The 115343-nt window shown below is 40.9% G+C and carries 131 protein-coding genes and 5 pseudogenes (1 of these 136 cut by a window edge); 47 read left to right on the top strand and 89 right to left on the bottom strand.

Annotated elements, in window-relative coordinates; translation table 11 throughout:
• Positions 1–73: 73 nt before the first annotated feature.
• The gene (acs, locus tag C6N34_RS14015; protein WP_057178621.1) at positions 74–2044 is read right to left on the bottom strand and encodes an acetate--CoA ligase; all 1971 of its coding nucleotides are present in this window, start codon (positions 2042–2044) and stop codon (positions 74–76) included.
• Between the two features lie 303 nt (positions 2045–2347).
• Between acs and C6N34_RS14010 the strand changes: the two genes are divergently transcribed.
• The 3 genes from C6N34_RS14010 to C6N34_RS14000 all read left to right on the top strand — a co-directional run bounded on the left by C6N34_RS14010 (position 2348) and on the right by C6N34_RS14000 (position 4434).
• Entirely contained in the window at positions 2348–3040 is a 693-nt protein-coding gene (locus tag C6N34_RS14010) for a hypothetical protein (RefSeq protein WP_057178622.1), read from the top strand.
• Between the two features lie 63 nt (positions 3041–3103).
• Positions 3104–3553: a hypothetical protein gene (locus C6N34_RS14005; protein ID WP_115539183.1), complete on the top strand. Its 450-nt coding sequence runs from the start codon at positions 3104–3106 to the stop codon at positions 3551–3553.
• A 143-nt stretch (positions 3554–3696) separates the two neighbouring features.
• A complete protein-coding gene (locus tag C6N34_RS14000) occupies positions 3697–4434 on the top strand; it encodes a TerC family protein (RefSeq protein ID WP_115539184.1) in 738 nt (245 codons plus the stop codon).
• Between the two features lie 45 nt (positions 4435–4479).
• Here the strand turns inward: C6N34_RS14000 and ndk are convergent, their stop codons facing one another.
• Complete coding sequence (gene ndk / locus C6N34_RS13995; RefSeq protein WP_040009052.1) at positions 4480–4929, bottom strand: nucleoside-diphosphate kinase; 450 nt, start codon at positions 4927–4929, stop codon at positions 4480–4482.
• Between the two features lie 85 nt (positions 4930–5014).
• Between ndk and C6N34_RS13990 the strand changes: the two genes are divergently transcribed.
• Positions 5015–5476, top strand: coding sequence for a hypothetical protein (locus C6N34_RS13990; RefSeq protein ID WP_057178623.1), 462 nt, complete (start codon positions 5015–5017; stop codon positions 5474–5476).
• Positions 5477–5510: 34 nt separating this feature from the next.
• On the opposite strand, the gene thrC is transcribed toward C6N34_RS13990, so the two are convergent.
• Positions 5511–6602: a threonine synthase gene (gene thrC / locus C6N34_RS13985; protein WP_115539185.1), complete on the bottom strand. Its 1092-nt coding sequence runs from the start codon at positions 6600–6602 to the stop codon at positions 5511–5513.
• Between the two features lie 233 nt (positions 6603–6835).
• Between thrC and C6N34_RS13980 the strand changes: the two genes are divergently transcribed.
• A complete protein-coding gene (locus C6N34_RS13980; protein WP_006277283.1) occupies positions 6836–7024 on the top strand; it encodes a hypothetical protein in 189 nt (62 codons plus the stop codon).
• A gap of 297 nt (positions 7025–7321) precedes the next feature.
• Here C6N34_RS13980 and C6N34_RS13975 read toward each other — a convergent pair whose 3' ends face one another.
• Positions 7322–7786 (bottom strand): phosphate-starvation-inducible PsiE family protein, encoded by a 465-nt coding sequence (locus tag C6N34_RS13975; protein ID WP_115539186.1) that lies wholly within the window; start codon positions 7784–7786, stop codon positions 7322–7324.
• Positions 7787–7916: 130 nt separating this feature from the next.
• Between C6N34_RS13975 and C6N34_RS13970 the strand changes: the two are divergent.
• Positions 7917–8168, top strand: a pseudogene (locus tag C6N34_RS13970) (hypothetical protein); the annotation flags it as partial.
• An 18-nt stretch (positions 8169–8186) separates the two neighbouring features.
• Here C6N34_RS13970 and C6N34_RS13965 read toward each other — a convergent pair.
• The 4 genes from C6N34_RS13965 to pheS all read right to left on the bottom strand — a co-directional run bounded on the left by C6N34_RS13965 (position 8187) and on the right by pheS (position 12156).
• Positions 8187–10118, bottom strand: coding sequence for an ABC-F family ATP-binding cassette domain-containing protein (locus C6N34_RS13965; protein WP_115539187.1), 1932 nt, complete (start codon positions 10116–10118; stop codon positions 8187–8189).
• A gap of 71 nt (positions 10119–10189) precedes the next feature.
• Positions 10190–10609 carry a DUF1824 family protein gene (locus C6N34_RS13960; protein WP_006277288.1) on the bottom strand — a complete coding sequence of 140 codons (420 nt, stop codon included), beginning with the start codon at positions 10607–10609 and terminating at the stop codon, positions 10190–10192.
• A 104-nt stretch (positions 10610–10713) separates the two neighbouring features.
• Positions 10714–11121, bottom strand: coding sequence for a ChuX/HutX family heme-like substrate-binding protein (locus C6N34_RS13955; protein WP_057178625.1), 408 nt, complete (start codon positions 11119–11121; stop codon positions 10714–10716).
• Between the two features lie 42 nt (positions 11122–11163).
• A complete protein-coding gene (gene pheS / locus C6N34_RS13950; RefSeq protein WP_006277290.1) occupies positions 11164–12156 on the bottom strand; it encodes a phenylalanine--tRNA ligase subunit alpha in 993 nt (330 codons plus the stop codon).
• A 343-nt stretch (positions 12157–12499) separates the two neighbouring features.
• Between pheS and surE the strand changes: the two genes are divergently transcribed.
• Together surE and msrB are read left to right on the top strand one after the other, a co-directional pair.
• Positions 12500–13300, top strand: a complete 801-nt coding sequence (surE, locus tag C6N34_RS13945; RefSeq protein ID WP_040009056.1) for a 5'/3'-nucleotidase SurE — start codon at positions 12500–12502, stop codon at positions 13298–13300.
• 6 nt (positions 13301–13306) lie between these two features.
• Positions 13307–13714, top strand: a complete 408-nt coding sequence (gene msrB / locus C6N34_RS13940; RefSeq protein WP_057178626.1) for a peptide-methionine (R)-S-oxide reductase MsrB — start codon at positions 13307–13309, stop codon at positions 13712–13714.
• 55 nt (positions 13715–13769) lie between these two features.
• Here the strand turns inward: msrB and C6N34_RS13935 are convergent, their stop codons facing one another.
• The 4 genes from C6N34_RS13935 to C6N34_RS13920 all read right to left on the bottom strand — a co-directional run bounded on the left by C6N34_RS13935 (position 13770) and on the right by C6N34_RS13920 (position 15327).
• Positions 13770–14105, bottom strand: a complete 336-nt coding sequence (locus tag C6N34_RS13935) for a hypothetical protein (protein WP_006277293.1) — start codon at positions 14103–14105, stop codon at positions 13770–13772.
• Positions 14106–14254: 149 nt separating this feature from the next.
• Positions 14255–14566 carry a hypothetical protein gene (locus C6N34_RS13930; RefSeq protein ID WP_006277294.1) on the bottom strand — a complete coding sequence of 104 codons (312 nt, stop codon included), beginning with the start codon at positions 14564–14566 and terminating at the stop codon, positions 14255–14257.
• Positions 14567–14587: 21 nt separating this feature from the next.
• Positions 14588–14830, bottom strand: coding sequence for a hypothetical protein (locus C6N34_RS13925; RefSeq protein ID WP_006277295.1), 243 nt, complete (start codon positions 14828–14830; stop codon positions 14588–14590).
• 38 nt (positions 14831–14868) lie between these two features.
• The gene (locus C6N34_RS13920; protein ID WP_057178663.1) at positions 14869–15327 is read right to left on the bottom strand and encodes a hypothetical protein; all 459 of its coding nucleotides are present in this window, start codon (positions 15325–15327) and stop codon (positions 14869–14871) included.
• Between the two features lie 536 nt (positions 15328–15863).
• Between C6N34_RS13920 and C6N34_RS13915 the strand changes: the two genes are divergently transcribed.
• From C6N34_RS13915 to patX, 3 genes are all read left to right on the top strand, one after another.
• On the top strand, positions 15864–17294 hold the full coding sequence (locus tag C6N34_RS13915; RefSeq protein ID WP_057178627.1) for a RecQ family ATP-dependent DNA helicase: 1431 nt from the start codon (positions 15864–15866) through the stop codon (positions 17292–17294).
• A gap of 50 nt (positions 17295–17344) precedes the next feature.
• Complete coding sequence (locus C6N34_RS13910; RefSeq protein ID WP_115539188.1) at positions 17345–19135, top strand: FAD-dependent oxidoreductase; 1791 nt, start codon at positions 17345–17347, stop codon at positions 19133–19135.
• A 111-nt stretch (positions 19136–19246) separates the two neighbouring features.
• Positions 19247–19480, top strand: coding sequence for a heterocyst-inhibiting protein PatX (patX, locus tag C6N34_RS13905; RefSeq protein ID WP_006277301.1), 234 nt, complete (start codon positions 19247–19249; stop codon positions 19478–19480).
• Between the two features lie 420 nt (positions 19481–19900).
• On the opposite strand, the gene C6N34_RS13900 is transcribed toward patX, so the two are convergent.
• Complete coding sequence (locus tag C6N34_RS13900) at positions 19901–20944, bottom strand: class I SAM-dependent methyltransferase (RefSeq protein WP_115539189.1); 1044 nt, start codon at positions 20942–20944, stop codon at positions 19901–19903.
• A gap of 192 nt (positions 20945–21136) precedes the next feature.
• Here C6N34_RS13900 and C6N34_RS13895 point away from each other — a divergent pair, with 192 nt between their 5' ends.
• A complete protein-coding gene (locus C6N34_RS13895) occupies positions 21137–21337 on the top strand; it encodes a hypothetical protein (protein ID WP_006277303.1) in 201 nt (66 codons plus the stop codon).
• Between the two features lie 234 nt (positions 21338–21571).
• Here C6N34_RS13895 and glnA read toward each other — a convergent pair whose 3' ends face one another.
• Entirely contained in the window at positions 21572–23005 is a 1434-nt protein-coding gene (gene glnA / locus C6N34_RS13890) for a type I glutamate--ammonia ligase (protein ID WP_115539190.1), read from the bottom strand.
• A 359-nt stretch (positions 23006–23364) separates the two neighbouring features.
• On the opposite strand from glnA, the gene apcB reads away from it, so the two are divergent.
• Entirely contained in the window at positions 23365–23874 is a 510-nt protein-coding gene (gene apcB / locus C6N34_RS13885) for an allophycocyanin subunit beta (protein ID WP_006277305.1), read from the top strand.
• Between the two features lie 45 nt (positions 23875–23919).
• On the opposite strand, the gene glmU is transcribed toward apcB, so the two are convergent.
• From glmU to C6N34_RS13865, 4 genes are all read right to left on the bottom strand, one after another.
• Complete coding sequence (gene glmU / locus C6N34_RS13880) at positions 23920–25293, bottom strand: bifunctional UDP-N-acetylglucosamine diphosphorylase/glucosamine-1-phosphate N-acetyltransferase GlmU (RefSeq protein ID WP_057178632.1); 1374 nt, start codon at positions 25291–25293, stop codon at positions 23920–23922.
• A gap of 552 nt (positions 25294–25845) precedes the next feature.
• Entirely contained in the window at positions 25846–26829 is a 984-nt protein-coding gene (locus C6N34_RS13875; protein WP_057178633.1) for an RNA polymerase sigma factor, RpoD/SigA family, read from the bottom strand.
• A gap of 449 nt (positions 26830–27278) precedes the next feature.
• Positions 27279–29003, bottom strand: a complete 1725-nt coding sequence (locus C6N34_RS13870) for a helicase HerA domain-containing protein (protein WP_057178634.1) — start codon at positions 29001–29003, stop codon at positions 27279–27281.
• Positions 29004–29110: 107 nt separating this feature from the next.
• Entirely contained in the window at positions 29111–29905 is a 795-nt protein-coding gene (locus tag C6N34_RS13865) for a glutathione S-transferase (protein WP_006277311.1), read from the bottom strand.
• A 159-nt stretch (positions 29906–30064) separates the two neighbouring features.
• Between C6N34_RS13865 and C6N34_RS13860 the strand changes: the two genes are divergently transcribed.
• The 9 genes and pseudogenes from C6N34_RS13860 to C6N34_RS13820 all read left to right on the top strand — a co-directional run bounded on the left by C6N34_RS13860 (position 30065) and on the right by C6N34_RS13820 (position 34846).
• Entirely contained in the window at positions 30065–30754 is a 690-nt protein-coding gene (locus tag C6N34_RS13860; RefSeq protein ID WP_115539191.1) for a fasciclin domain-containing protein, read from the top strand.
• Between the two features lie 60 nt (positions 30755–30814).
• On the top strand, positions 30815–31486 hold the full coding sequence (locus C6N34_RS13855) for a HEAT repeat domain-containing protein (RefSeq protein WP_057178636.1): 672 nt from the start codon (positions 30815–30817) through the stop codon (positions 31484–31486).
• Between the two features lie 191 nt (positions 31487–31677).
• A pseudogene (locus C6N34_RS13850) lies at positions 31678–31911 on the top strand (phycobiliprotein lyase); the annotation flags it as partial.
• Between the two features lie 556 nt (positions 31912–32467).
• Entirely contained in the window at positions 32468–33568 is a 1101-nt protein-coding gene (locus tag C6N34_RS13845; RefSeq protein ID WP_115539192.1) for a reverse transcriptase N-terminal domain-containing protein, read from the top strand.
• A gap of 81 nt (positions 33569–33649) precedes the next feature.
• Positions 33650–33985 (top strand): annotated as a pseudogene (locus tag C6N34_RS13840) (phycobiliprotein lyase); the annotation flags it as partial.
• 153 nt (positions 33986–34138) lie between these two features.
• Complete coding sequence (gene psbE / locus C6N34_RS13835) at positions 34139–34387, top strand: cytochrome b559 subunit alpha (protein ID WP_006277317.1); 249 nt, start codon at positions 34139–34141, stop codon at positions 34385–34387.
• Between the two features lie 9 nt (positions 34388–34396).
• Complete coding sequence (psbF, locus tag C6N34_RS13830; protein WP_071985093.1) at positions 34397–34534, top strand: cytochrome b559 subunit beta; 138 nt, start codon at positions 34397–34399, stop codon at positions 34532–34534.
• Positions 34535–34543: 9 nt separating this feature from the next.
• A complete protein-coding gene (locus tag C6N34_RS13825) occupies positions 34544–34663 on the top strand; it encodes a photosystem II reaction center protein L (protein ID WP_197704893.1) in 120 nt (39 codons plus the stop codon).
• A gap of 63 nt (positions 34664–34726) precedes the next feature.
• Entirely contained in the window at positions 34727–34846 is a 120-nt protein-coding gene (locus tag C6N34_RS13820) for a photosystem II reaction center protein J (protein ID WP_006277319.1), read from the top strand.
• Between the two features lie 145 nt (positions 34847–34991).
• Here C6N34_RS13820 and C6N34_RS13815 read toward each other — a convergent pair whose 3' ends face one another.
• From C6N34_RS13815 to C6N34_RS13805, 3 genes are all read right to left on the bottom strand, one after another.
• Positions 34992–36047 (bottom strand): hemerythrin domain-containing protein, encoded by a 1056-nt coding sequence (locus C6N34_RS13815; RefSeq protein ID WP_115539193.1) that lies wholly within the window; start codon positions 36045–36047, stop codon positions 34992–34994.
• 260 nt (positions 36048–36307) lie between these two features.
• On the bottom strand, positions 36308–36940 hold the full coding sequence (locus C6N34_RS13810) for a DUF4276 family protein (protein WP_115539194.1): 633 nt from the start codon (positions 36938–36940) through the stop codon (positions 36308–36310).
• Positions 36940–38142 carry an AAA family ATPase gene (locus C6N34_RS13805; protein ID WP_071242149.1) on the bottom strand — a complete coding sequence of 401 codons (1203 nt, stop codon included), beginning with the start codon at positions 38140–38142 and terminating at the stop codon, positions 36940–36942. Before C6N34_RS13805 ends, C6N34_RS13810 begins: the two co-directional genes overlap by 1 nt.
• Positions 38143–38360: 218 nt before the next feature.
• Between C6N34_RS13805 and C6N34_RS13800 the strand changes: the two genes are divergently transcribed.
• From C6N34_RS13800 to C6N34_RS13790, 3 genes are all read left to right on the top strand, one after another.
• A complete protein-coding gene (locus tag C6N34_RS13800) occupies positions 38361–39176 on the top strand; it encodes an LptF/LptG family permease (protein WP_115539195.1) in 816 nt (271 codons plus the stop codon).
• A 433-nt stretch (positions 39177–39609) separates the two neighbouring features.
• Positions 39610–40428, top strand: coding sequence for a DNA adenine methylase (locus tag C6N34_RS13795; protein WP_115539196.1), 819 nt, complete (start codon positions 39610–39612; stop codon positions 40426–40428).
• A 165-nt stretch (positions 40429–40593) separates the two neighbouring features.
• A complete protein-coding gene (locus C6N34_RS13790; RefSeq protein WP_040009035.1) occupies positions 40594–41007 on the top strand; it encodes an MAPEG family protein in 414 nt (137 codons plus the stop codon).
• A 76-nt stretch (positions 41008–41083) separates the two neighbouring features.
• On the opposite strand, the gene petJ is transcribed toward C6N34_RS13790, so the two are convergent.
• Entirely contained in the window at positions 41084–41416 is a 333-nt protein-coding gene (gene petJ / locus C6N34_RS13785) for a cytochrome c6 PetJ (protein WP_006277323.1), read from the bottom strand.
• Between the two features lie 180 nt (positions 41417–41596).
• Positions 41597–42775 carry an RpoD/SigA family RNA polymerase sigma factor gene (locus tag C6N34_RS13780; protein ID WP_040009061.1) on the bottom strand — a complete coding sequence of 393 codons (1179 nt, stop codon included), beginning with the start codon at positions 42773–42775 and terminating at the stop codon, positions 41597–41599.
• 971 nt (positions 42776–43746) lie between these two features.
• Here C6N34_RS13780 and priA point away from each other — a divergent pair.
• The 5 genes from priA (at position 43747) to C6N34_RS13755 (ending at position 52138) form a co-directional block, all read left to right on the top strand.
• Positions 43747–46401, top strand: a complete 2655-nt coding sequence (gene priA, locus C6N34_RS13775; protein ID WP_057178640.1) for a primosomal protein N' — start codon at positions 43747–43749, stop codon at positions 46399–46401.
• Positions 46402–46556: 155 nt separating this feature from the next.
• Positions 46557–48239, top strand: a complete 1683-nt coding sequence (gene kdpA, locus C6N34_RS13770; RefSeq protein WP_057178641.1) for a potassium-transporting ATPase subunit KdpA — start codon at positions 46557–46559, stop codon at positions 48237–48239.
• Positions 48240–48267: 28 nt separating this feature from the next.
• Entirely contained in the window at positions 48268–50373 is a 2106-nt protein-coding gene (kdpB, locus tag C6N34_RS13765) for a potassium-transporting ATPase subunit KdpB (RefSeq protein ID WP_115539198.1), read from the top strand.
• Positions 50374–50378: 5 nt separating this feature from the next.
• Positions 50379–50978: a K(+)-transporting ATPase subunit C gene (gene kdpC / locus C6N34_RS13760; protein WP_040009064.1), complete on the top strand. Its 600-nt coding sequence runs from the start codon at positions 50379–50381 to the stop codon at positions 50976–50978.
• Complete coding sequence (locus tag C6N34_RS13755; protein ID WP_006277331.1) at positions 50975–52138, top strand: anhydro-N-acetylmuramic acid kinase; 1164 nt, start codon at positions 50975–50977, stop codon at positions 52136–52138. Before kdpC ends, C6N34_RS13755 begins: the two co-directional genes overlap by 4 nt.
• A 147-nt stretch (positions 52139–52285) precedes the next feature.
• On the opposite strand, the gene C6N34_RS13750 is transcribed toward C6N34_RS13755, so the two are convergent.
• The 5 genes from C6N34_RS13750 to C6N34_RS13730 all read right to left on the bottom strand — a co-directional run bounded on the left by C6N34_RS13750 (position 52286) and on the right by C6N34_RS13730 (position 59409).
• The gene (locus tag C6N34_RS13750) at positions 52286–52480 is read right to left on the bottom strand and encodes an NblA/ycf18 family protein (RefSeq protein ID WP_006277332.1); all 195 of its coding nucleotides are present in this window, start codon (positions 52478–52480) and stop codon (positions 52286–52288) included.
• Between the two features lie 295 nt (positions 52481–52775).
• On the bottom strand, positions 52776–53507 hold the full coding sequence (locus tag C6N34_RS13745) for a Stp1/IreP family PP2C-type Ser/Thr phosphatase (RefSeq protein ID WP_057178644.1): 732 nt from the start codon (positions 53505–53507) through the stop codon (positions 52776–52778).
• A gap of 57 nt (positions 53508–53564) precedes the next feature.
• Positions 53565–55253, bottom strand: coding sequence for an ABC1 kinase family protein (locus C6N34_RS13740; protein ID WP_115539203.1), 1689 nt, complete (start codon positions 55251–55253; stop codon positions 53565–53567).
• A 171-nt stretch (positions 55254–55424) separates the two neighbouring features.
• Positions 55425–55745: a DUF6825 family protein gene (locus C6N34_RS13735; protein ID WP_057178645.1), complete on the bottom strand. Its 321-nt coding sequence runs from the start codon at positions 55743–55745 to the stop codon at positions 55425–55427.
• Between the two features lie 97 nt (positions 55746–55842).
• Positions 55843–59409: a hypothetical protein gene (locus C6N34_RS13730; RefSeq protein ID WP_115539199.1), complete on the bottom strand. Its 3567-nt coding sequence runs from the start codon at positions 59407–59409 to the stop codon at positions 55843–55845.
• A gap of 224 nt (positions 59410–59633) precedes the next feature.
• Here C6N34_RS13730 and C6N34_RS13725 point away from each other — a divergent pair, with 224 nt between their 5' ends.
• Positions 59634–60314, top strand: coding sequence for a DUF2232 domain-containing protein (locus C6N34_RS13725; RefSeq protein ID WP_115539200.1), 681 nt, complete (start codon positions 59634–59636; stop codon positions 60312–60314).
• Positions 60315–60316: 2 nt separating this feature from the next.
• Positions 60317–61438: a nicotinate mononucleotide-dependent phosphoribosyltransferase CobT gene (gene cobT / locus C6N34_RS13720; RefSeq protein ID WP_115539201.1), complete on the top strand. Its 1122-nt coding sequence runs from the start codon at positions 60317–60319 to the stop codon at positions 61436–61438.
• Between the two features lie 3 nt (positions 61439–61441).
• On the opposite strand, the gene C6N34_RS13715 is transcribed toward cobT, so the two are convergent.
• A complete protein-coding gene (locus C6N34_RS13715) occupies positions 61442–61813 on the bottom strand; it encodes a hypothetical protein (RefSeq protein ID WP_057178648.1) in 372 nt (123 codons plus the stop codon).
• Positions 61814–61972: 159 nt separating this feature from the next.
• Between C6N34_RS13715 and C6N34_RS13710 the strand changes: the two genes are divergently transcribed.
• From C6N34_RS13710 to C6N34_RS13700, 3 genes are all read left to right on the top strand, one after another.
• Complete coding sequence (locus C6N34_RS13710; RefSeq protein WP_235529003.1) at positions 61973–62452, top strand: GNAT family N-acetyltransferase; 480 nt, start codon at positions 61973–61975, stop codon at positions 62450–62452.
• A 161-nt stretch (positions 62453–62613) separates the two neighbouring features.
• Positions 62614–62982 carry a helix-turn-helix domain-containing protein gene (locus C6N34_RS13705; RefSeq protein ID WP_102981708.1) on the top strand — a complete coding sequence of 123 codons (369 nt, stop codon included), beginning with the start codon at positions 62614–62616 and terminating at the stop codon, positions 62980–62982.
• Entirely contained in the window at positions 62957–63562 is a 606-nt protein-coding gene (locus C6N34_RS13700; RefSeq protein ID WP_083383444.1) for an IS630 family transposase, read from the top strand. Before C6N34_RS13705 ends, C6N34_RS13700 begins: the two co-directional genes overlap by 26 nt.
• Here the strand turns inward: C6N34_RS13700 and C6N34_RS13695 are convergent.
• The 10 genes from C6N34_RS13695 to C6N34_RS13655 all read right to left on the bottom strand — a co-directional run bounded on the left by C6N34_RS13695 (position 63555) and on the right by C6N34_RS13655 (position 71029).
• Positions 63555–64172, bottom strand: a complete 618-nt coding sequence (locus C6N34_RS13695) for a class I SAM-dependent methyltransferase (RefSeq protein ID WP_236107135.1) — start codon at positions 64170–64172, stop codon at positions 63555–63557. The two genes, C6N34_RS13700 and C6N34_RS13695, sit on opposite strands and share 8 nt — an antisense overlap.
• A 336-nt stretch (positions 64173–64508) precedes the next feature.
• The gene (locus C6N34_RS13690; protein ID WP_115538129.1) at positions 64509–65618 is read right to left on the bottom strand and encodes a hypothetical protein; all 1110 of its coding nucleotides are present in this window, start codon (positions 65616–65618) and stop codon (positions 64509–64511) included.
• A gap of 409 nt (positions 65619–66027) precedes the next feature.
• Positions 66028–67077 carry a pseudaminic acid synthase gene (gene pseI, locus C6N34_RS13685; protein ID WP_236107133.1) on the bottom strand — a complete coding sequence of 350 codons (1050 nt, stop codon included), beginning with the start codon at positions 67075–67077 and terminating at the stop codon, positions 66028–66030.
• 10 nt (positions 67078–67087) lie between these two features.
• Positions 67088–67510: a GNAT family N-acetyltransferase gene (locus tag C6N34_RS13680; RefSeq protein ID WP_236107131.1), complete on the bottom strand. Its 423-nt coding sequence runs from the start codon at positions 67508–67510 to the stop codon at positions 67088–67090.
• A 228-nt stretch (positions 67511–67738) separates the two neighbouring features.
• Positions 67739–68701, bottom strand: a complete 963-nt coding sequence (locus C6N34_RS13675) for an Rpn family recombination-promoting nuclease/putative transposase (protein ID WP_236107129.1) — start codon at positions 68699–68701, stop codon at positions 67739–67741.
• Between the two features lie 6 nt (positions 68702–68707).
• The gene (locus tag C6N34_RS13670) at positions 68708–68878 is read right to left on the bottom strand and encodes a hypothetical protein (protein ID WP_236107127.1); all 171 of its coding nucleotides are present in this window, start codon (positions 68876–68878) and stop codon (positions 68708–68710) included.
• 117 nt (positions 68879–68995) lie between these two features.
• A complete protein-coding gene (locus C6N34_RS13665; protein ID WP_329606410.1) occupies positions 68996–69655 on the bottom strand; it encodes a DUF4351 domain-containing protein in 660 nt (219 codons plus the stop codon).
• Positions 69615–69998, bottom strand: coding sequence for a hypothetical protein (locus C6N34_RS17135; RefSeq protein ID WP_329606409.1), 384 nt, complete (start codon positions 69996–69998; stop codon positions 69615–69617). Before C6N34_RS17135 ends, C6N34_RS13665 begins: the two co-directional genes overlap by 41 nt.
• A gap of 82 nt (positions 69999–70080) precedes the next feature.
• Entirely contained in the window at positions 70081–70686 is a 606-nt protein-coding gene (locus C6N34_RS13660; protein WP_236107532.1) for an IS630 family transposase, read from the bottom strand.
• Positions 70661–71029 carry a helix-turn-helix domain-containing protein gene (locus tag C6N34_RS13655; RefSeq protein ID WP_236107125.1) on the bottom strand — a complete coding sequence of 123 codons (369 nt, stop codon included), beginning with the start codon at positions 71027–71029 and terminating at the stop codon, positions 70661–70663. Before C6N34_RS13655 ends, C6N34_RS13660 begins: the two co-directional genes overlap by 26 nt.
• 188 nt (positions 71030–71217) lie before the next feature.
• On the opposite strand from C6N34_RS13655, the gene C6N34_RS17035 reads away from it, so the two are divergent.
• Positions 71218–71388, top strand: coding sequence for a hypothetical protein (locus C6N34_RS17035; RefSeq protein WP_407928749.1), 171 nt, complete (start codon positions 71218–71220; stop codon positions 71386–71388).
• A gap of 198 nt (positions 71389–71586) precedes the next feature.
• The gene (locus C6N34_RS13645; protein WP_057178093.1) at positions 71587–72480 is read left to right on the top strand and encodes a transposase family protein; all 894 of its coding nucleotides are present in this window, start codon (positions 71587–71589) and stop codon (positions 72478–72480) included.
• Positions 72481–72615: 135 nt separating this feature from the next.
• Here the strand turns inward: C6N34_RS13645 and C6N34_RS13640 are convergent, their stop codons facing one another.
• Complete coding sequence (locus C6N34_RS13640; RefSeq protein ID WP_236107123.1) at positions 72616–72996, bottom strand: hypothetical protein; 381 nt, start codon at positions 72994–72996, stop codon at positions 72616–72618.
• A gap of 62 nt (positions 72997–73058) precedes the next feature.
• Here C6N34_RS13640 and C6N34_RS13635 point away from each other — a divergent pair, with 62 nt between their 5' ends.
• Together C6N34_RS13635 and C6N34_RS13630 are read left to right on the top strand one after the other, a co-directional pair.
• Positions 73059–73451, top strand: coding sequence for a helix-turn-helix domain-containing protein (locus C6N34_RS13635; protein WP_236107115.1), 393 nt, complete (start codon positions 73059–73061; stop codon positions 73449–73451).
• A complete protein-coding gene (locus C6N34_RS13630) occupies positions 73448–73954 on the top strand; it encodes a transposase family protein (RefSeq protein ID WP_006279026.1) in 507 nt (168 codons plus the stop codon). Before C6N34_RS13635 ends, C6N34_RS13630 begins: the two co-directional genes overlap by 4 nt.
• Before the next feature lie 154 nt (positions 73955–74108).
• Here the strand turns inward: C6N34_RS13630 and hisH (C6N34_RS13625) are convergent, their stop codons facing one another.
• Positions 74109–74570, bottom strand: a complete 462-nt coding sequence (hisH, locus tag C6N34_RS13625) for an imidazole glycerol phosphate synthase subunit HisH (protein ID WP_236107121.1) — start codon at positions 74568–74570, stop codon at positions 74109–74111.
• 83 nt (positions 74571–74653) lie between these two features.
• Here hisH (C6N34_RS13625) and C6N34_RS13620 point away from each other — a divergent pair, with 83 nt between their 5' ends.
• Together C6N34_RS13620 and C6N34_RS17260 are read left to right on the top strand one after the other, a co-directional pair.
• On the top strand, positions 74654–74968 hold the full coding sequence (locus C6N34_RS13620; RefSeq protein WP_407928739.1) for a helix-turn-helix domain-containing protein: 315 nt from the start codon (positions 74654–74656) through the stop codon (positions 74966–74968).
• A complete protein-coding gene (locus tag C6N34_RS17260; RefSeq protein WP_407928738.1) occupies positions 74965–75285 on the top strand; it encodes a transposase family protein in 321 nt (106 codons plus the stop codon). The genes C6N34_RS13620 and C6N34_RS17260 overlap by 4 nt, the downstream gene beginning before the upstream one ends.
• Here C6N34_RS17260 and C6N34_RS13615 read toward each other — a convergent pair.
• A complete protein-coding gene (locus tag C6N34_RS13615) occupies positions 75233–76468 on the bottom strand; it encodes a hypothetical protein (protein ID WP_236107119.1) in 1236 nt (411 codons plus the stop codon). The genes C6N34_RS17260 and C6N34_RS13615 overlap by 53 nt on opposite strands.
• Before the next feature lie 15 nt (positions 76469–76483).
• On the opposite strand from C6N34_RS13615, the pseudogene C6N34_RS13610 reads away from it, so the two are divergent.
• Positions 76484–76902 (top strand): annotated as a pseudogene (locus C6N34_RS13610) (IS1 family transposase); the annotation flags it as partial.
• A 199-nt stretch (positions 76903–77101) separates the two neighbouring features.
• Here C6N34_RS13610 and C6N34_RS13605 read toward each other — a convergent pair.
• On the bottom strand, positions 77102–77530 hold the full coding sequence (locus C6N34_RS13605; protein ID WP_236107117.1) for an N-acetylneuraminate synthase family protein: 429 nt from the start codon (positions 77528–77530) through the stop codon (positions 77102–77104).
• Positions 77531–77552: 22 nt separating this feature from the next.
• Between C6N34_RS13605 and C6N34_RS13600 the strand changes: the two genes are divergently transcribed.
• Positions 77553–77945 carry a helix-turn-helix domain-containing protein gene (locus C6N34_RS13600; RefSeq protein WP_236107115.1) on the top strand — a complete coding sequence of 131 codons (393 nt, stop codon included), beginning with the start codon at positions 77553–77555 and terminating at the stop codon, positions 77943–77945.
• A complete protein-coding gene (locus C6N34_RS13595) occupies positions 77942–78448 on the top strand; it encodes a transposase family protein (RefSeq protein ID WP_006279026.1) in 507 nt (168 codons plus the stop codon). The genes C6N34_RS13600 and C6N34_RS13595 overlap by 4 nt, the downstream gene beginning before the upstream one ends.
• Here the strand turns inward: C6N34_RS13595 and C6N34_RS13590 are convergent.
• The 9 genes from C6N34_RS13590 to C6N34_RS13555 all read right to left on the bottom strand — a co-directional run bounded on the left by C6N34_RS13590 (position 78408) and on the right by C6N34_RS13555 (position 85755).
• Positions 78408–79166, bottom strand: a complete 759-nt coding sequence (locus C6N34_RS13590) for an N-acetylneuraminate synthase family protein (RefSeq protein ID WP_236107113.1) — start codon at positions 79164–79166, stop codon at positions 78408–78410. The genes C6N34_RS13595 and C6N34_RS13590 overlap by 41 nt on opposite strands.
• Before the next feature lie 10 nt (positions 79167–79176).
• Positions 79177–79599 (bottom strand): GNAT family N-acetyltransferase, encoded by a 423-nt coding sequence (locus C6N34_RS13585; RefSeq protein WP_236107111.1) that lies wholly within the window; start codon positions 79597–79599, stop codon positions 79177–79179.
• A 327-nt stretch (positions 79600–79926) separates the two neighbouring features.
• Positions 79927–80838 (bottom strand): DUF2887 domain-containing protein, encoded by a 912-nt coding sequence (locus C6N34_RS13580; RefSeq protein WP_115538095.1) that lies wholly within the window; start codon positions 80836–80838, stop codon positions 79927–79929.
• Between the two features lie 417 nt (positions 80839–81255).
• Complete coding sequence (locus C6N34_RS13575; protein ID WP_115538094.1) at positions 81256–81846, bottom strand: formyltransferase family protein; 591 nt, start codon at positions 81844–81846, stop codon at positions 81256–81258.
• A gap of 17 nt (positions 81847–81863) precedes the next feature.
• Positions 81864–83432: a UDP-2,4-diacetamido-2,4,6-trideoxy-beta-L-altropyranose hydrolase gene (pseG, locus tag C6N34_RS13570; protein ID WP_115538093.1), complete on the bottom strand. Its 1569-nt coding sequence runs from the start codon at positions 83430–83432 to the stop codon at positions 81864–81866.
• Complete coding sequence (locus C6N34_RS13565; RefSeq protein WP_115538092.1) at positions 83416–84102, bottom strand: PIG-L deacetylase family protein; 687 nt, start codon at positions 84100–84102, stop codon at positions 83416–83418. Before C6N34_RS13565 ends, pseG begins: the two co-directional genes overlap by 17 nt.
• Positions 84103–84105: 3 nt before the next feature.
• Entirely contained in the window at positions 84106–85464 is a 1359-nt protein-coding gene (locus C6N34_RS13560) for an aminotransferase class III-fold pyridoxal phosphate-dependent enzyme (RefSeq protein ID WP_220272376.1), read from the bottom strand.
• On the bottom strand, positions 85428–85568 hold the full coding sequence (locus C6N34_RS17255) for an N-acetylneuraminate synthase family protein (RefSeq protein ID WP_407928747.1): 141 nt from the start codon (positions 85566–85568) through the stop codon (positions 85428–85430). Before C6N34_RS17255 ends, C6N34_RS13560 begins: the two co-directional genes overlap by 37 nt.
• A 16-nt stretch (positions 85569–85584) precedes the next feature.
• Entirely contained in the window at positions 85585–85755 is a 171-nt protein-coding gene (locus tag C6N34_RS13555) for a PIN domain-containing protein (RefSeq protein ID WP_220272375.1), read from the bottom strand.
• Between the two features lie 355 nt (positions 85756–86110).
• Between C6N34_RS13555 and C6N34_RS13550 the strand changes: the two genes are divergently transcribed.
• Positions 86111–86503 carry a helix-turn-helix domain-containing protein gene (locus C6N34_RS13550; RefSeq protein ID WP_072149145.1) on the top strand — a complete coding sequence of 131 codons (393 nt, stop codon included), beginning with the start codon at positions 86111–86113 and terminating at the stop codon, positions 86501–86503.
• Positions 86500–87006 carry a transposase family protein gene (locus tag C6N34_RS13545; RefSeq protein WP_236107109.1) on the top strand — a complete coding sequence of 169 codons (507 nt, stop codon included), beginning with the start codon at positions 86500–86502 and terminating at the stop codon, positions 87004–87006. The genes C6N34_RS13550 and C6N34_RS13545 overlap by 4 nt, the downstream gene beginning before the upstream one ends.
• A gap of 63 nt (positions 87007–87069) precedes the next feature.
• On the opposite strand, the gene wbuZ is transcribed toward C6N34_RS13545, so the two are convergent.
• From wbuZ to C6N34_RS13470, 16 genes are all read right to left on the bottom strand, one after another.
• Positions 87070–87843 (bottom strand): glycosyl amidation-associated protein WbuZ, encoded by a 774-nt coding sequence (gene wbuZ / locus C6N34_RS13540; RefSeq protein WP_115538916.1) that lies wholly within the window; start codon positions 87841–87843, stop codon positions 87070–87072.
• Entirely contained in the window at positions 87837–88478 is a 642-nt protein-coding gene (hisH, locus tag C6N34_RS13535) for an imidazole glycerol phosphate synthase subunit HisH (RefSeq protein ID WP_115538917.1), read from the bottom strand. The genes wbuZ and hisH (C6N34_RS13535) overlap by 7 nt, the downstream gene beginning before the upstream one ends.
• 43 nt (positions 88479–88521) lie before the next feature.
• Entirely contained in the window at positions 88522–89289 is a 768-nt protein-coding gene (locus C6N34_RS13530; protein WP_115538918.1) for an SPASM domain-containing protein, read from the bottom strand.
• 205 nt (positions 89290–89494) lie between these two features.
• Positions 89495–90646 (bottom strand): N-acetyl sugar amidotransferase, encoded by a 1152-nt coding sequence (locus C6N34_RS13525; RefSeq protein ID WP_115538919.1) that lies wholly within the window; start codon positions 90644–90646, stop codon positions 89495–89497.
• A 45-nt stretch (positions 90647–90691) separates the two neighbouring features.
• Positions 90692–91309, bottom strand: coding sequence for a pseudaminic acid biosynthesis-associated methylase (locus C6N34_RS13520; protein WP_115538920.1), 618 nt, complete (start codon positions 91307–91309; stop codon positions 90692–90694).
• Between the two features lie 167 nt (positions 91310–91476).
• Positions 91477–92244 (bottom strand): cytidylyltransferase domain-containing protein, encoded by a 768-nt coding sequence (locus C6N34_RS13515; protein WP_236107105.1) that lies wholly within the window; start codon positions 92242–92244, stop codon positions 91477–91479.
• 26 nt (positions 92245–92270) lie between these two features.
• Complete coding sequence (pseC, locus tag C6N34_RS13510) at positions 92271–93443, bottom strand: UDP-4-amino-4,6-dideoxy-N-acetyl-beta-L-altrosamine transaminase (RefSeq protein ID WP_115538921.1); 1173 nt, start codon at positions 93441–93443, stop codon at positions 92271–92273.
• A gap of 4 nt (positions 93444–93447) precedes the next feature.
• The gene (pseB, locus tag C6N34_RS13505; protein ID WP_115538922.1) at positions 93448–94464 is read right to left on the bottom strand and encodes a UDP-N-acetylglucosamine 4,6-dehydratase (inverting); all 1017 of its coding nucleotides are present in this window, start codon (positions 94462–94464) and stop codon (positions 93448–93450) included.
• A 520-nt stretch (positions 94465–94984) separates the two neighbouring features.
• Positions 94985–95677: an IS1 family transposase gene (locus C6N34_RS13500; RefSeq protein ID WP_141302948.1), complete on the bottom strand. Its 693-nt coding sequence runs from the start codon at positions 95675–95677 to the stop codon at positions 94985–94987.
• Between the two features lie 136 nt (positions 95678–95813).
• A complete protein-coding gene (locus C6N34_RS13495; protein WP_236107102.1) occupies positions 95814–96800 on the bottom strand; it encodes an Rpn family recombination-promoting nuclease/putative transposase in 987 nt (328 codons plus the stop codon).
• Between the two features lie 6 nt (positions 96801–96806).
• On the bottom strand, positions 96807–97751 hold the full coding sequence (locus C6N34_RS13490; protein ID WP_236107100.1) for a DUF4351 domain-containing protein: 945 nt from the start codon (positions 97749–97751) through the stop codon (positions 96807–96809).
• Between the two features lie 445 nt (positions 97752–98196).
• Positions 98197–98478: a DegT/DnrJ/EryC1/StrS family aminotransferase gene (locus tag C6N34_RS13485; RefSeq protein WP_236107089.1), complete on the bottom strand. Its 282-nt coding sequence runs from the start codon at positions 98476–98478 to the stop codon at positions 98197–98199.
• 14 nt (positions 98479–98492) lie between these two features.
• On the bottom strand, positions 98493–98732 hold the full coding sequence (locus tag C6N34_RS13480) for a hypothetical protein (RefSeq protein ID WP_057176835.1): 240 nt from the start codon (positions 98730–98732) through the stop codon (positions 98493–98495).
• Between the two features lie 586 nt (positions 98733–99318).
• Positions 99319–100152 (bottom strand): hypothetical protein, encoded by an 834-nt coding sequence (locus C6N34_RS13475; protein ID WP_236107098.1) that lies wholly within the window; start codon positions 100150–100152, stop codon positions 99319–99321.
• A gap of 210 nt (positions 100153–100362) precedes the next feature.
• Positions 100363–100497: a hypothetical protein gene (locus C6N34_RS17030; protein WP_255356404.1), complete on the bottom strand. Its 135-nt coding sequence runs from the start codon at positions 100495–100497 to the stop codon at positions 100363–100365.
• Positions 100494–100688: an FAD-dependent oxidoreductase gene (locus C6N34_RS13470; protein WP_057176834.1), complete on the bottom strand. Its 195-nt coding sequence runs from the start codon at positions 100686–100688 to the stop codon at positions 100494–100496. The genes C6N34_RS17030 and C6N34_RS13470 overlap by 4 nt, the downstream gene beginning before the upstream one ends.
• A gap of 189 nt (positions 100689–100877) precedes the next feature.
• Here C6N34_RS13470 and C6N34_RS17250 point away from each other — a divergent pair, with 189 nt between their 5' ends.
• Entirely contained in the window at positions 100878–101021 is a 144-nt protein-coding gene (locus C6N34_RS17250) for an HNH endonuclease (protein ID WP_115538187.1), read from the top strand.
• A gap of 290 nt (positions 101022–101311) precedes the next feature.
• On the opposite strand, the gene C6N34_RS13465 is transcribed toward C6N34_RS17250, so the two are convergent.
• The 21 genes and pseudogenes from C6N34_RS13465 to C6N34_RS13370 all read right to left on the bottom strand — a co-directional run.
• Positions 101312–101596, bottom strand: a complete 285-nt coding sequence (locus C6N34_RS13465; RefSeq protein WP_006277523.1) for a DUF2442 domain-containing protein — start codon at positions 101594–101596, stop codon at positions 101312–101314.
• Positions 101580–101768: a DUF4160 domain-containing protein gene (locus C6N34_RS13460; protein WP_187706426.1), complete on the bottom strand. Its 189-nt coding sequence runs from the start codon at positions 101766–101768 to the stop codon at positions 101580–101582. The genes C6N34_RS13465 and C6N34_RS13460 overlap by 17 nt, the downstream gene beginning before the upstream one ends.
• Positions 101769–101839: 71 nt before the next feature.
• Complete coding sequence (locus C6N34_RS13455) at positions 101840–102133, bottom strand: DUF29 domain-containing protein (protein WP_115538184.1); 294 nt, start codon at positions 102131–102133, stop codon at positions 101840–101842.
• A gap of 181 nt (positions 102134–102314) precedes the next feature.
• On the bottom strand, positions 102315–103337 hold the full coding sequence (locus C6N34_RS13450) for an Rpn family recombination-promoting nuclease/putative transposase (protein WP_236107096.1): 1023 nt from the start codon (positions 103335–103337) through the stop codon (positions 102315–102317).
• A 110-nt stretch (positions 103338–103447) separates the two neighbouring features.
• Entirely contained in the window at positions 103448–103594 is a 147-nt protein-coding gene (locus tag C6N34_RS13445) for a DUF4351 domain-containing protein (RefSeq protein ID WP_236107094.1), read from the bottom strand.
• Complete coding sequence (locus C6N34_RS13440; protein WP_181884057.1) at positions 103530–105368, bottom strand: ABC transporter ATP-binding protein; 1839 nt, start codon at positions 105366–105368, stop codon at positions 103530–103532. Before C6N34_RS13440 ends, C6N34_RS13445 begins: the two co-directional genes overlap by 65 nt.
• A 100-nt stretch (positions 105369–105468) precedes the next feature.
• Complete coding sequence (locus C6N34_RS13435) at positions 105469–106296, bottom strand: DUF4351 domain-containing protein (RefSeq protein ID WP_236107092.1); 828 nt, start codon at positions 106294–106296, stop codon at positions 105469–105471.
• 510 nt (positions 106297–106806) lie between these two features.
• On the bottom strand, positions 106807–107088 hold the full coding sequence (locus C6N34_RS13430; protein WP_236107089.1) for a DegT/DnrJ/EryC1/StrS family aminotransferase: 282 nt from the start codon (positions 107086–107088) through the stop codon (positions 106807–106809).
• Between the two features lie 14 nt (positions 107089–107102).
• A complete protein-coding gene (locus C6N34_RS13425; RefSeq protein WP_057176835.1) occupies positions 107103–107342 on the bottom strand; it encodes a hypothetical protein in 240 nt (79 codons plus the stop codon).
• Positions 107343–107515: 173 nt separating this feature from the next.
• Positions 107516–107704 (bottom strand): DUF2442 domain-containing protein, encoded by a 189-nt coding sequence (locus C6N34_RS17245; protein WP_187707327.1) that lies wholly within the window; start codon positions 107702–107704, stop codon positions 107516–107518.
• 74 nt (positions 107705–107778) lie between these two features.
• A complete protein-coding gene (locus C6N34_RS13420) occupies positions 107779–108777 on the bottom strand; it encodes a DUF4351 domain-containing protein (RefSeq protein WP_141304008.1) in 999 nt (332 codons plus the stop codon).
• Between the two features lie 6 nt (positions 108778–108783).
• Complete coding sequence (locus C6N34_RS13415; protein ID WP_141304012.1) at positions 108784–108987, bottom strand: hypothetical protein; 204 nt, start codon at positions 108985–108987, stop codon at positions 108784–108786.
• Positions 108988–109068: 81 nt separating this feature from the next.
• Positions 109069–110019, bottom strand: a complete 951-nt coding sequence (locus tag C6N34_RS13410; protein ID WP_236107087.1) for a DUF4351 domain-containing protein — start codon at positions 110017–110019, stop codon at positions 109069–109071.
• Between the two features lie 6 nt (positions 110020–110025).
• On the bottom strand, positions 110026–110229 hold the full coding sequence (locus C6N34_RS13405; protein ID WP_236107085.1) for a hypothetical protein: 204 nt from the start codon (positions 110227–110229) through the stop codon (positions 110026–110028).
• A gap of 81 nt (positions 110230–110310) precedes the next feature.
• The gene (locus C6N34_RS13400; RefSeq protein WP_236107083.1) at positions 110311–111309 is read right to left on the bottom strand and encodes an Rpn family recombination-promoting nuclease/putative transposase; all 999 of its coding nucleotides are present in this window, start codon (positions 111307–111309) and stop codon (positions 110311–110313) included.
• Positions 111310–111315: 6 nt separating this feature from the next.
• Positions 111316–111519: a hypothetical protein gene (locus C6N34_RS13395; RefSeq protein WP_141304012.1), complete on the bottom strand. Its 204-nt coding sequence runs from the start codon at positions 111517–111519 to the stop codon at positions 111316–111318.
• 402 nt (positions 111520–111921) lie between these two features.
• Complete coding sequence (locus tag C6N34_RS13390; protein WP_006277523.1) at positions 111922–112206, bottom strand: DUF2442 domain-containing protein; 285 nt, start codon at positions 112204–112206, stop codon at positions 111922–111924.
• Between the two features lie 35 nt (positions 112207–112241).
• Positions 112242–112475 (bottom strand): annotated as a pseudogene (locus C6N34_RS13385) (Uma2 family endonuclease); the annotation flags it as partial.
• Positions 112460–112540, bottom strand: coding sequence for a hypothetical protein (locus C6N34_RS13380; protein WP_235528920.1), 81 nt, complete (start codon positions 112538–112540; stop codon positions 112460–112462). The pseudogene C6N34_RS13385 and the gene C6N34_RS13380, both read right to left, overlap by 16 nt.
• 1021 nt (positions 112541–113561) lie before the next feature.
• On the bottom strand, positions 113562–114341 hold the full coding sequence (locus C6N34_RS13375; protein WP_096547345.1) for a Uma2 family endonuclease: 780 nt from the start codon (positions 114339–114341) through the stop codon (positions 113562–113564).
• A 351-nt stretch (positions 114342–114692) separates the two neighbouring features.
• Positions 114693–115343 carry the 3' portion of a Uma2 family endonuclease gene (locus C6N34_RS13370; protein ID WP_115538214.1) on the bottom strand. It continues 249 nt past the right edge of the window, so the window shows 651 of its 900 coding nt (coding positions 250–900); its start codon lies beyond the right edge, outside the window; the stop codon is at positions 114693–114695.

The following is a 115343-nucleotide window of genomic DNA, read 5'->3' as shown; positions in this document are numbered from 1 at the left end:
GAATCTAGGCACTATTTTGATTTATAATTTCCAGCCATCCATGCCATATCTATGGGAAAATGCCTCCTGCTTCCTAATTTCCTTCCCGCAATTTATCCAACACGCTGCGATCCTCCAAAGTAGATGTGTCACCGGATACCTCTTGACCTGCTGCTAAACTCCTGAGCAAACGACGCATGATTTTACCCGATCTGGTTTTTGGTAAAGCATCGGTAAATCTAATTTCACCAGGACGGGCGATCGCTCCTATTTCTTTAACCACGTGTTGTTTTAATTCTTTGCTTAATTCTTCACTCCCTTTGTAAGTTCCTTCTAGGGTGACAAAAGCCACAACTTCTTCACCTTTTAATTGATCAGGTTTACCAACCACAGCAGCTTCAGCAACAGCAGGATGGGAAACCAGAGCAGACTCAACTTCCATAGTCCCTAAACGGTGTCCAGAGACATTAAGTACGTCGTCCACCCGTCCCATGACCCAGAAATAGCCATCTTCATCTTTTCTAGCACCATCACCGGCAAAATAAGTGTAGTTGCCCTCTTTTGGGGGTATGTGTTCCCAATAGGTACGACGGAATCGATCTGGATCACCATAAACGGTTCGCATCATTCCTGGCCAGGGATAACGCACTGCCAAATAACCACCTTGGTTATCGGGGAGGGAATTACCTTCCAGATCTACAATGTCGGCTATAATACCTGGGAAAGGACGGGTTGCAGATCCGGGTTTGGTTGGTATGGCTCCGGGTAGGGGTGTAATCATAATACCACCAGTTTCCGTTTGCCACCAGGTGTCCACAATGGGACAGCGTTCACCACCAATCACCCTGTAATACCACATCCAGGCTTCGGGATTGATGGGTTCTCCCACAGTACCCAATAATCTCAGGGATGAAAGATTTCTGGCTTTTGGATGATGTTCTCCCATTTTAATAAATGCTCGGATGGCTGTGGGAGCAGTATAGAAAATAGTCACTCCATATTTTTCAATCACATCCCAAAAACAACCAGGATTAGAAGATCTAGGTGCACCTTCATACATAACTGTAGTTGCACCATTGGATAATGGTCCATATACTATATAACTATGACCGGTAATCCAACCCACATCAGCTGTACACCAATAGACATCTGTGTCCTGGAGGTCAAAAATCCACTTGGTGGTAATATGACTATATAGGTTATAGCCACCTGTAGTATGAACTACTCCTTTAGGTTTCCCCGTACTACCAGATGTGTAGAGAACAAATAACATATCCTCACTATCCATGGGTTCAGCTGGACAGTCAGCGGAGGCATTTTTTTGTAAATCATGCCACCAGTGGTCCCGTCCCGGTTCCATTTGGGTTTCCTGTTCTGTGCGCTTGACCACTAACACATCTGTCACACTAGGAACATAATTATTGCTCAAAGCTAGATCTACTTGTTCCTTGAGAGCTACAATTGTGTCCTTCCGCCAACCTCCATCAGCTGTGACTACCACCTTAGCTTGTGCATCATTCAGGCGATCGCGCAATGCCTCAGCACTAAAACCACCAAACACAACACTATGAGGTGCACCAATTCTGGCACAAGCTAACATAGCAATAGCTGCCTCTGGTATCATAGGCATATAAATACCTACCCGATCACCCTTTTGAACTCCCAATTGTTTGAGGACATTAGCAAACTGACAAACTTCCCGATGAAGTTGGGCGTATGTGAGGGTACGACTATCTCCTGGTTCACCTTCCCAAATAAGAGCTGCTTTGTTTTTGCGCCAAGTTGTCAGGTGACGGTCAAGACAGTTGTAAGATATATTAATCTTGCCATTAACAAACCATTTGGCAAAGGGGGGTTGCCAATCTAAGACAGCATCCCATTTAGTGAACCAATGTAACTCTTTTTGTGCCAAACCTGCCCAAAACTCTTCAGGATTTGCCTTAGCCGTATCATAGAGACGTTGATACTCTTCTACGCTTTTAATATTAGCCTGTTGAGAAAAATTACTGGTGGGATGGAAGAGACGTTTTTCTTGTAAGATTGATTCTATAGTTATTTGAGACATAATTGCTTCTCAAGGTATTACCAAGACCTATATATAACAAAGTCTCGCCAAATAGTATTGATTGTTAAAAAACTTAGTATTGCATTGGTAGGCCAAGTCATTCAGTAGAGTGTAAATAATTATTAAGAGACGGCGGAATGGCTAAAGTGTAGTATACTTGGGTCAAGATGGAAATTTTTTAAACCAAACTTTAACAAGAAGGAAACGGAAATACAAAAGAACAATATGAACCATATATCCAGATATTATGAGGTGGATTGAGAACAGTTTAGTAGAGTTAATTACTCAAAAGTAGGGCCTAGTTTGCAAGCAAAAGATATTAAGGAGCAACTAAAGTCATTAAGTCAGATAGCCATGACGATAGATCCCCAATTAGCCAAAAGACTAGATGAGGTCAATCGTTGGGTAAAATGTATTCGTCCCGGTTCCCTAACAGCCAAACCCTATGTGCTGGCATTTCTCCTGGAAGTAATTACAGACTCAAGAATCTGGCTAGTAATTCAATCAACATCAGACCCAGGGGCCAAAAAGGCAAAATTTGAGCAGATGACCGCCAATGAAAGGTATTGGTATGGTTATTTGTTCCCTAGGTGGATTAACTCAAGCGATACCAAATTTTACATTTGGAAGAAAAAAATTATGGGGGGGGAATTTAATCAGTTGGATAATGATATTATTAGACTAATGGCCCAAGAGATAGAACGTCGGGAGGGTCAGGTTTGGCAACGCTATATTGCTGATCTTTCCATGGCTACAGACCTAATAGTGAGTAATCACCAACATAAACCACTTTGTATCCAAATTACCAGCGTCAGTAAAGAGTTACATGCGAAAAAATACGACAAGTGGCAACACGCCTTGCAAATTTGGGAAATAGAAAGAGGATTGTTTCTAAGCTATGATCCTGCTAACAATGACTTTATTCGTCAGTCAGTAAATGTGGTGCTGTATAACAGTGATCATCTTTCTGAGGGTAAATACTTAAAGTTTTCCTGATGATAGATTTTTGATGTCCGTTACCCAAATTGTCTAAAATGTTACCAGCTCACAACAGCATTTATGCTTAATCAAAAAGAAATGAACAGCATTACTCAAGTGGATGAATTGGCTGAGATTTTAACAGCGGCCCGCAGAATGCAGCAAGAGTGGTTAGAGTATGGAGTAAATTATGTACATCTTTACGTAGAAGATGTGGAGGGGGACTGGTTAGAGAAGTGGGGTGAAAATGAAGAGGTAGCACAAGAAAATGTGTTGTTGGATCAGATCAAGGAATTTTTGGTAAGTAACGATAAAATCGCGGTGAAAATTAGGCATAGTTTGCGGGATAGGCCACTTTTTGAATTAGCAGTAGATTTAACAGCATATTTGGGGGTTGATTCAGGGGAGGAAAAAGTATCTGTACTGAAGGATATTTTAAGTAATTACCTAGATTTGTGTAATCTGGATTTAATTGATTTAGCCAGTAGATTAATTGTTGACGTTCTCCCCATTTATCAGTCAACTTACTAAGTAAGCTTTCAAGCGTTAGTTCCCAAATTAGTTAAAATCATGGTACACTCGTTGATAACTTTGGAAAAAACGGCTAAACACCGACAAATTTTCTATATTCCACAGTTGCTGCTATTTTAGATCCCTCCTGACTGAAAATTGCAATGCTAGACCAAATATCACAGTACCTACAGTTTAATATTAGTATAGAAGCACCCATAGTGCTAACAGTTCTGGTTTTCCTGGAAGCTGTGTTGTCTGCAGACAATGCTATTGCTTTAGCTGTAATTGCCCAGGGACTGGAAGATAAAACCCTAGAACGTCGGGCTCTAAATGTGGGCCTGATTATAGCTTACATCCTGAGAATCAGTCTACTACTGACAGCTACCTGGGTGCAACAATTCTGGCAATTTGAATTGTTGGGCGCTCTCTATCTGTTATGGTTGGTATTCCAACATTTTACATCTCAGGAAAAATCAGATCATCACCACCATGGGCCAAGATTTAAATCTTTGTGGCAAGCTATACCTGTAATTGCTTTTACTGACCTGGCTTTTTCTTTAGATAGTGTGACTACAGCCATAGCGGTTTCCCAAGAAACATGGTTAGTTTTAATAGGTACAACTATTGGAGTAATTACACTAAGATTTATGGCGGAGCTATTTATTCGCTGGTTAGGCGAATATGAAAACCTAGCAGATGCAGGTTATATCACTGTAGCATTAGTAGGTTTACGTCTATTATTAAAAGTCCTAAACGAAGCCTTTGTTCCTCCCCAATGGTTAATGGTCGGTGCGATCGCTATAATTTTGGTTTGGGGTTTCTCTAAGCGGAATATTGTTGGTGAGGTTGAAATAGAACAAACAGAACAAATAGAGGAAACGGAAAAAACCCAGGTTTAATGGAACAGGAAGAATAGGAAATCTATTTTCCCATTCCTCCCTAATCTATTCTGCTAACCAAGGAGCTAGATGAGGTGTCCAGTTGACCAACTCCTCTTCCTTAAACCATAGTGAAATTTCTCGTTGCGCAGTTTCAATCGCATCAGATCCGTGGATCAGGTTGCGACCAATGTTAATCCCAAAATCACCGCGAATTGTGCCTGGTTCTGAGGTTAGGGGGTTAGTAGCACCGATAATTTTTCTAGCAGATGCGACCACACCTTGACCTTGCCAAACCATAGCCACTACAGGACCAGAAGTGATAAACTCAACCAAGCTGGCAAAAAAAGGTCTTTCCTTATGAACATCATAATGCTGTTCAGCCAGTTCCTTACTGACCTTCATAAACTTTAAACCCACTAGGGTAAAACCCTTGGTTTCAAAGCGACGGATAATTTCTCCCGCAAGTCCCCGTTGGACTCCATCAGGCTTAATGGCAATAAAAGTGCGTTCCAAAGCTGTCTCCAAAGGCATAAAAAAGTCATCTGTGATTATTGTTAATGGTATGTACCACTTTTGTCTAGTAGTTCCAGGAAGAAATATGAACCAAGATTTAACACAAAAATGGTTATCAGAAATTCAAAACCTTCAACAGCAAATGTTACAACTGCAAAAAGAACATGATCAAGCCTGGGAAACTTGTGAAAAATGGCGACAGCTCTATAATACTGAGTCCCAACAACGCCGCGCTGATGCAATTATGTATCAACAACAAATTACTGCTTTAAAAGCTGAATTTGAATTGTTTCAACATGTAAGCACTTACTCCCAGGAAGGAGAAACCACCCAAATAGATCCGCAAATCAATGCGTTTATGTCCATGGAGGATTTAAAAAATCAACTCGTGAACATTACACAAGAACGCGATCGCTTGGTACGAGCATTAAAGTTAGAACAAGAGAACCATCAAAAAACCCGAATTAATCTAACTACAGCATTGGGGGATGCCATTGATAGTTTAACCGAGTGGAAAGCCAAGGTGGAAACGCCAACATTTATTTAGGCTTTTAGGCCCCCTAATTAACAGAGAGGATAGATTAAAAACCCATAGCTTGGGCCACAGCATTTAAATTAGCTGGTATACCTTGTTTAAACTGGGCATGACTATGTTTAATAGCTGTATCTGGGTCTTTGAGACCATTCCCTGTGAGGACACAAACCACTGTGGCACCGGTGGGCACTTGATCCTTGACCTTGAGTAACCCAGCTACCGAAGCTGCACTAGCAGGTTCACAGAAAATCCCCTCCGAAGAAGCTAACAAACGATAAGCATCCAAAATTTCCCCATCTGTGACAGCATTAAAACTACCCTGACTAGCAGTTTGAGCCACCACCGCTTTTTCCCAACTCGCTGGATTGCCAATCCTAATCGCCGTCGCTATGGTGTCCGGATTTGCCACCGGATGACCCTGAACCAAAGGTGCTGCTCCCTCTGCTTGAAAACCCATCATTTGGGGGAGGCGATCGCATTTTCCTGCTTGGTGATATTGACAAAAACCCATCCAATATGCTGTGATGTTACCAGCATTTCCCACGGGAATACATAGCCAATCAGGAGCATTACCCAAAGCATCAACTATCTCAAAAGCTCCCGTTTTCTGACCTTCCAGGCGGTAGGGATTGACGGAATTTACCAAGGTGATGGGGTAATGATCTGCCATTTCCCGCACAATTTCCAGAGCTTTATCAAAATTGCCCTGAATAGCTAACACCTGGGCACCATACAGTAGGGCCTGTGCTAACTTGCCCAAAGCCACATAACCATCGGGAATCAGTACAAAGGGACGCATTCCCCCCCTTTGGGCATAGGCAGCCGCAGCAGCAGAGGTGTTTCCTGTACTAGCACAAATTACTGCCTTAGCACCTGCTTCCTTGGCTTTGGTGATAGCCATAGTCATTCCCCGATCTTTAAAACTACCAGTGGGGTTGAGACCATCATATTTAACAAATACCTTAACCTGTTTACCAATGCGCTGTGCGATCGCTGGTGTAGGAATTAAGGGTGTATTACCCTCCAGCAGGGTTACCACTGGAGTGTTTGCACTTACAGGTAAGTAGTCGCGGTAGGCTTCTATTAGACCTGGCCAAGGTTGGCGATGAGATTTAGCAACAGACAAGCTCAAAGTCACAGTATTCTAAACTTCTTAACTAGAAATTGGGAATGGGAGGATTAATTAATAGTCTTAATCACTTTACCATGTGAGGGACCACATAGCCTAGAAGGTACGATCGGTCGATTGCAAAAGACCTGACTGATAAGAATATCTAATCAGAAGTATATAATGTTTTAATAAAGATTAAGATTACTTTATTATAATATGTTTAGTGGTGTGAGTTTAGTTCAGGAAAAAAGATAACAACTATGTCAATGTCAACCTTATCTTCCAGTGTTGCGACCTGCGAGTCTCACAGTGAGCTAGTAAAAAAGCTAACTAAGGCTTACTACCAGGACGAACAGCAAGAAAAATTTATTGGTCTGCAGACGGAAATTGACTCTCTGCTGCAACATTTACAAAACCTCAAGATAGAAAACCTCAAGACTAACCATTAGAAAGGTCGGCCAGAACGTCTACCTAGCCTAACTTTTACTGATCAAAAATCTCCTAAGCGTTCTGGCTAACTATGTTGCAAAACAAGGTTTGGTTTACTGAAGTTTAAGGAAATATGTGAAACAGTACGGTTATATCCATATTAGTGGAAATATAAGGCTATAAAATAGAAAGGGTTTGGCCGTTAACCAAACCCGAATATAAATCCAGTGCATAACAACATCCCAAATAAATTTAACCTACTTGGTTTTTAGTTACATCCTCCCCAAGGATGTTTACAAATCCCAAAATAGCTGATATTAACCTTCTTGATGGTGATCTGGTCTAGAGTAGCCGTGCCCTAATATTTTAGATATCCAGGGGATGGCAATAAAAACACTTGATAATATCAATAAGAATATGGAGATAGCAAAAATTTGATCTTTAGGAATTTCCAACACTCCACGCAAAATGATTTCTCTTAAAGCTGAAACAATAGTAATTTCTACCGCTGCACCTACAGATATATTATGTTCTTGCAGATAGTCAACTAAAAGTCGAAATAACTCTACAAGTATTAAAATAAACAGAATATCAGATGTTACTTCCCGTAAATCAAGGGGACGAATAAAGGAAATAAACATATCCCCTAACCTTAGTAACATGACACAAAATAACCCAAGACAAAGAGAAATAACAATAATATCCTGAAAAATTTCCAAATTGCGAACAATTCTGTCACGATGGAACCAACTACTTACCTTTATAATTATTCCACTAGGCATAAGCTTACAAGTAATTCTATTATTGCTGGTGTTAGCTAATAATCTTAAATGAAAATTATTATTTATAATGTTTAATCAGATCCAATCAGTAACTTTATTAAGTTTTGTATAGCAGTTTATAAAAAAAATATGTGAAAATAAAGTACGCCTTTTACTATCCAGTTGTCATTGGTACTTCAAAGTTAATGGTGGTATTTTAATGTTAATGATTATCTGTCACGATATTGAAAGTTACCAAAACATCATGACTAGAGTTCCCTATTTAGGAGACAAATTAAGGCGCTTTGCTAACAAAGCCAGAATTAGTATTAGTTCACCAGTAAATAACGGTATTCCTTGGGTAACGAGTATAGAGCAAGATGAAGGGGACATAAATTATTAAGCCTATTAAAATACCTACCTAAACATCCATTTCCGCCAACTCTAGCCATCGCTCAGTGGCAACATCTATAGCTTGTTTAAGCGCTTCCATTTGTTCATAGAGGTTTTGTACTTGGGTATAATTTTCTGATGTAACAGCAAGTAATGATGTTTCCACTAGAGTTCTTTGTGCTTCCAAATCGGCGATTTTAGCTTCCAATTGCTCAAATTCCCGTTTTTCCCAATTGGATAATCGGCGACGTTTTTTATTCTGTACTTCTTGATCACCAGGTTTTGGTTGAGTGAGGTTTTTGGATTTGCGATTATCCTTGCCATTAATTGTTTCTTGTTGGGTTAACTCCTCAGATTTTTTGTAATCTAAATAGACTGAATAATTGCCTGGGTATTGACGTAAGTTACCACCCTCTTCTAGAGCAAAGATAGTATCCACTGTTCGATCTAAAAAATATCGATCATGGGAAACTACGATGACAGATCCCACAAAGTCTTCCAGATATTCTTCTAAAACCGATAAGGTTTGCACATCTAAATCATTAGTTGGCTCATCTAAAATTAGCACATTGGGAGCACTAATTAATAATCTTAATAAAAATAAACGCCGTTTTTCTCCTCCAGAAAGTTTATGAATAGGCGCATATTGTTGGCTCCCAGGAAATAAAAATCTCTCTAACATTTGAGAAGCTGTAATTTTTGTCCCATCAGCAATCTTGATAAATTCTCCCTCTTCTTTGATATAATCAATTACCCGCTGATTATCATTAACTGCTGATATTAACTCTTCCGAATGTTGGTCAAAGTAAGCAATATGAATGGTACTTCCAACTTCCACCCTACCAGCATCTGGTGAAGTTCTTCCAGTTATCATGTTCATCAAGGTAGATTTACCAGTACCATTGCCACCAATAATGCCAATTCTATCTTCCGGACTAAATTCATAACTAAAGTTATTAATTAGGATTTTTCCGTCATAGGATTTGTAAATATTACTCAATTCAATCACTTTTTTGCCAATCCGCCGACCAATGGTAGAAATGTCAACTTTACCTTGAGCTTGTTTGAATTGAGTTTCTCTCATAGACTCCACGCGTTGAATTCGGGCTTTTTGCTTAGTACTTCTAGCTTTAGGTCCCCTTTTCAACCATTCCAGTTCCCTTCGTAATATCCCTTGATGTTTACGTTGACTGCTTACAGCAGATTCTTCTGCTAATGCTTTCTTTTCTAAATAATAGGAATAATTACCGGAGTATGTATAAATATCACCCCTATCAATTTCTATAATTCTATTAGTTACTTTATCCAAAAAATACCGATCATGAGTAATCAGCAGCAAAGCTCCTCGAAACCGGTTTAAATAACTTTGTAGCCATTCTACAGATAAAGCATCCAGATGGTTTGTTGGTTCATCCATGAGTAAAACATCTGGTTGAGCTAATAGTGCTGTGGCTAAAGCTATACGTTTTCTATAACCCCCTGATAAGGTCCCAACTTTCACCTCAAAGTCGCCAATCCCCAATTTTGTGAGAATAATTTTAGCGTTGGTTTCTAATTCCCAGGCCCCAGTAGCATCCATGCGCTGCATTACTTCTGACAACCTGGACATTAATAATGTATCTTCCGGATAATGGGCTAATTTATCTGAAAGTTCTTCATACTCCTTTACCAATTTTGTATGTTCACCACTATCCATAAATATCTGTTCTAAAACTGTCAAATTTTCATCCATATCTGGCTGTTGTGGTAGATAGATAATCTTTGCACCAGAATTAGTCAGAATTTGCCCCCCATCTACTGGCTCTATTCCCGCTATCATCTTTAATAATGTGGATTTACCAGAACCATTAGTACCAATCAAACCTACTTTGTCAGTCCCATCTATACTAAAGGTCGCTTCTTTTAATATCTCTTTAATACCAAAGTCTTTTTTAACTAATTGTAGTGTAATCAAACTCATATAGTTTGGCAGTTTTTAATTCGATTAAGTATAAGTATTTATAACTGTTCCCATTTCCCATTCCCCATTTCCTAAACCAAAAATAAATCAAGGGGTAAATGTCCATACATTTCATTCACACCACCTGGATAGTTGGACTGACAGGAAACTAAGACTCCACGATGATGTCCCACATAACTATCTAAGTAGCACAGTCCATTTTTACCATTTAATTTGATATACACTGGACCTTCTGGATGAGGTAAATCATCCGGTGCTTGATAACCAAAAGCGTGAGAATAGGTTTTCATAGCTAATATTCCCTGTTCAACATTATCAGCACAAATCCCTAAAATTTGATAGTCAGACCGTTTTGTCATCAGGATGATTGCTTCCCGAGTTAGGGCTTTCTCCAAGGGTTTGAGAACCGGTGCTATATCTAAGCAGTTAAACTTGTTCAGGATCTTTTTCGCTTCTGCTACGGTCAGGTTTGTAGGATTAGATATTGACATACGGCAATCTGGTTATAATTTGACTGTTTGAATTCAAAGCGTGAACAAGGAATAGCCATGTAAAATAGGTGTTAACATCGGCGGGATATTCCATGATTTCATGGCTATAAACTCGTAACCGGTAAAGGTTCCCAAACTTCACCATATTGTTCCCTTAATTGTAACCAGTTTTCTACCTGTCCCGGTTCATATTCCCCGGGTTTACCCCACTGCAAAAATAAACTCAGCGCCACTTCTTTCTTCTCATCTAAAAATCTGATGGCATAAGTGCTAAAATTACCCCTTTTTGCTTCCCCTGTCTCAAATTTTACCTCCACAATTTTATCCATATTCAAATGAAATTCAAACCCATCATTGTGCATATTGGCATATTTCCCCTTAGCTAATTCCGCATAGAATAACTTTTCTATTTTACCCCTTGCTTCTAAAACAGCAGCACTGCTAGTAACAATTAGTCGTAAAGTTCCTAAATTTTCACAAGCTGGCAAGAAGTCCTTTAATGTTGTGTTCATATTCCGTACTATTTGTATTTACCATTTACCATTCAATAACCATTAAAACTGGCGTAAGAACCTCAAATCACTGTTATATAAACGGCGGATATCATCAATTTGATGTAAAACCATGGCAAAACGCTCCACACCAAAACCCGCAGCAAAACCACTATAAATTTCTGGATCATAACCTACAGATTTCAATACATTAGGATCAACCATACCACACCCCATCACTTCTAACCATCTACCATTCCATTCCAAATCCACTTCCGCCGAAGGCTCTGTAAAAGGGAAATAACTAGCTCTAAATCTTATGGGTAGATCTCCAAACATTGATTGTAAAAATACTTTTACGGTTCCTTTTAAATCTGTAAAGGTTAAACCTTCATCTACTGCTAAAAGTTCAATCTGATGAAATACCGCTGAATGGGTAGCATCCACATCATCTCTACGATAAACCCTCCCCGGAGCAACAATTCTCACCGGTGGTTCCTCCTTCTCCATATGGCGAATCTGTACTGAGGAGGTATGAGTTCTCAATAAATTTCCATCCGGTAAATAAAAGGTATCCTGCATATCACGAGCTGGGTGATCTGGAGGAGTATTCAGAGCTTCAAAGTTATAGTAGTCCGTCTCCATTTCAGTCCCCTGAGCTACGGTGTAACCCATGCCCATGAATATATCTATAGCTTGGTCAATTATACCATTTAAAGGATGTATCTTTCCTTGAGGTCGATATGTGCCAGGCATAGTCACATCTAAAGTCTCTAACTCTAGTTGTCTCTCAATCTCTTGAGCTTCTAACTCCCTCCTTCTCAACTCCAGTCTTTCTTGGATGCTATCTTTAACCGTGTTGGCGATCGCACCGATTTTAGGACGTTCTTCGGCGCTCATATTTCCCATACTGCGTAAAAGCACTCCTAATTGTCCCTTTTTGCCCAAGTAATTAACTCGTAGCTCTTCCAGGCGTTCCCGAGTTTCAGTTTGGGCGATCGCCGTTTGTGCTTCCTCACGTAAAGCTAAAAGTTGATTTTCTAAAGTACTAGTCATTTACTTTTCTTAAAATGTTTGCTGCATCATTACAGAAGTTAGTCTGTTTTGATTAGATTAGACTAAACGCCCATTATTTTTTTGACTTTTGACAAGCAACCTCACTTTTTGTAAAACTGCTCCCTTATTTGAGTATAACTTGGTCTACAGCAAATGTCAAGCGCTTTGCGTAGAAAAAAAACGCTTTATGGAGTCCTAGATATTTTGTTAGTTCGGTTAGTTCGGTGATCAGTTGGAAATCCTGAAGCACTAGATTCAGGAACAAGAAAAGGTGAGAAAGAAACGGTACCGCTTTTAGACTCAAAATTTTGATAAAGTTGTGATAGTGAGTTTAATGCCTAAAATGAGATTACTAGTTAGTAACGATGATGGCGTTTCTGCTTTGGGCATTCGTACTTTGGCTAACACTTTAGCCAGGGCGGGTCACGATGTAACTGTAGTATGTCCAGATCGAGAGCGCTCAGCAACGGGACATGGACTGACCCTACATCATCCCATTCGAGCAGAAATTGTGGAAGGGGTATTTGATGCCAATATACGAGCTTGGGCTTGTGATGGCACTCCCTCGGACTGTGTCAAGTTAGCACTCTGGGCATTATTGGATTCTCCTCCCGATTTAGTACTCTCTGGAATTAATCAGGGTGCCAATTTAGGAACGGAAATCCTTTACTCAGGAACCGTTTCTGCGGCCATGGAAGGTATGATTGAAGGTATTCCCAGTATAGCGTTTAGCCTCACCAGTCACACTCACAAGGATTTCCAACCAGCTGCTCAATTTGCCCAACTACTAGTTGACCATTTAGCACCCTTACCGGATTTAATGCTACTCAACGTGAACATTCCTCCCCTTCCCTGGGAAGAAATTGCCGGTGTCACCTTAACCCGTCAAGGAGTGCGTCGCTATGTTGATGTTTTTGATAAACGGGTAGACCCCCGTGGCAAAACCTATTACTGGTTAACAGGGGAAGTGTTAGAAGAAGTAGATCCACCTGCGGGTTTAAACCTACCTAAAAACTTTCCCACGGATGTAGAGGTCATCCGTCAAAACCTTATTAGTATTACTCCTTTACAGTATAATCTTACTTATGCTCAAGGTCTAGATAAGTTATCCATTCTGGATTTAAAGTTAACCAAAGGGAATTAATTACTTATGTCTACAGAAGATACAAAATTTATCATTGACAAACCGGACGAGGAATGGAAATCCATTTTGACACCGGAGCAGTTTCAGGTGCTGCGAAAACATGGGACAGAACGTTCCCATACTAGTCCCCTAGACAAGAATTATGAACCAGGTACTTATGTCTGTGCTGGTTGTGGACAACCCCTATTTACTTCTGACACCAAGTATAATAGTGGCACTGGTTGGCCCAGCTTTTTTCAACCCATAGAAGGAGCTATTTCCACAACCGTAGACCGATCCCTATTCATGACCAGAACGGAAGTTCATTGTAGCAAATGTGGTGGACATTTGGGACACGTCTTCAATGATGGACCCCAACCCACAGGTCTAAGATACTGTATGAATGGTGTTTCTCTAAACTTTCAACCTGTTTAGAAAGTGGTGGAAGACCAGGTCTGAAAATCCATTCCTGTCTTCCATTATGGTGGATCTATGCCGATACTAGGTGTAGATCCAACCATAGTCGCGGTTGCGAGTGTTTTAGGTTAGATAATGGATCTCGTAGTAATCGTTTAGCATTCATGCAAACAACTTGAATTAGACCCATATTTTCTGCCACCTCTCTCAAAATTGCCCTTTGTGATTGTACCAAAGGCATAACATTCCCAGGACAATAGATAGCCACATATTGAAAACGTTTAGGAGGTCTTCCCCAAAAAGAAGTAACCACCTTCACATGACAGATTGCCAATATTTCCCCCAAATCGGGATAATAATGGTCAACAATTCTGGCAAATTCTTGAGCTAAGATATCTTCAGTAATCATTGGAGTGATATTTCTGATGGATATTTTTGCAGTGTTAATCAGCGTTAATCACCACTATTTATGAAAATAATCATAACATAGTTTTGTTATTTAAACCTGACAATTTATATATTATTTATATCTGACCTTACCCCAGATCCCCAAGTCCCTTAACGAGAATTCCTTTCAGCTACCAAAACATCAGCAATAATCGGTGGTAAAGATTTCAAATCAACATAGCCATCAGTGCCAGAAATAGGGGATTTAAAACTATAATTGGGGTTACAGGATCCAGAATCATAAACATGAATAAACCATCGATCTGGGAACCCCTCAACACCCAATTCTACGGTGTACCAATACTCACCCATTAAGCGGGAGTGAACAATAGTAAACCAATCTCGATATTCCTCTGCTAGGTTCCAGTCAGCTAATAGGAACTCCAGGGCTATCTTTCCAGCTTCCGTTGCAGTCAATAGCATAATAAATCCTGACTTACAATCCTATGAAAGATCGGGATATAAACCCAACTGTTTAGCCAATTCTCGTGCTATAAAAAACAAAAATTGCGCTCCATCTTGATTTCCCTCATGGGCAAACATGGTTGCAACTTGTAGCATTGTATGTATCAAACCAGAATCAATTAGTTCTGGTTGAGCTTCCAGCACTTCTGGTTCTTGACCATTAGGACATTTCAATAACTCATCAATCAAATTAAAATACTGATTTTGGCGTTCTTCTGACATAGTAATTTAGTTCATGGTGAATAAGTGACCGGAAGATATTATTGTTCTATACTTTGTTGCCAAAGTCTTTCCAACATTTCCACCTGCGCCCTGAAAACAGCACTACGATAAACCAGATATCTATCGTAAACAAGTATTGCCAAACCAATACCAATAGGTACAGCGACGAGTAACCACTGTAAAATAGTCATAATTTGGTATTTTTGGACTATTTGATATAATGAACCTAAAAAATTATGGACTGGCAATAATCTTTTATCGGTTATTCTATCACCTAGAGATGGGGGATAATTAATACTCTGAGTCTGAAGAAATGAAGGATCAGAACATTGATTAATTTGCTCCTGATTAATTTTGGTAAATTCTTCAGACAAATTCTGTGTTCTAACTAACTCTATATGCTTTCCCCAAATTAAATTAAAGATGATAATTCCTGGAGAAAGTACTACAAAAGTAACTAAACCAACTACTAGCAGATTCAGAATTTTTAATTTCATTTTCCGCTTCGCTAGGTAAAAGTTATTATTTAGCAAATCCATCAAATTACATCGAGGTTTGTAAAGGCAAAATTTAGAATCAAGATTTAAGAAGTCCCCCCTAGTTCACCAGACTTACGTCTAGTAAATTCGGGGGGTAGAGGGGAATCTCTGCGTAAATCCTATAAATGTTTATATCAGTCCCCATTTCAGCACTAAATTTAGCCCCAGTCATTGAAAATATTAAAATCATTAACATAGTACTCAAAGCTTGTAACCCTTACCCAGTCAAGAAAATAAAATTTTTTTGGTATGGGGGTACGAGAATTTATTTTGCAGGGTACGAGAATTTATTTATAGAAGGTTCGGTTTATATGTACTCAACCTCAACACCAATCAGCCAATAGTCTGGGGGAATTAACAGTCAGATTTTCATAATTGACTTTGTACTCAAATCCCATTAGATCATAACAAATCACCTCTTCCTCCGTAAAATGAGTGTGATATAATACTATATAGTTCTAAGATAATTACAGGAAAACAATAAGCACTTTTTTATGAAAATAACATCAGAAGAAATACGTAAAAACCTGAAACAGATTTGGGGTTATGAAAATTTTCGTCCTCCGCAAGAGGAAATAGTCAATAGTTTGCTCTCACAGAAAGATGCTTTAATTATTATGCCTACGGGGGCGGGAAAATCTATTTGTTTCCAACTTCCAGCCCTCTTAAACAATGGTTTAACTCTGGTAGTTTCACCATTAATCGCATTAATAGAAAATCAAGTTGAAGAGCTAAAACAAAGGAATCAAAAGGCAGATCTGCTGCACAGTGAATTACCTGCTAGTCAACGTTATAAGGTTTTAAAATCTATTACTAAACAAGAGTTGAGATTATTATACTTATCACCAGAAACTCTCCTCAGTTCTGCTGTGTGGGAAAAAATATCCCATCCCGACATAGGAATTACATCCTTAATATTAGATGAAGCACATTGTTTGGTGCAATGGGGAGAAACATTTAGACCTGTTTATCGTCGTTTAGCCGCCGTGCGTCCAGCTTTATTAAACACCAAACCACCGGGAACAAAAATTAGTGTGGCAGCTTTTACAGCTACCGCTGACCACAGTACACAAAACATTATTAGGGATGTTTTGCAATTACAACAACCTGATATTTATCGACTTAATCCCTATCGTCAAAATTTACAACCTACTGTCAAAACTGTCTGGACACCAAAAGCAAGAAAACAGCAATTATTAAAGTTCCTTCAACTCCATCCCCATCAAACAGGATTGATTTATGTTAGAACTCGCAAAGACAGTGAAGAATTGGCTCAATGGTTAATCAATCTTGGCTATGATACAGCTAGTTACCATGGGGGTTTAAGTGGGGAAGAAAGACGAGCCATAGAAAAAAGTTGGTTGCATGGAAAAAAATCATTTGTTGTGTGTACTTGTGCTTTTGGCATGGGGATAAATAAAGCTGATGTTAGGTGGATAATACATTTTCATGCTCCATATTTATTATCAGAATATGTTCAAGAAATTGGACGTGCAGGAAGAGATGGAATGGTCGCAGAAGTTTTAACTTTTATCAGTGAACCAACCGGTTTTTTTGATGGAGAAGATCAAAGAAGACAACAGTTTTTTCAGCAGCAAATATTACAACAATACAAAAAAGCTCAAGAATTAATTAAAAAATTACCACTACAGGGAGAAGTTAAGTCTGTAGTTAAAGAATTTCAACATGGCGCGACAGCACTCTCCCTACTCCATAGCAGTGGAAAACTACTCTGGAATGACCCTTTTCATTATCAAATTTTGGATAAGGATATTCATCAGAACAGAACACAGTTTAACGCTGCTCAACAAATGGTTGAATTTTTAAAAACTAAAAACTGTCGTTGGCAGTTTTTATTACAATCCTTTGGCTTTAACAAAGGTAGAGAAAATTGGCGTTGTGGACACTGTGATAACTGTAGATAATTGTGGAGTACAATGTTTCACTATACTAACTTTAATTAACTTTGAATTTAATGAGTTTAGACAAAATATATAAAACTGATGTTTTAGTGGTGGGTGGAGGAGCTGGGGGAACCACTGCTGCTATTCAAGCAGCTCGCAGGGGATGTGAAACCATTCTGGTGAGTGAGTTTTCTTGGTTGGGAGGGATGTTAACTAGTGCTGGTGTATGTGCACCCGATGGTAATGAATTAAATTCCTTCCAAACAGGAATGTGGGGAGATTTTATCCGGGAGTTACAAAAACGACAGTCAGGAGGACTAAATAACAGCTGGGTGAGCTTTTTTAGTTATCAACCCCAGGTGGGAGCGGAAATTTTCGCTGACTGGGTAAAAGAACTACCTAATCTACAATGGATTACTTACAGAACTCCCCTAGAAGTATTACGCCAGGGAGATCGGATTGTAGGTGTAAATTTTGCAGATTGTACTATTTATGCCCAAATAATTCTGGATGGCACGGAATTAGGTGACGTTTTAGCTTTGGGAGAAGTGCCTTATCGTTGGGGTTGGGAATTGCAATCTGAATGGGGAGAACCCAGCGCCCCCAGCAGTTTTAACTCCCTCACAGAAACATACCCCATACAAGCACCAACTTGGGTGGTAATAATGGAGGATTTTGGGGAGGTTCTCGCTCCAGAAATTCCTCCCGCACCCAATTATGACCCAGCTTTGTTTGTAGGAGCTTGGGAAAACTATGGAAAAGAAAAATTTTTAAACTATGGACGTTTGCCACAAAATTGGTTTATGATTAACTGGCCGATTTGTGGTAATGACTACGGTCAAGGAACTAGTCGGTTGTTAGAGTCAAAAGCAAGGAATGAGTTCTATCAAGAGTGTTTCTGGCACAGTCAAAACTTCGCCCGTTACATTCAAACCAGTTTCGGTAGGCGTTATGGTCTGGCCCAAGGAGCTTTTCCTAGTGTATCTCCAGCTTTTGCTCTTCACCCCTATTTTCGTGAAGGTCGTCGCTTACAAGGGGTTACTACCATCTGTGAACAGGATCTTTTGCCCCTCTCCAACGGTTCCGTAGCACCTCTTATGAAGGATACGGTTGCTATTGGTAACTATGCCAATGATCATCACTATCCGGGCATAAAGTTTCCCCTACAACCTAAGTCTCTTCTCTGGGGAGGACGTTGGACCGGTACTCCTTTCACCATTCCATATTCCTCCTTAATCCCTAAATCCATAGATGGTTTACTGGTATGTGAGAAAAATATTTCCGTGTCTCACATTGCTAACGGTGCAACTAGACTTCAACCTGTAGTTATGGGTATAGGACAAGCTGCTGGTATGGCAGCAGCACTCTGTTGTGAGCTGAATTGTCAACCAAGAGATTTACCAGTGAAGACGCTACAAATGGCTTTATTAACTGATAAGCACTCACCTATAGCAGTTATTCCCCTATTCAATTTACCCATAAATCATCCGGACTGGTTGAAGTGGCAAATTGACATTTTAAATCATCCGGAAACCTATCCCCCAAGTGGTAACATTTTAACCTCTGGGGGGGGATATCCATTGGTTGAATTTCCATCATTTTCAGGTTTATCAATTGATGAACATAATCAGTTAAACCATGATTGTTGGATAGGAATTTTTAATCGAATCGGTAAACAAGATTACGAGTTTACTATCACAAATTGCCCGGAATTGTCTTTTCTAACTTGGAAAATTGTTACTTTGGAGTCATCTGTTAACCAACAGTTGCAAGTTCTCAATCGCAATTGCAAGATTTGCATCAGAGGATGTTTAAATTCTTCTGGTAGCTGGATTCTTGCAAAACATATTGAGATAATATGATTGAGTGTGGTTCAATTTAGATTAAGTCAATCGATTTCTTCAAAATTGTCCGGATTCATGGGTGATAGGTAAGTATAAGTTAACCAGAGAGTTCTAAAATAGACATCTACTATGCGTGCTGCCATTTCAATTTTAGTATCAAGTATGATACTCGGTTCCTTAGCTTTTCATCACGAAACTGTGTTCACCAATCCTTCGCGGTTGTCAACCTCTAATTCCGGAAGGGGTTTACTGCTTGCAGACAGTTCTAAACCCAGTCCTAATCAACCCGAGGAACCAGCACCCCACCGTGGTAGTGGACGCAAAGAGTCAATAGAGTTTTTGGGATTTATTTCTTTAGCTTAAACACATTTAGCCTAAGAGCTACTTGTTGAACCATTTGCCCTTCCTCAAGGGTCTTTGCTTGCAGCTAAAAGCCAAAAAATTAATGGGTGTTTAATTTTTTGTACTCTTTCCATAACAGAAACATTCACAGTTAATGCACTACATTTTCTGTTCTTAGGTTCACAATTGATTTGTATTGACAGAAATACAACTAGTTAATGGCTTGACGTTCACCCAATAACCTCTGTAACTACTAAAAGCATCAAGGTTGTTGAGATTGACGTAAGTTGATAACAGAACTCCAGCAACAAACCAAATATTTTCTGACCATATTTTCGGGTTTGACTTCTCCCTGGGTTAAACACCGAATGCTAGGAGAGACGGGTTTATCTGTCTCTCCTGGCGTGTTTTTGGCTGTCCCAACTCTATTTATCAAACAGGTCAAACAGGTTTACAAGCAATTATATACTTACTCAAGAAATGTACTTGGGTTTCTACGTGTTCAAAACCTGCTTTCTCTAATCTTGCTACTAAATCATCAAGACTATAATTGATATAATAAGGTTCATGAAATGTGCGAGGGAAGTTGTTAATTATATCAACTAGGTCAGGAGAATCACTTGTTTGAATGGAATCACAAATAATGAAAACTCCTCCTGGTTTAATAACTCGGAAACATTGTTCAATTACTGTTTGTCGCACTGCTGCTGGTAATTCATGAAACAGAAAAACACTAGTTACCCCATGGAAATAATTATCCAAATAGGGTAGTTCTTCCGCATTGGCTTGGATGAGCTGGGGTAATTCAGTATAATTTTCAGCTAGAAGTTGATTGGCTTTGCGCAGGTAATTGGGGGATAGATCAACGCCAAATAGAGATGCTTCAGGTATTGCTCCTCTCAGTAATTTTATGGTTCTGCCAGTGCCACAACCTACATCTAAAATACGGATATGATTGGAGAATTTTTTCACTTGATGCTTGAGAGGTGATAAAATACGACGTCTCATGGCGTCCCCAGTCCCGCTAAATAGGATTTCTACCTGCAGGTCATACAAGTTGGCAGAAAGGTCGCTTAAATAGCCATCTGTTTGATGATGAAAGTTTTGCAAATAGTAGCTGGGATAGATATTTTCTTCCTGTGGTTGGGAAAAATCTTGATATTGCTGACGGTTTGCTCTTTCCCATACTTGGAGCATATCTACACACATCACAGGATAGTATAAACAGAAGTCTAACCAGGAATTGTCAAATAGTAAATCATAAGGATATACACCTTGTTGGGCATCTTGCCAATCTGATTCTAATAACCTATTGAGTCTGTCTTGTAGGTTTGCGATCGCCTGTTGAGAAATTGGTTGAGACTTGTTCAAGTTAGGGTAAAGATGGTTTTTAACTCGCGTACCCAAGAATTTATGAGCCAGACTAAAGTAAGTTTTTCCTTGTTGGCAAGTTTGATAGCTGAGTTTTATCAAGTCGTTGAACATAAAAGTATTTTACTAAATATACCAGGATCAAGATTGCTTGGCGTTTTTTCCTTACTTATTGTAAACCCATAACTTGATTGTAAATTTTTGTAACAATTTAGGATTTGGTAGTTTAAGTTACGGAATTCCCTGTTACTATGAAGAAGTGGGAACAGAAAACCCATCCACATCAAAAAAGAAGAGGAAAAAAATATGTCTATCCAAGAAAAGTCCCGTGCTTTAATGGTACGTCAACACCAACAAGTTAAAAACCGTCAGCAATCAATGTTAATGCGGTCTGCCCAAGAGTTGGGATTACCCGAAGAAACTTGCCACTATTGGAGTCCAATTCAAGGGAAAGTAGATCCTACCACTCAAAGTCTTTATAGCCGTAGTGGTGCGACCATGAGCTAAAGATTCCTCATTACCTGGGCGTGCGTTAAGAATTGTCTTGATGAAGGGCGCAGGGTGTGTTTTTAGTGTGTCGTTTCTACACGGTATAAAGGACGTTTCCGCATGCCTGAAAATATTAAGGAGTACAACCGTTTACGGTTGTACTCCTGTTGTTGTCTGGAGTTAGCTTTGTAGGAGCGAAAGCTATACTGGTGGAGTTGACTGTGGAGAAAGATTCCTAAGAGAAGATTGGCATTAACAATCGTAATAAAGGAAAAATTCGTAGGGGTGAGGACGTAACTGCAACTGCTTGACCTCATTCACCAGCTTATAGTCAATCCAATTTTGGATGAAATCTTCTGAGAACACACCTGTTTCGGTTAAGAAAGCATGATCATTTTCCAGTGCTTCCAGAGCTAGTTCCAGAGAACCTGGAGTAGAAGGAATCTTAGCCAGTTCTTCTGGAGAAAGTTCATAGATGTTCTTATCCAAAGGTTCGCCAGGATGAATTTTATTCTTAATTCCATCAATACCAGCACAAAGCATAGCAGCAAAAGCTAAGTAGGGATTAGAAGTAGCATCAGGGCAGCGGAATTCTAAACGTTTAGCTTTAGGATTGTCTCCACTTAAAGGAATACGTACGGAAGCAGAACGGTTACCTTGGGAATAGGCTAAGTTCACAGGTGCTTCGTAACCAGGAACAAGACGTTTGTAAGAGTTAGTGGTTGGGTTTGTAATCGCTAGTAGAGCAGGAGCATGTTTAAGAATGCCACCGATATAGTAAAGACCCATATCACTCATACCGGCATATTTATCACCAGCAAATAAGGGCTTGCCGTCCTTCCAAATAGACTGGTGACAGTGCATACCGGAACCATTATCACCAAAAATGGGTTTAGGCATAAAGGTAACAGTCTTACCGTACTTCCTAGCCACATTTTTGATTACATATTTATAGGTCATTAACCAGTCAGCAGCTTCTATTAACTTGCCGAAGCGGAATCCAAGTTCGCACTGACCACCTGTAGCCACCTCATGGTGTTGTTTTTCAATCGGGACACCACATTTAGCCATAGTCAACAACATTTCCGTGCGCATGTCGTGGAAGGTATCAGTGGGGGGCACGGGGAAGTAACCTTCCTTAAAGCGGGTTTTGTAACCTAGGTTAGGACCATCAGCTTCCCCATTTTTACCCTTTCTACCAGTATTCCAACGACCTTCCACAGAGTCTACATGATAGTAACCTTCATTAGCGGTTTGGTCATAACGCACATCATCAAAGATAAAGAATTCTGCTTCTGGACCAAAAAAGGCCGTATCACCTATTCCCGTAGTTCCCAAATAATCTATAGCCTTTTGAGCAATCACCCGGGGACAGCGGTTATACCACTCATCTGTGCGGGGTTCTTTAATACTGCAAATAATGCTGAGAGTTGGTTCCTGCATGAAAGGGTCAATCCAAGCTGTGCTAGCATCCAGCACCATGGTCATATCTGACTCTTCAATCCCTTTCCACCCTCTAATACTAGAACCATCGAAAGGTACACCACTGGTGAAAGAACTTTCGTCAATTTGATTGTGGTAAACCGTTAGATGTTGCCAGGTTCCGGGTGTGTCTATGAACTTGAGATCAATCATTTGAATGTTTTGATCTCGGATCATCTTTAACACTTCTTGTGGGGTTGTCATTGTTACTCCTTCTGTAGCCAGTCTTTTAATTTACACTAATCCTTACCTAAGCACTTTAACTGCTGGGGGTTAATTTAGCTCATAATACACCATCTGAAATATCCTAAAGACTAGAGTCCTACCAAGGTTGTATTGTTTGTTACGATTGTTCAAGTTTCTGGGTTATGTTAAGTTTTTTAACACCATTTTTACAAGATAAGAAACTTTATATGACCAGGGTCAACTTTAACATAGAATTCTTATTTAATGGATTATTTGATATTCCCCAGTTCTAAAGGAATGACAAATATCAGATGAGTGGAACCAACTTTAATATCTAATCATAGATAGTAACTATTAACTATTGGGAGAAACACAGAATGCGCGATGCAGTTACAACTTTAATCAACAGTTATGACCTAGCTGGTAAGTATCTTGACAGGAATGCACTGGATAGTCTCAGGTCCTACTTTGACAGTGGCACATCCAGAGTCCAAGCTGCTACTGCTATTAATGCTAATGCTGCTGCTATTGTCAAACAAGCTGGGTCTAAACTATTTGAGGAACTACCAGAGTTAATTCGTCCGGGTGGCAATGCTTACACAACTCGTCGCTATGCTGCTTGCTTACGTGATATGGACTATTATCTTCGTTATGCTACTTATGCCCTGATTGCAGCCAATATGAACGTGTTAGATGAACGGGTGTTACAAGGTCTTAGAGAAACCTACAACTCCTTAGATGTACCCATAGGTTCTACTGTGCGTGGCATTCAAATTATGAAAGACTTAGCGAGAGAACAAGCTATAGCTGCTGGTGTGGCCAACGCTGCTTTTGTAGATGAACCTTTTGACTACATCACCCGTGAGTTGAGCGAGCAAAACATCTAATCAAGTTTAATTAGGATCTGGGAAGAGCTGGAGCTAGGTTAGGTCTTACTCCGCTAATTCCCTTTTGATTTTCCACCCCGGTTTCACCACCTGACGACTTCTAGCTATCACCAAAGCATCATTTTCCACATCTTCTGTAACCGTTGACCCTGCGGCAATATATACATCATTACCTATGCTAATTGGTGCTACTAAAACACTATTGGATCCAGTTTTAGTGCGATCGCCTATTCTAGTTCTGTGTTTTTTCACCCCATCATAATTAGCAGTAATTGTCCCCGCGCCAATATTCACCTGTGTGCCCGTACTTGTATCACCCAAATAAGAAAGATGGGCCACATTCGAGCGATCGCCTAGTTGGGTATTTTTCAATTCTACAAAATTACCAATACGACAATTTTCGCCAGCTTCCACATGACCACGTAAGTGAGCGAAGGGTCCTATTTTTGTTCCTTGTTCCACCAAACTATCTGTGATTACGGAATATAGAACCGTAACATTTTCTCCTATTTGACTATTCTCAATTAAACTTCCAGGTCCAATGCGACTACCAGAGCGAATTAAAGTTTTTCCTCGCAGATGGGTTTGAGGTTCAATAATCACATCTGGTTCCATTTCCACAGTTTCATCAATAGTAACACTACTTGGGTCTGTGATGCTCACCCCTGCTAGGAGCCATTTTTCCTTGATGTGTTGTTGCAAAAGCTGATAAGCATCAGCCAATTGTCGTCGGTCATTAATTCCCCAAATTTCCCGTTCATCACTCACATCCACGGCCATCACCTTACCGACTTGAACCACCGCATCAGTGAGATAATATTCCTTTTGCACATTATTATTATCCAAATGGGGTAGTATGGTTGCCAGATTTTGCCAATTAAAGCAATAAATACCGGCATTAACACGATTATTTTTTCTTTGTATATGTGTACAATCTTTATGTTCAACCATTTGGTGAACTATTTGATTATCATCGCAAAAAACCCTGCCATAACCATCCGGTTGAGCCAGATTAGCAGTGAGGATAGTACAAGCATTGTCATTTTCCTGATGGGTTTGTAGTAACTGCTGTAAGGTTTCCGTTTTGAGTAGAGGAACATCACCATTTAAAATAAGCAGATTACCATCATAATCAGATAAATAGGGAAGCAGTTGTTGAATAGCATGACCAGTACCCAGTTGCACAGACTGCTCCACAAACTCCAAATTAGAATGTTTACCCGAATTTTTACTTAAAGCATCCCTAACCATCTGGGATTCATATCCAACAATCACAAACTTTCTAGTAGGTGCTAGAGGTTGAACACTATCAATAACCCTTTCCACCAAAGACTTGCCACCAAGAGGATGTAAAACCTTAGGGAGGCGGGATTTCATTCTTGTACCTTTACCAGCTGCGAGAATTGCTACTGCTACCATAACTAATTTCAGTAAATTTATTTAATATACTAAAGCCCCGGGGGCCACTCACCAACTTCCGACGATTATATAGCAAAGTTGGCAAGAAGGTAGATTATTAACTGCGCAGAGGAGGAAAATGAGATCGCCAGTAATTAACTATAACCTGCCAAATATCCATCACTTCCGAATCCGTCAAAGATGATTCCCGGGGAACCGATAATTCAATCCACAAACAACGTCGGTCTTGTAATACTCGTTTACCGATTACCCAATCTAGTAATTTGGTGGGTTCCGCTCAGAATGATGATACTGGATTAGCGATCGCATCTACCAATGCCACCCAAACAGAGGGTAATTCTGGCACAAAAGCTTTTACCTTTGGTAATGATTGCCACCAATGGTAGCCTTAGTTTTTACGGTGGGAACACTCTCCTAACAGTCAAGGTCCCGATTATTGGCGACAGTACTGATGAATCGAATGAGACCCTGTTCTTAAACCTCAGTAATGCAGGCGATCGCAGCTGATGGTAAAACCATAGCATAGAACAAGCGATCACCCTCAGCCCCTAACTAATTAGTAACATATTCTTTTACATTACTTCTACGACGGCGTAAATGTGTTAAAGCTTGATGTTCAAGTTGACGAACGCGCTCACGACTAATATTCAACCGATCCCCAACCTTCGCTAAAGACATTTCGTTCCCATCTTCTAACCCAAACCTCAAAATCACAACTTCTCTCTGCTGAGGAGTCAGTTCTGCTAATAGGTTATTGAGGTCATGACGCAAAAACTCCTGGGTGGTGTAATGCTCAGGTGACAGGCCATGATCTTCCAACATTTCTTGCAGTTCTGTATCCTGATTGTCACCCACTCGCACGTCCAGGGAAATCGGTTGACGAGCTATATTCAAATACTCTCGAATTTGAGCAGGTTCCAACTCCAATTCCTTGGCAATCTCCGTCGGTGAAGGAGACCTCCCTAACTTTTGCGCCAACTCCCTTTGCACTTTTTTGATTTTGTTCAACTTTTCGGTAATATGGATGGGGAGACGAATAGTTCTTCCCTGTTGAGCAATTGCTCTGGTAATTGCTTGACGGATCCACCAGTAAGCATAGGTAGAAAACTTATAACCCATGGTAGGGTCAAACTTCTCTACTCCCCGTTCTAATCCCAGAGTTCCTTCTTGAATCAAATCCAGAAATTCCATATTCCGCTTTTGGTACTTCTTGGCAATTGCTACGACTAATCTTAGGTTAGCTTCAATCATCTTTTGCTTAGCTCGCTTACCCGTAGATATTTTATGTTTCAGGTCGTTCTCCGACTGGTTAACATAAATTGCCCATTCTGATAAACTTGGTTCATACCCCAGTTCTTTAGTTAGTGCTTCCTTAGCTTCCAGTAAGAGCATCATTTGCTGCACTTGCTTACCGTAGATTATTTCCTGTTCCCGGTTCAACAGGGGTACGCGACCAATTTCTCGCAGATAGGTTCGCACCATATCCGCTGTCAATTTGGTTTTTCCGTTATCACTTTCTTTTTTAACAGTAGACATTAGTACTTTACCCCTTACTCTATATACACCTATACAAAATCACTCTTTCTTTAGACTATTTCCCCGCTTATCTCCTGATTGCTATGATAAGGAGGTATATTTTCAGTCGAGCTACATTTCCAAAGCTAGATTTCAAAGCTGATTAAAACTATCACAGTCGTTTATATCAAGATCATTTACTACAGTCGTTAATTTAGTGTACTTGTAATCACGACGCTGTCACCACGATCCTTGTTCCTAAAAACCCAGGAATATGTTACGACAATCCCATCACTGCTATATTATTAACTCTGGGGACTTGCTAATCCACCAGCTATACATTCGTCCATTATGACTTGAGGAGTGGTTTTTGGTGTTACCACAGCTTACCTGATAACCGAACCAATCCTAGTTTTTCCGTGGTAGATATTACGAAATTGGCAAAGCAAAAGTCTCGTTCTGGTTCACCACTAAAAACCCAAATCTGCTTTAGCCAGCTTGGCAGCAGCAAAAACCTCTACATCCGACATCTCTTGCCAATCTACATCGCCAATCTCTTTATAAAACACTCCATCGTATGCCCGAGTACGTATTACTACAGGCATCGGCACAGCATGACCTAGGATTAGGGCTTGCTGCTTAGAGTCCAGCTTCGCTAATACTGAACGTAGGACACTACCACCCGACACCCCGGTAAAAATCGCCTCAATATCCTTTTCGTCGTTTAGCAAAGCTGTAATCCGGGTGCCAATCTGGGACATGATTTCATTATCTATTCCCGATGGGCGCTGATCAACCACCAAAAGGGTGACAAAATACTTCCTCAACTCCCTAGCGATGGTGCCAAATATGGTACTTTGAACTACTGCGGAATCAAGAAACCTATGGGCTTCTTCTATTGTAATCATTAGTGGTGTTGGCTTATCCAGCGGATTCTTGGTGTGCAAAAATTTGTCCGCTTTGGTAACATAGTGATCATGTATACGTCTGGTAATCATGTTGGTTACCAGCATATATGATAGCATGTTTGACTGTGTTCCAAATTCTATCACCACATTTTTCCCAGCTTCCAAAGATTGCACTATTTTCTTAATATAGTTATCTTTACGTGCGTTTCGTATATATTTCAGGTTCTCAAGTCGCATTAGTTTGCGCTGCAAAGCTGCAATTGACCCCACATGACCAGGATTTTCATCGCAAAACAATTTGATGTCATCCCCTGTCATTCCCAGCAATTCGGGAATCCAACGGTCACCTAACTGTTTATATAGAATGCTAGCACTATCCATTGAAGCATCACTAACTCCTAACTCATTGGCACAAAGTTTCAGATCTTCTACTTCTATTTGCTCGTAATTGAGATATAGCTCCTGTGCGTCCCTAACACCTCTTCGCTTAGTCGCTTCCGGATCTAAGGTGTAAACTTCTACCTTGTCAGGAAATAGTTGTTTGAGACCTTTGACCGTGCTTACTTCTTTACCCTCTGCTACCGCTTCCCAACCATATTCGGAGTGCATATCAAAAATTAGGTTAACAGCAGCATTTTTACGGATAACACCAGCTAAAAGTAACCGGGTGAGAAAGGATTTACCAGTTCCAGATTTACCAAAAACCCCATTACTCCTTTCTACAAACCGATTTAAGTCAATACAAACTGGCACATCCATATCCAAGGGTTTACCAATAGAGAAGTTTTTGCGCTGCTGATCGTCTTCCCATCCAAAAACTTTGCGAAAATCATATTCCTCAGCTTCGTAAACCTGACTAAAGTGAGTAGGTATGGTTTTTACCGGTAGCAGTTCCATTGTGGTTGCGGTTTGAGGCTGAAAAGATGCCAAACCATTCCCAGAAAATGCTGAACTCTGGGCAGATTTACCGTTAAAAGTATGCTCCGTATCTTCTGGTGTAAACATGAGCATTGGTGCCAAGGTGACGATACCATAGGTACTGCTACCAGCCAAAACCTCCCTTAAAAAAGTATCTTCCCAATTGGGAGGACTGGCTATAATCCGTTCATTTGCCGTTCCTAGGGCAACATCGGTCACCATGCAAAAGAAACGAGAACGGACACCTTGGATGACCAGAAATTTACCAACACGCATATCTTCTACGGAGACATCAGAGTGTAATCTGATCTCTAACCCCTTGGTTAAAGAACCTCTAATAACCGAACCTAATGGATTTCCAGAACTCATTTTAAACTCATTTCAGTTGATCTAAAAAAATAGCTGGTTAGTGCCAGAACGCCTATCCGGTACTCACGCCACCAAATCTAGCGTTCTGGCTTAGGTCACAGTCCTATTTAATCAATTTCTATGGAACTTGGACCGCTGGTGGTAGCAGGAGTTTGACCCGTTAAAGGTTTCCTGAATTGTGAATAAATGCGATCGCGCCAAGAGAAGAATCGCTCATAATCAAGATTATCTGCTAAAATAGGTAGACCCTTGCCTCTAAGAGATTCTGGTAAGTCTAAATAGGGACCCGTGGGGAACTTCAATAATATTGATAATCCCGCTACAGCTAGATCTGCTATACAGGGTTCATCCCCCAGTAGGTAGGGACTATCCGATAATAGTTCCATGAGGATTTCTAGATCTTGCTTCAAATTGGCGATCGCCGATTTAATTGCATCTGGAGTGAAACCAACTCCCACACCTAAGACACTCAAAATATCACCAGGAACACCCACCACTACAGATTTGAGAAAATCTGGAGTTGATAGAGGTAAAAGTGATTTACGAAAAGACTGGTCTTGACTAACAGCAGCGAAAAAGGCTTTACGTCCTAGAACACCAAGGGTTTCATCAGCCCAATCTTCTAATAATAGTGCCTGGGCGCGTTTTTTTTGCTCCTTGGGTATTAAAGGGCGATCGGGATATTCCAGATCCAGGTACTTAGCGATTTCACTAGAATCCACAATATAGTTATTACCATCTTTCAACACAGGAACCTGTTTTTGTCCAGTTAAGCGGAAAAGCTCCCACTGACCTATGCCCGGTGTAACTTCAATTTTGCGGTATTGCAAGCCTTTATAATCAAGGCATAGACGCACTTTCTCTGAATAGTGAGATAATTCCCATTGATATAATTCCAGCATATTTTCTTAACTGATAAACTTCTTGATTTGTATATATCCTCCATTATATACTCCTATCGTTAACACCTGGGATAGAAATAAATATTTTTCTTCCCATGGTCTCATAAGATATGACACGGTCAACTAATTAACGGCAAAAAATACTAACAAACAAAATCTATGAAATTTAAACTGAGAGCTAATTTGAGAAACAGTTGGAGATTTGGTCAAGTCAAAGTATTCACCGGGTTCCTGGGGATTGTGGGATTAACCAGTATCGGTTTGGGCATGGATTTACCATCTCTGGGGAGTAAAGTGGAGATAGTTCAATCCAATCCTGCAATAACTACCCCACCAACCCCCAACCAACCCACTACCAGTCCGGATCCAAAACCGCCGGAACTACCAATATTTATACCGGAAGATACTGAGGCAAAAAATCTCATTGAGGTAGCCAAGTCCACAGGTAATTTTAAAACCCTGATTAGGTCCTTAGAAGCGGGAGGACTAGTAAAAACCCTAGAAGAGGGTGAACAATTCACCATCTTCGCTCCCACAGATGAAGCGTTTGCTAAAGTTCCCAGAAGGGAGCTACGGAATTTGTTTAGACCCAAAAATAAACAAGTTTTAGTAGACATATTAAAATACCATCTGGTGGTGGGAAGAATCAGATCTGAGGAATTAAAATCGGGCCCAATTAAAAGCTTACAAGGAGAACCAATTCAAGTCAAAATTAAAAATAAAAGTGTATACGTAAGTGATGGTCAATCTAAAGGTACTACTGCCAAAATCACCAAACCAGATATTAGTGCCAGCAATGGTGTGATTCATCAAATTGACAGCTTGCTCTTGCCACCCAGTTTAAAATAAAGCATGTCCCCCCAGCTCAAATCAGACTAGAATAGATATTAATGGAAAAGTGATGTAATGATGAATATTCCCAGCTTAGAGGAAATCTCCACCCAGTTAGCAAGTCCGAACTTGCGCGATCGCATGATAGCTCTAACACAATTACGGAATGTTCCTGCGGAGGATGCAGTTCCCCTAATCAAAAAAGTTCTTAATGACGAATCCATACAGCTACGCTCTATGGCAGTGTTTGCATTGGGAATTAAATCAACTTCAGAATGTTATTCTATTCTAGTGAGAATTCTAGAAGCTGATCCCGACTATGGGATTCGTGCGGATGCAGCTGGGGCTCTAGGATATTTAGGAGATAATAGAGCAGTAGAACCTTTATCAAGAGCTTTCTACGAAGATACAGAATGGTTAGTTAGGTTTAGTGCAGCAGTAGCCTTAGGTAATATCAAAGATAAGCGTGCATATAATATTTTAATTCAAGCTTTGGATAGTGAGGAGATAGTAATTCAGCAAGCAGCGATTTCAGCTTTAGGAGAAATTAAATCAATTGAGTCAGTAGATCATATTTTGCGATTTGTACAGTCAGAAGATTGGTTAGTCAGACAGCGACTAGCAGAAGCCCTAGGCAACCTACCCACGGACAAAAGTATTTCAGCTCTAAAATACTTGGAAAAGGATAGTCATCCCCATGTTTCTCAAGCTGCGACCATATCTCTGAAGAAAGTCCAGACCGAGGTCTAAGGGACTTGTGGAAAAATGGATCAAGTTGATTTGTGCTGACCACTGCTATCCTTCCTTTGTTTGTGAAGTGGAGTTTGAAATTTGGGCCAACTCATGGTGACATATTTCATTTTGAGATAAATCCAGTCAAGCAACCGTATTTTTGAGTATATTTTCTTTAGTAGCTATTTTCCTTTAGGACAATTAGATTGATGAATGTGGAAGAGTTTTTCGAATTAAGTGCTGGAAAGTGGTTTTCCCACCGTACTAGCCACCATTTAGCCTTTAAACAGTCAGAAGATGGTAAATCAGACATCGTAATTGACATGCTCACAGTAGACCATCCAGAAGTAATTAAACTGTGTGAACAGTATTCCATTCTTCCCGATGCAGCTTCCTGTGGAGCAAGAGTCACCTGGAAAGGAACCATGGAATGGGACCAAGAGTGCGATTCGTTGTGGGTCAACATCGGTAACTAATCCGTAATAACCTCACCAACCTCAACTAGTAATAAACAAGTAGATGAAGGTTGAACTCTCAGTTGGATATGGGTGAAAGTCCCATCCGCCAGACTCAGGTGTGACTCCCGATCTGCCCACACTGACCAGACTCGGTAACTGGAGGGTGAAGCTGGGAACAGGGTGCAATCAGACATCCGTTGTGGGATGACACTGGTGCTAATGGGGTGTTTCTACGGTGAAATAGAGTCTAAAAAAGCAACTTACCCATAAGCGGGACACAACATTAAAACCCGACTGGACTGGATATATTTCCCGCCGCATTTTCTTGGATTAGCGGTAAGAGTCTTGGGAAACCAGTAGTTGAATTGACTACACCTAAGGAAACTAACAATCTAACCGGGGGAACGAATAAAAACGAATTGAGGGTCTAGGGAAGGTCAAAACCCAAGTAGGCTTGACGAGAAGCAAAATTCCCTCACTTCGGGTAGGACTGACCGTAATTGGTCGGAGGTGTTCAGAATACACAAGTTGGAGTTAAAGTATGATTAGACACAACAGAAATGTTAGTGAATCTTGGCAGAGGTTACCCTGGCGACAATTTCGCCGCAATCTCTTCCGCTTGCAAAAACGAGTGTACAAAGCCGTTCGAGTTGGAGACCTGCGCAAGGCTAAGTCTCTTCAAAAGCTAATCTTAAAATCTACGTCAGCACAATTACTGGCTATTCGTCAAGTATTACAAGCAAATTCTCTTACAGAGGTTTTATCTTCCACCACTAGACAGCGGGTATGGCAGTGGGTAATTAAATACACCTTAGATCCAGCCCATGAAGGTAATTTCCACCTCCACGGTTATGGATGGAAACGGGGATTTTCCCCCCAGGATGCACAAAGAATGTTACAAGTATATTTATCGGAAATTCCTGGTCATCAAACAAGAGTAATCAAAATTGATTTGGGGAAATCTCTAGAAAAAATCAACCCAAGAGCGATTTGTAAAAGACTAATAGCTCCTGTAGAAATCAAACGGGGGATTAGGTCACAATGTCTTTCTGTGGAGAAATCGGAACTGATAACCTCCTTACTGGCTAATATTTTCCTCAAGGAAATAGAAAATATAGGAAAACTAGTTTGGTATGGGAGGGAAATAGTGATTATCCTCCAACCTCAGGATCACCCAGAAACAATACTTGACACTATTCGTCACTCCCTGGCAAAAGATGGAATAGAACTAGCTACGGAAGAAACTGAACTAATTGCAGCGACAGATGGGTTTGATTTTCTCACTTGGCATTTTCAAGTGCAAAAAAACGGAAAGTTAAGATGTGTCCCCGGACTAAAAGACTTCCAAGCTTTTCGCCAGAAAGTGAAACACATAGTCAACAACTCGAATTATGGAGCTACTATCAAGGCACAGAAATTGAGCTTGATCGTAGGGGAGTGGAGAAATTACCATCGCCATTGCAACATGGATGGGGCGAGATTTTCCCTCTACCATATAAAATACAGAGCTTTCAAGGTGTTTAATCGGGAAACAAAACAAAACCGACAAATCATTCAGCAACTGATAAATAAGGCGTTTCCACGAGTGAACTCTGGTCAAAACTCTACCCTTTCTAACACTCCAGGCAAAAGCTATAGCTAAGAACATCGGAAGCTGGGTGCGGTGAAAATCGCACGCCCAGATTTAAACGAGAGGTGCGAAGGATAATACCCTCCATCGACTCAACCAAAACATGAAGGTTCTACAGTTTTAGTCACTGTACCCGACTTACTTAAACCAGGTGAAGGTAAACTATTGAGGGAAATGGGTTATGCAGAAAAAATGCCAGTAGCTGGAACCTATAAGATGGGTAACGATGGTGCATTAACTCTGATCACAGAGTATGAAACCATGTCCTCAGAAGAACGACTATGGTTTGCTAGTCCTAATTTACGGATGCGTGTGGGAGTACTTAAACGTTTTGGGGGTTTTAGTATGGCTTCCTTTACTTCCGAAATTCGTATGGGTAGCACTGCTGCATCTCAAGCAGCTATGGAGCAAGCTAGTAAAGCTAAGTAAAGATTAGCTCATAGTTAGTGATATAAAAACATCAAGCCAAACTTAGGCTTAATCACTAAGGTGCTTTTATAGCACCTCCCTTTTAAATATAATGGGGACTATGACCTTTTTTTGATAGAATCAATAGTAGTTTTTGCAAAGGTAGTAGTCTAAATGTCAGGTACCACTGGAGAACGTCCATTTTCGGACATTGTAACCAGTATTCGTTACTGGGTAATTCATAGCATCACCATACCCGCTTTATTTGTCGCTGGGTGGTTGTTTGTCAGCACAGGTCTAGCTTATGATATATTTGGTACGCCTCGTCCTAATGAGTATTTTACTCAACTGCGTCAAGAAGTACCAATTGTTAGCAACCGTTATGAAGCTAAGAAACAAGTAGAAACATTTATCGCAAAGTAATTTAAGAACATGGCTACCAGCAATAACGTCAATCAACCTGTTACTTATCCAATTTTTACGGTGAGATGGCTAGCAGTTCACACCCTCGGTGTGCCAACTGTCTTCTTCTTGGGTGCGATCGCAGCAATGCAGTTTATTCAACGCTAGGAGTAAATCATGGAAAGAACGCCTAATCCTAATCAACAACCTGTTGAACTAAACCGTACTTCTTTATACCTAGGACTGTTATTAATTTTCGTTCTAGGGATTCTATTTTCCAGTTACTTCTTTAACTAACTGTTAACGAGCTGGAAAGATGACTGCTAATTTTTTGTTGATTTGTTAAGGGAGGAGAAAACCATGTCTGGAGGCGGGAGAATTCCCCTGTGGGTTGTTGCCACAATCGCGGGTTTAGGTGTAATTACTGTTGTAGGTATTTTCTTTTACGGAGCCTACGCCGGACTTGGTTCTTCATTGTAATCAAAACCTGATCCGCATTTTTGTCTGATGAGCTGAATAAGCAACATTAAACCGTCCATCTGTTGTGGATGGACGGTTAATTTGTTAGTTTTTTTATGCCTTATAGCCAGGTAGACAGAACGCCTAGCAGCCCATCAACCCTGTTTTAAACGTTTTGTCTAAGGCTATAATAAGCACCTGTATTTCTTTTCTCAAGTTGACTCTTAACCGAATCAAATCTTGCAGCTAACTGTTCAGTTTCTTTACTACTCATATTATTGTCAATAGCCACAAGCATTGTATTTTCTTCTTGGCGAATATGATTGGTAACATGGTCCCAAATTTCTCTAAGTCTATTTTTAAATTCTGGTGTGCTAGGACTAATCAATCTCAGTTCTTCCCACCAGGGAATCCAAAGAGCGTGTTGGTCGTATAGTTGTTGAGTATTTTCTTCCCCATAAAACCCACGGACTCGTGGATAAACCACTTCCTCTTCAGCGGCTATATGAACAGTGAGAAGCTGATTAATTTTTGCAAAACATTCCTGAATTTTTTGGGAGTCATTGCTTTGCATTAAGTCTGTAAACAACATATTCAACTGATTGTGATCTTGGCGGATAGCATCTTGGATAGTAGCTTTTTCCCTTTCATGACCGGGGGCACCACCAACCGCACCAGTAATTGCAGCGATTGCATCTTGAACCCGAGACCAGATACCCTGGTCTGCGTCTTGTCCTGTTAGTTCTCGGACACCGAGGATTTCTAAAATTCCCTTCAACTGTTCTTGGTGCGTACGATTTTCAGAATTAATGGCACTTAAAGGTCTAATTGCTACCATGATATCAGCGCCAACCTTCTGAGCAGCCTTATAAATTGTTATTCCATTCATCACCTGTTGATGCTTTAACAGTTCATGTTGAAAGACCTTATCAAAGAAACTGAGTTCTTCACTTGCCATTAGTTGACGAACCTTTTCAACCATTTGCAGCACCGTGGGTTCAGCATTTTTTTCCAGACCAAATTGGTCAACCACAGTATTAAGAAGGGCTAGGTTTTTCCGGTCATCATCTAGCATTCTGCGAATAATTCCTGCTATTTCGCCGTCGGTACATTCCAGCAAAAATCTTTCCTCGTTATCCAGTAATAACTGTTGGAGTAATTTCATATCACCCAGTTTTACCGCCATGGAATTCTTTTTAGTGTCATCTAAAACCGCCACCATTGGAATTTGCCCTCGTTAGGTTTATTGAATCTAACCTAAGTTTTGCTCAGCACTTAATATTTTCCATCTTTCTGATGAAATAATACCTATTATCCCAAGGGGGAAAAAAATCAATCTGCCATAATTTCAGTATCTAACTTTGGGGAGATTGTGTTGTGCGATCGGATTTATTTCTATGAGAATTGTCCACGGATAAAGAATATAAAAATATTTGGTGAGAAAGGAGAAGATATCAAAACAGAAGACGCAGAATGTAAAGTTTATTGAGATAGGAAGGCTTCTATTCCAGCTTTAAAGCAGTTAAAACTTGGAGAGTAATTTTGATCTGGGTTCATATGGAGAGAAATGCGGCGGGCCGCTTCTATTTTGGGGTAGCCGTTTTTATAAATGCCATGTTTTTTTAAGAACCGATGTAGAGCCTCCCAACTACCCCCATTATCGGGACTGCGAAAGATTCCTGATTTAGGTGATATACTCGGCAAGCTGGAGAAAGCTTTACGCAAAGCCTCTGTATCTCCAATAAACCAAGATTCTAGTTCTTTGATCACAATCCGATTGAGAACTACAAATCTTCCTTCAGAATCTGGTTTAGATTTGGTGGATAATCCTGTTTGTTGAGCAATTCCCTCTAATTGATTTTTTAATTTCTTACAATCATCATTGTCTTGATCCACTAATACAATAATCCGTACGTTTTCTCCTTTGCTGATGCGATCGCCATAGGCAGATAAACGTTGGCTCAGTAACTTAAGTAGTTTTGATTTACTCCCAAAATTAATGATTTTATGGCGAGATCGCCCCTTGAGTAATTTTGGCAAAAGGGTTTTGAGGGCTTCTTCAGCAGAAGGTTCTTCTACTAAAACCTCGATGCAAAAACTATTTGTTTTGGGCATTAAATACCCTCCTGATTTAAAGGATCGCCAACTTCAAAATGTCCCTCCATCCACAAATCTCCTAAGTTTGCTCCATGTTGGATAAATTCCTTGATCCCTGGAATATCCTCAATAAGTTGTGTTCGAGTATAGCCATCAGTTCCTCTATAGATAATTCGCACTTGCTTAGGCTTAAGCTGATTGATGAAGAAGGGAGAGTGGGTGGTGACAAGCATTTGAGTTCTAGCAGTTGCCTGCTGGCACTCCTCAGCGAGTTCGGGGAGCAATCTGGGGTGGAGATAGTTTTCAGGTTCTTCAATGCCAATAAAGGAAGGGGGAGCGGGATCTTGCAGCAGCACCAAATAGGCCAGCATTTTTAAGCTGCCATCGGAAGCAAAGCGTGCTATTATAGGGTGGGTAAAAGGAGTATCTTTGATTTGTAGGAGTAGGCGACCATCGGGCATAGACTCAGTCAAAACCCTTTCAATGCGGGGGATTCGCCGCCGCAAAGTTGTAAAGATTGCTTCTAGGCGATCGCGATGTTGTTCATTTAAGTATTGGATCACGTTGGCAAGGTTATCTCCGCTGCGGTTTAGATGTTCTTGGGGGCCTGCTTCAGGTTGAGTGCGGATACTGTCGGCGGAGAGATAGGAGACGTGCCAACCGGTGATGAAGTCTCGTAGGGCGGCGACGCGGGGATGTTCAGCAAATTGACCCAGGGCGTTAACAGCTAGCAGGTCAGGGGATTTGAGAGGAATTTCAATGCGTTTGTCTTTTTCATCGGGTAGCTCACCACTGATTGCTTTTCCATTTCCCTCCTTGTAGTCTAGGAAATTAAACGGTTGACCATGTTTGCCTCGTCGCCATTTCAGCCATTCTTCCTTGACAAAGGGTGCGCCATTGCGTTCGTCCACTGCTAGGTGGTAGGTAATGGTGGGATAGTCGGGTTCTTTATATTGAATCTCAATGACGATCGCCTCATCACTGCCCCTAGTTTTGAGTTCTTTAGCTCTACCACGTTTATCCCAGGCGCGACGCAGTCCTAGTTCAAAGCACTCAGAGAGGAAAGCAAAGACATCAAAGAGGGTAGATTTACCGCTACCATTGGGACCTAGGAGGACTGTGAGGGGCGTAAGGTTTTTGAGCTCGACTTTCCGTAATGCCCGAAAGTTTTCGATTTTAAGGTATTGGATCCGAGGAGGAGTTTTATTTTGATTCATCATATCTAAGGTACTTATTGAACTCAACATAGCAGTTCGGGGAGGCTTCTACAGGCGATCGCTTCCCATAGGTTCCCATTCTAACCTTTATCTTAACACACTAGTTCGGATAGGTTTTTGCCAATAGACTATACCACAGGTAGACGAATGCCACAAGCGATCGCTTGCTGATTGGTTCATTTTAATAGTATTAAAACGTACTTTTAAAAAATACGTACGTAATTTTTCTGAAACCTATTGACAAAACAGTATTAATATTATTTTTTAGTAGTGATTTCATTGTTCCATATAGTAACCATCAAGCTGCTATTGCCTTAGAGTCGGTGATGAATATAAATCGAGAGAGATTGGATAATAATGACATTATATATAAAGAGTTGGCACAAACAAGTAAGGGTGATCTATCAAACAAATATAAGTTTATTAAATACTTGTTTTACGCTGAAAAACTGATCGATCACAAGATGATTAACCCTACTTTACTGATTTCAGACTCTCAAGGATTAAAAGTAATAATAAACTCTCAAATTGCCCTAATTTATGGAGAAAGTAAATGTCTTCATTTTTATAATGGAGTTAAAAATACAATCAACCAAGATGGATCTTTTGGTAAGGAACAAGTTTTTGAACAAATTGTGGTTGATTCGCCTAATATATGTCAGCAGTTTCAACTAGATAGAGAAAAATTGGATGATAAAGAAATGAATATTCTCCAGATCTACCAGAGATTGATAGTTTCCAATAAACTAGGAGACATGAACAAAATAATAAACCTAAAAATTACCTTATTTAATCGTTTCAACTTACCTATATCTTGCGTCATTTTCACCCTACTTGGGTCGTCAATAGGAATCAATATGCGACCGAAAATCAAATATAGTAGCTTTAGCCTTACGTTGCTAATTATTGGAGCAATAAAGGTCTTTGAAGCTATAATTAACGCTTTAATTATTCAAAGGTATGTCCCAGTATTTGCCATCTTCTCGCCTAATATACTTGGACTTGGTATAAGTCTTTATTTGTTGTCAAGACGCTAATCACAAAAATAAGCCCTCTAACGACTCTAACGACCAATTTTTATGCGATCGCATTTACGACCATATCTAAACACGGTAGCTTAGGTAGATTTTTTTAGTGAGCGATCGCTGATTTTGTGGTACGTTATATTTCACAATAACATTTCCTTTTTTTAATGGTGATGCATGAAACCCAACACCCCCATGGGTTATGCTACCCCTAACCCATCCTACAAATAATTGTGCCTCTCTACTTAGTGGGAGGAATTTATAGCCTTAGGCAGAATCATTGCATGAAGTGTAAACAAAAGCACTTTAATATATCAGAAGTTACCTCCGCATCTATCCTAGGGTAGATCTTTAACCTTAAACGCTGGAACGAATACAAAAAGTTTATATGCGATTACATACTACATCTAATAAAATAATCTCTTGCATTCAAATATAATCCATTATGCTTAAGAGCCCATTACGTTATCCTGGTGGTAAACAAAAGGCAATTTCTCAAATTGCTCACTACCTACCTCCTAAATTTAAAGAGTTCCGCGAACCCTTTGTTGGGGGAGGTTCCATATTCTTTTATGTCTTGCAAAATCACCGTCATATACCCTGTTGGATCAATGACCTCAACCCCGAACTATATTACTTCTGGGCCATGGTCAAAACTAATCTACCACAGTTAGTCGAGTCCGTGTGGAAAGTAAAAAAACAGACAACAGATGGACATGCCCTGTTTAAATCTCTCTCCCTAGCTCCTACAAGTAAAATGAGTCCACTGGAGCGAGCTGTCCGATTTTTCGTTCTTAACCGAATTACCTTTTCGGGGACAATTGAAAGCGGAGGTTATAGCAATGCTTCTTTCAACAGTCGCTTTACAGACTCTTCTATTGAGCGGTTAGCAGCACTGGATAGTTGTTTTACTAATACCCACGTGACCAATTATGACTACAGTATCCTACTGACTGAACCAGGAGACGATGTATTTATATTTCTAGATCCACCTTATTTCACCAATACTAAATCTAGGCTTTATGGTAAAAAAGGGGATTTGCATACGTGTTTTGACCATTCTCGCTTTGCTAACCTGATGAAAGAATGCCCACATAAATGGTTAATTACCTACGATAATTGCGAACAGGTGCGACACAATTTTTCTTTTGCTCATATTTATGAGTGGGAGTTGCAATACGGAATGAATAACTACAAACAGAATAAAGCAGACAAGGGCAAGGAATTATTCATCACTAACTATCCATATATATCCGGTTTATAGACCTATGATACTAGAGGAGGAAGAATGCACTTTGTAGTTGGGGAAACTTCTTCAACAAGCTCGCAAGCAGCGGGGAATGACTCAAGAATTTGGTAGTTTTAGACTAAATCAAGTAATGCTATTATGTATATTATGTAATTAATTATTCTATCCTACCCTAGCTAAATGCTAAATCTTCCTGTCCCTTCCACCTTGCTCTATTCCATCCCATTCGCTGCGGTCACGATTTATCTTCCGTATCTACTAGTAGCTTATGCTAGGGTGAAAGTGGGTTATGACTTGTCCGCTCCACGTTCTATGTTTGATAAGTTACCACAATATGCACGGAGAGCTACCTGGGCCCATCAGAATTGTTTTGAATCCTTCATGATTTATGCTCCTGCAGCTCTGATGGCCTATGTGACGGGAGTAGATTCTCAATTAGCACTATACGCTGCGATCGCCTATGTGACAGCACGGGTTCTCTTTTCAGTTTTCTACATACTGAATATACCCATTCTTCGCTCCCTGATGTTCGGAGTTGGTTCTGCTTGTATTATTAATCTTTTTGTCCTCAGTATTTTGAAAGCAAATACTTAGGCTATTTTTGACAAACAGAAACCCCCTAGTTTTTGGCTAGGGTGGATTAACTAATTATTTGTTGAGTTTGTGATTTTTACCAACCAGCTTCAGCTTGCTCCATAACATAAGCTGCTACATCGGCAATTTGTTCAGCGCTTAATTTACCTTTGAACTTAGGCATACTGTTTTTACCGTTTGTAACTTGAGCAATAATAGCATCTTGGGAATACAAATTGTACTCTTCTAGATCTGCTTTGCTCAAGGTTTTAGCAGCATTAGCTAGGTTTTTACCACCAGCATGACACTGGGCACAATTAGCTTGAAATACCGCTGCTCCAGCTGCTGTATCTGCTGCTATAGCAGGACTACCGAAAGCAAGGGTCAAGATGGCAATGGATAACATCAATACGGCAATAATCTTTTTCATTTTGTAGTCTCTCTACCATAGTTCATCTTTTAATATTCTGTTTGATGAGTTGAATATAAACTGTAAATGTTGAACTGAATATTTGACAAAATATATTTTTTGTTTTTCTTTAAGGAATCTATGTTAAATATTAAATATTAAATCCCCGGTGATAAAAACCGGGGGAGGAAGAATTTAAAATCAAATTAGCCAACCTTTTAAACGTTTAGCAATGTGAGGACGACGCAATTTTCGCATGGCTTTACTTTGAATTTGACGCACCCGCTCGCGAGAAAGATTAAACATATTTCCTACTTCTTCTAGGGTGCAAGGTTCACTGGTTGTTAATCCATAACGCAGGGAAATTACGTCCTTTTCCCTAGGGGTAAGTACATCACCTAAAACTTCCCATATCTCCTGACGCATCATGTTTTCATTCATTTTAGCTTCTGGAGATTGGTTGTCCTCATCTTCTAATAAGTCCATTAATTCCGTATCTTCCTCCTTACCCACGCGATGGTTTAAAGAAAGTGCTTGACGACGCAATTGTTGTAACTGACGAAGTTGTTGAACAGTCATTTCCAAAAATTCCGCCATTTCTACTTCTGTTGGGTTACGCGCAAATTTCTGTTTCAGTTCTCTTTGAGCTTTTTTCAGCTTGTTGAGTTTTTCTACAATGTGAATTGGTAGCCTAATAGTTCTTGCATCATTAGCTATTGCCCGTGTAATGGCTTGCCTAATCCACCAATAAGCATAAGTGGAGAATTTATATCCCTTATCGGGATCAAACTTCTCTGTGGCACGATTTAGCCCCATTGCTCCTTCTTGAATTAAGTCTAGAAAGGGCACTCCCCGATTTAAATATCGTTTAGCAATAGATACTACCAATCTCAGATTAGAGCGAATCATTTTCCGCTTTGCCACTCTTCCCTGATACAGTCGGCTTTCTAATTGTTTTTCATTCAGATCAAACTTGCTTGCTACTTCACTTTTACTAACACTGTGACCTAGTTGCTCTTCTAAAGCAGCTTGTAAATCCTTAACTTCTTCTAAGAATCTTACTCGACGTGCTAACTCCACTTCCTCATCGGGTTTGAGTAGGGGGTAACGGGCCATTTCCTTAAAAAAGGCTCCCACAGCATCATCATGTTCTGTCTTATTATATCCCGAGGGACGAGCTGCACCCATTTCATCCCCATCTCGTTCATCTGATTCCAAACTCTCCAAAATTGAGGAGTCTTCAAATACTACCGCTTCTAAATTATCCAGATTATCCAGTGATGGTTCTTCCTGTTCCACAGCGTTATCCAGTATTTCCATTCTTCCCAATTCAGAAAGATTCATGGGTTCCTTTCGGGATAGTTGCTTTGTTTGGTACATAATTAGTTGACGGTTGCTCATTTGATAATAGTTAGTTTTCTGTCAGTATTCAGCTGACCGTGGTCAGCTACTTTCCCTGCTTGCAGCTAATAATTCTGATCCGATCATTCATTTAGGCATTTAATAATAATTCTCACTCCTAATTGCTCATTTTTGCTCCTGAACTCTTATTTGTTTCCTATTTATATCCATAGCAACTCTCAATGATTGACGAAACTTTTATGTTCTTGCTCCCTATTCCCCTTATTTTTATTCGGTAACAAGGGATAAGCTAATATGAGATTGCTATAGTTTCGACTTGTATTGTTTAGACACTTGGGCAACCATGGTTACGCTAAAGAATTACTCATAAATTACTCATATCCCTAATCTTCTTTATTCTGCGCAAAATGTCCCGGGACATAATCAATGTTAACAGAAATAGCAATGCCATCTGCAATACTTATAGGTTGAATTTTCATGTAGTTTCATCTGTTTTCATCAGTTTAGTGTGGTTTTTTAGGATTTACATGCAGTCAATTTAAGTCTACTAAATAATCCAAATTACAGAAATCATGACTTCCAATCCGGACAATATTCATTGACCAAAGCATGTCACATAAAAAAAACCTGCATATCTATCAAGAGGTGGAAAAACCATATTACTTATTGGGTAAATAAAAGATAAACCAAAAGTAAACAAAAAGTAAATAAAAAGTAGATCAAAAACAACAAAATTGAAGATTTAATATTTAATATACTCATTTTTATGTAGTGAGGATTCAATTTTTATTAAACATGATATGGAGTCTAAGGTAGAAATTAATTCGGTGATTCAACCGTATATCATCGAGATTATCAAGTATTATGAGTGAAAAAAGTATTGCCAAATACTGTTTACCCGTAGTAAACTAGAAGGTGGCATATAGGTAGTCCCAGGGGTTTTACCCTAAGATGATCCAACTCCATATCCATTGAAAAAGCCGAAAATTATGTATATTCAGGAATCTCGGGCATTAACTTTATTTTCTCTTGTGGCGGCCGAACCTAAGGAAACATACAAAACCACAACAAACCCTTACCCATGGATTGAGGTGTTGGTAGATCTGCCAAAAATTTCACAACCTGCTAGAAACAAAAATCCGCAAAATAAATTATCCCCTCATACACTAGAGGAAAACCAGATAGTGACAGATACAATCTTAGAACAAGATATATTAAATGAAGGAGGGGAAGCAGAAGAATTAATTAAGGAAGAAACAGATTATCAAGATTTATTGATCTATCAAATACCAGAAAACTTAAACATTAACCCAGGAGATATTTTAACTGTCCCCTGGGGAACACAACAATTGGGAGCAATAGCAATTCGCTTACTATCTCAACTACCACCAGGAATACCACTAGAAAAAGTTAGGGAGGTAAAAGATGTAGTTAGCAAAGAATTTTTCCCTCGGACTTATTGGGAATTACTCGGTCGTATTGCTACGTATTACTATACACCCTTGATTAAAGTAATTCGGGTGGCATTACCACCAGGAATATTAGAGCGATCGCAAAGTCGTCTGCGGCTAAAATCGGAAAATATCCCCCCAGGAGGGGAAGAATTTTTACGTTCCCAAGCTGCTCGGGAAATTCTGAAAATATTGCAGTCCCAACCTGATGGGGACTACAGTTTTCAGTATCTCAAGCGTCAGGTACGGGGTTTTGACAGGGGTAAAAAACAATTACTAGATAGAAATTGGGTGGAAAGTTACTTTAAACTCACACAATCAAAGCCACATACCCAATTAGCAGTTACTTTGGTGGATCCTGGAAGAGAATTGAATTTGACCAAACGACAACGGGAAATTTTAAACCTCTTGGCAGATCACGGGGGGGAGTTATGGTTAACAGCGTGTGTGGAAGTTTGTAAGACCACGCCGCCCACATTAAGATTGTTGGAAAGACTAGGTTGTGTGGTAATTGAAGAGCGGGAAAGATTACGTAGGGAACAAGGGCCAAAAATGGGTAAGGACCAAGCTAAAACCCTAACCCCGGATCAATCTCAAGCTCTACAAACTATTATAGCAGCAAAGGGGTTTAATAAAATTTTATTACATGGAGTCACGGGTTCAGGAAAAACAGAAGTATATCTACAAGCGATCGCCCCTTTGCTGCGGGAGGGAAAATCCGCTCTGGTGTTAGTACCGGAAATTGGATTGACACCCCAACTAACGGATAGATTTCGGGCTCGGTTTGGGGATAAGGTTCAGGTCTACCATAGCAACCTTTCCCGAGGGGAGCGCTATGACACTTGGCGGCAAATGTTTACTGGTAGCTCTCAAGTTGTGATTGGAACTAGAAGCGCCATTTTCTCTCCCTTACCTAAATTGGGAATAATTATTTTAGACGAAGAACATGATAGTAGTTTTAAACAAGACTCTCGAATTCCTACCTATCATGCGCGCACGGTAGCCCAGTGGCGTGCAGAACTGGAAAATTGCCCCCTGATTTTGGGATCAGCTACTCCCTCCCTAGAAACCTGGGTGGATGTTACATCACCCCCTTCTCCAACTCATCATCAATATCTATCTCTTCCTCAACGCATCAATTCTAGACCTCTACCACCAATAGAAATTGTGGATATGCGTCAAGAATTGAAACAGGGAAATCGCTCTATGTTTAGTAGAACCTTAGAACAAGCATTACAAGAATTAAAAGGTAAAGGACAACAGGGAATATTATTTATCCACCGCCGGGGACATAGTACATTTGTTTCTTGTCGCAGTTGTGGATATGTTTTAGAGTGTCCTAACTGTGATGTTTCCTTAGCTTATCATCATCTGGAAGCAGGGGGACCAGAACTATTAAAATGTCATTATTGCAATTACGGGCGATCGCACCCTAAGCTGTGTCCAGAATGTGGGTCTCCCTACCTGAAATTTTTTGGTAGTGGGACTCAGAAAATAGTGCAGGAACTAAATCGACAATTTCCGGATTTGCAAGTAATTCGCTTTGATAGCGACACTACTCGCAATAAGGGATCCCACCGCAAACTATTAGATCAGTTTGCTAAAGGTGAAGCGGATCTATTAGTAGGTACGCAGATGCTCACAAAAGGGTTAGATTTACCCCAGGTGACCTTAGTAGGGGTGGTAGCAGCGGATGGACTACTACATTTATCAGATTACAGAGCAAGTGAACGAGCTTTTCAAACTTTAACCCAGGTTGCGGGGAGAGCGGGAAGGGGGGAAGAATCAGGGAGGGTGATTATTCAGACTTACACACCAGAACATGCTGTGATTGCTGCGGTGCAAAACCATGACTACCAGTCCTTTTGCCGTGCTGAATTGACTCAAAGAGAGGCTTTAAGTTATCCCCCCTGTGGGAGGCTAATCTTATTGAGATTAACCAGTTTAGATCCTATACAAGTACAGAATACGGCCCAACTCATTGCCACAACTTTCATTGATCAACCAGGACTGGATATACTAGGACCAGCTCCAGCTAGTATTTTAAGGGTGGCTAATCGTTATCGTTGGCAGATATTATTAAAATTTACCCCCCATATCCTACCACAAATACCAGACTGGGGACAAATTTTTCAACTGTGTCCACCGGGTGTTAGTCTTACAATTGATGTAGACCCTCTTAATATAATCTAAAATTCCCTCCCTGGTGGAGTTGATTGAGAAAGATACCAGCTTAAAAAATCCATAAATATCCAGAAAGTAGTAAAACAGTAATGATTGATTAATGGAAACACATTTAGAAATACGGTCAAAAATACGGTCAAAGATAAGTTCAAAAATACGTAGTTATGCAAAGTATCTTACAAATCGTTATCATTCTGGGAATTGTCGTACTAATTACTCCTATCTTGGGTAAGTACATAGCCAGTGTTTTTCTAGAGCAGTCAACAATCTTAGATAGTCTGCTCAATCCCATAGAAAAGATTATATATGTGATCTGTGGAGTCAATAAAAAACAGCAGATGACTGTGGGACAGTATATTAAATCTGTTCTTGTCAGTAACCTCATTATGGGAATAAGCGCATATATTCTTATCTCATTTCAGCAACTACTGCCTTGGAACCCCAACAATCTAAATGCACCAAGATGGGACACAATATTACACACCGCCATATCCTTCCTAACCAATACTAATCAGCAACACTACACACCAGAAACAACACTGAGCCATTTTAGTCAAACAGCAGCACTAGGGTTTTTAATGTTCACCTCAGCAGCTACTGGATTAACAGTGGGAATAGCATTTATTAGGGGATTAACCGGAAGAAGCCTGGGTAATTTTTACATTGATCTTATCCGTGCCATCACCAGAATCTTATTACCCATAAGCATAATTGGAGCGATCGCCCTGGTAGCATTAGGAGTGCCAGAAACGCTAGAGGGAACATTGGTAGTCAAGACATTGGAAGGGAGAAGCCAATATATACCGAGGGGTCCAGTTGCTTCCTTTGAGATGATCAAAATGATAGGACAAAATGGAGGGGGCTTTTTTGCTGCCAACTCAGCCCATCCCTTTGAAAACCCGAACAGTGTTTCCAATCTAATAGAAACCATAGCCATGATTATCATACCAGCATCGCTCATACATAGCTACGGGGTATTTGCCAACAATTTGAAACAAAGTTGGTTACTATTTTGGATGGTATTCCTAATATTTGTGATTTTTATCTGGGTGACAGTGACAGGTGAAATGCAGGGAAATTACTTAGCCAACCAAATCATAGGTATAGAAATACCCAATTTGGAGGGTAAAGAAATGAGATTTGGAGTAGGAGAAACCGCAATATGGGCGGTGATCACATCTACTACCATGACTGGAGCAGCGAACGGGATGCTGGATTCATTTATGCCCCAGGGGATATTTTGTAACCTATCAAGCCTATTTCTCCAAATGGTTTGGGGTGGACAGGGAACAGGTACGGCTAACCTATTCATTTATTTAATCCTGACTGTATTTATCACAGGCCTAATGGTGGGAAAGACACCGGAATTTTTGGGGCGTAAAATTGGACAGCGGGAAATATTTTTGGCCAGCGCGATCCTATTGATTCACCCCATTATCATTTTAGTTCCCAGTGCCATTGCTTTGGCCTACCCTAACTCCCTGTCAGGAATTAGTAACCCAGGATTTCATGGTATTTCCCAAGTAGTTTATGAATATGCTTCAGCTGCAGCTAATAATGGTTCAGGACTGGAGGGACTACAAGATAATACATTATGGTGGAATCTAAGCAGTAGTTTAACCATTTTACTGGGGCGTTACGTTCCCATCATAGCCATGTTGCTATTAGCCAGCAGTATGTCTAGCAAATCAACAGTTCCCCAAACCCGTGGTACATTGAGAACTGATTCGGTAATGTTTATCAGCATTACAGCCTGTTTAACCATGATTTTAACCCTACTTACCTTTTTCCCCGTTCTAGTCTTGGGTCCGGTGGCGGAGGGCTTAAATCTGGTCTCTGGAAACTGATTAATCCATTAAGCCCAACTCCCTACCTATGAACTCCGTTGCAACTAGACGCAAGCAAAGATCCTCCCATTCCCGAACTAAGAGTGGAGGTTTGAATCGCCAAAAATCGCGATTTAGCGATTTAGCGATTTACACTCAAGCAATTGGGGATACCATAATCAAGTTATCCCCGCAATATGCCATCAAAAATCCTATCATGTTTTTAGTGTGGTTAGGAACAATCATCACCCTAATAGCCACAATTTATCCGCCTGCATTGGGAACGGTTAATCAAACCAATCCTCGATTATTCAATGGTTTAGTGACCACAATTTTATTTGCCACGGTTATTTTTGCCAATTTTGCCGAATCTTTGGCGCAGGGAAGAGGTAAAGCTCAGGCTAATGCTTTACGAAGAAGCAGAAAAGAAACCACAGCTAAGAAAATTGACCCTGATGGCACTATTACCGAAACCCCTTCAACCCAGCTGAAAAAAGGTGATACGGTTTATGTGTCAGCTGGTGATATGATCCCCGCTGATGGTGAGGTAATTATGGGTGTAGCCTCGGTAGATGAATCAGCTATCACTGGTGAATCCGCCCCAGTCCTCAAGGAATGCGGTTCAGATGTGGCCAGTTCCGTCACTGGGGGTACACGGATTATTTCCGATGAGTTGATTATCCGCATTACAGCTGATCCTGGTAAAGGATTCATTGACAGGATGATTGATTTAGTGGAGGGGGCCCAACGGCGCAAAACGCCCAATGAAATTGCTTTGACCATTCTGCTGTCAGTGCTGACATTAGTATTTCTAATTGTCACAGTCACTCTACCATCATTTGCGTACTATGTCAAGTCTCCCGTTAATATCACCATACTTATTTCTCTATTGGTAGCACTCATACCTACAACTATTGGCAGTTTACTCAGTGCCATTGGCATTGCGGGTATGGACAGGGTCGCCCAGTTTAATATTATTGCCACCTCTGGACAAGCAGTAGAAGCTTGTGGTGATATTAATACGTTGATTTTAGATAAAACCGGTACAATCACTTTAGGAAACCGCCTAGCAGAGTCTTTTTTGCCTACCTGTGGACATTCAATCACGGAAATTGCCAATGTGGCATTAGCCGCCAGTATATTTGATGATACTCCTGAAGGTAAATCTATCATTAGACTGGCGGAAAAACTGGGTGCTAAATTTGATATTGATCGCCGGTTAGCTCAGGGAGTGGAGTTCTCGGCCAAAACCCGCATGAGTGGAACTAATTTACCGGGTGGTCATGAAGCGAGAAAAGGTGCTGTGGAGGCGATAAAGGCTTTTGTTCGTTCCCGTAATGGTCAACATACCCCAGAATTGGAGACTGCATATCAACAAGTATCCCGCCAGGGAGGCACACCTTTAGCGGTTTGTCTGGACGATAAGGTATATGGTGTTATTTATCTGAAAGATATAGTCAAACCTGCTATTCGTGAGCGATTTGACCAACTGCGACGGATGGGGGTGCGCACGGTGATGTTAACCGGAGATAACCATATTACGGCTGAGGTAATTGCTAAAGAAGCAGGAGTGGATGAGTTCATAGCTGAAGCAAGTCCAGAAGATAAAATTCATGTCATTCGCTCAGAACAAGCTCAGGGTAAACTGGTAGCTATGACTGGAGATGGTACTAATGATGCTCCCGCTTTGGCACAAGCGGATGTGGGTGTAGCTATGAATACTGGAACCCAGGCAGCTAAGGAGGCTGCCAATATGGTAGATCTGGATTCTGACCCCACAAAACTTATTGATATTATCGCCATTGGTAAGCAATTATTAATTACCCGTGGTGCTTTAACTACCTTTTCTATTGCCAATGACATTGCCAAGTATTTCACTATTATTCCGGTAATTTTTGCTACTGCTAATCTGCAAAGCTTAAATGTTATGAGATTAACTAGTGTCAACTCAGCAGTTTTATCAGCCCTGACCTATAATGCTCTGATTATTCCTGCTTTAATTCCTTTAGCATTAAAGGGGGTGAAGTTTAGACCTTTGACAGCTAATCAGCTCTTGCAACGGAATATCTTAATTTATGGTGTGGGAGGAGTAATTGCTCCTTTTATTGCTATTAAACTTCTAGATCTGATTTTTACCTTTGTGGGTTTAGCTTAATTATGATGGCATTTATCAAAGAGATTTTTCGCGGGATACGAGTACTTGTATTAATATGGATATTAACTGCAATTATCTATCCTTTGGGAATATTGAACTTAGGTCAGTGGGTTTTTCCTTTTACGGCTAATGGTAGTATTTTGTTCAATATTAAAGCTGAACCAATGGGTTCCTTCTTAATTGGTCAAAGTTTTACATCAGAACAATATTTTCAAAGCCGTCCTAGCGCCATTAGGTACAGTCAAGGCAAAAAATCTGCTCCCTATGGTATATCTGGAGGGAGTAATCTTTCTCCTACTAATCCACAGTTGATTGATAGAATTAGTCAGGAGGTTAGCCAATTAAAAGAGGAAGACCTTAAACCCATTGCAGACCTAATTTACACTTCTGGTTCTGGTTTAGATCCCCATATTTCTTGGAAAGCAGCAAGACAGCAGTTACCAAGAGTAGCAAAAGCACGTGGTATGAAAGAAGATGAAATAGAAAGCTTAATGTATAAGTACACAGATGGCAAATTTTTAGGTATTTTTGGCGAAGCAGTGGTGAATGTTTTACGACTAAATTATGCCCTTGACCTTCAGTCTCTCAATCAGGGGGAACAATGAAGGAAATAATCCCCCCAACTCGTGTGATTGGTTTAATGAGTGGTACTTCTGTAGATGGTATAGACACCGCTTTAGTGGAAATATCTGGTGGAGACTTAGACCTGAAGGTGGAATTGTTGGCGGGGGAAACTTACCCCTATCCACCCCAACTACGGACTAAAATCCTCTCCATCTGTGGGGGAGAACAAATTTCCATGCTGGAGCTGGCTACTATTGATGATCAAATAGCCACGGTTTTTGCCCAGGCGGCCCAACATATTCAGGTTGGTTACCCCCCCGCTACTCTCATTGGTTCTCATGGTCAGACGGTTTACCACAGACCCACAGGAGAGGAAAATCACGTCCCCCTAGGTTATAGTTTACAGCTAGGTCGGGGTGCTGTTATTGCTCGCCTCACTGGTATTACTACTGTTAGTAATTTTCGTGTGGCTGATATTGCAGTCGGTGGTCATGGAGCACCCTTAGTCCCTAGGGTTGATGCTTTTCTCTTGAGTCATCTTCAGGAGGTTCGCTGTATTCAAAATATTGGTGGTATTGGTAATGTTACTTATCTACCTCCACGCTCTGATGGTTGGCTAGACAAAATCATGGGTTGGGATACAGGTCCAGGAAATAGTTTGTTAGATTTAGCTGTGTCTCATTTTACTAATGGTCAAAAAACTTATGATCAAAATGGGGCCTGGGCAGCTAGTGGTTCTCCTTGTTATCCATTGGTTAAACAGTGGTTGAGTCAAGACTATTTCTATTTACGCCCTCCTAAGTCCACTGGTAGAGAGCTGTTCGGTGTTGACTACTTTTATCAGTGTTTGCGAGATTGTAATCACTATGATTTATCTATTCCAGACGTGTTAGCAACAGTTACTGAACTAACAGCAGCTTCTATTGTTCAAAGTTACCGTGAGTTTTTACCGCAAATGCCACAACAAGTCCTATTGTGTGGTGGCGGAGGTCGCAATCTCTATCTGAAAAAACGATTGGAGGTATTGCTGGATTCAATACCAGTTACCACCACAGATGTCATGGGATTAAGCTCAGCTTTTAAGGAGGCGATCGCCTTTGCTGTGTTAGCTTACTGGAAACATTTAGGGATTCCTGGAAATTTGCCGGTTGCTACAGGAGCACAGCGGGAGGTTGTTCTAGGAGAAACTCATGGTCTGTAAAGTTTTATGAACAAAATGTGTTAACGAATGGGAATTATAGTTTTATAGAGTGGGGGACGGGTTAGGAAACAGTCCCAGGGCGAAAGTCAAAAGCCGAGACCGGTTTGAGTGCAAGTTAAAGTTAGGTCTTGGTCTCGACAAATTCTCCTACGCCATGGAGCCTAAATCCAATCCCCACTGGTGCTTGAGTAGTTCCTTATAGGTGGCTTCTCTCACTACCATCTGCTCGTAGAGTTTCACGAGGAACTCTTGGGCCTGTTCGTGACTCATTTCTTTGACCTGGCTGGCAAAGGAGTAAATGTTGAATTGCTGTTCTAAGGAAAGCTGTATTGGTTGATTCATGGCTAAAACCTAAAGAGCAATTAGTAATGGTGGTATGGGCGGTGAACCAGCTTTTCGGTTGGTTCGGTTTTGGTCTGTCACTTGTTAAGAAAGATAACAGTTATTTGACAAATTGCCCAGTGTTATATATTTCGGGTTTCCGATCTACCATCGGGATAGTCGGTTGGGGGATTGGGTGTATAAGTTATATTAAAGGACTAACGTTTAGGTCAAACAAACCCGTCGGGTGATGGGTTTGAACATATTTCTAGCAGGTTAACTGGGGAAAAAATGCTCGAATTGAACATTTCCTGGATTATTCTTGTTTTTCAGCAGCAACCAAGATAACAGTGATGTTGTCCTTACCGCCATTGGCTTTAGCTGCTTCCACCAGGGATGAAGCTGTTTGCTCTAAATCTGGGTTCTGGTACAGCTGAAAAATTTGTTCGTCCAGTAGTTCCTCGGTTAATCCATCGCTACATAAAAGCAGGCGATCGCCTGGGTTAACATCAAAGGGGTAAATTTCTGGGTCGCTGAGATCTGGTCTTCCTAAGCAGCGTGAGAGGACGTGGCGATAGGGATGGGAGCGAGCTTCTTCGGGACTAATCTCGCCTGTTTCTATGGCTTTAGCGACCCAGGTATGGTCTTGAGTGATTTGGCAAAGTTGAGAGTTTGTCAAGCGATATAAGCGAGAATCCCCCAGGTGGGCACAGATGGGGGGTTCAGGGGAACGGAAAACTACAACCACGACTGTGGTTCCCATGTCGGAACGTTCCGGGTGGGAAAGTTGGTCTTGTAAGATGGAATTATTGGCTTGGGATATAGCCAATCTTAATAAAGACTGGGTATTTTCGGGGGAGTCCCATTGGTTTGTTAAATAGGCTTGAATTTCTTGAATGGCAATTCGACTAGCTTCCTCCCCTCCAGCATGACCTCCCATACCATCAGCAACGATAAAAAAACGTCCATCAGGGTCTATATAGTAAGCATCTTGATTATGAGAACGAATAAGTCCGGTATCGGTTGCACCGGTAAAGTTAAGTTTCATAGTTTTTTCAAGTATTTGAGATATTTGAAATGTGTGTTATCAAAATATGTGTAATCACTAGTACTTCTGATCATAACGATCAAGACGGGAGACTAGACGCAAGAAAATGAAAGAGATACCAGTAACTATTAAACCTGCTATTGCAGCTAACCAGTAAAATCTATTGACTAATAGGATAGTAGCTGAAATAGTAAAAGCACTGATGATTAGCGCATAACTAATTCCCATTTGAATATTACTTTGTCGTCTTAATAGACGCTCAGTTTCTAGGGCACGCACTCGCAACCGGATATCCCCTCGTTCCAGCTTCTCTAGGGTATCTTCTAAACGGCGGGGCAACCCTAATGCGGTACTACTAACCTGTACCGCTTGACGACTCAACTCATTTAAAAAAGTGTTTGCTTGACTAGCACCATTATTGTTATTCATAAGCTCCATTGCATAAGGCTGGGCAACTTCCATAAAATTAAATTCCGGGTCTAGACCCTTTCCTACCCCTTCTAAAGTAGAAAAAGCTCGCATGACAAAGGTAAAAGTGGCTGGGAAGCGAAATGGCTGATTGTAGGCAATTTCATACAAGTCCTCACTGATGGTAGCCACGGATTGGTTTTCAAAGGGTTTGTCCATAAAATTGTCCAACATATACTGGACAGAACGTCGCACAGGACCTATATCCTCCACCGGAGCGATCGCACCCAAATTAATTAATGATTGTACTACGCGGTCACCATCTTTTTGAGCAATGCCAAATAAGGTTTCCATTAGTCCTTCTCGAACATTGGACTTAATAGTGCCCATCATGCCAAAGTCGTAGAAAATTAAGGCTCCATCTGGACTTACCGCCAAATTACCAGGGTGGGGATCAGCGTGGAAAAAGCCATTATTCAATAACTGGTGTAAATATGCCTGAGCTCCATAACGAGCGATCGCCTTTCTATCCACACCTGCGGCTTCTAATGCTTCATACTGACTCACTTTAATGCCAGGAACATACTCCAAAGTAATGATTTTAGAAGTAGTATAGCGCCAATATACCCTAGGAACCTTCACCCAGTTATAGGAGCGAAAGTTGCGCCTAAAAGTGTCCGCATTGCGTCCCTCATTCAGATAATCAATTTCCTCCCAAAGAATGCGACAACACTCCTCATAAATACCTATCCAATCTCTTCCTCTTCCCCACTCAGGATGATTTTGGAAGTAGTAGGCGATACCTTTAAGTATTTGTAAATCGATTTCAAAGAGTTTTTTCAGTCCTGGTCGTTGCACCTTGACTACTACGGTTTCCCCTGAGTGCAGTTCAGCCTTGTGAACCTGGCCTAAACTAGCAGCAGCAAGAGGTATGGGTTCAAAACTGGCAAAGAGTTCAGAAATTGTTTTACCCAATTCCTGTTCAATGATTGTGGCCACCTGTTCGTAATCAAAAGCTGGTACGCGGTCTTGTAACTTAGACAGCTCATCCACATACTCGCTAGAAAATATATCCGCACGGGTGGAAAACAACTGGCCAACCTTAATAAAAGTTGGTCCTAGATCCAAAAATGTATTTCTTACCCAGACCGCCTGGGCGTAGCGTCTAGCTGCTTGTTTTGCCTCCGTTACACCCCCAGGATAACTCCATGCCTTATTATACCGCCAAAGTTTAAACATAAAGGTCAAGACAAAAGACCAGATATCCACAAAGCGGCGTTTACTGGAGTATTTTTCCCGATTCCAACGGTAAGCCTTACCCGAATAACCTTGTTCCATATTTATTTTGTAGTTTGTTTTGTACCGTTGGGCATTACTCATTTTACACTCCGCTTTCTCAAGAATAGCAGAATTTAATGGTTTGGTAGGGGGCAAGTTTAACAATAAAACTTCTATGTTTCGTTAAAACATGACCCACCACTAATAGTATATCAACAGACCGGACTATATCTATTTTGCCCCACTGCGATACTTTTGTAACTCAGTCCGCAACAAAGCAACTTCTGCTCGTAAATCATCAATTTCAGCTTGTAAGTCTGTTACAGTACTAGTATTGGTACTACTGGGGGTAACACCTGTTTGTGATGCTTCCGCTGCTCGACTAGCACGGGCCATCACTTCTTCTGTAAACTGGTGGAGCTGTTCTTTCATCTCAGCATCAAATTTACCCAGTTCACTTAAAGCGTCAGTCAGGGTGACCTCTAAACGCTCATTAATTACTTCTGCTATTGCTCTACCTACAAAGAAGGCTTGCACGAGATTATTACGCATAAATTTTTGTAAAGTTGTTCCGTAAAAAAATTATAACCTGTATTCAGGGGGTATTGGTGAAAAAGTCAGCAGTGAAGATTAATTGCACCAATCTGCTTTAGTTAAACGTGTATGGTTCTGAGAAAGACTGCAAAGAGCAGTCCTTAACCGCATTAAGATAGCGACGCAGCAGGAGAATTTGGGGAACATCAAATCTATAAGTAAGATTACCCTGCTTTTGAAACAAGGGTGTGGAGGAAATTGCCCGATAATCAGGATTTTCCTGAGAATTTTTGGTCAACCACAGATAGTTAAAACTCCCTGGAACTCCATCCCTGGGGGGAGAGTTTTTCTTAGTAATAGGTACTAACCCACCAGGTAGTTCACCTTCTAATAAGGCTAACAAGCGCTGTTGACATACCTTGGTATTAATCCCACGACCTTCCAAAAGTTCCAGAATTTGATTCAGGGATAGGGAGAGGTTAGTTTCTGTAGTCGGGCTATCTGGCATAATGTTTAATAGCTCTGAGAACAAGAAATAATCCGTATATTGTTGTCTAGATATTTCTAGAAACTGCGGATACAAGAGTGCGGTAGCTAAACCGTAAGCTACTCGACTGCACTTGCTAATAGACCCATTTCCTCCGGGGTGTAAATCTTCTATAATTTTGGAGTTGGGCAGTTTTTGTCCTAGCCAACGCTTAATGGTGGGTATGCTGCTCACTCCACCGGAAATGACCACTTGAGCTATGGACTCTGCTGGCACACCCCGGGCCACTAATAGTCTATTTAATTCTCGATTAAGACGGCGTACATAGGGTATAAGTATTTTGCTCTCTAGGTCTTGGCGATATAGCTTCCAATGCTGATCTGCCAATTTGAGAGTAAATGAGACTTGGTGCTGTAAAATCAGTTTTATGGCCATAGCTGCGTCTAACATTCCCCGCCCCAACACAGAACTTTCTAACCTTTGCTGTAGTAAAGTCCTAGCTAATGTATCCGTTTGACCTAATTGTGGTAATTCCAAACCCGTTAAATTTAAGCTGGACCACTCTACCCGATCTAAACCGGGAGTTGTAGGTTGCCAATGCCATGAATTATTTTGACTATCCCCATTGCCCCCTTTTATGTTATCATGGGTTTGGGGTGGTAGGAGCAACTGACAAATGATATCCTGTTCCATTGCTTTTCCACCATAGACAAAACTGTGCAAGGTCAAGTTTTTGTAGGTTAACTTGCTTAGATCCTCCACAAGATCAACTAGTACCATTTCCGTAGCACTTGCACCAATGTTCAAAGCTAGGGTGGATCCCTCACTTAGACCAGAGGTAGTCTTTAGGGGGTGGATACCTTGATTATCCCACACCTGGACTGGCTTTGACCTACTGGGATCTAGCTCAGGTAGCAGGGTGGCTATGGCCTCTTCCACAAAAAATATTTGGTTGCCATGGGAAACTAGCTTACTGGTTAATATGGACTCTCTTACATTAAATCGGTATTGTTCTAACCAGTTACCTGGACAACTGCAAATAACACCTGTTAAATCGTTAATAACTTCTAAGAAAACTTCTTTATCCATACCTGTAGCATGAGCGCTTAAAGCTGGCGTTGTGCTGGTATGATCTGATTTTAGGGTCAACAACAACTTTGACAAGGAGCGCACAACCCAAATTAAGGGACTGGCGGCAAATTCGTTCAGCTGCAATACAGGTTCCCACTTCTTTTGGTTGTTTTTATAAGAAACACCTACATGTAAAAAAGGCTTTAAATGAGTAGAATAAAGTTCTGGTTTTGTGTCCACTGGTACGGAGAAACCATTATCTATTTCCGTAGTGGAATTAATATCTTGGGGATTTTCCCGGGTTTCTGAGTGGGGGATAGAGCCAGTTGGTAGATATACTTCTGCTGGCAATCGAAAAGACTGGGTAAAAGTTGTTTTACCTGATTTATGTTCTGCGGACCAATAGATGGGGTGGACAATTAATTTGGCATGATTTAACAAAGCGGCAGAAATTCCTGTTGTTCCCAAGTCAATACCCAAATACCAAGATGAATTTTCATCCTTTTGAGGTGTTGGTTGAGATACTTGAACCTGATTTATTTCCTCTGGTTTTAGGAACTCTTCGGGTGTGGGTATAGCAGTAATATCCGTGGGAGATTCTAAGAACATCATTCCCTGATCCACAATCTCCTCTAATCCATCCTCACTTGAGTTAGTAAGAGAAAGGGAATTTTCCACCTGTTTGATATTTTCCCATCTGGAATCTAGCTCCCAATCAAAACTGGTGATATCACAATTATCACTTTCTAGATGTTGTGCATCTGCAAGTTCAGATGTATCTGGTATTTCATCCTGTGTACTAACCCTATCATCTAAATCTAGAAGATTTTCTTGAGGAGAAGTTGCAATATAACCAGCAAATAAATCTACTTCCAATTCCCCCTCAATTTTTTCTTCCTGATCGGAAAAATCCTGATCCTGATCAAAATTCTCCCAGGTTGGTGTGATTTCCTCATCCTTGGAGAATGGAGCATCATCAGCATCCACCAACAAATCAGTCAAAACAGCGATCGTATCCTTACTATCTGGTTCAGGTTCTGATGGCATAATTACACTAGCAAATTCTGCTTTTGTCCCTGAATCCTCGGGCAATAAAGATTCCCATAATTTCACTGGTTCATTGCTATAATCGGTAAAAAGACTTGCATAAAGTTCATCAACTTCATCCTCCAGATTAGGACTTTCATAATTGATTGGGGGTGAACCTAAATCGGCAATTTGCTCTGTAGTATGGGAACTAGGGGAACTAGTAGGTTGCACGGAGAAAGTTAGTGGATCGTTTTGTAGATTATTTTGTAGATTTTTGATAAAATCTGCCATTAATTGTTCACCCTCTATCCCCTGATTGTGCATTCTGGTAAGGGACTGAGATAGGGACTGATAATAAGAATTTATGTTACGTTCTAATGCTTGAAAAATAACGTTAACAGTTCCATCCAAAGATAACAACTGTTGGTCTAAATCCTTAGTCAAATTAACTAGTCTTTCAATCCCGCTAGTTGACCCTAGAACCGTTTCCATAGAAGAGTTGTTTATTCCTGGGTTATTCTCACCAGAGCTTAAGCCCACATCTTTGTTGCCAGTTGTATTTAAGTAGGGAATTAGACTCTTTACTAGAGGATCAATTAGTGCTGGTACAGTTTGACTAATTATTTGTTTTATTTGTTCCTGGTTTGTTAATTGCTGCGATGGGGAAAATTCTCCACGCTTTTGCTCTAACTCTCTAATTTCCTGGCTCAGATTGGCCCTTTGTTGCAACATGGTAGATAATTCAGTCTGTAGGGATTTGAATAAACCCATCATTTCCCCTTGTATTTCTCCTGAAGGCAAATTTGTATTTTCCTGTTTCTGCTCATGCAAGCCTGGGTGTGACTTTTCTTGTTCTCTATTGACATATCTTGTTAATAAAGAGGATAATGGTGTAGATTGGGGTTCATTGATAAAAACCTCTTCTATAGACTCGCTTTCACGCAGATCTACCAGAAAACTGCGTATTCTTTGTAAAATGGTTCTTTCATCCTGTCCTTGACCAGATAGCAATTTGGCTAAAGGGTTACCGCCATTAGAGAGTAAGTTATCAATATCCAGAATCAGTCTTTCAATTTCATCTGTGCGGGAGGTCACTTTAAACTACCTTAAATTAAAATTACGTTAACTAAATAATATACTTTGGATATTGATTATGTTGGCTATTAATTATATAACGTGTAAGTAGGGAGGCACAATTATTTGTAGGATGGGTTAGTGGTAGGGTAACCCGTGGGGGCGTTGGGTTTCGCACTCCTCAACTCAACCTACGTTTATCTTATATTTAATTCCACTCACCCACTTGTACTATTCCTCACTCTATGAATATTGCTAATTCTCCACCAGATCAGCCAGATCGAGAATCTAAAACCTCTCAACTTCCAGATCAACCCTTGAGGTTAGTGGAAACCGCATTTTTTGCCAGCACTTCTGCTCTGGTTTGGTTTATAAACTTTTACTTTCCCTTGGGTCCAGTTTTACGTGTATTCTTTTCAATTCCTATTGCTTTAGTTTATCTACGCTGGGGTAATCGTGCTTCTTGGATGGCAGCTATCACCTCTGGATTGCTACTTTCGGTTTTGACTGGACCTGTTCGGAGTCTTCTATTTATTATGCCCTTTGCTTTTTTGGGTGTGTTATTGGGAGTAAGTTGGCATCGTCGTGTCCCTTGGGTTGTTTCCATCAGTTTGGGCACCATACTATGTACGTTGGGAGTGTTTTTCCGTCTTTGGTTACTTTCTATCTTATCCGGTGAGGATTTATGGGTTTATCTAACTAACCAGGTTACAGAAATTATCGAGTGGTTATTCCTTAATTTACAAATATTAACTACTCCCAGTGCTTTAGGGGTTAAACTAGCAGCACTGCTACTAATTATGATTAATAACTTAATCTATATGTTTATAGTCCACTTGGCAGCATGGTTACTATTAGATCGTCTGGGAAATCTCATACCTAATCCGCCACATTGGATACAAGTATTAATGAATTATGAAGACTAACTATGATTAATATTTACACTCAAGTTGCTCAAGGTGAAAGATGGATACGAGATTATAAATCCGGTGCACCGGTTTTCGCTTGTGTTTTAGGTTTTACAGAAACCTGTTTAATTCCAGGTATTTCCGCTGCTGGCTTGACCCCAGAGGATAGAAAATATACTGCTTGTGCAGATGCTGAATTTTTGTACTATGGTGCCAATCATCCATCTCAATATTCCCTACCTCCCTTAATTGCTGGTGCTTCCCCGGTTTTGATTTCCCGCGCTGTCACAGAAGGGTTACAAATACCAGTTTATTTATTTAATGCGGGTCTACCCCTTATCCCCTCCCCCCCCTGTATTGATTTAGGTGGCACCTTGGCTCGGTGTTTAAGTACGGCTAGATCAATAGAATATAGTACTGTTGAACACTTACTCAAACAAGGACTACTCTGGGGTGAAAAACTTAGCACTAATATTACATCCGGATATTTAATTTTGAGTGAGTGCGTTGTTGGTGGTACTACTACTGCTCTATCTGTTCTAACTGGTTTGGGAATTGATGCAGTTGGCAAGGTTAACAGTAGTCATCCCATTTGTAATCATGACCAAAAATGGTTTGTAGTCCAATCTGGTTTAAATAAGATAGGTAGTTTTGGTGATCCTTTGGAAATTGTGGCCGCAGTGGGAGACCCTATGCAAATAGTAGTAGCTGGAATGGCGATCGCTGCTAGTCGCAAGTGTGGGGTTATACTGGGCGGCGGTACTCAGATGTTAGCAGTTTATGCATTGATGCAGGCAATTGGACAAGTTCATTCTTTATCCTGGCAACCGGAAGCAATTGTAGTGGGGACAACGCGCTGGGTTGTGGAGGATAGCACTGGAGCTACGATTGATTTGGCTTTGAGTTTGGGTAAAAATAGGTTTGCTCAAGGTCAAATTCCTCCCCCCCTACTAGCTACACAGTTGAGTTTTGCCAATTCTATTTACCCCCAATTGCAAGTTTATGAGCAAGGATTTGTCAAGGAAGGTGTGGGTGCTGGTGCAGCTTGTATAGCCGCTTCCATGAGTTATGGTTGGCGACAGGAGGAAATTTTAATAGCCGTTGAATCGCAGGTGGAAAATATATATAAAAATACTTATTGAGTATTAATGAATTCTCATTCGTAACAACTGTTCTTCCAATGCTGCAATTCGGTTATAAGCTGCCGTTAATTGTGCAGTGAGTCGTTGGATCTGAACCTCTGGTGTGATGGTACTATCTCCCCCGTGCAGACGTTTATTTTCGGAAAAAACACCATCAGTAATTACATCCTTATGTTCTAAATCCCTAGTTGAACTAGTTGGGATTCTAACTGAGAAGGGTTCATTTTGGTCAGTTTCTGGATGACTATACCCGTTTGGATCTAAATAGCAATTTGCCAACCCTTGGGACAGTTTTCTGTCAAGGCTTTCAATTACCTGGTATAGAGCATCTACTTTCTGGCTTAAAGTCAGTATTTGCTTTTTTAATGATTCCATTGAATACCTTTGATTCCCAAATATTATTTCCATGCTATTCAACTTACGGAGATTTTTAAAAATACTTAGGATTTATTTAATCTTTCTTCAAAGTTAGGAGCGGGAATCTGGGGAATATAATTTAGGAGTTAAGAATTGCTATATGGAATGGAGGAAAATATGGCATCGGACTTGCTAATTCGCCAAGGTGAACTGGGGGATTTACAGGTTCTGGTTGAATTTAACCAGGCATTAATATATGAAACTGAAAACAAACAACTACCTATTAATGATATTAATGCAGGCGTGAAAACACTATTAAAAAATCCCAGTTTAGGATTTTATCTTTTAGCTCAGAAGAATAATCAGGTGGTTGGGTCCCTAATGGTTACCACAGAATGGAGTGACTGGCGTAATGGTTTATACTGGTGGATTCAGAGTGTATACGTTCACCCGGATTTTCGTCGTCAGGGGGTTTTTAAAGCTTTATATCAAGCCGTGAAACAGCAGGCAAAAACCCAAACAAGTGGGCTGAAAGTTTCTGGGTTTAGACTTTATGTGGAAAAAGAGAATGTAATTGCCAAGAGGACTTATCAGTCCCTGGGAATGGAAAAAAGCCACTATGAGATTTTTGAAGAGTTGTTAGAACGTAAGGATTAGGGATCTAAACATTTAAGACGATAGCCAACACCATGAATAGTTTCGATCAAATTCTTGGGGGCTCCCACATTACAGCAATTTTCATGTAGTTAAACTACAAAATAAGATAAGCTATAATAAGGGTAATAAACTAAAATAGAGTAGAAGTACTGTCAAATTATATGCCAAAACCTTATTCAATAGATTTGCGTAATCGCGTGATTGTAGCATGGGTTGCTCAAGAGGGATCTCAACGCCAGTTGGCAGAAAGATTCAAGGTCAGCTTATCATTTGTGAGAAATTTAGTACGTCGTTATCGTGAAACTGGGCAAGTTGAGCCAAAGCAATGTGGAGGATATGAAAAGCCTGTAATTGCAGGCCAATATTTAAACATGATCAAGTCTTGGCTGGATGAGAAAAATGATTTACTACTTTCAGAATTGTGCGATCGCCTGAGAGAAACGACGGGCACTAGTGTTAGTATCACAACCATGCATCGAGCCTTAGAAAAGTTGGGTCTACGTCATAAAAAAAAGTCTAAATGCCAGTGAACAGGAGACTCCACGTGTTCAAGAATTAAGGCATGATTATCGTCGTTGGGTAGATACAGTTGATATTAGAAATTTAGTGTTTTTAGATGAATCGGGGATAAATTTAGGGATGTCAAGGTTGTTTGCCAGAAGCCAAGATGGACAAAGAGCAATTGGTAGCGTACCAGGAAACAAGGGCAAAAATATTTCTCTGATTGGGGCTTTAAATATGGATGGAATTCTGGCAGCAATGACTGTAGAGGGAAGCACAAATACAGAAGTATTTCTCACTTATGTAAATCAGGTTTTAGTACCTCAATTATGGAAAGGGGCTATTGTTGTTATGGATAATTTAAAGGTTCATTATGCCGAGCGCGTGAGATTGTCAATTGAATCAGTCGGTGCAAAAGTTAAGTTTTTACCCCCCTATTCTCCAGACTTATCTCCGATAGAATTGTGTTGGTCAAAATTAAAGCAATTTCTCCGTAGTCGGGAGGCACGAACATTAGAAGCCCTAAATGAGGCCATGACAAGTGCAGTAAATTATATTACAGCAGAGGATGCGCTTAATTGGTTCAATCATTGTGGTTTATTTACATGAAAACTGCTGTAGGTAATAAACTCACTATCATCCGAATGTAACACTGCTCCATGTGATATGCAATTTTGCCCCACAACAGTTTTGGTTCTTCTAACAGGGAAGCAATTTTACCAAGGGGGCTATTATTATGATTCTCAGCTTCGCATAACACTTCCCCATTAAAAGAACGTATGTACTCTACCATCTCACGTTCCAGATCATAAGATTGAGAATAAAATTTATAAAGTAAACCCAACTCACCACCACTTTCAAGACGAACACACTGGTCAATCATTTCAACTACGCAAAAGTCGGCTTTTTTATGATCTGACCGCTGACGGTTATATAAATACTGGGAACAAATCTCTTCTAGGTCTGGCAAAACTAAACGTATGATCCCCCCTGGCTCCAAAACACGAAAGCACTCACCCAAAAAATGGGCAACTTTTGATCTGGGAATGTGCTCGAGAAAATGGGAAGAATAAACTAAAGAAACACTACCTTGATTCAAAGGTAATGTACCCAGTAAGTCACTTTTTATAACTCCATTACCCACAGGTTGATAGTCTAAATTTACCCAGTCGCTTTGTTTAATGTAGACACTACCACAAGCAAGATTGACTTTTTTCATATTCTATTTGATTTAGAGGGCCTTTTTAGGTTTAACAAGAAGTTAAAGTTACACAAAGTAAATCACCTTGCCTACAAAGTAACTTTAACACCCATTCTTCCTGTGAAATCAATGCGATTTAGCAGTATTGAAATATTGTTTTCACGTATATACTCGGAATTAAGAGATATAACTGTGTACATTCTGTATATAGGAATCGTGTGACCGATTTTGATGATCAATTGATGTTGGTCAGTGCAGGGCTATGGAACTTCTATTTAGATGCAGCATAAATTCAATCGGGATGGGGGAAGTTCTGTCATCCGGAAATATGCTTTTATTTCCCAACAGCTCTAATTACTTTGTAAGTGATTGGTAAATCTTATAAGAAATACTTTTTGGTAAGGATTTAAAAAGATATTTGATTAGAATAATGGGATTTCGCAAGTAGCTGTAAGAAACCTTCATTTTATTTACATACTTTGTCTCAGCTAACATAATCAAGCTAGTAACTTCTTCAGAGCTTTTTAAAAACTGACATCCGAGAATTTTATCTACAAAATTTATTTGTTCTCGGGTCATCTCCCTTTTTGGAGTCGCAAATAAATCTGCAAAAATTTTGCACTGCTTCATGTTCTCTTCCGCGTTGCTGGTCTTACCAAATAGGTAATTTGCTGGATCACTTTTTAATGATTTAGAATTAAAGTCAATATTTTCTAAAATATTTTGAATAAAATGGTCTGTGTCTAAATGAAAGTAAGAACATCCAGACTTTATAGAGTAAAGCACCGCAGTGCCGTAGTTATTCGCACAAGAGTATTTATGCAAAGAACAAAGATGGTAAAATCTAAATAGAAAGGCTGGGTCGTACATGTGACCAGCTGACACAACTCTCATTCCTCGTTCCACAAAAGGTAAATGACGACCAAGATTGAAGTCTCGCCAGTAAACACAGACGGTGATTGGTTTGTACTCTTCCTCCAGAAGATCCAACTTGGCTGCTAAGGACTCGTAACTAGTTTCATCGGTTATGTGATGTGTAGAGTGACTAGGGAAAAAAATTGTTCCACGTCTTTGGGTAAAAATAGAATCAGTTTCTAGCAGTTTAAGCAAGTAGATAAATGGGGACGCAGACTTTACAACATCTTTCGTAATCCGCAGATTTCTGATAGCCTGAGAATAAATCTCAAACATCTGGTTTGAGTAACACCAAATCTCCGGTAGATCAATTAGTAGTTCAGCATCCCAAACCATCCCCTTAAAATTTAGATAATCTGGTGCGTGAGGCAAAACAAATTTTAACGGGTAACTAATAGGTAAATTGCTATACAGTTTATAGATTAAATCATTGCCGTAAAAACCATTGGGAGCAAATATCTCACTGGTGTTTAGTGTTTTGGGGGGTGTGTCCGAGCATAATTCACTTAGAGTTTCTTGATCAAGAAGAGTTTTTTCTAGACTAATCATAAATGGTATGTGTGCTTTTTTAGGGAAGCTTTGGGGAATGAATTCCCTCCTGGAATGGAAGAGAAGCGACTTTTGAGTACGCCTACAATGAAAGACTGAGCCTTGCAAGCACTTGTCAAACTGGCATTAGAGCCAGAATGGGAAGCGCGATTTGACCCTAACTCATACGGGTTCAGAACCGGACGCTCATGCCATGAAGATCCCTGTGAAGGGAAACTTTCAAGCACGGCTTTGAAGACCAACGGGGTTGGTGACAATCTCGTTGAGTTTAATAACGAAACCCAACAAGCAAACGGGATATATGTAAATGCGATCGCGAAGCACTTCACTTGTTGCATAAATAAACCAAGGATTGCGATTATTTTACATTTCTTTACATCATATCGCACCAAGGGGGATCCCAAATATCTCACTTCAACAACTCAAAGGATAAAGGAGTTCCCGCTTTAACATCTTTCTTCACAGCTAATCCGAGGAGTGATTCTAAATACTTGGGGGGCAATCCTAAGCCTGGACGAATCGCTCTCACATTCTCTTTGGTTAATATCTCTCCAGCCTTCATATCTTCAGCTACATATAAGCTACGCCTAAATATTAACGATTTTTTCTCCCCTTCGGTGGATCCATACCGAACTTGACCTAACGCTTGCCAAGCTCTTTTCGACTCTACCACAAGTTGGGCCATTTCCTCCGGTTCCATGGAAAAACTGGCATCCACTCCACCATCAGACCGGGAAAGGGTAAAGTGTTTTTCTATTACACTGGCTCCTATGGCTACACTCGCTACTGATACGCCTATACCTAATGTATGGTCTGATATTCCTGCTTCTACGTTAAATAAATCTCGCAGGTGGGGAATTGTGGCAATGTTACTGTTCTGTGGACTGGCTGGATAGGTGCTGGTGCATTTGAGCAAAATTAGGTCTTGACAACCCGCTTCCCTAGCAGCACGTACTGTTTCATCTAGTTCACATATATTGGCCATCCCTGTGGAAATTATCAGGGGTTTCCCGGTTTTGGCAACTCTTCTAATTAGGGGGAGGTCCGTGTTCTCAAAGGATGCTATTTTATAGCAGGGAACTTTCAATGACTCTAAAAATTCAATGGCTGTCTCGTCAAAAGGGGTGCTAAAACCAATTATTCCTAGCTCTTCACAACGTTTAAATATTGGCTCGTGCCACTCCCATGGTGTATAGGCTTGCTGATAAAGTTTGTGTAGTGAGTTTCCTTGCCATAAAGAGTTGGGATCGTTAATGAAAAATTCCCCTGTCTCTATGTCTAGTGTCATGGTATCTGCTGTATAAGTCTGGAGTTTGAGTGCATCAACACCCGCTTTCGCTGCTGCTTCTACTATTTCTAACGCTCTTTCAAGAGACTGGTTGTGGTTACCTGACATCTCCGCAATTATGAATGGGGGATGACTTTTACCTAATATTTTACTTGCGATCGCAATGCTCATAGGAATATGTTTAACTAAAGTTGATATTTATCATGTAGTGTGATTGGTCGGGAAGGGTTTTTACATACTCAAAGCCCAGTTTCTCAAAAAATTTGGGAATACGGGTTGTAATTTGAATCACTCCTTTATTCTCCTTCAGAAGGGTGTTAACTAGCTGGGAACCTAGGTTTTGATTTCTGAAGTCGGGATGCACGGCTAAGGATTCTAGAGTTCCTCCCTTGCTGTTGATAGCTAGGTAGGTAAATCCGACAATTCTGCTAAAGTTGTCACTGGCTATATAAACAGGAAATCCAACACAGTATTTCTCCATCAGGAGGTAAAAAACATTACGTGGTGGTCGGGGATAACAAGTGTCCAGTAGTTCTTTTATATCTGGGAGTATATTGTTTAAATTGTTTTTATAAGAAATCTGTATGGTAGTAGCTTGCAACATAATATATTAGTTGAACCTATTTTAAAAGAAATGGCGATCGCGAAGCACTCCTTACAGGAGCTCGCAAAGCTCAAGTGGGTTAAACCCGACTGGTCTTGTCGTGGGTAATCGTAGGTTGGGTTGAGGCACGAAACGCAACAGACCAACTTGATATGTGTAAATGCGATCGCGAAGCACTCCTTACAGGAGATCTGCTTTGCAATCGCTCGTTGTAGACACTGTAACCGATTACACATCCAGTTGATTGCCATTTTGGGTATCAACTTGTGGTTTTAGATCATTGGATTTTTCTGCGTCTTTTAACCACGCTTCTAAATCAGAAATCTGTCTAAAATCCAGTAAAGATTCACCTATTGCTTCTAATTGCTCTAGTGATAGTCTGTTTATCCTTTCCACCACAGGTGACTCGATTCCATCAAACTTGTGATTCAGCAACAGTAATATTATCTTTCGCTGTCCTTCTTGTCTTCCTTCTTGTCTTCCACGTTGTTCTCCTCGAAGTTCGCCTTCCTGACGACCTTTCTGAAGACCTTCCTTAAGAATTTCGTTGTACCAGGGCGATTCACGTAATACCGTCATGTCCCACCTCATCATTTGTTGTACTAAAGGGATATTAAATACAAAGCTAGCAAAAAAAGACAACAATGGCTCCAAATCCCCCAACACTTCATTCTTGCGAAGATTGAGTAGAGCCTGACGGAGATTTACCTCACTATTACCCCCCTTCAAAATTGGGACAAACGGTAGCAAGGAAGACAGATTTTGCTCAAACACCGTCTCCGCCTCAATCTCCCACAAATTAATCACCCGATAGTCCTGATAGGCCCTACAGCCCATAATTTCGGACTCATAACGGCTGCGAATTATCTCCGTCGGCCCCGGTTGAAGAATATTGACGACCACTGGATAGACTAGTAGCCCATACTTTTCCTCTACTAGAGCAGCATAAGCTCTCATTCGTCGGGGCATCTTAGCATCATGGCGCAGTTGTAGCTCATTCAGCAGAATAAAATCGCCACACTCAGGACTATGGGCCTTGAGCAAAACATCACTTTCCCGCTCGATCCATTGAAGTTCACTGTTAATAATTTCCTGAACTTTGATCGTTTTATCCCCCGTGACCCAACGCCCCCAAGCCTGTGGACTAAGTCCAATTAAACGTTTACCGCCAATATCTGATTTTTTTACCATAAACAATCACACAATGGATTTTTCTACGTCTTTTAACCATGCTTCTAAATCAGATAACCATGCTTCTAAATCAGAAATGTCTCTAAAATCCAGTAAAGATTCAGCTTCTGCATTTTGCAACAGTTCTTTACCTATCTCCCCACTCTCCTCTTCATTCGTTCCTAACAACTGTAACAAGGTTACATTAGGACTTAGGTTTTGCCTTTCCCTTAAATCCGTCAGTTAACTCCGCACCCACATTATAACCTCGACTGGGCAAAATCAACAAACCTTCGTCGTAGACACTGTAACCGATTACACATCCAGTTGATTGCCATTTTGGATATCAACTTGTGGTTTTAGATCATCGGATTTTTCTGCGTCTTTTAACCACGCTTCTAAATCAGAAATCTGTCTAAAATCCAGTAAAGATTCACCCATTGCTTCTAATTGCTCTAGTGATAGTCTGTTTATCCTTTCCACCACAGGTGACTCGATTCCATCAAACTTGTGATTCAGCAACAGTAATATTATCTTTCGCTGTCCTTCTTGTCTTCCTTCTTGTCTTCCACGTTGTTCTCCTCGAAGTTCGCCTTCCTGAAGACCTTCTTGTCTCACTTTTTCTATATCTTGCTGGTATAGTGGTGCTAACCTCATAATTAACTCCTTATCTTCCCTTTCTTCAGCTTTTCCACTTTGCTCCAAGTTTTGTCTCAAAGTATATAGCAATTCTAGCACCTTTCTTCGTAATGGGTGATCTTCTGTCAGTTTTTCTAACTGATCAATTGCTTTTGTTCGTACTTTCCCCCTTCCCAATATTCTTAGCCATAATGTTTCTGGTGTATTCGGTAGGTGGTGAATCGCTACAATCTTTGTTCTCAGACTTTTTCCTAAATGGTACACTCCTTGACAGGAATTGCTTTCTGCAACAGCATTAAATCCTTTTAGTATTTTCTTTGACGTTGTTGGTGTCAAAATCCACAGATAGGGAACTTTTTCTGGCGTCTAGTTTTGTTTTATCTCGCTTTGCTTCCCTTTGCATTAACCCTCTTATTTCCAGTAGCTTCAATATGCAATCACATATTTCTTCCTCTGATGCTGCATTCCTAAATGGTTCAAATACCCCCGGCAATCTGGCAAAACTGCCTAGTACACCTAAACCCGATAGTTTGGTGATTTTTTCACCTGCTGGAGAAAAGAAACAGTCTATTTGTCTAACTTCTCCTGGAACTCGCTTAGAAGATTCTATTTCCCCATAAGGTCTGAGAATTTCTTCTAGGTAGTCCTTGGCAAATTGGTCGTGAATGAATCGGGTCATTCTCTTAATCTTCCTTGTTCTTTCCTCTCAAAACTTTTTTGTGTCACCTATTAAGCGATCGCAGTTTATTTTACAGCGGTTTTCATGTAAATAAACCACAATGATTGAACCAATTAAGCGCATCCTCTGCTGTAATATAATTTACTGCACTTGTCATGGACTCATTTAGGGCTTCTAATGTTCGTGCCTCACGACTACGGAGAAATTGCTTTAATTTTGACCAACACAATTCTATCGGAGATAAGTCTGGAGAATAGGGGGGTAAAAACTTAACTTTTGCACCGACTGATTCAATTGACAATCTCACGCGCTCGGCATAATGAACCTTTAAATTATCCATAACAACAATAGCCCCTTTCCATAATTGAGGTACTAAAACCTGATTTACATAAGTGAGAAATACTTCTGTATTTGTGCTTCCCTCTACAGTCATTGCTGCCAGAATTCCATCCATATTTAAAGCCCCAATCAGAGAAATATTTTTGCCCTTGTTTCCTGGTACGCTACCAATTGCTCTTTGTCCATCTTGGCTTCTAGCAAACAACCTTGACATCCCTAAATTTATCCCCGATTCATCTAAAAACACTAAATTTCTAATATCAACTGTATCTACCCAACGACGATAATCATGTCTTAATTCTTGAACACGTGGAGTCTCCTGTTCACTGGCATTTAGACTTTTTTTTATGACGTAGACCCAACTTTTCTAAGGCTCGATGCATGGTTGTGATACTAACACTAGTGCCCGTCGTTTCTCTCAGGCGATCGCATAATTCTGAAAGTAGTAAATCATTTTTCTCATCCAGCCAAGACTTGATCATGTTTAAATATTGGCCTGCAATTATAGGCTTTTCATATTCTCCACATTGCTTTGGCTCAACTTGCCCAGTTTCACGATAACGACGTACTAAATTTCTCACAAATGATAAGCTGACCTTGAATCTTTCTGCCAACTGGCGTTGAGATCCCTCTTGAGCAACCCATGCTACAATCACGCGATTACGCAAATCTATTGAATAAGGTTTTGGCATATAATTTGACAGTACTTCTACTCTATTTTAGTTTATTACCCTTATTATAGCTTATCTTATTTTGTAGTTTAACTACATGAAAATTGCTGTAAGCTCAGAGCTTAATCAGCCCATAATTCCATGCCATAAATCCATAATTGTCCGTAAACAGCAAAGCTAAAATCACTCTGACGTGGGTAATTGGTACAGTGGCTGAAAGTATTGATGGTCTGAAAAAATCGATAAAACAAACCCAGCCCAATCTGCATGCAGATGAAACACCTTGGGTAGTAAAAGGGGTGAAAGAATGGTTATGGATATTTGCCAATACTGATTTCGCCCTATTTCATGCAAATGTTGTGGGTCAATTATCTTCATAATCCGTTAATGTCAGTGAAGAAAACCTTTTTACATCCGCTTGGTTAAGCAAGTCGAGCCATAATTTTTGGTATTTGTGAGCATAAGCAGAAGAAATTCTCAAATATTTTCTCCTAAGATCAGAATCGATAAATAGACATCTCCGAAAAAGAATCAAAGTGTGATAAAATAATATGAAATGGTATTTTTGGCAACTTATTATGAGCAACATATCTGAATATATCCAGAATAATCCTCACGAATCACACCGTTTATTGGGTCTGAAGTATGAGCAGTTACAGCAACTTTTGGAAAAAGCCATAAAACTGCATCATCAGAAACAACAATTGGTTGAATCAAAAAAAACCCGAATTATTCAAGGCGGTGGAGGGCGCAAACCCAAATTATCACCGTCGGAGCAAATAATCTTAACATTAACATATTTACGGCAGTTAACAACATTTCAGCTACTAGGTATTCAATTTGGAGTAAGTGAAACAACTGCAAATGATATCTTTAACTATTGGTTGCCAATAATAGGAGAATTATTGCCACCAAGTTTGCTAGAACAGGTAAAAAAAAACTCCAGTGATTACGAAGTCGTTAAAGAAATATTAACAGAATTTGAGTTAATAGTGGATAGCTATGAACAGCCTATAGACAGACCTGGAGAGTACCAAGAACAAAAAAAATATTATTCAGGTAAAAAAGCCTGTCATACTAGAAAAAGTCAACTAATCGTTTTACCAAATGGTAAAGATATTGTTGATGTAGTAGCGGGTAAACCTGGTCCAAAAAGTGATGTAAATTTATTCCGTGAAACCAGAAATATATTTGATAAAAAACAAAAATTTAGTGGTGATAAAGCTTATCAAGGAGAGGAGTTAATGAAAACTCCGACAAAAAAACCTAAAAACCAAGAATTAACGTCTGAACAAAAAGAAAAAAATAAAGAGTTAGCTTCCGAACGAATTTTTGTTGAACATTTAATTCGTGTAGTGAAAATATTCAGAGTGGCACAAGAAAGATTTCGATTAAATTCAAGTAAGTATGAACAGGTAATCATGACTATTTGTGGACTTGTTCGTTTCCGAATGGGAACCTACTTATTTTAGTTATCAAGATTTGGACTTGGCTAAAAATAAATTATCTCACATAGGTGTTATCTTTTGGTTAATTCCCAACAAGAGGCATCTCTAACGCTTATTTTAGCATACCAGTCAGCTACTTTTGTATTGGGGTGTCTCACCTTAAAAAGTAGTATTGGTAACGCTTTGGCTATTTCCGGAGATGTCTATTCTGTCAACTAACCCTATATTCAGCTTTCGGTTAACACTGTGGACTACTTCAAAAAATGAGGGGGGACTAATTGATAAGTCGTCATCACTTAAATACTTAACTGATCTGAAGTTCCAATGTTTGGATATCTGAATGCAAGTCTCTATAGAAGTAGCAAGATTTTCATCCGAACCTGCAATAAAAAAACCACCCAGGACTAAGTGATCCTCCCAATGTTGAGGTTGATTAATTTCGTTCCTAAGTTCATATTTTAAGATTCCTAAAACGTTCACCAGCTGACAGGGTCCTTGGGCAGAGACTAGTCTAACTTTATCATTTACTAGGTGTTGCATAGTACATTAGAGTTGTTGGAAAATAAGGGATAATAATCAAGCAGACAAGTAGGGTGACATTAATGTTGAACTTAGACCGCATCCTGAATCAAGAGCGACTGCTACGAGCAATGACTGGACTTAACCGCCAAGCATTCAACGAGCTGTTATCTCAGTTTGCTGATACTTATGAACGCACCGTGTTCAACTCCTTAGCAAACCGCAAACGTGCGCCCGGGGGCGGACGCAAGCCTACACTCAGAAGTATAGAGGAAAAACTATTTTATATCCTGCTGTACTGCAAATGTTATCCGACGTTTGACTTGCTGAGTGTGTTGTTCAACTTTGACCGCTCCTGTGCTCATGATTGGGTACATCGACTACTGTCTGTGCTAGAAACCACTTTAGGAGAAAAGCAAGTTTTGCCAGCACGCAAACTCAGGAGCAGGAATTCACCAAAAGGTTTCCAGATGTGAAGGAGGTGATTGTGGATGGTACGGAGCGTCCAGTCCAGCGTCCTCAAAACCGAGAACGCCAAAAAGAGTATTACTCTGGCAAGAAAAAGCGGCATACATGCAAGCAGATTACAGTCAGCACAAGGGAGAAACGAGTGATTATTCTGACGAAAACCAGAGCAGGTAAAGTGCATGACAAACGGCTACTCCATGAATCAGAGATAGTGCAATACATTCCTGATGAAGTAGCAATAGAGGGAGATTTGGGTTTTCATGGGTTGGAGAAAGAATTTGTCAATGTCCATTTACCACACAAGAAACCGAAAGGTAAGGAGTTAACACAGCAGCAAAAGGAGGAGAATCGAGAACTCAGTCGTCAGCGAGTTGTGTGTGAGCACGCTCACTCTGGAATTAAGAGATATAACTGTGTACATTCTGTATATAGGAATCGTGTGACCGATTTTGATGATCAATTGATGTTGGTTAGTGCAGGGCTATGGAACTTCTATTTAGATGCAGCATAAATTCAATCGGGATGGGGGAAGTTCTGTCATCCGGAAATATGCTTTTATTTCCCAACAGCTCTAAAGATCTACATTCATCTAGATTTGAGCCGTTTAAATCTATAACTAAGTCCAAAAAGGATGGGTTAAGCTGTTGTACAGCTATCTAAGGGACCTATTTATAATACGAGTGGACAAAGTAAAAACGGGGCATTTGGTGACTGATTGAGAATAGAGAACTGCCAAATTCTGTAAACTCAACGGCATTCCATCCCATGTGAGGTACCTTGAGAGAAGAGTTATCAGATTTAAACCTTTGAAAGCGTCCTGAAATCAACCCTAGTCCAGGGTGACTACCTTCGTCGCTACCGTCGCACAGCAATTGCATACCGAGGCAAATTCCTAAGATCTTGGTAATTCCCTGATCAGCTACCTCCTTGAGGTAGTTTGTCCAGTTGTATTCTCCCAGAAGTGTCATGCCCGTGTCGTATGCTCCCACACCAGGCAGGATAATTAGATCTGGTATCTGATTGGTATCAGGAGTTACTCGTAAGTTAGATGGGTAACCAACCCTTTTTAGCATGTTCTGAATGCTAGCGACATTACCGAGTCCAACATTGATTATATGGATGTTCATCTGTAACTAATCCTTGTGAACTTTACCCAACATCCATTCTATTGCTGAATCCCAATCAGCATCAGAATTGACACTAGTTGTAAATGCTTGTATCTCAGTTTGCTGATACTTATGAACGCACCGTGTTCAACTCCTTAGCAAACCGCAAACGTGCGCCCGGGGGCGGACGCAAGCCTACACTCAGAAGTATAGAGGAAAAACTATTTTATATCCTGCTGTACTGCAAATGTTATCCGACGTTTGACTTGCTGAGTGTGTTGTTCAACTTTGACCGCTCCTGTGCTCATGATTGGGTACATCGACTACTGTCTGTGCTAGAAACCACTTTAGGAGAAAAGCAAGTTTTGCCAGCACGCAAACTCAGGAGCAGGAATTCACCAAAAGGTTTCCAGATGTGAAGGAGGTGATTGTGGATGGTACGGAGCGTCCAGTCCAGCGTCCTCAAAACCGAGAACGCCAAAAAGAGTATTACTCTGGCAAGAAAAAGCGGCATACATGCAAGCAGATTACAGTCAGCACAAGGAATAAAATGGAAGAAAAAGGTGTAAAATGGGTCAAAGCCCTTAAAATGCTTACAATGGAGTCCAAATCACTGCTCATAGCAGTCGATTTTTATTCAGGATGCTGTCTAAATTTAACATTGATATTACCCTACTTGTCTATTAGGTTACCCTGCCTTTTTGTACGTCATCTGGACATAACTCTCTCGCTTTAAAAGCATAAAATGTAATATAGAACACGGTAAAACTATATTGACTTTGAAAAAGAAAACTATCTGTTGATAATCTCATGACGATTGTAACAAGAATCAACAATAGTAGTCTATTTAGATTAAATAGCTTGAGCATGGCATTTAGTAACAAACACATGTAAATAATGCCTGATATCCCAAAATCGGCATGAAGGTCAAGAAAGGAATTATGATAATTGCCTCCAAAGCCAACAACACTGGAAGCGTATTTTGCGTCTGATCCAAAAATAAATCCTACCCAATCTATACTACGAATATATCTGCGCCATATAAGCTCCCGACCGTCCTTATCAGCCAAACCTTTAAGCTCAAGATACTGAAAATAATGAGTAATATTATTAATTATCTTTGTAATATCAGCCCGGTTAGCAACAATAAAGGTTAGGAAAACAATACCGCAAAGAACTATAAAAATATTAAATTCAGTAGATTTCCTTTTCTCAGAGGAATTTAACAACAAGATTCCAGTAATTAAAAAAAAACTGGAAATAATACCAGATCTACCGTATGAGACGACCGAAAGAATTAAAGTCACTGCTGCAGGTAAAATTGGTTTTCCAAAACCTACTTTGTCATTAATAATATACAAAATTGCACTGTAATAAATTAAAAGTATAGAAACTAAATTTCTACTGGAAAGCAAAAATATTTTGTTAGGGTCTATTCCCCTATAAATAATAAAGTATATGAAGTAACTACATACAAATGCAAATACTAAATAAATGAATGGCAACACAAAACTCGCCAACTTCTTTCGGAGCAAAAATAGGGCTATGCCCACATTTGATAGCGGTCGTGCTAATAGAAAAACTGATGTATTACTTCTTACTAATGAATTGAGTAAAAAACCCAATAACAATATTCCAACTAACTGATATGTAAATTTATACTGCTTCTTAAAACTAAGAGTTTCAATCATGAGAAGTAATAATCCCGTCACAATCCAAATAAGATTGGCAATTGTTACTACCCTGTTTACCGAGTTTACATAACCTATCCACCCAGACAAAATGTAGATGCAAAATAAAGCACCTAATAAATTATCTAATAAAGTATTCTTGCCGTAATGCTTAGGGTTAAGACTATTTTTAATGTTATCCATATATTTTGCGTTAATTCGTGATTTTTTGCCATAATTTATAAACATCTGTTGTATTAAAATTATGTTAACGGTATGGGATTTAGAGCAATTGAACGCGATAAAGGCGTTCATCATACAACCATTATTTACTGGCCAAAACAAATTGGTTCCATACTTCCAGATGCTCCACCAGGAAACACCCTTGGTAGGTGAGCTTGATGAGTTGGAGACCTTTGTGGGACATCGTTAAACTCTGGCAATGCTTTTTTTATGTTACTGATGGGTGGAGGGTTTATCCGAGTTTTATTCAGCCAGAAGACCATATTGTGAGCAAAACATATATGACTAGGGTAGAGGGTGAAAATACACGTTTACGTCACTACTTAGCGCGACTACATAGAAAAACGCTATGCTATTCAAAATCTGTAGATATGCTTAGGTATTCAATTAAATTATTACTTCACTATTTAAAGTATGAAGTAATACCCGCGTTTAGTTAATTCATCCCGCAAATATGCAACGCCAGACCGTCAAAGCTCTGCACCTTATAGTTTAGTTTATATTTCATTTAGACACAGGAGGAACAATTACCTCATGCCAGCATAATATCATAACTTGTTGCATAAATAAACCAAGGATTGCGATTATTTTACATTTCTTTACATCATATCGCACCAAGGGGGATCCCAGGAAAACAGGTCACTTCAACAACTCAAAGGATAAAGGAGTTCCCGCTTTAACATCTTTCTTCACAGCTAATCCGAGGAGTGATTCTAAATACTTGGGGGGCAATCCTAAGCCTGGACGAATCGCTCTCACATTCTCTTTGGTTAATATCTCTCCAGCTTTCATATCTTCAGCTACATATAAGCTACGCCTAAATATTAACGATTTTTTCTCCTCTTCGGTGGATCCATAACGAACTTGACCTAAAGCTTGCCAAGCTCTTTTCGACTCTACCACAAGTTGGGCCATTTCCTCCGGTTCCATGGAAAAACTGGCATCCACTCCACCATCAGACCGGGAAAGGGTAAAGTGTTTTTCTATTACACTGGCTCCTATGGCTACACTCGCTACTGATACCCCTATACCTAATAGAGTTGTTGGAAAATAAGGGATAATAATCAAGCAGACAAGTAGGGTGACATTAATGTTGAACTTAGACCGCATCCTGAATCAAGAGCGACTGCTACGAGCAATGACTGGACTTAACCGCCAAGCATTCAACGAGCTGTTATCTCAGTTTGCTGATACCTATGAACGCACCGTGTTCAACTCCTTAGCAAACCGCAAACGTGCGCCCGGGGGCGGACGCAAGCCTACACTCAGAAGTATAGAGGAAAAACTATTTTATATCCTGCTGTACTGCAAATGTTATCCGACGTTTGACTTGCTGAGTGTGTTGTTCAACTTTGACCGCTCCTGTGCTCATGATTGGGTACATCGACTACTGTCTGTGCTAGAAACCACTTTAGGAGAAAAGCAAGTTTTGCCAGCACGCAAACTCAGGAGCAGGAATTCACCAAAAGGTTTCCAGATGTGAAGGAGGTGATTGTGGATGGTACGGAGCGTCCAGTCCAGCGTCCTCAAAACCGAGAACGCCAAAAAGAGTATTACTCTGGCAAGAAAAAGCGGCATACATGCAAGCAGATTACAGTCAGCACAAGGGAGAAACGAGTGATTATTCTGACGAAAACCAGAGCAGGTAAAGTGCATGACAAACGGCTACTCCATGAATCAGAGATAGTGCAATACATTCCTGATGAAGTAGCAATAGAGGGAGATTTGGGTTTTCATGGGTTGGAGAAAGAATTTGTCAATGTCCATTTACCACACAAGAAACCGAAAGGTAAGGAGTTAACACAGCAGCAAAAGGAGGAGAATCGAGAACTCAGTCGTCAGCGAGTTGTGTGTGAGCACGCTCACTCTGGAATTAAGAGATATAACTGTGTACATTCTGTATATAGGAATCGTGTGACCGATTTTGATGATCAATTGATGTTGGTCAGTGCAGGGCTATGGAACTTCTATTTAGATGCAGCATAAATTCAATCGGGATGGGGGAAGTTCTGTCATCCGGAAATATGCTTTTATTTCCCAACAGCTCTAATGTATGGTCTGATATTCCTGCTTCTACGTTAAATAAATCTCGCAGGTGGGGAATTGTGGCGATGTTATTGTTCTCTGCACTGGCTGGATAGGTGCTGGTGCATTTTAGCAAAATTATGTCTTGACAACCCGCTTCCCTGGCAGCACGTACTGTTTCATCTAGTTCACATATATTGGCCATCCCTGTGGAAATTATCATGGGTTTCCCCGTTTTGGCAACTCTTCTAATTAGCGGTAGGTCGGTGTTCTCAAAGGATGCTATTTTATAGCAGGGAACTTTCAATGACTCTAAAAATTCAATGGCTGTCTCGTCAAAAGGGGTGCTAAAACCAATTATTCCTAGCTCTTCACAACGTTTGAATATTGGCTCGTGCCACTCCCATGGTGTATAGGCTTGCTGATAAAGTTTGTGTAGTGAGTTTCCTTGCCATAAAGAGTTGGGATCGTTAATGAAAAATTCCCCTGTCTCTATGTCTAGTGTCATGGTATCTGCTGTATAGGTCTGGAGTTTGAGTGCATCAACACCCGCTTTCGCTGCTACTTCTACTATTTCTAGGGCTCTTTCAAGAGACTGGTTGTGGTTACCCGACATCTCCGCAATTATGAATGGGGGATGACTTTTACCTAATATTTTACTTGCGATCGCAATGCTCATAGGAATATGTTTAACTAAAGTTGATATTTATCATGTAGTGCGATTGGTCGGGAAGGGTTTTTACATACTCAAAGCCCAGTTTCTCAAAAAATTTGGGAACACGGGTCGTAATTTGAATCACTCCCTTATTCTCCTTGAGAAGGGTGTTAACTAGCTGGGAACCTAGGTTTTGATTTCTGAAGTCGGGATGCACGGCTAAGGATTCTAGAGTTCCCCCCTTGCTGTTGATAGCTAGGTAGGTAAATCCGACAATTCTGTTAAAGTTGTCACTGGCTATATAAACAGGAAATCCAACACAGTATTTCTCTATCAGGAGGTAAAAAACATTACGTGGTGGTCGGGGATAACAAGTGTCCAGTAGTTCTTTTATATCTGGGAGTATATTGTGTAAATTGTTTTTATAAGAAATGTGTATAGTGGTGGCTTGCAACATAATATATGAGTTAAGTTTATTTTAAAACAAAAGGGCGATCGCGAAGCACTTCCTAGCTCGCTAAGGAATTAACCATTATTGGGTTGAATCAACCCTTACCTGGAGACTGTCCGTGGGGGAGACCGGGAATCAATTCCCTGTCTCAAAGCTCAAGTCGGTTTTCAACCGACTGGTTTTGTCGTGGGTGCTTGTAGTTGGGTTGAGAAAACCCAACAAACCAACGGAATATATATAAATGCGATTCCAAAGCACTCCGTATGGGATCTCGCAAAGTAGAGCTCCCGTAGGGAGTGCTTCGCAATCGCCAGTTGTAAAAATTATGACTCATTACACATCTAGTTGATTGCCATTTTGGATATCAACTTGTGGTTTTAGATCATTGAACTTTTGTGAATCTTTTAACCATGCTTCTAAATCAGAAATCTGTCTAAAGTCCAGTAAAGATTCAGCCAGTGCTTCTAATTGAGGTACTGACAATTGCCGGATCTGTCCCAACCGTTGCTCCGACAACTCCCCCAGTCGCCGAGTTAGTTGGCGAATCACCATTTTCTGGAGACTCTCCTGGATACCTTCCTGGCGACCTTCCTGGAGACCCTCCTGACGAATCTCTTGATAAAAACGAGACTGGGTAATATCCGTTTGTTTCAAATCCAGCAACTGCATAATCATCTCCTTCGTCAAATCTGGGAACTTATTTGCTAGTATAGTCTCTATCAAACTCAACCGATGCTCAAACTCTGGCTCCGTTTCTGCACTTTGCAACAGTTCCTTACCTATCTCCCCACTCTCCTCCTCATTCGTTCCTAACAACTGTAACAAGGTAAAATTGGGACTCAGGTTTTGCCTTTCCCTCAAATCCGTTAGGTACAGCCGCGTTACTCTTCGCTCCAACAACTCTCGGTAAGGTAACTCCGCACCCACATTATAGCCTCGACTGGGCAAAATCAACAAACCTTTCCACGGGCGATTTACTTCATACTGTTTTAAGTAAAGAAAAATCTCAGCAAAAAATCGTCGGTAGAAATTCTTTTCTGTTTGCATCTGGACTTCTGCAAACACTATGGGGACTGTAGGGTCATCCGTTAGCGGTGTAAAAATGCCATCAAAATCAAATTCAGTTTCCTTTATTACCTGGGCGCTATAACTAAACTGCCAATGGGCATCTACCCCAGGGATTAACTCCGCCAGCATCCCCGGTTGTAACAAAAATAATTTATAAAACCATTTATCCGTTTTCATATATGTGAATTTAAATTAAATGGGCGATTGCGAAGCACTCGCACTTGCGAGATCGCGAAGCACTCCTTACAGGAGCTCGCTGGGGAATTAACCATTATTGGGTTGAATCAACCCTTACCTGGAGACTGTCCGTGGGGGAGACCGGGAATCAATTCTCGGTCTCAAAGCCCAAGTCGGTTAAACCCGACTGGTTTTGTCGTGGGTAATCGTAGGTTGGGTTGAAGCACGAAACCCAACAAACCAACGGAATATATATAAATGCGACTTCAAAGCACTCCCTATGGGCGATCGCAAAGTAGATCTCCCGTAGGGAGTGCTTCGCAATCACCTGTTGTAAAAATTATGACTCATTAACTGCATAATCATCTCCTTCGTCTTGAGACTACGATGAAACAGGAGGTAGGTTCTAAAGTCGAGTCACAGAGCAGGTTGAACATAAATTTTAACTACGTACAATCGACCTGCCCACTCAAAAAATGCCGGGTAACGTTCATTATCTACCACCCGTAGTAAATTAAACTGATCACCTATGGAAATATGCGGATCCAGCTTACTGTCTTGGGGTGTTCGACGGGGATAGAATGAGGATTTACCCACTTGAGGTCGAGTTCTTTTTAATATGTCGGGATATTCTCTGACAAATTCCTTACACAATTCTAATGTGGACTGGGCTTGGGCGTGGCGCAGCTCATCTATGGTTTCATGACCTTGGAAATGTAACCATTGCTGTAAATATATATTCCCACTGTCTACCTGTTTTGCTGCTTCAAACAAGGTTACAGGAATGTCATTTTTGCCTTCCAGAATTTGCCAGGTCAGCGGTGACCAACCTTTACCTTGCGGTAGTTCACTCTCATGCACTACTAGGTTGTGTTTAAATTGTGACAGAACAGACGGAGGAACAATCTTGCCATAACTGAGATAGAAGCATAGATCCCCACCTTGCAAGTCTCTGATGTGGTGTGTCCACTTAACATGATGACCTTCCTCTAACCAGTCTGTTAACAATTGGGCAATGTAGTTGTTTAACCAACTTTGACTGTCGGATAGAATGGTAAGCGAAAGGTTCTGATTGAAGGTTCTGATTGAAGGTTCTGATTGAATGACGGATCTTCCTCTTGGAAACCTAGGCGCAAAAACACCGCACTCGATGCTGGATTATCAGACTTTACATCCGCTCTTAAGTATTTGGGTTTAAGAGAGTCTAAAGTATCTACCCCCATTTTTACAAGAGAGGTAGCCCAACCTCTTCCTCTTACTAGGGTATCTAGGGAATAGTCAATTAGTGCTTCTTCATCTTTTAGGTCAAAACGAATTTGTCCAATCGGTAGGTCGGATGCTTCTAATACACAAAGGTAACAATCATTATCTGCTATTTTTCTGTCAAACCAAGCTTCATGTTCTTGCCAACTGATAGGTTCTGAATTAAAAGACTGACGACGCACTTCTATATCATTTACCCAAGTATAATAAAACCACTTATCTGTTATTCTTGCTCGCCTTAGCCTTAGTTGATTTTGATGAGTCGGTTTCAAATACTCTGTAACTCTTTTCGCTCCTAACCCATCTACATAGTGTCTACATCCATAAGATATTTTCTCTAGGGTATCGGTATTATGAAACAGCGAACTTATTGAATTTTGTATATCCTCTATTTTGACTGTATTGGCAGTGCCTAGGTAAATAATGGCCCCCACATCCGACAAAGCCAAACAAGCTGGAACTTGGTTTTCCGCAATACTAATGACTAGGCTAGGTAATCCTAAACACAGTCTTTCCCAAGTAGTTGTACCTCCAGCTCCAATGGCTAAATCCGCATGAGCCATTAGCTGGGCTAGGTGAGGAAGGTTTTCATAAAAATTGGTTCGAGGACGCTGTTGAATTTGTTGTTGTAATAGTAGTTTATGGGGATTACTAGAACCTACTACTACGTCCAAATGTAAGAAGGCAAATTCTGGAGCAGACAGGGCGGATAGGACTTTACCTGTAATGTTTTGCGGATCAGTACCACCCAAGAAAATCAGCACTCGCTCTAATTTACCATTACGGGAAGCTAAGGTCTGACGATATTGCCAATATTCGGGACTCAGTAAGGCATAATGGCAACCCAAAAGCAATTGACAATCATTAGGTACTAATTTCTCATAACTATGATTGGGTAACTGGTAATTCTGATCCAGTAACACATCACAATCATGGGGGCGATTAGCTAAGTCGTCTATGATTAGAATCTTACCCACATGGGGGCGCAATTTCCTCTCCCAAAATTGGTCTATGCCATAATGGTCTACAATTAACCAGTCGGGAATTTCTCCCTCTAAAGCTTCTATGGTCTCTGCTGCATCGGTTTCTGAACTGACTCCTAACCACTGAGTGTAGTATTCTGCTGTTGGTTCACACAGTGGCGGTGCTGGTAAAACGGTAACAGAAAAAGCAGATCGGGTAAGCAGGTGGACTAAATTACCGGGGTGATCCCGACAGATAAATCTCACATCCGCACCTCGAAGGCGTAATTCCTCTGCTAAGGTGCGACAACGCACTAAGTGTCCAGACCCCATGGGATGGGAAGAGTCTACTCTAATGGCTACTTTCATCCAGGTGTCTCCCTAGAATAAAGGCTTCTGCTGCTTTCACTCCCACTGTTGCTCCACGCCATCGTGCTAAAGCGGTAACTGCTTCTTGAGAGCGGGAATGGGGGAAAGGACGCAACTCCTCCTTGTAAAAAGCCAACGCTTGCTGTTTTAAGGTCAAGGTATGGGAAATATCTATAAACCAGTTGGGTTGAAAATTGGGCGCCGATCCGGGGGGTTGCCACTCAGTGCTGGAAGCTACTTCAAAAAATAGGAGAGTTTTGACCGGATGTTGGGGTTGGGGACGACATGCTGTCACTACCGCTTGATGTACTTTTTGATGATCTATGTTTACATCTCCAACATGGTGGGTAAAAACTGTATCCGGTCTATAACGAGCGATCGCCTGTTCTACCTGTTTTACTATTGATAATAGGGGAACTGTATCCAGTTGGTTATCAGGAAAATCACTGAAACTGATGTCAGAAATTCCCAAACAGTGTGCTGCTTTTTTGGCAGCTAGGTGACGACATTCCAGCTCTGATATGTTGTGGGCATCGCGGGAAGAAATGCCATCAGCTAAAAATATAATGTTTACTGGCACCCCTTGAGCAGTGTAAGATGCGATCGCACCTCCACAGCCCAATACTTCATCATCTGGGTGAGCAGCTATAACAAGTATAGACTTAACCATTTTCTAATTTAGGCGCTTGAAGCCACTGTGACAAACTGGACTTTTGAGCAATGTTGTTAGGTCTCGACCTGCTTCACATTCTGCAATTAAACTAAATACAGGATCAAGGGCATCAAAATAACCATCTAATACTTGTTGAGTATGTTCTGTGCAGACATAAACACTATTAGCTGCTAAATAACCCTGGGCTAACATTTCTTGTGTAATCAGTGTTTTGTATTCCAACATTCTCGAACCAGGGAAACTAAACCCAATTAATGCGGGTAAGCCTGAAACTTTTAGATTTAAACCATACTTATCAGCTAATTTTTTCCACCTTTCACCAATCTTTTTGCCTGTCTGAGTAATTTGTTCCCAGGATTGGATCCGTTCCATAACTTCTAGAGTTTTTAGACCAGCTGTGGGTCCAATGCGTTCTGTCCAGAAGGTACTACTGATAAATGTGGTTTGAGCCGCTTCCATGACCTCACGCCTTCCGATTGTAGCCGTAATGGCATAACCATTGCCTAGGGCTTTACCAAACATCGCCATATCTGGCTCCACACCATACAGCTTGTGAAGTCCACCAAAAGTTTGGCGAAATCCAGAAGTACATTCGTCAAAGATCAAAACGATTCCTTTATCGGTGGCCAGTTGTCTCACCTTTTCCAAAAAACCAGCTTGGGGACCCTCACTGCGAGAAACCTCCATTTTGATGACACCGATATCATTATTTCTCACCAGAGCTTCTAACTCATCAAAGTGATTGTAGTTAAAAGGGTAAATTGTATTCCGCAGATCCTGGGGGACTCCATTGGGTTCTAAACCTGGTAAAAGATGACCCGCTAAGTTTTGCTCATCTCCCAAGTTAGCAGCTAAGTACCAATCATGCCAGCCATGATAACCACAAATAGCAACTTTATCCCTTCCTGAAGCAGCACGGGCAATCCGAATAGCAATGGCATTGGCTTCACCCCCGGTCCTGGCGAATCTCACCATATCAGCCCAAGGATGTAATTCTACCAAACGCTCTGCTAAATATACTTCTTCAGGGCAGTTCAGTGTAGACATATTCCCCAGGCTAACGGTATTATGTACCACTTCATCTATTTCTGGGTGTCCATAACCCAGTATATTAGTCCCAATGCCCATGATGGACATATCAATGTATTCTCGGCCGTCCAGATCCCAAACATGACAACCCTTGCGAATTATCTCCGTCGGCCCAGGTTGAAGAATATTGACGACCACTGGATAGACTAGTAGCCCATACTTTTCCTCTACTAGAGCAGCATAAGCTCGCATTCGTCGGGGCATCTTAGCATCATGGCGCAGTTGTAGCTCATTCAGTAGAATAAAATCGCCACACTCAGAACAGCGCAAAATAGTTTGGGTAAATCTCGAATTTGTCGTACCAGCTGATTTAATTCTTGGGGTTCTAAGGAGGCCTGATGCTCCGGACTAGGGAGAGTGCGATCGCTTTTTATGTATGATATGTCTACTTCAAGGAAACTTTTGGTGAACTAAACTACTGGCTACAATCAATCGATCTGCTGGATCACCATGAAAATTCCCTGGTAATCTAGTTGACAGCACCGCAATTTCTGGTGTTAAAGCTAACAGTTGAATTTTTGGATGTTGAAGTGCGAGATTTATCCAAATTTGGACATCCATATGGGAACCTACTTATTTTAGTTATCAAGATTTGGACTTGGCTAAAAATAAATTATCTCACATAGGTGTTATCTTTTGGTTAATTCCCAACAAGAGGCATCTCTAACGCTTATTTTAGCATACCAGTTAGCTACTTTTGTATTGGGGTGTCTCACCTTAAAAAGTAGTATTGGTAACGCTTTGGCTATTTCCGGAGATGTCTATTTAGAACTCTTGTGTAGACTTTGTATGTATGGTCTCTACAAAATTTCTATGGTCGTTATCAACACTATACTGTATTATACCGTAGGTTGAGTTTAATAGAGTTGTTGGAAAATAAGGGATAATAATCAAGCAGACAAGTAGGGTGACATTAATGTTGAAGTTAGACCGCGTCCTGAATCAAGAGCGACTGCTACGAGCAATGACTGGACTTAACCGCCAAGCATTCAACGAGCTGTTATCTCAGTTTGCTGATACCTATGAACGCACCGTGTTCAACTCCTTAGCAAACCGCAAACGTGCGCCCGGGGGCGGACGCAAGCCTACACTCAGAAGTATAGAGGAAAAACTATTTTATATCCTGCTGTACTGCAAATGTTATCCGACGTTTGACTTGCTGAGTGTGTTGTTCAACTTTGACCGCTCCTGTGCTCATGATTGGGTACATCGACTACTGTCTGTGCTAGAAACCACTTTAGGAGAAAAGCAAGTTTTGCCAGCACGCAAACTCAGGAGCAGGAATTCACCAAAAGGTTTCCAGATGTGAAGGAGGTGATTGTGGATGGTACGGAGCGTCCAGTCCAGCGTCCTCAAAACCGAGAACGCCAAAAAGAGTATTACTCTGGCAAGAAAAAGCGGCATACATGCAAGCAGATTACAGTCAGCACAAGGGAGAAACGAGTGATTATTCGGACGAAAACCAGAGCAGGTAAAGTGCATGACAAACGGCTACTCCATGAATCAGAGATAGTGCAATACATTCCTGATGAAGTAGCAATAGAGGGAGATTTGGGTTTTCATGGGTTGGAGAAAGAATTTGTCAATGTCCATTTACCACACAAGAAACCGAAAGGTAAGGAGTTAACACAGCAGCAAAAGGAGGAGAATCGAGAACTCAGTCGTCAGCGAGTTGTGTGTGAGCACGCTCACTCTGGAATTAAGAGATATAACTGTGTACATTCTGTATATAGGAATCGTGTGACCGATTTTGATGATCAATTGATGTTGGTCAGTGCAGGGCTATGGAACTTCTATTTAGATGCAGCATAAATTCAATCGGGATGGGGGAAGTTCTGTCATCCGGAAATATGCTTTTATTTCCCAACAGCTCTATTATGTTGTAGCAAAGTTTAGACGAACTGGTATACCTGCCTTTTTCATGGCCTCTTTCGCACCTGCTGGAGTCTGTTCTGTGAAATGGAACATGCTTGCAGCAGCAACAGCAGAAGCACCTGATTGTTTTATTGCCTGAATCATATGATTATAGTTACCAGCACCACCAGAAGCAATAACGGGTATTTTTACTGATTGGCTTACAGTCTCAATTAAACTAAGGTCGTACCCCTGCATCATACCGTCATTATCAATCGATGTGATCAGTATTTCACCAGCACCGCGATCCTCAAGTTCTCGTGCCCAAGAAACGACTTCTCGTCCCGTATCCTTAGAACCAGAATGGCTAAAGCAAATCCAATCACTCCTAGATTTACGCTTTACATCAATGCTTGACACAACACACTGTGTCCCATAACGACGTGCTATATCAGTTATTAAGGATGGTGAACTGTAAGCTGCTGTGTTAACTACAATCTTGTCAGCACCTGATCGAAGTAGATTTTGAACATGATCAATATTAGTGACTCCACCACCGACTGCAAAAGGCACAAAGCATTCCTGACTAAAGTCAGCAATGGATTCAAAATCGGGAGATTCACCCGTAGTATTGGCTGTAATATCCACCAATATCAACTCGTCAACATCACGCTGGTTGTACACTTTAATTGCGGGTAAAACTGAACCTACTCTTCGCCAACTATTAAATCGAGTTCCCTTGACCAGTCCAAACTGTTTCCACAACAGGGTTGGTATTACCCGCACTTTTAGCATGGCTGACCATCAAGAAAATTACGTAGAAGTTGTATCCCAGCCCGAGAACTTTTCTCTGGGTGGAATTGTGTACCCCAGACCCTTCCGAGTCCTATTGCTGCCGTAAATGAAATATCATATTCAGCCCTCGCCAGCACAGTACTTTGTTCGTCTGGCATAAACACGTAGCTGTGTACAAAGTAAAAGTCTGTACCATCACTAATGCCATTTAAAAGACATAGTTTCGAGTCTAGCTTAGTAATGTTGTTCCAGCCCACATGAGGAACTCGCAAAGAACAGCCTTGAGATTTAAGACTCACCACTCGTCCAGGGATCAACCCCAAGCCTTCAGTCCCAGTGGTCGAATCTAATGCACCCTCCAAACCAACATTGGCCAGGAGTTGCATGCCAAGGCAAATTCCTAATAAGGGTCGGTGATAGCTAGTGACTTCTTCTTTAATTGCATCTACCCAACCTCCTTTTACCAAAACTTGCATGCAGTCAGTGAAGTTACCAACGCCAGGTAAAATAAGTGCATCAACTGCATGGAGATCAATGGCACGGTCAATTAGAACAGGTTTAGACCTTAGCTGTTCAACGGCCGTTGCAATAGACCCCAGATTACCAACACCGTAGTCAATAATTCCTACCTTCATAAATTGTCACCCGAAAAAAACAATCTGCTTGTTCGAGGGAACGTCATCGCCACCTTGGAACTAAATACTTTCTGGGACGCACTACATTACAATTAGCACATAGATCAGGATAATTCTTGTTCATAATCAGTTCTCTTAAATACTGATATTTACTACCCGTAAATAATTCTTTTATGTCGTCAGTGAGAATATTTCCCATAGGCAGTTTTGATGTCAGATCATAACAGCAGGGAACTATTGTACCGTCTGCACGAATAGTCAGAGTGTGTTCAATATGATCACATTCAACTGAATCTGTCCCATCAACTTCCCAAACCGTGTATTCTTCAGATACATTCATATGTGGCCAGACCATTGCATATGTGGGCTTAAATTCATCCACTTTATCCTCAAAGATTTCTTTTAACCATGTTGGAACTTCTGGTTGAATCTCTGAATTTCTCTTGAATTTCTCTGAATCTAAAAATTGTGTTGTGGAAATTGCCACTCTGATTGGATGTCTTAATTCTTCCTTTTTAGTTAAAAAGTGAGTGATGTTGTTTATTACTCGTGAAGATGAAGAGTTTACACGTATCTGTTGATTTTCACTTTTATTTAAACCATCAAGGCTAAACTCAATGACGTCTAGAGGAGTAGATAGTAAGGATTCACACTTGCTTTGACTCAAAAGCATTGCATTGGAAACCATTTTTATAAAGAAGGGTTTTATAGACTTAATAGCAGTAATCATTTGGCAAATTGATTTGTTTAAAAGAGGTTCGCCACCATGATATAGAACTACAACTTCAACTTCATCTTTATACTTCGACATACTTCGACAAATTTTCTAAAACCTTCTCAAAAATTATATCACTCATGATGTCACGAGTCATTTCAACAGTCCCAGTTGGGCAATGACTACATGCAAGATTACACTTGCTTGCAGGTTCGATTCTCACAACCTTTAGTTTTGGCATTTTGTTTTTCCCAAGCATTACTAAGATTTGTTGGCGTTGCTGAAAAGTGCTTATAAAGTCTCATAAGTTGTCGTAATTAACCTTGGTTAAGTTTCCATCATTATCCTTAATCAGAGATCCTGAAACATCTCGTTTGAATATTTTCTTGTTCGTAAATCTATCGCACACAGTAGTAAATTCTGGAACCGTCATACCCAAAGGACGTAATATGTCCTCAAGGGACTTACCCAAATATTCCCAGGGAAATTGACCATCAAGACGTTTCACTATGTCTAAGCCATCCTGGCGAGTTAGACGTTCTCTTCGAATATGTAAACAGGCCAGATCCGTAGCGCGTCCGAAGCCAAACTTTAAAAACTTGAAATAGTCGTGAATACCGGTCTGGTGATTGTCCAAATTCTCATAATTAACCATCGATCCTTCAACGGATTTAGAGTAAGTTGTAAAACCATTAGCTATGGCAATCAGCCCATTAGATAAACCATCCCAAGGTAGATAATGACCAAGGAAAAGCCCCGTCACACCGACCCGCGCCAGCTCGTCATCACTTGGATAGGTGTAGTGAATCAAATGCTTTGCTTCAATTCCGTCTTGTCCAATCAGATCCGATACACGCATCCCTAATAAACCGCCAAACTCCTCTAGCCATCTCCGTGTAAGTACATTGTTTTCTGACGCAGCAGCAGGACCACCATACTCGTTTTGTGAGTTTTCACCCCATATAATCAAACTAACATTAAATTGGACAGCAGCGCGCACCGGTATAGTAAAAATACCCACATGTTCCGGCCAGGATATGTCTCCTACTTGAGTCAGTCCTATACGATTGAGTTTAGACCTCACCAAAGGATTTGGTGTAACCTCAATATAATCTACTCCTAATTGCTTGAGATTTTCAATGTTTCGCCTACCTATAGGGGATAGATCACAAGTTGTTGAAGTTACACAAAGTGGATTTAAACCAAGTTGTAGCATTCTCACAACCTGATAGGTGCTATCCTTACCACCGCTGACCGGAACGATACAATCCCAGTTAGTACCATCTCTAGAACGATACTTGTCCAGTAACAAAATTAGCTCTTTATACCGGGCATCCCAGTCCACTTCCCTGCGTCGTTCATAGCTGCGGCAAGCGTTACACACACCTTCCTCATCCAGAAATAAATCTGGCTTGGTAGATGGCATCACGCAACGTTTACAGTAGGTGAGCATAAGATTGTCTCCTGTTTGTTATAATGTGTTTTATGGTCAGTATTTCTACTTCTCAAGTAGGAACCAAGTAATATCGTCTTGAGGAAAGTTAGGATCGCGACGATAAAAAAAGCCATAGTCAACTAGACTGAATTCGGGGTAGCGATCTAAGATTTCACCAGCAAAATCTCGCTTAAACAAGCGATCTAAGTGACCTCTATAGGGAATGGCAACTGGCGAGGGATTGTAATACTCTGCAATTAATAAGTATCTACTAGTGGCATTATTTAATTTAGTATAGACAACGGGTAAGTATTCCGGATTGATATGAATAAGAACCCCTTTGATAAGAACAAGATCCCAGTGACGCGGTTGACAAAATTCAAGTATTGATTCTGAATATACATGCTCTGCAGGAATGACATTGGTTAGTTCTCTGGCGGCCTGTTGATTAATCTCAATTCCGTGCAAATCAATGCCAGGGTAAAGCAATTTGAGAGCCTTTAGATTCATGCCAATGTTAGCGCCAAACTCTATACAGTTTCTTATACCCTTAGCGGCGTAGAGCGTTCTTGAGAAAAAGGCTAAGTTAGATGCAAGCAATTGTTCGCTTTGATTACGCTGAATATAGTCTGTACCAAAATCACCTGCCCAAAATTGTTCTTGCTGTGTTTTATAGTTCATGTTTATACTCCAAGGGTCATTTCCAATCTGCAATAACAAATTATGTATATTCTCAATCAACAATTTTTTCGCCTAATTCCGAGAAATTCTAATCACCTCAGAAGATCTTTCTAGCGTTTAAATTATTTGGAGACTATCCTTTTACCACCTGTTAAGGTCAAAAAGATTCACTCTCCATACTTCTTCTGTCCTATATGACTATTAATAAGATACCATTCTGGTCGTTCTCCCAGCAGTCGCAAGCAATCTTCTAATGTAAAATTAGGTAGATTGGGATAAACTGCTTCAATGATTTTCTGAATCAACTCAAAATCTTCGGCGGTGTCGACGGTCCATCGGTGGTGACTACAATCTTGGGAATAAAGAACGTGACCCAAACGATATAGTAGTGGTTGCCTATAAATAAAAGACGTAACATGCTCGCGGTCTGGTTGTGACCTAGCCCTTACAAAAGCTTCTTGTAGCACTGAAAATGGAAAGACTTCAGTATCCATCCCTCTGGGGTAAGTGCGTTCTAAGCTGTTAGACACATAGTCATATTGTGAATGGTTTTTTAGGTAGTAATCGATTACCCTATTAACCACTTGAGGATCAATTAGAGGGCAATCAGAAGTCACGCGAACCACCACTTTTGCTTGATGTGCCACAGCAGCTTGATAATATCTTTCTAAAACATCAGCTTCAGAACCTCGAAAGTAAGCGACTGAGAGGCGATCACATAAGTCAATAATAGGAGCATCAGTTTTATTTGTCGTTGTCGCGATGACTATTTCATCAGCTAGTTTGACCCCTTGCAACCTCTCAATTTGGTATTGGAGCAAGGGTTTACCCAACACCTGCTTCAGTATCTTTCCCGGTAATCGGGTAGAGGTCATCCTGGCTTGAACAATTATTACAGTTTTTATTAAAGGAAAATTAGGTTCTAAGGTTTGCATATTCATGGTCGAACTTTCCTATTTCTTCACCCTTCACTCAAAATTTTCCTCAAAACACTCCCAACCTGCTCTTGATTTTCCTCCGTTAAATCATAGTACAAAGGAATACTAATAGCCTCCTGATAGTATTGTTCAGCCTCGGGAAAATCCCCCCACTTAAACCCTAAACCCTGATAATAGGGTTGAGTATGCACAGGAATATAGTGTAAATTAACACCTATCCCAGCTCGCCGCAATTCCTCAAAAACCTGTGTATGAGTCTTAGCAATCCTATCCAACTTTAACCGGATAACATAAAGATGCCAGCTGGACTCAGTCTCAGGATGTTGCCAGGGTAAAACCAGAGGAAAGTCTTGAAGCAACTGATTGTAGCGAGCTGCCAAAAACCTACGTCGTGACACAAAATCATCCAAACGCTGCATTTGACTCAAACCCAAGGCCGCCTGAATGTCCGTCATGCGGTAGTTAAATCCCAAATCCAGCTGCTGGTAGTACCACAATCCATGGGACTTACCCTGCATCAGATCTGGATTGCGGGTAATACCATGGGTTCGCAAGCGAATCAGCTTTTCATACAAGTCCTGCTGATTTGTCACCACCATCCCCCCCTCTCCGGTGGTAATAATTTTTACAGGATGAAAACTAAACACTGTCATGTCCGAAAACTGACAATTTCCTACGGAACTGCCTTGATATTTGGCACCAATAGCATGGGAAGCATCCTCCACAATCCTAAAACCATACTTGCGGGACAAAGCCCCAATCTTTTCCATATCGCAGGACTGACCAGCAAGATGAACAGGTACAACCACCTTGGGCAATTTCCCTTGCCGCTCGGCTTGAACGAGCTTTTGTTCCAGCGCATCAACACTTAAATTGTAGCTATGGGGATGAATATCTACAAAATCCACTTCCGCACCACAGTACAAGCCACAATTGGCAGAAGCAACAAAAGTATTTGGAGATGTCCAGAGAATATCTCCTTTCCCCAATCCCAAAGCCAAACAGGCAATATGTAATGCGGAAGTGGCACTATTAACTGCCACACCATAGCTGGCACCACATACAGTAGCAACATACTCCTCAAACATGGGGATCGTAGGTCCCTGAGTAAGCCAGTCACTTTCTAAGACCTTAACTACAGCAGCAATATCTGCTTTAGTTATATTCTGACGACCATAGGGGATAAAAGAATTCATTTATTTAGATAGCAAACTCACAGTCAACATGATGACGAATCAACTGTCTAAGTTCGTCCACAGTTAAAAACACATCATTATCACCAGAATTATAACTAAAACCTGGCTTTACCTTCACTGCTCCATTTTTTAAAAAATGCTCTTGTAAATTATTATCCACCTGACTGGGTAAAATCGCATAATAAGAACCTAAATCGAAGGTAGTGTAACTATCACTACTAGTAATCATTTCCTCATGGATTTTTTCTCCTGGACGAATGCCCACTATTCTTTGTTCAGCTTGAGGAGCAATAGCTGTAGCCACATCAGTAATGCGGTAGGAAGGAATTTTGGGGACAAAGACCTCACTTCCCCAACCGTTTTCAATTGCCCACCACACCATTTTTACCCCTTCTTCTAAGGTGATATTAAACCGGGTCATCTGTGGATCGGTAATAGGTAACACTCCTTGGTGACGCTGTTGGAGGAAAAAAGGAATCACTGATCCCCTAGATCCCATAACATTGCCATAACGCACCACACTAAAGGAAATATCTCTTTTCCCCTTGATATTATTGGCAGCAACAAACAATTTATCAGAGCAGAGCTTTGTTGCTCCATATAAATTAATGGGGGCGGCGGCTTTATCAGTAGATAGGGCTACCACTTGCTTTACACCAGTATCCAATGCAGCTTCAATTACATTTTGAGCGCCTAGAACATTAGTTTTAATACATTCCATGGGATTGTATTCTGCAGTAGGTACTTGTTTTAGGGCAGCGGCGTGAACAATGATGTCTATACCTTCACAAGCACGGACTAACCGTTGTTTATCTCTAACATCCCCCAAGAAATAGCGTAGTCCTCGATATTGCATGTCAGAGAACTGAAGACCCATTTCATACTGCTTGAGTTCATCCCGAGAATAAATCACCAAGCGATGAATATCTGGGAATTGTTGGAGCAGCATTTCCACAAACTTCTTGCCAAAGGAACCGGTACCACCTGTGAGTAGAATGGAAGTTTCTTGAGTAATTTTCATTAAGTTTAAAGTTACGCCGTTGTAGACATTGTGACCGATTACACATCCAGTTGATTGCCATTTTGGATATCAACTTGTGGTCTTAGATCATCGGTTGAAAACCGACCGGTTTTGCCGTGGGTGATTATTGGTTATAGGTTAAAATTGAGACAGAAAACCCGTGCCACTCGACTCTCGTAGCTGCGGGTGAGTCTGGTTGGTACGAACTGAGATCATGTAGACCGTCAAAGCTCTGCACCTTATGATTTAGCTTGTATTTTATTTGGATACGAGGCAATTAATTACCCCATGCCAGAATAATATCAGATTTGTTGCATAAGTCAAGAGGTTATAGGGATTAATTTACATTTCTTTACAAACCTGATGGTTTAACATTACAGATTTCGATTACACATCGGGTTCAGTCCAGCAAATCCCCCCTAGTGTATCTATCTGAGCCTGACGAAAATAACGAGTACTCTTTAGACGCCAGTAACGCTCTCGGGTTTGAATTAATGGCGTTGCATATTTGCGGGATGAATCAACTAAACGCGGGTATTACTTCATACTTTAAATAGTGAAGTAATAATTTAATTGAATACCTAAGCATATCTACAGATTTTGAATAGCATAGCGTTTTTCTATGTAGTCGCGCTAAGTAGTGACGTAAACGTGTATTTTCACCCTCTACCCTAGTCATATATGTTTTGCTCACAATATGATCCTCTGGCTGAATAAAACTCGGATAAACCCTCCACCCATCAGTAACATAAAAAAAGCATTGCCAGAGTTTAACGATGTCCCACAAAGGTTGAAATGCTTGTGAGCTGTGGTCTCCCACAACCCAAGCCAGGATATTTTTACGGAAGTGATTTACTGCTGTCCACAACCATATTTTGTTTTTTTTTGATCCCACAAAGGTCTCCAACTCATCAAGCTCACCTACCAAGGGTGTTTCCTCAACTGGTGGAGCATCTGGAAGTATGGAACCAATTTGTTTTAGCCAGTAAATAATAGTTGTATGATGAACGCCTTTATCGCGTTCAATTGCTCTAAATCCCATACCGTTAACATAAGAGCGCAGGCAACTTTGTTTAACTTCTTCTGAATAGCCTTTAGGTGGACTATAGACATCGATAAATTGACGACCACAATCAACACAAATGTGATTTTGTTTACCTCGACGTTTGCCATTCTTTCTGATTTTGGAAGACCCGCAGTTTGGACAATGCACAGTAGATTACCTCAATTCATACCTCTATTATGCAACGCCAATTTTTCCAGGGAAAGCCTCATCTCTTGCCCATTTTCAAAGATGACCTGCAAAGGGCGATTGCTTCGCAATCGCTCGTTGTAGACACTGTAACCGATTACACATCCAGTTGATTGCCATTTTGGATATCAACTTGTGGTTTTAGATCATTGGATTTTTCTGCGTCTTTTAACCATGCTTCTAAATCAGAAATCTGTCTAAAATCCAGTAAAGATTCACCCATTGCTTCTAATTGCTCTAGTGATAGTCTGTTTATCCTTTCCACCACAGGTGACTCGATTCCATCAAACTTGTGATTCAGCAACAGTAATATTATCTTTCGCTGTCCTTCTTGTCTTCCACGTTGTTCTCCTCGAAGTTCGCCTTCCTGAAGACCTTCCTGACGACCTTTCTGAAGACCTTTCTGAAGACCTTTCTGAAGACCTTCCTTAAGAATTTCGTTGTACCAGGGCGATTCACGTAATACCGTCATGTCCCACCTCATCATTTGTTGTACTAAAGGGATATCAAATACAAAGCTAGCAAAAAAAGACAACAACGGCTCCAAATCCCCCAACACTTGATTCTTGCGAAGATTGAGTAGAGCCTGACGCAGATTTACCTCACTATTACCCCCCTTCAAAATTGGGACAAACGGTAGCAAGGAAGACAGATTTTGCTCAAACACCGTCTCCGCCTCAATCTCCCACAAATTAATCACCCGATAGTCCTGATAGGCCCTACAACCCATAATTTCGGACTCATAACGGCTGCGAATTATCTCCGTCGGCCCAGGTTGAAGAATATTGACGACCACTGGATAGACTAGTAGCCCATACTTTTCCTCTACTAGAGCAGCATAAGCTCGCATTCGTCGAGGCATCTTAGCATCATGGCGCAGTTGTAGCTCATTCAGTAGAATAAAATCGCCACACTCAGGACTATGGGCCTTGAGCAAAACATCACTTTCCCGCTCGATCCATTGAAGTTCACTGTTAATAATTTCCTGAACTTTGATCGTTTTATCCCCCGTGACCCAACGCCCCCAAGCTTGTGGACTAAGTCCAATTAAACGTTTACCGCCAATATCTGATTTTTTTACCATAAACAATCACACAATGGATTTTTCTGCGTCTTTTAACCATGCTTCTAAATCAGAAATCTTTCTAAAATCCAGTAAAGATTCACCCATTGCTTCTAATTGCTCTAATGATAGTCTGTTTATCCTTTCCACCACAGGTAACTCAATTCCATCAAACTTGTGATTCAGCAACAGTAATATTATCTTTCGCTGTCCTTCTTGTCTTCCACGTTGTTCTCCTCGAAGTTCGCCTTCCTGAAGACCTTCTTGTCTCACTTTTTCTATATCTTGCTGGTACAGTGGTGCTAACCTCATAATTAACTCCTTATCTTCCCTTTCTTCAGCTTTTCCACTTTGCTCCAAGTTTTGTCTCAAAGTATATAGCAATTCTAGCACCTTTCTTCGTAATGGGTGATCTTCTGTCAGTTTTTCTAACTGATCAATTGCTTTTGTTCGTACTTTCCCCCTTCCCAATATTCTTAGCCATAATGTTTCCGGCGTGTTTGGTAAGTGGTGAATCGCTACAATCTTTGTCCTCAGACTTTTTCCTAAATGGTACACTCCTTGACAGGAATTGCTTTCTGCAACAGCATTAAACCCTTTTAGTATTTTCTTTGAGGCTGTTGGTGTCAGAATCCACAGATAGGGAACTTTTTCTTTGTCTAGTTTTCTTTTATCTCGCTTTGCTTCCCTTTGCATTAACCCTCTTATTTCCAGTAGCTTCAATATGCAATCACATATTTCTTCCTCTGATGCTGCATTCCTAAATGGTTCAAATATCCCTGGCAATCTGGCAAAACTGCCTAGTACACCTAAACCCGATAGTTTGGTGATTTTTTCACCTGCTGGAGAAAAGAAACAGTCTATTTGTCTAACTTCTCCTGGAACTCGCTTAAAAGATTCTATTTCTCCATAGGGCCTGAGTATTTCCTCTAAGTAGTCCTTGGCAAATTGGTCGTGAATGAATCGGGTCATTCTCTTAATCTTCCTTGTTCTTTCCTCTCAAAATTTCTTTGTGTCACCCATTAAGCGATCGCAGTTTATTTTAAACTCGTATTTGGTACACAAGTCAAGAGAATATGGTGCTTAATTTACATTTATTTACAAAGCTGATGGCTTATTACACATTAGCTTAAGTGGTTTTTACACCACTCAACATTTGTTTCAAATCAAAAGGGCGATTGCGAAGCACTCGCACTTGCGAGATCGCGAAGCACTTCCTATGGGCGTTCGCTGGGGAATTAACTATTATTGGGTTGAATCAACTCTTACCTGGAGACTGTCCGTGGGGGAGACCGGGAATCAATTCTCGGTCTCAAAGCGCAAGTCGGTTAAACCCGACTGGTTTTGTCGTGGGTAATCGTAGGTTGGGTTGAGGCACGAAACCCAACAAACCAACGGGATATATATAAATGCAACTTCAAAGCACCGGTCTAACCCCTGCCAATAACAAAGCGATATGCAGAGCAGCAGTGCCATTTACTACCGCTACAGCATATTTTGCTCCTGTATATTCCGCCAGCATGACCTCAAAGCGATCAACGTATTTACCAACAGACGAAACAAAGGTGGAATCAAGGCAATTTTTGACCAATTCCCACTCATTACCCATAAACTCAGGCTCATGGAGTGGCACAAAAGGATTCGGCTCTCCCAATACAGCTTTTAGCCCGCATAAAAAATTCTGTTCCAGTTTTTCCACTTCCCCAGTGACCCTCAAATGTTGTAGCGATCGCTCTTATACCCTGCCAAATTTGTCGGGTTCATAAACCATTCTGCCGTTTCTGCCAAACCCTGCTTAAATCCCTCACGCCCACCATATAAAGGTTCCCATCCCACAAGCTGTGCTGATTGTCGAGGTCCATAGGTATTAAAAGGACGAATGATTGATATAGGAGTATTAAAAGATTGGTAAGATGGTTTAACATTACAGATTTCGATTACACATCGGGTCAACCGGTTTTGACCCCCTCAACAGCGTTGTTTATATGAATTTATTTCAAATTAAAAGGGCGATTGGGAAGCACTCCCTATGGGCGATCGCAAAGCACTCGCGAGATCGCCCGTTGTAGACATTGTGACCGATTACACATCCAGTTGATTGCCATTTTTGGTCTTAGATCATCGGTTAAAACCGACCGGTTTTGCCGTGGGTGATTATTGGTTATAGGTTAAAATTGATACAGAAAAGCCATACCACTCGACTCTCTTAGCTGTGGGTGAGTCTGGTTAGCACGAACTGAGATCATGTAGACCGTCAAAGCTCTGCACCTTATGATTTAGCTTGTATTTTATTTGGATACGAGGCAATTAATTACCCCATGCCAGAATGATATCAGATTTGTTGCATAAGTCAAGAAGCTATAGGGATTAATTTACATTTCTTTACAAACCTGATGGTTTAACATTACAGATTTCGATTACACATCGGGTCAACCGGTTTTGACCCCCTCAACAGCGTTGTTTATATGAATTTATTTTAAATCAAAAGGGCGATTGCGAAGCACTCCCTATGGGATATGGTTCCACCCACTGCTGCTAATTACCACCCTCGAGGTCTAAATTTATCGTCATTGAGAATGACTAAATTATCTCCCGACTGCCCAATTACAAATAATCCCTTCCGATAAGCATAACGAGAAACATCCAGTGGAATTACCATTCCCGCTACTGCTCCCAATACCCGGTAACTTTCATACCTGGGGAAGAAACGCTTGAATTTTGATAGTCTTTCTAAATGTTCATTGACATCATCTTCTGATACTTTACTTTTCGCTTCAATTAAAATAATATCAGAACTATTAATAACTAATAGGTCAATTTCTAATCCTTCTTTTCCCGTTTGGATATAAGTGTTGCTGGCTATTTCTTTGACCGCTATACCTCTTTCTTGAAATAATTTCACCGCTGCTGGACGCACCTGTGATTCGACGAACTCTCCCAGTCGATTGCCTAATTGACCAATTTGGTTATTAACCCTTTTGGATTCTTCACGTAATAAACGTTCCGTTTCTTGGGACTGCTCGCGCAAGAGACGTTCTGTTTCTTGGAACTTCCGATCCGTTTCTTGGGACTGCTCACGCAAGAGACGTTCTGTTTCTTGGAACTTCCGATCCGTTTCTTGGGACTGCTCGCGCAAGAGACGTTCTGTTTCTTGGAACTTCCAATCCGTTTCTTGGGACTGCTCACGCAAGAGACGTTCTGTTTCTTGGAACCTCCGATCCGTTTCTTGGGACTGCTCACGCAGGAAACGTTCTGTTTCTTGGGACCGCTCACGCAAGAGACGTTCTGTTTCTTGGAATTTCCGTTCCGTCTCTTTCTGAGACTCAATAAGTTCTCCCAGCAGTTTCCATACCTCATCAGCAGTAGTCGCCATATTCTCCCGCTCCAATATACTCTTACACATCAGCTTAGCTGATTTCGACTCCGCTCAACCACAGGAGTTGTTTATATGAATTTATTTTAAATCAAAAGGGCGATTGCGAAGCACTCGCACTCGCGAGATCGCCAGTTAGTTTTCCAAACAATGCTTTTGTGTGCCACAAAGTTCTGAGTTAGTCAATATAACAACAGACCTCTGATGATTTCAAAGATTCAACTGCTTCATCCATCTCACAGTATAACAGCGATCGCTCTCCACCAATTCTCCTGATTGATACTTAGCAATAATCTCCTCAATAGCATCATCCACCGAATACTGAGGACTAAACCCCGTAGTCACCAACTTAAATAGAGACCGGAGTGAATGACACCGCTATTATTGCCGGTTTGATGTTTAGCCAGGGTGGATTCTTTTTCTAGGAGGACTAATCGGAGATCCGGGCGGGATTGGAAAATACGGAAGGCTGTAGCTAAACCGACAATACCACCTCCGACTATTAAGATGTCACAGGATTTGTCTATATGGGTCATTGTAGGTTGAGTTGAGAAAAACCAAATGGGAGATCGCTTTTTAGTAAGAGGGGGATGCGATTGGGAAGGAATTACCCGTGACTTGGTTGAGTTAATCCAAACCTGGAGACTGTCCGTGGGGGAGACCGGGAATCAATTCTCGGTCTCAAAGCCCAAGTCGGTTAAACCCGACCGGTTTTGTCGTAGGTAATCGTAAATGGAGATGGAATCGAAACCCACCACATAGTACCTGTTGCAAAAGGTGGTCTGGACGACATAGAAAACCTGAAGCATTTGCACTCAGCGTGTCATAAACAGGTACACTCAAAACCCAAGTTGAAAGGCTTGAAGTAAGGCTTGAGCCGGATGATGGGAAACCGTCAAGTCCGGTTCTTAGGGGAGGGAAGGATAGTGATGTCCAACCCTTACCCGACAGCTCAAGTCGGTTTTAACCGACTGGTTTTGCTGTGGGCGATTATGGTGTATGTGAATTTGTTTCAAATTAAAAGGGCTATTAGGAAGCACTCTCTACGGGCGATCGCGAAGCACTCCTTATGGGAGATTGCCTTTGCACACACTCCTGTTAACTACCACCCCCGAGGTCTAAATTTATCGTCATTGAGATAGAAGTGTTACTGGCTAAATTATGGTATATGTGAGTTTGTTGTATCTATTATCAGATACCGTTCCAATCCATCCGGTGCCAAATCTTCCCCTTCAGGCCAGCAAATCCCCCCTAGTGTATCTATCTGAGCCTGACGAAAATAACGAGGACTCTTTAGACGCCAGTAACGCTCTCGGGTTTGAATTAATTTTTCCAGGGAAAGCCTCATCTCTTGCCCATTTTCAAAGATGACCTGCAAACGAAAACCATCCAAAGGAACTACCTTTATCGCTTTTAGCCAGGGAGTTTTAATCTGAGAGTTCATGCCATTTCTCCAGTAATTCTACTTGATTATTCAGTATAAATATTTTGATTTTTTTTGCTTGAGCAGGGGGCATCTCCCCCGCTAGAGGTTCACCGTCTTCAAGGCTAAATGAACCGGCAAAATCTCCATACATGGCATGACAATGAGGTATCCCATGGTCATCCATGTACATATAAATGGAAATTCCAAAGAAAAAAGCGACTCGCGGCATTGTCAAATTCTCGCTACTAGGTTCAATTATTATCACATATTACGCACCGGGTTTTCTTGCAAAAGCTTGCCTAACCGCAGGCGTTGTTCTTGGATGGTCAACTGCCAACTCTGAGATCTGAGATTGGGCTGATAGTGCCACTTTAGCAGATGCATGATGAGCACCTCCAGGCGAGTGGCAAGCTGGCGTTTTTCTGAACGACCCATTGCTTCGATTTCTTCAGCGAGATTCATCCAGTCTAAGAAACTCGCTTGCCGTTGTCGCAGAAGTTCTGCCTGCTGGCTTGCCCAAGCATAAAAGTCGGCTTCATAATCGATAATCTGCATCGTGTATACCTCAAAAATGGCAGGTCGCCTCGCTCGCCGTATTAGTATCTAATTAAGTATAACACTTGGTAGGTTGAGTTTAAAACGAATCCCACTTCATGAACGGTTTAAAAGGGCGATTGCGAAGCACTCCTTACAGGAGATCTGCTTTGCGATCGCTCGTTGTAGACACTGTAACCGATTACACATCCAGTTGATTGCCATTTTGGATATCAACTTGTGGTTTTAGATCATTGGATTTTTCTGCGTCTTTTAACCACGCTTCTAAATCAGAAATCTGTCTAAAATCCAGTAAAGATTCACCCATTGCTTCTAATTGCTCTAGTGATAGTCTGTTTATCCTTTCCACCACAGGTGACTCGATTCCATCAAACTTGTGATTCAGCAACAGTAATATTATCTTTCGCTGTCCTTCTTGTCTTCCTTCTTGTCTTCCTTCTTGTCTTCCTTCCTGAAGACCTTCTTGTCTTCCACGTTGTTCTCCTCGAAGTTCGCCTTCCTGAAGACCTTCCTGAAGACCTTCCTGACGACCTTTCTGAAGACCTTCCTTAAGAATTTCGTTGTACCAGGGCGATTCACGTAATACCGTCATGTCCCACCTCATCATTTGTTGTACTAAAGGGATATCAAATACAAAGCTAGCAAAAAAAGACAACAACGGCTCCAAATCCCCCAACACTTGATTCTTGCGAAGATTGAGTAGAGCCTGACGCAGATTTACCTCACTATTACCCCCCTTCAAAATTGGGACAAACGGTAGCAAGGAAGACAGATTTTGCTCAAACACCGTCTCCGCCTCAATCTCCCACAAATTAATCACCCGATAGTCCTGATAGGCCCTACAACCCATAATTTCGGACTCATAACGGCTGCGAATTATCTCCGTCGGCCCAGGTTGAAGAATATTGACGACCACTGGATAGACTAGTAGCCCATACTTTTCCTCTACTAGAGCAGCATAAGCTCGCATTCGTCGGGGCATCTTAGCATCATGTCGCAGTTGTAGCTCATTCAGTAGAATAAAATCGCCACACTCAGGACTATGGGCCTTGAGCAAAACATCACTTTCCCGCTCGATCCATTGAAGTTCACTGTTAATAATTTCCTGAACTTTGATCGTTTTATCCCCCGTGACCCAACGCCCCCAAGCTTGTGGACTAAGTCCAATTAAACGTTTACCGCCAATATCTGATTTTTTTACCATAAATAATCACACAATGGATTTTTCTGCGTCTTTTAACCATGCTTCTAAATCAGAAATCTGTCTAAAATCCAGTAAAGATTCAGCTTCTGCATTTTGCAACAGTTCCTTACCTATCTCCTCAGATCATTGGATTTTTCTGCGTCTTTTAACCATGCTTCTAAATCAGAAATCTGTCTAAAGTCCAGTAAAGATTCAGCCAGTGCTTCTAATTGAGGTACTGACAATTGCCGGATCTGTCCCACCCGTTGCTCCGACAACTCCCCCAGTCGCCGAGTTAGTTGGCGAATCACCATGGCGATCGCCTTCTTGACAAACCTGTCCCTGATCCAACTGAAAAATGCGATCGCATTTTTCCAGCGTACTCAATCGATGAGCAATCAAAATCACAGTTAACCGATGACTTAACCCCTCAATTGCTGCCATCACTTCCTTTTCTGTGGTATTATCTAGGGCGCTGGTGGCCTCATCCAAAACAATTACAGAAGCTCGTTTATACAATGCCCTGGCAATGCCAATTCGTTGACGCTGACCACCAGATAACCGAATACCCCGCTCACCCACAATTTCTTCATATCCTCCCTCTCGACCTTCTATAAAATCCGCAATTTGAGCTAGTCTTGCTGCTTCCTGCACTCGCTCCATATCTATTTCACCCAGGGGTACACCAAAGGCAATATTTTCCGCTATGGTAGCATCACTGAGAAAAATACTTTGAGGTACATGGGCAATAGTGCGTTGCCAATTGGCTAATCTTTCTCCTTCTAGGGGTTCCCCATCTACTAAAATCTCTCCCTTTTCTGGCTGTAATAACCCCAGAATCAGGTCTGCTGTGGTACTTTTACCACTACCAGTGGTACCGATAAAACCCACGGTGGTATTGGCTTTAATCTCCAAACACAAATCCCGTAATACCCAAGGTGTGGATGGACTATAACGAAACCAGATATTCCGTAACTGTAAGCTCTGATTTAAAGGCTTTCCCATTCCCTGGGGGATGGGCAACATATCCACGGGCATGGCCAACTTCTCTAAAACCTTTTGCAGAGATACTTGGTTCCCCCGCAGGGATGCAATTGAACCAAAGCATCCCTGTAAAGCTGGTAAGAGGCGGTTGGCAGCTAAAGCTAAAGCCCCTAAAATGGGAACTACTCTAGCTAATTGCTCCTGCTGATATGCCATGACCACGGCAATGGTACAGATTGCCACCATGGCTATAGGTTCAATAACATAACGAGGTACTGAGCTGATTAAAACATTATTGGCACTTGCCAACCGCAGTGGTCTATCTACCTGACCATAGCTATTGACGAATATGCCTTGGTTCCTTTCCAGAATTACATCTCTGATTCCCCCTAAACCCTCTTGCAGATACTTAATCAAAAATCGGTTCTGACTGGTAATAGTATGGCTATTATTAGCTAAAGTGTGTTTGCTCACTTCTAGCAAAATCCAGTAACTGACCCCCAGGGTTACTGCTGTCCCAATAGCAATTCCTGGACTGATGATCACAACCGATAGCACCAGGGCAATGACAATCATTGTATTGACCGCCAACAATAGAGTTTGGGGTAAAATAGTGTTACTCACCAGACTAATATCACTTGTAATCCCGGCAATTAATTCGTTACTGCTGTGGCGAACATGAAAGCTGTAGGGTTGATACAAAACCCGGCGATACACTTCACAACTGAGTTCACTGGCTATGGCGGCTGCAAATCTCAATTGGGAGCGGAGAGTAATTATGCGTAGGATATTGGCTAATATGACTGCCATACCAAAGGTTCCAGCCAACCAAAGTACCAGGTGAAAGGTGGTGGAGACTTCTAATTTCTGCCAAAGGGGTTGGAATGTGGGATTTTGTAGCACTCCGTTGGCGTTACTTAGGGCACCTAAAAAGGGGAGGACTGCTCCTAGGCTAATGACTTCACTAGTAGCAGTGAGCAGCATGAGGATAAATAACCACAGTAGTTGTTGACGACGATGGGAAGGGAGCAGGCGGTATAGTCGGTGGAGGTCTTGAGGTAGGGACATGGGTGGGTGATTGTAGTCTATTAATTGTGGTACATGTAAATTTATTTTAAATCAAAAGGGCGATTGCGAAGCAATCGCTCGTTGTAGACATTGTGACCGATTACACATCCAGTTGATTGCCATTTTGGATATCAACTTGTGGTTTTAGATCATTGGATTTTTCTGCGTCTTTTAACCATGCTTCTAAATCAGAAATCTGTTTAAAATCCAGTAAAGATTCACCCAGTGCTTCTAATTGCTCTAATGATAGTCTGTTTATCCTTTCCACCACAGGTAACTCAATTCCATCAAACTTGTGATTCAGCAACAGTAATATTATCTTTTGCTGTCCTTCTTGTCTTCCTTCTTGTCTTCCACGTTGTTCTCCTCGAAGTTCGCCTTCCTGAAGACCTTTCTGAAGACCTTCCTGAAGACCTTCCTTAAGAATTTCGTTGTACCAGGGCGATTCACGTAATACCGTCATGTCCCACCTCATCATTTGTTGCACTAAAGGGATATCAAATACAAAGCTAGCAAGAAAAGACAACAACGGCTCCAAATCCCCCAACACTTCATTCTTGTGAAGACTGAGTAGAGCCTGACGGAGATTTACCTCACTATTACCCCCCTTCAAAATTGGGACAAACGGTAGCAAGGAAGACAGATTTTGCTCAAACACCGTCTCCGCCTCAATCTCCCACAAATTAATCACCCGATAGTCCTGATAGGCCCTACAGCCCATAATTTCCGACTCATAATGGCTGGGAATTATCTCCGTCGGCCCAGGTTGAAGAATATTGACGACCACTGGATAGACTAGTAGCCCATACTTTTCCTCTACTAGAGCAGCATAAGCTCGCATTCTTCGGGGCATCTTAGCATCATGGCGCAGTTGTAGCTCATTCAGTAGAATAAAATCGCCACACTCAGGACTATGGGCCTTGAGCAAAACATCACTTTCCCGCTCGATCCAAGGAGGCCTGATGCTCCGGACTAGGGAGAGTGCGATCGCCAACGAATTACCCGTGATTATTCGTTATAGTTTAAAATTGAGACAGAGACATCCTACCACTAGCCACCTAGGTAGATGAGTCTAGTTGGTACGAACTGAGATCATATAGACCGTCAAAGCTCTGCACCTTATGGTTTAGTTTATATTTCATTTAGAAACAGGAGGAACAATTACCTCATGCCGGCATAATATCATAACTTGTTGCATAAATAAACCAAGGATTGCGATTATTTTACATTTCTTTACATCATTGGGAGATCCCCAAGGAATTACTCGTCATTGTTTAAATTAACCCTTACCTGGAGACTGTCCGTGGGGGAGACCGGGAATCAATTCTCGGTCTCAAAGCGCAAGTCGGTTAAACCCGACTGGTTTTGTCGTGGGTAATCGTAGGTTGGGTTGAGGCACGAAACCCAACAAACCAACGGGATATATATAAATGCAACTTCAAAGCACCGGTCTAACCCCTGCCAATAACAAAGCGATATGCAGAGCAGCAGTGCCATTTACTACCGCTACAGCATATTTTGCTCCTGTATATTCCGCCAGCATGACCTCAAAGCGATCAACGTATTTACCAACAGACGAAACAAAGGTGGAATCAAGGCAATTTTTGACCAATTCCCACTCATTACCCATAAACTCAGGCTCATGGAGTGGCACAAAAGGATTCGGCTCTCCCAATACAGCTTTTAGCCCGCATAAAAAATTCTGTTCCAGTTTTTCCACTTCCCCAGTGACCCTCAAATGTTGTAGCGATCGCTCTTATACCCTGCCAAATTTGTCGGGTTCATAAACCATTCTGCCGTTTCTGCCAAACCCTGCTTAAATCCCTCACGCCCACCATATAAAGGTTCCCATCCCACAAGCTGTGCTGATTGTCGAGGTCCATAGGTATTAAAAGGACGAATGATTGATATAGGAGTATTAAAAGATTGGTAAGATGGTTTAACATTACAGATTTCGATTACACATCGGGTCAACCGGTTTTGACCCCCTCAACAGCGTTGTTTATATGAATTTATTTCAAATTAAAAGGGCGATTGGGAAGCACTCCCTATGGGCGATCGCCAGTCTGTTTTGCACACACTGCTGTTAACTACCACCCCCGAGGTCTAAATTTATCGTCATTGAGATAGAAGTGTTACTGGCTAAATTATGGTATATGTGAGTTTGTTGTATCTATTATCAGATACCGTTCCAATCCATCCGGTGCCAAATCTTCCCCTTCAGGCCAGCAAATCCCCCCTAGTGTATCTATCTGAGCCTGACGAAAATAACGAGGACTCTTTAGACGCCAGTAACGCTCTCGGGTTTGAATTAATTTTTCCAGGGAAAGCCTCATCTATTGCCCATTTTCAAAGATGACCTGCAAAGGGCGATTGCGAAGCAATCGCTCGTTGTAGACACTGTAACCGATTACACATCCAGTTGATTGCCATTTTGGATATCAACTTGTGGTTTTAGATCATTGGATTTTTCTGCGTCTTTTAACCACGCTTCTAAATCAGAAATCTGTCTAAAATCCAGTAAAGATTCACCCATTGCTTCTAATTGCTCTAGTGATAGTCTGTTTATCCTTTCCACCACAGGTGACTCGATTCCATCAAACTTGTGATTCAGCAACAGTAATATTATCTTTCGCTGTCCTTCTTGTCTTCCTTCTTGTCTTCCACGTTGTTCTCCTCGAAGTTCGCCTTCCTGAAGACCTTCCTGACGACCTTTCTGAAGACCTTCCTGAAGACCTTCCTGAAGACCTTCCTTAAGAATTTCGTTGTACCAGGGCGATTCACGTAATACCGTCATGTCCCACCTCATCATTTGTTGTACTAAAGGGATATCAAATACAAAGCTAGCAAAAAAAGACAACAACGGCTCCAAATCCCCCAACACTTGATTCTTGCGAAGATTGAGTAGAGCCTGACGCAGATTTACCTCACTATTACCCCCCTTCAAAATTGGGACAAACGGTAGCAAGGAAGACAGATTTTGCTCAAACACCGTCTCCGCCTCAATCTCCCACAAATTAATCACCCGATAGTCCTGATAGGCCCTACAACCCATAATTTCGGACTCATAACGGTTGCGAATTATCTCCGTCGGCCCAGGTTGAAGAATATTGACGACCACTGGATAGACTAGTAGCCCATACTTTTCCTCTACTAGAGCAGCATAAGCTCGCATTCTTCGGGGCATCTTAGCATCATGGCGCAGTTGTAGCTCATTCAGTAGAATAAAATCGCCACACTCAGGACTATGGGCCTTGAGCAAAACATCACTTTCCCGCTCGATCCATTGAAGTTCACTGTTAATAATTTCCTGAACTTTGATCGTTTTATCCCCCGTGACCCAACGCCCCCAAGCTTGTGGACTAAGTCCAATTAAACGTTTACCGCCAATATCTGATTTTTTTACCATAAACAATCACACAATGGATTTTTCTGCGTCTTTTAACCATGCTTCTAAATCAGAAACCTGTCTAAAATCCAGTAAAGATTCAACTTCTGCATTTTGCAACAGTTCCTTACCTATCTCCTCTTCATTCGTTCCTAACAACTGTAACAAGGTTACATTAGGACTTAGGTTTTGCCTTTCCCTCAAATCCGTTAGGTAACTCCGCACCCACATTATAACCTGGACTGGGCAAAATCAACAAACCTTGCCACGGGCGATTGCTTCGCAATCGCTCGTTGTAGACACTGTAACCGATTACACATCCAGTTGATTGCCATTTTGGATATCAACTTGTGGTTTTAGATCATTGGATTTTTCTGCGTCTTTTAACCACGCTTCTAAATCAGAAATCTGTCTAAAATCCAGTAAAGATTCACCCATTGCTTCTAATTGCTCTAGTGATAGTCTGTTTATCCTTTCCACCACAGGTGACTCGATTCCATCAAACTTGTGATTCAGCAACAGTAATATTATCTTTCGCTGTCCTTCTTGTCTTCCACGTTGTTCTCCTCGAAGTTCGCCTTCCTGAAGACCTTTCTGAAGACCTTCCTTAAGAATTTCGTTGTACCAGGGCGATTCACGTAATACCGTCATGTCCCACCTCATCATTTGTTGTACTAAAGGGATATCAAATACAAAGCTAGCAAAAAAAGACAACAACGGCTCCAAATCCCCCAACACTTGATTCTTGCGAAGATTGAGTAGAGCCTGACGCAGATTTACCTCACTATTACCCCCCTTCAAAATTGGGACAAACGGTAGCAAGGAAGACAGATTTTGCTCAAACACCGTCTCCGCCTCAATCTCCCACAAATTAATCACCCGATAGTCCTGATAGGCCCTACAACCCATAATTTCGGACTCATAACGGTTGCGAATTATCTCCGTCGGCCCAGGTTGAAGAATATTGACGACCACTGGATAGACTAGTAGCCCATACTTTTCCTCTACTAGAGCAGCATAAGCTCGCATTCTTCGGGGCATCTTAGCATCATGGCGCAGTTGTAGCTCATTCAGTAGAATAAAATCGCCACACTCAGGACTATGGGCCTTGAGCAAAACATCACTTTCCCGCTCGATCCATTGAAGTTCACTGTTAATAATTTCCTGAACTTTGATCGTTTTATCCCCCGTGACCCAACGCCCCCAAGCTTGTGGACTAAGTCCAATTAAACGTTTACCGCCAATATCTGATTTTTTTACCATAAATAATCACACAATGGATTTTTCTGCGTCTTTTAACCATGCTTCTAAATCAGAAATCTTTCTAAAATCCAGTAAAGATTCAGCTTCTGCATTTTGCAACAGTTCCTTACCTATCTCCTCTTCATTCGTTCCTAACAACTGTAACAAGGTTACATTAGGACTTAGGTTTTGCCTTTCCCTCAAATCCGTTAGGTAACTCCGCACCCACATTATAACCTGGACTGGGCAAAATCAACAAACCTTGCCACGGGCGATTGCTTCGCAATCGCTCGTTGTAGACACTGTAACCGATTACACATCCAGTTGATTGCCATTTTGGATATCAACTTGTGGTTTTAGATCATTGGATTTTTCTGCGTCTTTTAACCACGCTTCTAAATCAGAAATCTGTCTAAAATCCAGTAAAGATTCACCCATTGCTTCTAATTGCTCTAGTGATAGTCTGTTTATCCTTTCCACCACAGGTGACTCGATTCCATCAAACTTGTGATTCAGCAACAGTAATATTATCTTTCGCTGTCCTTCTTGTCTTCCTTCTTGTCTTCCTTCTTGTCTTCCTTCTTGTCTTCCTTCCTGAAGACCTTCTTGTCTTCCTTCCTGAAGACCTTTCTGAAGACCTTCCTGAAGACCTTCCTTAAGAATTTCGTTGTACCAGGGCGATTCACGTAATACCGTCATGTCCCACCTCATCATTTGTTGTACTAAAGGGATATCAAATACAAAGCTAGCAAAAAAAGACAACAACGGCTCCAAATCCCCCAACACTTGATTCTTGCGAAGATTGAGTAGAGCCTGACGCAGATTTACCTCACTATTACCCCCCTTCAAAATTGGGACAAACGGTAGCAAGGAAGACAGATTTTGCTCAAACACCGTCTCCGCCTCAATCTCCCACAAATTAATCACCCGATAGTCCTGATAGGCCCTACAACCCATAATTTCGGACTCATAACGGTTGCGAATTATCTCCGTCGGCCCAGGTTGAAGAATATTGACGACCACTGGATAGACTAGTAGCCCATACTTTTCCTCTACTAGAGCAGCATAAGCTCGCATTCTTCGGGGCATCTTAGCATCATGGCGCAGTTGTAGCTCATTCAGTAGAATAAAATCGCCACACTCAGGACTATGGGCCTTGAGCAAAACATCACTTTCCCGCTCGATCCATTGAAGTTCACTGTTAATAATTTCCTGAACTTTGATCGTTTTATCCCCCGTGACCCAACGCCCCCAAGCTTGTGGACTAAGTCCAATTAAACGTTTACCGCCAATATCTGATTTTTTTACCATAAACAATCACACAATGGATTTTTCTGCGTCTTTTAACCATGCTTCTAAATCAGAAACCTGTCTAAAATCCAGTAAAGATTCAACTTCTGCATTTTGCAACAGTTCCTTACCTATCTCCTCTTCATTCGTTCCTAACAACTGTAACAAGGTTACATTAGGACTTAGGTTTTGCCTTTCCCTCAAATCCGTTAGGTAACTCCGCACCCACATTATAACCTGGACTGGGCAAAAAGGCTGATGGCTTATTACACATAGGGTGAGCTGGTTTCTACACCACCCAACATTTGTTTCAAATTAAAAGGGCGATTAGGAAGCACTCCTCACAGGATCTCGCCAAGGAATTACCCGTGATTGTTTGAATTAACCTGCGCCTGGAGACTGTCCGTGGGGGAGACCGGGAATCAATTCCCGGTCTCAAAGCTCAAGTCGGTTGAAAACCGACTGGTTTTGTCGTGGGTAATTATGGTGTATGTGAATTTGTTTCAAATTAAAAGGGCGATTGGGAAGCACTCCCTATGGGCGATCGCCAGTCTGTTTTGCACACACTGCTGTTAACTACCACCCCCGAGGTCTAAATTTATCGTCATTGAGATAGAAGTGTTACTGGCTAAATTATGGTATATGTGAGTTTGTTGTATCTATTATCAGATACCGTTCCAATCCATCCGGTGCCAAATCTTCCCCTTCAGGCCAGCAAATCCCCCCTAGTGTATCTATCTGAGCCTGACGAAAATAACGAGGACTCTTTAGACGCCAGTAACGCTCTCGGGTTTGAATTAATTTTTCCAGGGAAAGCCTCATCTCTTGCCCATTTTCAAAGATGACCTGCAAACGAAAACCATCCAAAGGAACTACCTTTATCGCTTTTAGCCAGGGAGTTTTAATCTGAGAGTTCATGCCATTTCTCCAGTAATTCTACTTGATTATTCAGTATATTTTATTCCCAATAGTTGGAATACTCGCAGTTGATTTTCATATCTGTCGAAAATGATATAGTAAGGTGAGCGCAAATACTGCTCATAAGTTTGCCATTTTGTTGGGGGTTTATTGGCACTTCTTAATGTTTTTCCTAAATCTTCCCCTTCTGTACCTGGTGATAATAATTCCACTATTAAAAATGGAGCGAATCCTTCTTGCCAAATTACGTAACTCAACCGCATATCTTCCGGATCTGTCCCACCCGTCGCTCCGACAACTCCCCCAGTCGCCGAGTTAGTTGGCGAATCACCATGGCGATCGCCTGTTCCTGACGACCTTCCTGGAGACCTTCCTCAAGACACTCCGTTCGAATCTCTTGATAAAAACGAGACTGGGTAATATCCGTTTGTTTCAAATCCAGCAACTGCATAATCATCTCCTTCGTCAAATCTGGGAACTTATTTGCTAGTATAGTCTCTAGCAAGGAAGACAGATTTTGCTCAAACACCGTCTCCCCCTCAATCTCCCACAAATTAATCACCCGATAGTCCTGATAGGCCCTACAACCCATAATTTCGGACTCATAACAGGAGATCGCAAAGCTCAAGTCGGTTTCAACCGACTGGTTTTGTCGTGAATAATCGTAGGTTGGGTTGAGGCACGAAACCCAACAAACCAACTGTATATGTATAAATGCGATTGCTAAGCACTCCATACAGGAGATCGCAAAGCTCAAGTCGGTTGAAACCGAGTGGTTTTGTCGTGAATAGTCGTAGGTTGGGTTGAGGCACGAAACCCAACAAACCAACTGTATATGTATAAATGCGATTGCTAAGCACTCCATACAGGAGATCGCAAAGCTCAAGTCGGTTGAAACCGAGTGGTTTTGTCGTGAATAGTCGTAGGTTGGGTTGAGGCACGAAACCCAACAAACCAACTGTATATGTATAAATGCGATTGCTAAGCACTCCATACAGAAGATCGCAAAGCTCAAGTGGGTTAAACCCGACTGGTTTTGTCGTGGGTGATTATTGGTTATAGGTTAAAATTGAGACAGAAAAACCCTGCCACTCGACTCTCGTAGCTGTGGGTGAGTCTGGTTGGTATGAACCGAGATCATATTGAGTAGAGCCTGACGCAGATTTACCTCACTATTACCCCCCTTCAAAATTGGGACAAACGGTAGCAAGGAAGAAGGAATTACCGCTGTTGTCGCAGAAGTTCTGCCTGCTGGTTAGCCCAAGCATAAAAGTCCGCCTCATAATCGACAATTCGCATTGTGTATACCTCAAAAATAGGAGGGGTTGAGAAAACCCACCATCTGTACTTTGTACTTACAAATTAATTCCTTGTTCTGCTATTAATTGTCTTAGTTTAGCTAATTCTGCTTCCGCTAAATCTGCCCGCTGTTTTTCTTGTTTTGCCAGTTGGGTTGCTCTTTCTTCTGGAGTAGGCAACCAATTATTATCTTTATCATACCAACGCAACCATTGTCTGGTTAGTCCTTGATATTCTCCAACCCATAATCCTAAACCCAATTCAGCTTCTTCTAGCCATATTCCTAATCCATTAATAGATAGCGGTTGATAACGGTTCATTACTAAACCAAAACAGTGAAATTCGTTGGTATAACGGTTATAGACAAAATAATAGGGGATTCTTAGAATTTGCTCATATACTGTCCATTTATTAGGGGGTTGATTAACTTCTCGTAAATTTTTACCTAGGTCTTCCTTTTCCGTTCCTGGTGATATTAGTTCTACCACAACAAATGGATATGTTCCTTCACACCAAGTAACATAACTTAATCTTAGTTCTGTTTGTTCATAAAAACGGGATACACCTAAAACTGCAAACCAATCAGGGCGTTTATACCATTGTGTATGCTTACTGTCATAGTATAAATTTAAGTCACTACCTATGAATACATTATCTTTTGGATAAGAAGGTGGACAAAAGGTGCTACGCAATAATTCTGGTTGTAAAAGGTGAAATTCGTCTGGCAAGCCTGGTTCCTCCGGATATTCGCTAGGTAGGTCATACATTGTTGGTAATGTTTCTTGAGGAGGTAATGGCTCATAGCTGGGTTTGCTATACACATCACTTTGATACATTATTAAACATCTCCTGTATTTAATCGCTGTTCCCAAGATTGAATTATATACTTGTCTCTTTAACCATAGTATCTTAAAGCATAACCGCCGATCAATAAATACTCAACCTGTCTTCCCACACCTGGAGACTGTCCCTGGGGGAGACAAGGAATCAATTCCCTGTCTCAAAGCCTAATTCGGTTTTCAAGCGACTTGTTCTGTCGTAGATGATTTGTGGGCTGGGTTAAGATAAACCATACTGGTCTATCTTAGCTTATTCTCAATGCGGTTAAATGAAGTTACGCTTGCTGCGACTGAAAACGAACCCGACTTCATGAAGGGTTTTCCCTCCAGCTTTTGTGGTGGCGGATTTTATTCATCCAAACTTACACCCAGAGCTGCCAATTTTTCAGCTAATTTGTCCGCCCGTAGTTTTTCCTGTTCTGCTCGTTGCTTTTCCTGTTCTGCTCGTAGTTTTTCCTGTTCTGCTCGTAGTTTCTCCTGTTCTGCTCGTAGTTTTTCCTGTTCTGCTGTTTCAGCTAAAGTAGCTATCCAATCACCATCTTCATTATACCAACGTAGCCATAAACCTTCTATACCTTGATATTTTCCTGACCAAACTCCTACCCCCAATTTTAGCTCAGGAAACCAGAATTTTGACTCTGTCAGTTCCACCGCTTGATATTTTATTCCCAATAGTTGGAATACTCGCAGTTGATTTTCATATCTGTCGAAAATGATATAGTAAGGTGAGCGCAAATACTGCTCATAAGTTTGCCATTTTGTTGGGGGTTTATTGGCACTTCTTAATGTTTTTCCTAAATCTTCCCCTTCTGTACCTGGTGATAATAATTCCACTATTAAAAATGGAGCGAATCCTTCTTGCCAAATTACATAACTCAACCGCATATCTTGCTGGGTTTCAGAAGCGGGTGCGCCTAATACTAAAAACCAATCTGGTCTTTTATACCATGAAAAATGATGCACATCATAGTACAAGTTTAAATCTGTACCAATAAACAT

Source organism: Cylindrospermopsis raciborskii Cr2010, from assembly GCF_003367075.2.
In the GTDB taxonomy this organism is placed as follows: Bacteria; Cyanobacteriota; Cyanobacteriia; order Cyanobacteriales; family Nostocaceae; genus Raphidiopsis; species Raphidiopsis raciborskii.
The sequence above is the reverse complement of the archived record's forward strand: the minus strand, read 5'-3'. Positions and strand labels throughout refer to the sequence as shown.

Bases quoted from the DNA above. Each gene is read 5' to 3' on its own strand.
- C6N34_RS13475 (WP_236107098.1), bottom strand. From the start codon at position 100,152: ATGGCGACTACTGCTGATGAGGTATGGAAACTGCTGGGAGAACTTATT.
- C6N34_RS13815 (WP_115539193.1), bottom strand. From the start codon at position 36,047: ATGGTGGCGGTTTTAGATGACACTAAAAAGAATTCCATGGCGGTAAAA.
- C6N34_RS13725 (WP_115539200.1), top strand. From the start codon at position 59,634: ATGAATATTGCTAATTCTCCACCAGATCAGCCAGATCGAGAATCTAAA.
- C6N34_RS13915 (WP_057178627.1), top strand. From the start codon at position 15,864: ATGAAAATAACATCAGAAGAAATACGTAAAAACCTGAAACAGATTTGG.
- C6N34_RS13870 (WP_057178634.1), bottom strand. From the start codon at position 29,003: ATGAGTTCTGGAAATCCATTAGGTTCGGTTATTAGAGGTTCTTTAACC.
- msrB (WP_057178626.1), top strand. From the start codon at position 13,307: ATGTCTACAGAAGATACAAAATTTATCATTGACAAACCGGACGAGGAA.
- C6N34_RS13965 (WP_115539187.1), bottom strand. From the start codon at position 10,118: ATGAGTTTGATTACACTACAATTAGTTAAAAAAGACTTTGGTATTAAA.
- hisH (WP_236107121.1), bottom strand. From the start codon at position 74,570: ATGAACATCCATATAATCAATGTTGGACTCGGTAATGTCGCTAGCATT.
- C6N34_RS13655 (WP_236107125.1), bottom strand. From the start codon at position 71,029: ATGCCAAAACCTTATTCAATAGATTTGCGTAATCGCGTGATTGTAGCA.
- C6N34_RS13875 (WP_057178633.1), bottom strand. From the start codon at position 26,829: ATGTCTACTGTTAAAAAAGAAAGTGATAACGGAAAAACCAAATTGACA.
- C6N34_RS13495 (WP_236107102.1), bottom strand. From the start codon at position 96,800: ATGGTAAAAAAATCAGATATTGGCGGTAAACGTTTAATTGGACTTAGT.
- hisH (WP_115538917.1), bottom strand. From the start codon at position 88,478: ATGAAGGTAGGAATTATTGACTACGGTGTTGGTAATCTGGGGTCTATT.
- C6N34_RS13530 (WP_115538918.1), bottom strand. From the start codon at position 89,289: ATGTCGAAGTATAAAGATGAAGTTGAAGTTGTAGTTCTATATCATGGT.
- C6N34_RS13590 (WP_236107113.1), bottom strand. From the start codon at position 79,166: ATGAGCATTGCGATCGCAAGTAAAATATTAGGTAAAAGTCATCCCCCA.
- C6N34_RS17135 (WP_329606409.1), bottom strand. From the start codon at position 69,998: ATGACCCGATTCATTCACGACCAATTTGCCAAGGACTACCTAGAAGAA.
- C6N34_RS13795 (WP_115539196.1), top strand. From the start codon at position 39,610: ATGCTTAAGAGCCCATTACGTTATCCTGGTGGTAAACAAAAGGCAATT.
- kdpC (WP_040009064.1), top strand. From the start codon at position 50,379: ATGGCATTTATCAAAGAGATTTTTCGCGGGATACGAGTACTTGTATTA.
- psbE (WP_006277317.1), top strand. From the start codon at position 34,139: ATGTCAGGTACCACTGGAGAACGTCCATTTTCGGACATTGTAACCAGT.
- C6N34_RS13955 (WP_057178625.1), bottom strand. From the start codon at position 11,121: ATGAACACAACATTAAAGGACTTCTTGCCAGCTTGTGAAAATTTAGGA.
- C6N34_RS13980 (WP_006277283.1), top strand. From the start codon at position 6,836: ATGTCAATGTCAACCTTATCTTCCAGTGTTGCGACCTGCGAGTCTCAC.
- C6N34_RS13900 (WP_115539189.1), bottom strand. From the start codon at position 20,944: ATGTTCAACGACTTGATAAAACTCAGCTATCAAACTTGCCAACAAGGA.
- C6N34_RS13780 (WP_040009061.1), bottom strand. From the start codon at position 42,775: ATGTACCAAACAAAGCAACTATCCCGAAAGGAACCCATGAATCTTTCT.
- pheS (WP_006277290.1), bottom strand. From the start codon at position 12,156: ATGACTAGTACTTTAGAAAATCAACTTTTAGCTTTACGTGAGGAAGCA.
- cobT (WP_115539201.1), top strand. From the start codon at position 60,317: ATGATTAATATTTACACTCAAGTTGCTCAAGGTGAAAGATGGATACGA.
- priA (WP_057178640.1), top strand. From the start codon at position 43,747: ATGTATATTCAGGAATCTCGGGCATTAACTTTATTTTCTCTTGTGGCG.
- C6N34_RS13390 (WP_006277523.1), bottom strand. From the start codon at position 112,206: ATGAACTCTCAGATTAAAACTCCCTGGCTAAAAGCGATAAAGGTAGTT.
- wbuZ (WP_115538916.1), bottom strand. From the start codon at position 87,843: ATGCTAAAAGTGCGGGTAATACCAACCCTGTTGTGGAAACAGTTTGGA.
- C6N34_RS17245 (WP_187707327.1), bottom strand. From the start codon at position 107,704: ATGAGGCTTTCCCTGGAAAAATTAATTCAAACCCGAGAGCGTTACTGG.
- C6N34_RS13680 (WP_236107131.1), bottom strand. From the start codon at position 67,510: ATGTTGCAAGCTACTACCATACAGATTTCTTATAAAAACAATTTAAAC.
- C6N34_RS13525 (WP_115538919.1), bottom strand. From the start codon at position 90,646: ATGCTCACCTACTGTAAACGTTGCGTGATGCCATCTACCAAGCCAGAT.
- pseB (WP_115538922.1), bottom strand. From the start codon at position 94,464: ATGAAAATTACTCAAGAAACTTCCATTCTACTCACAGGTGGTACCGGT.
- C6N34_RS13380 (WP_235528920.1), bottom strand. From the start codon at position 112,540: ATGGTGATTCGCCAACTAACTCGGCGACTGGGGGAGTTGTCGGAGCGA.
- C6N34_RS13810 (WP_115539194.1), bottom strand. From the start codon at position 36,940: ATGCCCAAAACAAATAGTTTTTGCATCGAGGTTTTAGTAGAAGAACCT.
- C6N34_RS13925 (WP_006277295.1), bottom strand. From the start codon at position 14,830: ATGTCAGAAGAACGCCAAAATCAGTATTTTAATTTGATTGATGAGTTA.
- C6N34_RS14005 (WP_115539183.1), top strand. From the start codon at position 3,104: ATGCTTAATCAAAAAGAAATGAACAGCATTACTCAAGTGGATGAATTG.
- C6N34_RS13750 (WP_006277332.1), bottom strand. From the start codon at position 52,480: ATGAATCAACCAATACAGCTTTCCTTAGAACAGCAATTCAACATTTAC.
- C6N34_RS13490 (WP_236107100.1), bottom strand. From the start codon at position 97,751: ATGACCCGATTCATTCACGACCAATTTGCCAAGGACTACTTAGAGGAA.
- C6N34_RS13705 (WP_102981708.1), top strand. From the start codon at position 62,614: ATGCCAAAACCTTATTCAATAGATTTGCGTAATCGCGTGATTGTAGCA.
- C6N34_RS13820 (WP_006277319.1), top strand. From the start codon at position 34,727: ATGTCTGGAGGCGGGAGAATTCCCCTGTGGGTTGTTGCCACAATCGCG.
- patX (WP_006277301.1), top strand. From the start codon at position 19,247: ATGCGTGCTGCCATTTCAATTTTAGTATCAAGTATGATACTCGGTTCC.
- C6N34_RS13565 (WP_115538092.1), bottom strand. From the start codon at position 84,102: ATGGTTAAGTCTATACTTGTTATAGCTGCTCACCCAGATGATGAAGTA.
- C6N34_RS13755 (WP_006277331.1), top strand. From the start codon at position 50,975: ATGAAGGAAATAATCCCCCCAACTCGTGTGATTGGTTTAATGAGTGGT.
- C6N34_RS13600 (WP_236107115.1), top strand. From the start codon at position 77,553: ATGTTGAACTTAGACCGCATCCTGAATCAAGAGCGACTGCTACGAGCA.
- C6N34_RS13960 (WP_006277288.1), bottom strand. From the start codon at position 10,609: ATGTCAATATCTAATCCTACAAACCTGACCGTAGCAGAAGCGAAAAAG.
- C6N34_RS13910 (WP_115539188.1), top strand. From the start codon at position 17,345: ATGAGTTTAGACAAAATATATAAAACTGATGTTTTAGTGGTGGGTGGA.
- C6N34_RS13675 (WP_236107129.1), bottom strand. From the start codon at position 68,701: ATGGTAAAAAAATCAGATATTGGCGGTAAACGTTTAATTGGACTTAGT.
- C6N34_RS13410 (WP_236107087.1), bottom strand. From the start codon at position 110,019: ATGGTAAAAAAATCAGATATTGGCGGTAAACGTTTAATTGGACTTAGT.
- C6N34_RS13920 (WP_057178663.1), bottom strand. From the start codon at position 15,327: ATGAAATTAAAAATTCTGAATCTGCTAGTAGTTGGTTTAGTTACTTTT.
- C6N34_RS13690 (WP_115538129.1), bottom strand. From the start codon at position 65,618: ATGATTAGTCTAGAAAAAACTCTTCTTGATCAAGAAACTCTAAGTGAA.
- C6N34_RS13735 (WP_057178645.1), bottom strand. From the start codon at position 55,745: ATGCGTAATAATCTCGTGCAAGCCTTCTTTGTAGGTAGAGCAATAGCA.
- C6N34_RS13990 (WP_057178623.1), top strand. From the start codon at position 5,015: ATGAACCAAGATTTAACACAAAAATGGTTATCAGAAATTCAAAACCTT.
- C6N34_RS13550 (WP_072149145.1), top strand. From the start codon at position 86,111: ATGTTGAAGTTAGACCGCGTCCTGAATCAAGAGCGACTGCTACGAGCA.
- C6N34_RS13895 (WP_006277303.1), top strand. From the start codon at position 21,137: ATGTCTATCCAAGAAAAGTCCCGTGCTTTAATGGTACGTCAACACCAA.
- C6N34_RS13930 (WP_006277294.1), bottom strand. From the start codon at position 14,566: ATGCTATTGACTGCAACGGAAGCTGGAAAGATAGCCCTGGAGTTCCTA.
- C6N34_RS13460 (WP_187706426.1), bottom strand. From the start codon at position 101,768: ATGTACATGGATGACCATGGGATACCTCATTGTCATGCCATGTATGGA.
- C6N34_RS13710 (WP_235529003.1), top strand. From the start codon at position 61,973: ATGGCATCGGACTTGCTAATTCGCCAAGGTGAACTGGGGGATTTACAG.
- C6N34_RS13865 (WP_006277311.1), bottom strand. From the start codon at position 29,905: ATGCTGGAATTATATCAATGGGAATTATCTCACTATTCAGAGAAAGTG.
- C6N34_RS13455 (WP_115538184.1), bottom strand. From the start codon at position 102,133: ATGCAGATTATCGATTATGAAGCCGACTTTTATGCTTGGGCAAGCCAG.
- C6N34_RS13400 (WP_236107083.1), bottom strand. From the start codon at position 111,309: ATGGTAAAAAAATCAGATATTGGCGGTAAACGTTTAATTGGACTTAGT.
- surE (WP_040009056.1), top strand. From the start codon at position 12,500: ATGAGATTACTAGTTAGTAACGATGATGGCGTTTCTGCTTTGGGCATT.
- C6N34_RS13640 (WP_236107123.1), bottom strand. From the start codon at position 72,996: ATGCAACACCTAGTAAATGATAAAGTTAGACTAGTCTCTGCCCAAGGA.
- petJ (WP_006277323.1), bottom strand. From the start codon at position 41,416: ATGAAAAAGATTATTGCCGTATTGATGTTATCCATTGCCATCTTGACC.
- C6N34_RS13845 (WP_115539192.1), top strand. From the start codon at position 32,468: ATGATTAGACACAACAGAAATGTTAGTGAATCTTGGCAGAGGTTACCC.
- C6N34_RS13615 (WP_236107119.1), bottom strand. From the start codon at position 76,468: ATGTTTATAAATTATGGCAAAAAATCACGAATTAACGCAAAATATATG.
- C6N34_RS13515 (WP_236107105.1), bottom strand. From the start codon at position 92,244: ATGCAAACCTTAGAACCTAATTTTCCTTTAATAAAAACTGTAATAATT.
- C6N34_RS13715 (WP_057178648.1), bottom strand. From the start codon at position 61,813: ATGGAATCATTAAAAAAGCAAATACTGACTTTAAGCCAGAAAGTAGAT.
- C6N34_RS13375 (WP_096547345.1), bottom strand. From the start codon at position 114,341: ATGTATCAAAGTGATGTGTATAGCAAACCCAGCTATGAGCCATTACCT.
- C6N34_RS13805 (WP_071242149.1), bottom strand. From the start codon at position 38,142: ATGATGAATCAAAATAAAACTCCTCCTCGGATCCAATACCTTAAAATC.
- glmU (WP_057178632.1), bottom strand. From the start codon at position 25,293: ATGGTAGCAGTAGCAATTCTCGCAGCTGGTAAAGGTACAAGAATGAAA.
- C6N34_RS13855 (WP_057178636.1), top strand. From the start codon at position 30,815: ATGAATATTCCCAGCTTAGAGGAAATCTCCACCCAGTTAGCAAGTCCG.
- C6N34_RS13420 (WP_141304008.1), bottom strand. From the start codon at position 108,777: ATGGTAAAAAAATCAGATATTGGCGGTAAACGTTTAATTGGACTTAGT.
- C6N34_RS13860 (WP_115539191.1), top strand. From the start codon at position 30,065: ATGAAATTTAAACTGAGAGCTAATTTGAGAAACAGTTGGAGATTTGGT.
- C6N34_RS13635 (WP_236107115.1), top strand. From the start codon at position 73,059: ATGTTGAACTTAGACCGCATCCTGAATCAAGAGCGACTGCTACGAGCA.
- psbF (WP_071985093.1), top strand. From the start codon at position 34,397: ATGGCTACCAGCAATAACGTCAATCAACCTGTTACTTATCCAATTTTT.
- C6N34_RS13415 (WP_141304012.1), bottom strand. From the start codon at position 108,987: ATGTGGGTGCGGAGTTACCTAACGGATTTGAGGGAAAGGCAAAACCTA.
- C6N34_RS13790 (WP_040009035.1), top strand. From the start codon at position 40,594: ATGCTAAATCTTCCTGTCCCTTCCACCTTGCTCTATTCCATCCCATTC.
- kdpA (WP_057178641.1), top strand. From the start codon at position 46,557: ATGCAAAGTATCTTACAAATCGTTATCATTCTGGGAATTGTCGTACTA.
- C6N34_RS13555 (WP_220272375.1), bottom strand. From the start codon at position 85,755: ATGGATGTCCAAATTTGGATAAATCTCGCACTTCAACATCCAAAAATT.
- kdpB (WP_115539198.1), top strand. From the start codon at position 48,268: ATGAACTCCGTTGCAACTAGACGCAAGCAAAGATCCTCCCATTCCCGA.
- pseI (WP_236107133.1), bottom strand. From the start codon at position 67,077: ATGAGCATTGCGATCGCAAGTAAAATATTAGGTAAAAGTCATCCCCCA.
- C6N34_RS13585 (WP_236107111.1), bottom strand. From the start codon at position 79,599: ATGTTGCAAGCCACCACTATACACATTTCTTATAAAAACAATTTACAC.
- C6N34_RS13405 (WP_236107085.1), bottom strand. From the start codon at position 110,229: ATGTGGGTGCGGAGTTACCTAACGGATTTGAGGGAAAGGCAAAACCTA.
- C6N34_RS14000 (WP_115539184.1), top strand. From the start codon at position 3,697: ATGCTAGACCAAATATCACAGTACCTACAGTTTAATATTAGTATAGAA.
- C6N34_RS13975 (WP_115539186.1), bottom strand. From the start codon at position 7,786: ATGCCTAGTGGAATAATTATAAAGGTAAGTAGTTGGTTCCATCGTGAC.
- C6N34_RS13520 (WP_115538920.1), bottom strand. From the start codon at position 91,309: ATGAACTATAAAACACAGCAAGAACAATTTTGGGCAGGTGATTTTGGT.
- C6N34_RS13450 (WP_236107096.1), bottom strand. From the start codon at position 103,337: ATGGTAAAAAAATCAGATATTGGCGGTAAACGTTTAATTGGACTTAGT.
- C6N34_RS13695 (WP_236107135.1), bottom strand. From the start codon at position 64,172: ATGAAAAAAGTCAATCTTGCTTGTGGTAGTGTCTACATTAAACAAAGC.
- C6N34_RS13645 (WP_057178093.1), top strand. From the start codon at position 71,587: ATGAGCAACATATCTGAATATATCCAGAATAATCCTCACGAATCACAC.
- C6N34_RS13740 (WP_115539203.1), bottom strand. From the start codon at position 55,253: ATGGAACAAGGTTATTCGGGTAAGGCTTACCGTTGGAATCGGGAAAAA.
- C6N34_RS13465 (WP_006277523.1), bottom strand. From the start codon at position 101,596: ATGAACTCTCAGATTAAAACTCCCTGGCTAAAAGCGATAAAGGTAGTT.
- acs (WP_057178621.1), bottom strand. From the start codon at position 2,044: ATGTCTCAAATAACTATAGAATCAATCTTACAAGAAAAACGTCTCTTC.
- glnA (WP_115539190.1), bottom strand. From the start codon at position 23,005: ATGACAACCCCACAAGAAGTGTTAAAGATGATCCGAGATCAAAACATT.
- C6N34_RS13395 (WP_141304012.1), bottom strand. From the start codon at position 111,519: ATGTGGGTGCGGAGTTACCTAACGGATTTGAGGGAAAGGCAAAACCTA.
- C6N34_RS13825 (WP_197704893.1), top strand. From the start codon at position 34,544: ATGGAAAGAACGCCTAATCCTAATCAACAACCTGTTGAACTAAACCGT.
- apcB (WP_006277305.1), top strand. From the start codon at position 23,365: ATGCGCGATGCAGTTACAACTTTAATCAACAGTTATGACCTAGCTGGT.
- C6N34_RS13580 (WP_115538095.1), bottom strand. From the start codon at position 80,838: ATGAAAACGGATAAATGGTTTTATAAATTATTTTTGTTACAACCGGGG.
- C6N34_RS13470 (WP_057176834.1), bottom strand. From the start codon at position 100,688: ATGACCCATATAGACAAATCCTGTGACATCTTAATAGTCGGAGGTGGT.
- C6N34_RS13745 (WP_057178644.1), bottom strand. From the start codon at position 53,507: ATGAAACTTAACTTTACCGGTGCAACCGATACCGGACTTATTCGTTCT.
- C6N34_RS13935 (WP_006277293.1), bottom strand. From the start codon at position 14,105: ATGATTACTGAAGATATCTTAGCTCAAGAATTTGCCAGAATTGTTGAC.
- pseC (WP_115538921.1), bottom strand. From the start codon at position 93,443: ATGAATTCTTTTATCCCCTATGGTCGTCAGAATATAACTAAAGCAGAT.
- pseG (WP_115538093.1), bottom strand. From the start codon at position 83,432: ATGAAAGTAGCCATTAGAGTAGACTCTTCCCATCCCATGGGGTCTGGA.
- C6N34_RS13440 (WP_181884057.1), bottom strand. From the start codon at position 105,368: ATGTCCCTACCTCAAGACCTCCACCGACTATACCGCCTGCTCCCTTCC.
- C6N34_RS13620 (WP_407928739.1), top strand. From the start codon at position 74,654: ATGCTTGTATCTCAGTTTGCTGATACTTATGAACGCACCGTGTTCAAC.